This window comes from Paenibacillus sp. MER 99-2 (assembly GCF_023714095.1).
GTDB lineage: Bacteria > Bacillota > Bacilli > Paenibacillales > Paenibacillaceae > Paenibacillus.
This window is the reverse complement of sequence record NZ_JAMAUZ010000006.1, coordinates 1-115343: the sequence shown is the minus strand read 5'-3', so window position 1 is coordinate 115343 and position 115343 is coordinate 1. Positions and strand designations below refer to the sequence as shown.

Here is a 115343-nt window from a genome sequence, read left to right as displayed (position 1 = left end):
CTCTCCGGCTCCAGTGCATGCTCCCTCAGTAAGTCAAAAGCCAATCTTTCCGTTACGTTCTTCGTCCCATATGAGGTATCTCGTGCTTCAACCACACTATCTATCAACACGGTTAGATCCTCTATATGCTCCTCCTTGAACATGTGCGCGGGACTATTCGACAGTTCTGATATAGCTGCAAATCGAACCGGATCTTGGTCGTTTTTGATTCGGGTCAAGAAATGAAGTGTATCGTCCATACCGCGCCGAGATAGAATTGTGCTCTGAATCAACCGCCTATAAGCTAGAGCACGCTCATCCGCATTAGATACTTGAACTGATCCCTCTAGATCCGCTCTCGTATGTCCAATCAAACGCCTTGTTGTAATTTCAAACGTCTGATACTGATCATCGCGAATCTCCCGAAGCTCCAGCATACGCGAAGCTTCCTTATCCCGTAATTGATGTGGCAACACATCTAACAACGAGGTAGGAAATAAACGTGTTCTACGTTCAGCTTCTGGGTATGCGGCATCAAACATCGCTTGACGAGATGATGGGGCGAGTGCATCCAGCACCTTGGCAACATGCTGGGGTTGATCTGCAAGCAAGGTGACAAATGTTGTCCATTGGGCTGTTGTAAACCATCTTCTTTTCTTCAAAATACCTGCGGGCACCCCATAACTCAAAAGATCCCCTCGTGACTCTTCTCTTGTCAGCATTTCGAACACACCCTCCGGATTAGCCTGGATAAGAATGCCTAATTGCCGCCAAAGGACAGGATGAATCTCTTCCTTCGGTCCATATTTCAGAGCGCAATCTATTACGATAGCCGGTCTTGTAATACTAAGCTTCTCAACAGCGGAAGAGAGCTTCGACCATACATTTCCCTTCTCCCGATGTGTAGCCTTCTCCAGCTCATTCTCCAAATATTCTGCAACCAGATCCGGGAAACGTCTCGTTAACTTTCGCCAATTATGTACCGCATAACCTAAGTCAGAGAGCCGGCTACGAACCGTCTCCTCGCTACATACAGATAATAATACCGCAGCCTCGTGCGCTCCCCAGCGGGTAAGCACAACGGGCAACAATCGCTCTGCCCAATCCGGTCTACCGATGTTCACAATGCTCTGCAGCAAATGGCGACGGCAATGGTAGGACATCGTTGTGATCTCGGATTCAATGGCATACCCAGGATCGGTGATGAGCTCTGGCAACAATCTAGCCGCCCGCCCTCTGACCCCTGCCTTAGGATGCTGCATAGCGAACACTACAGCCTGTTCATCCTTAGCAACTTGAGCCCCAGTCAGTGCCAAATGTGCCTCGTACGCGGTGCCGCTCTCCAGCAAGCTTATTAGTAACGCCGAATAGCCTTTATCTTCTCGGTGCACACGCGCGAGCAGCGCCATTTGTTTCATCCTATTGGAATATCCTAGTGTGTCTAGCTCCTTCAGGAGCTGTTCTTGGTTTAGTGGTGTTGGATTAAGTGTCATTGGTTCTGCTCTCCCTTCATCTCATTTAACCGTCTGAGCATTCTTACAGAGATATCTCCTGTTTAACTCCACAGGATACAAAATCTCTCAAATCGTCATAATCATTAATACGCTTAACACTAGCTAAAGGTTTTGCAAAAAAATCCCACCATTCATTATCGTAGAGATTTTGGCGTCTTCTACTGTGATTATGGTGGGTGCATATCACACTAACTTCTATTTGTTTTGCCACTCTATTTCCAGCATCCATTCGATTTGCTACTCTACGCTTTTTAGCGACTCCGTCATATGAATATTGGCAATGTTCCTTCTTAATAGCAGGTTGGACAGCATGGTTAACAAGAACGCCAGCAGGACGGAGATCAGCAATCCCGTCACATTTATTTGATCTGGGATTTGTTGATGGGTACTAGATAATGCCTTAATCACCATCGCAAAAAAGTAAATGCCTAAAGGTACCGCAACAATAGCTGCCAAGCCGGTTAATATGATGTTTTCCTTAAAAATAAGACTGTTGATTTTACCTATGGGATAACCCAGAACCTTGAGCGTAGCAAGCTCTCTATTCCGTTCATGAATGTTAATGGAAGAGATCGTGTAGACGGCTCCCAAGGAGAGAATTACCGCACTAATGATAAACATCACGAACATAAATTGATTCTGGTTCAGAATATATTTGGCCGATTCCTGAATTTCCTGCTTATCCGTAAGGGAGTTCACACGTTGATCCTGTTCAAAAAAATGGCGTATGCTTGTTAACTCCGTATCATCATTAGCTTTAATTAACATCGAGGTTGGACGGTTATCGACCTTAAAGCTCTCCAAATAGGTTGGCGTGATATAAAAGGATGGGTGATTAAACTGGTTCGCAATCTGGGTAACCTCCATCGTCACGGATTGGTTCCGTAGCTCCGGCTGCGTGAAGCGCAGTTGAATGAAGTCGCCTTCTACGATGTTATAATGATCCGCATAGGATTTCGGTACAATCACGCCATCATCCCCCATAGCGATTGGTTGATCTGCCTGATCAAACAATTGAATGAGGCTGTTTTCTTTTTCCATCACGACCATCGTGGCATTCTCTCTGTTATTCCCCTCTACGAGCTCCACAGGTAGGGTAGAAATGAAGTGATGGCTTTGAATACCTGAGGGCAGGTCGATTGCCTCAAGCGCAGTACCTATTTTGTAATCTACTCTCAGATCATAGGTATACACATTCTCAATCTGGTTGGCTATTTTCAGCAATGACGCTTGGGTACCTACGGCAATGATCAGCAATACCATGCTCACCATCGTTCCAATGGAGCTTGCCACTGCCTTCTTTTTGTTCAGAAATAGGTTTCGTAAAATGATTTTGTGGCTGAAGGAAATCCGCTTCCACATTCCCGGAATTCGTTCGATCAGTAGGTTCTTCATGTTGCGGGGTGGCTTCGGACGCATGGCATGAGCTGCACGCTCGTTAAGTATCGTTCTACCACTCCAATAGACGGACAAGAGTCCAAAGCTACTAGAGAACAACAGCGGCGGCAGAACCGACCATGGGGAGAGCGAAAATGTAATGCCAGGCAACGAATATGACTTGGCGCTAGATGCTGTGACTAATGGGATAAACACGTATTTGGCTACAATGCAGCCTACGAGGGACCCGATTATACTAACCAGCAGAGCATATCCCATGTAATGAAACATAATCCAGCTATTCTTAATCCCCAGAGCCTTCATGATGCCGATCTGATTGCGCTGTGAATCAATTGTTCTGGACATGGTTAGAAATAAAATGATCGCTGAGATCAAAAAGAGAATGAGCGGAATGACTTTACTCATCATGCCGTTGTTATAGATGGTCTGCTGGATCTGGGCATATCCGAATGACCGCTCTTTGCTCGTTTGCCCTAGATATGAAAGGTCTGCGGATTGTGCTTCCATGGTCTTCGCAATTAAATCCACATCATGCCCTTCCTTGGTATCAATGAGCAATTCATTGTAATATAGACTGCCTGCAATCTTCGGAATCGAATCTTGGGCAACATAGGCTATGGCATAGGTTTTGTGGTCTTGCGTAGCATTTTTCTTCACATATTCTACATTCTCAATCAGTCCGCTGATCTCAAACGCCACTTCTCTTCCATTCGTGCTCAAACGAATCGAATCACCAACCTGATACGAATGTTCCTCGGCATAATGCGAGTCCACCATGATCTCAGCAGGTTGGGAAGGAAGACGACCCTCTATGATCATCGGTCTATTGATCTGATTGTTGGGCGGCAGTGAATGGATAGTGAATGCCGCTGTATAACCATCGAAGTATTGTAATGCATCCGTTGTATAACGCGCTTCAATACGTTCAACTCCGTCAACCTTAGCGAATTGTGCTACATCTTCTACAGCCACATGGTCATAATACACATTCAGATCACTTAAGTTATATGTTGCAAAATAATCCTTGGTGTACTCACGCTGCTTCTGGCTATAGCTACTTAATCCCGCATAGAAGAAGGCGCCTACAGCGATGACCAACACTAACGCCATACATTGGACAACCGATTGTTTCAAGTCCCTGAACAGCTTCACGACTAATTTCTTCATCACCATTCAATTCCTTCGATGCTTTGTTTGTTATCATTAATTGTGATCGATTCGATGCCACCACTTTTGACCTTAATGATCTTGTCGGCGATTGGAGCGATTGCGGCGTTATGGGTGACCAGCACGACACATGTGTTGTGATCCCGATTCACTTCTTGAAGAAGCTTCAACACAGCCTTGCCGGTGACGTAGTCCAAAGCGCCCGTTGGTTCATCACATAGAAGAAGCATCGGATTCTTGGCGAGCGCTCGTGCAATAGCAACCCTTTGCTGCTCCCCACCAGAGAGCTGAGATGGAAAGTTGTGCAGACGATGCGACAGTCCCACCTGGTTCAGTACAGCTTCCGCGTCGAGATGATCCCTGCATACTTCCGTGGCAAACTCTACATTTTCCAATGCATTCAGATTCGGGATCAGATTATAAAACTGAAATACAAAACCAACATTCTCCCCGCGATGAGCGGTTAATTTTTTTTCGTTCCATTTCGTAATATCCTGATTGCCGATGATAACCTGACCTGACGTAGCCGTATCCATGCCACCAAGGATGTTCAAAATTGTGCTTTTCCCCGCACCACTTGCTCCCAAAATAACGACCAGCTCGCCCTCGGCTATCGTAAAATTCACATCGTCCAGCGCCTTGATTCGCACTTCACCAATCTGATATTCCTTCGAAACCTGTTTGAATTCAATCAGTGTTCCCACAAACTACAACTCCTTCCGTGTTATATGCCGCATATAAAGAGTTAGGCCCTGAATATGAAGCCCATATCCCCTTTTATTCACTTCAATTCCATCATACCTCTTGGTAAAATAACGACCTCCTGCAAGCGATGGATCGTAACCTCCGCCTCAAGAAGGAATTCAGTGGCAGGATATAAGCTTGAACTTCGCATACCAAATAAAAAAAAGATGACTCGCGATCCACTGCTGGATTCTGCAAGCCATCTCTATAAACTTCATGTATCGCTATTCGGATCCGGAGATTGCGACTGCGACGAATGAAGTATTGCTATTTTTCCAAAACGTTATTAGCTGCCCCAATATTGCTTGGCAATCCGTTGACCTTGATCAATCTTCGCCCATTGCTCGGATTCGCTCAGCTCGTTACCACCGTCGCAGGATGCAAATCCGCATTGGTGGGACAATAGCAGACGATCTTTATCAATAATTTTGGATGCTTCGTCCAGCAGGCGGATTACGCGATCTTCATCATCAAGTGTGCTTGTTTTGGAAGACAACAGACCCAGTACAATTTCCGTTTCAGGTCTGTCCTTGAATACTTCCAGTGCTTCAATCGAACCTGCACGATCGTCATCCCACTCTAGGAAGAAGCGATCATACTTCAACTGCTTCAGGAACAGATTCGCGATTTTTGCGTATGATCCCCCACCCATGTTGCGGGAATCATAGTTACCGCGGCAGTTATGTGTCCACATTTTCAAGCCAAGACTATGACCGAAGTCGATTACGGTGTTGTTAATATCAATGAATTCCGTAGCAAGACCCTGTACTTCCTCTTGATTGATATGCTCCCCAGTAAACGGAGAGTTCGGGTTGTCGTCTGCAAACAGCTCCCACAAGCAATCATCGAATTGCAGGATTTTGCCGCCAGCCGCAGCGAATTCTGTTACGAATTCTTTATAGGCTTTTACAAGCCCTGCTTTGAGCTCCTGAATGTTCTGGTACACCGCGTCTGTGCCGCCAATGTTATCCGACCAGGACAGCTCACCGAAGATATGGGAAGGTGATGGTACGCAAAGCTTCGTTTGCTGATCTCCTGCCGTGTCTTGCAGCTGTTTGAACAGTTGAATGAAATGGTGATCCTTACCGCTCAGTTCGCCAGTAATGCGAAGCCCAATGTCTTTGCGTGTTTCATATTTCGAAGTGCCGTCCACGTCTCTGAAAAAGTATCCATGATCCGCGATATAACGCTCCACTCCACCGAAGCCCCACACAAAATCCAGATGCCACATGGACTTGGAGAATTCACCGTCTGTAATAATCGACAGGTTATGCTCAATTTCTTTCTTGACCACCTGCTCGATTGCTTTGGTTTCGCACTGTGCATATCCTTTAAAATGGTTATAGAACGGATACTGGATATCATCACGGTGTTCAATTTGCGTTTTATATTCTAGCAGCTCATCCGGCCGCAATAAACTTCCTACGATCTGGAACTTATCAGTCATGTAAATAACCCCCTCGTTGTATACGAGTATCATATCACGATAGAGGCAGTTAGAAGAGATACTTAAAAACCATAACTAGTTATAGCTAAAAGCTATAACGAACTACGCCGTAACTCATAAAAATACTGCACAGCGGAATGCTTAGACTTCACCTTCTCGGACATGTTCAATATTCGCTTCTTACCCACACGCCTGTCCACCAGAGCCAGAATATTCAACAGAATATCATCGCTCTCCAGGCTTACCTCTATCGAAGTCGTCAAAAACGTATTCGCCACCACATTAAAATTGGATTTACTTAGAGCAGTCTGTGCGGACAAGATCTCTTTCGCTACGGCTGTGCTTTTCTTACTTTTTGCCATAACGGGGAGACGATCCTCAGGCACGTTTCCTTTGGTCGCTTTTCTAACCTCTTCAATATCTTCATCACTGACCGGAATCTCAATCTGCGGATCATTCTTGATCTCCTGATCTGACTGGTACCAGCGGATCGGGGTCGTCTTATCCATCATATTAAGAATGTTCTTCTTATCTACAACAAGATAACTAAGTCCAGCCTTATCCGGTGAATACCGGTAACTGGTTGATCCATATTCAACTCTTCCAACTAACGCAGGACAGAGGAAACTCTCCAATTGTTGCTTCAATTTACTCCAGGACATAATTCCTCCTATGTTGATCCATTTGATAGATGCTGCACACCATGTTCACGAAATGCATTTTAAGACATCCATTCCACTCTTCATCTTACTTTACTATAACTCAAAAAACAGCACAAAATATCATGCACCCCTCATCTCCCTGCCGTAAACTTTGGAAAAAAGGAGGTTTCGAGATGTTAACACTTCCCGTTCACACATTAGAATTACAAGGTACAAACTACGAGATTGGCTATAGATTAGGTACACTCATTTCTGAAAATAGAGCACAACAACTCGCGTATACACGCACACTTGACGGCTTTGGAGAGAACGAATATCGCGAAGCGATCCATCTCTTCAATGAATGGTGCCCAGGCATAACGGAAGAAATTGCTGGATTTGCAGAGGCCTTACACGTACATGCCAAACAAATTGCTTATTATGCCTTATCGTACTTACTCCCGCGATGCAGCCAGATTGCCCTGCTACCCTCAATGACAGCACAGAACAAACCTTTACTTGCTCGCAACTATGAATTCAATCATCAGATGGAGGATTTTGCTCTTGTTAGAACCTCTGTTACAGGAAAATACACACACATGGGTACGAGTACGATGAGCTTTGGACGTGACGATGGTTTTAATGAGCATGGACTTGCGGTAACGATGAGTGCTTGCGGTTTTCCCGTTGGGGCTGTGCCCTTCATGCGAGCACCTAAGCTTAAAGGATTACATTTCTGGGCAGCCATTCGAGCGGTACTGGAACATTGCACCAATGTTCCAGAAGCGCTGCTCTATCTCAAAGACATGCCAATTGCCTGTAATGTCAATATCATGCTGCTTGATCAATCCGGTAACGCCGCTTTATTCGAAACGATGGATGGCAGCCAAGCTACGAAGCACATTGCCCCGGCCTCGCAAGAGCAGTTTCTCTGGGCGACCAATCATCCTGTTCTTCCGGAACTCATTCATTATGAGCCACAGGCTGCGATTCATTCTTTGCGACGAGCGGAATGGATTGTTTCCCAACTGGAGGGATCGACGGATGTAACACTAGAACAGCTCAAGGACATGTTACTGTCGAGCTACCCCAACGGGCTGTGTTGTCATTATTTTGAGGACTTTTTCGGCACAACCAAAAGCATGCTGTTCTCCCCCGCAGAAGGTATAATAGAGTTATGTTGGGGCGGTAGAGCCGCCAACGGCTGGTACACATACGATATCAGACAACCCCTGCCGGAAACATCGACTACGATTCAGATTAGCTTGGAGAGAGCGAACCCGGCGATGTTCGGATACCAATCCTTGCACCGTTGATCATGGAGGGATTCCTATTGGACTACCGACCAGCATTAGAGCAGGCAATCATCTATATCGAAGATAGACTTGGTGAAGCCATCAAAGTGGAGGAGGTTGCGCGGGCAGCAGGGTACTCCTACTACCATTTGAACCGCCAATTCAGCGCGATATTGGGAGAAAGCATTGGCAGTTATATTAAGAAACGGCGATTAGCAAGTGCAGCTAAAGCTTTACTTTATACGAACAAAAAGGTTATTGAGATTGCGCTGGAAAATGGGTTTGAATCGTCCGAGTCGTTTAGCCGTGCGTTTAAATTCAACTATAAGATCAGCCCACAGGAATACCGCATTAATCGCTTAGATATCTTTATTGCTTCCAAGTCGAAATTGCACACGAATGTTCTGGATCATCTGACGCTCAACGTCACCATACAGCCCACCATTGTTCTGTTCCCCGAGACGAAGATCGCCGGAATACGTGGACACACCACCCTTAAGGATAATAAGCTAGCCGCCTTGTGGCAGGAGTTCAACCACATCGCTACTCAGATCCCCCACCGTTCCATTCCTGGACGAGGATTTGGCATCTGCGAGGCGTGTCATGAGAACAGTTTGTACGAGATGAGTCATGAGGTTTTATTCACAGAGGTTGCTGGCGTGGAGGTTGAGTCTTTTGCTGGGCTGCCTGAACCATTCGTGCAAAAGATACTTCCAGCAGGACGTTACGCGGTATTCACTCACACAGGCTCACTGCGCGCGCTTCCGCAGACCTTCCAGTATATCTGGGGAACATGGCTGCTGAATACAAAAGAGGAAATGGACGATCGAGAGGATTTTGAATTATACGATCACCGTTATTTGGGATATGACCACCCTAATTCCAAGATCGATCTATACATTCCGCTTAAATAAGGTAAACAGGATGTACATATATAGAGGGGGACTATCACCATATTACAGAAACTAAAACAAGCTGCGAGATTGCTTAAGTCCAATTTGCTCATATTGTATCTATCCTACCGTGATCCTAGAGTAAATTGGTTTGCTAAGCTGTTTACATTGTGTGTTGTAGCTTATGCCTTCAGCCCCATCGATCTTATCCCAGACTTTATACCGATTCTCGGCTATGTGGATGACCTCATTATCGTTCCAATAGGCATCGTTCTCGCTCTGAAAATGATACCTCAGGTGGTCATTGAAGAGAACAAACCCAAAGCACAGGAGATGTTAAGCAAACCTAGAAACTGGTACACGGCTACGTTGTTCATTATCGTATGGGTTCTCCTTGCTGCTTGGCTTAGTGTGTACGTGTATAATCGTTTTTTCAGTTGATGAAAAAAAGCTAAACTGCTTCTCCGACATGAAGTCAGAAGAATTGCGGTTTAGCTTTACTTTTTTCCATATATGTTACGACTCTTCAACCCTATCCTGACTTTTGCTTACAAACTCATCGAGCAGCGTCCGCACGACGCTTGTTGATTTTGCATTCATTAAGTCATTGCGAAGCTCACTTGCGCCTCGGAATCCACGAACGTAGATTTTGAAGAAACGTGTAAGCGCACTGAATGAACGTGGCTCTTGTGCTGAATATTGATCATGGAGATCCAGGTGCAACCTTAGCAGATTAAGCAATTCCTCACTACTATGTTCCTTAGGCTGCTTCTCAAAGGCAAATGGATTCTGAAAAATCCCCCGCCCAATCATAATGCCATCCACACCATATTGTTCAGCGAGCTTCAAGCCAGTCTCACGATCAGGAATATCGCCATTAATCGTCAGAAGTGTATGTGGCGCGATCTCATCGCGAAGCTTCTTAATCTCAGGGATCAGCTCCCAGTGCGCCTCAACTTTGCTCATTTCCTCTCTAGTCCGCAGATGAATGGACAGGTTTACAATATCCTGCTGCAAAATATGAGTTAACCAGTCGCGCCATTCGTCTACTTCTGTGAACCCGAGCCTTGTTTTCACACTGACAGGCAATCCCCCGGCTTTCGCAGCTTGGATGATCTCCGCAGCGATTGCGGGACGGCAGATCAGGCCGCTCCCTTTCCCATTCTCTGCAACATTGGCTACAGGACAACCCATATTAATGTCGATGCCTTTGAAGCCTTCTTTTGCCATACCGATACTCATCTCACGAAAGAATTCCGGTTTATCTCCCCAGATATGAGCCACAATAGGCTGTTCGTCCGCTGTAAACGTCAAACGTCCACGCACACTTTTGTTCCCCTCTGGGTGACAGTAGCTCTCCGTGTTCGCAAATTCCGTAAAAAACACATCTGGTCTCCCCGCTTCACTCACGACATGACGAAACACAACATCCGTCACATCCTCCATCGGTGCCAGTATAAAAAATGGTCGTGGTAACTCACGCCAAAAATTGTCTTTCGTCATATCCAAAACCTCTCTATGCGTACTAGGGAAACTCTTTATCCCGAAATGATAAACCATCTGTAAACCGATTATATCACACCCCCGAGAGAAGCATACTTCTTCTCCATGAATGATAAGAAAAGCGGAACGAGAGCCAATTAGCCCTCGTTCCGCTTTCTAGTTCCCATGTAATTTACCTTATGCTATCTATCCAAAATTTTAACTATCTCTACCTAGATTAGATCTGACTTCTGCAGCAATCTCTGCATAATCGTCGCAATCTCGGCACGTGTGATTTTACCTTTTGGCGCTAGTAAAGACTGGCTGCGCCCCTGCACAAGACCTGACTTCACACTGTCCGCAGCACTGCTGCGGGCCCAAGAGGATACAGTAGCTTCATCTTGGAACAATTTGAGCGTTGCATCTAAAGGCTCTGCATTCAGGTTGTCTTTCAACCCAGTAATCGTCATCGCTTTCGCTAATATGACCATCGCCTGTTCTCTTGTAATGGTTTCGTTAGGATGGAAGGTACCATCCTCGAAGCCGTTAATCAGCCCATAAGCATGTGCTGTACGAATAGCACCGTTGTACCAATCCTCGGTCTTCACATCCATAAATGGTGTTTCTCCATTCTCTGGACGAAGTCCTAGACCACGAACAACGATTGTGGCGAATTCTGCACGGGTTATGGCTCGATCAGGATTGAAGGTACCGTTGCCGACGCCTTCCACAATCATGCGAGATCCCATGTCGTTCACAGCATCTTTACCCCAATGATTAATCACGTCTGCAAATTGTTGCGGATGCCATACCACAGCATATGTGCTATTGGTCAGGCTGTTAATTTGAGCTTCGTATCTTCCATTGTTCTGACGCACCTTGGTCGGAACATGGCGAATCGTTCCGTCCGGCTCCACGACAACGCCAGTTGTAATTTTGTTAGGATCTATGTCGTCTGGAATAGCTATCGTTCTCTCGACATAAGCATCAAAATTTTTGACTTCAACGGACTTATCGCCATAAACAGCATTAACTGTAAAGTTAAGCGGCTGAGCAACCAGTGTTAACTCATTCTGAGTCACTGCGCGCCCTACAATGTCCGATTGAATAGAGGTCGGAGCTGCAATTTCAATCTGTACCTTGATTCCCTGCAAGTCATTAGACCCTCCAAGTTGGCTTGCAATTTCCCCAATACGAATCTGCCCTGCAGGAACGGTATATGAAGCTTGCTCCGTTTGGAATTCCAGTACAGCTTGATAATCTTCCATCGTCCTGATCATTTCCCCATTAAGCTCACCAACGAAGATGTCAGACGTTTGACGGATTGGAATTGTGACAACAGCACGTTGCCCTTCCTCCGCCAGTCTATCATTCAGCTTCTGCTGATCCACCACAATGGTCAATGCCGTTTGTTGATTACGCCGGGATATTGTTGCTTGTCCAGCATTCTCCACTTTTCCATTAACCAGAATATCGACACCTGTCGTTGCCGTTGTTGGCACTGTTGGTGTTGTTGTGGGTGGGGTGACTGGCGTTACTGGTGTGGTCGATGGAGCTTCTGTTGCAGGCGGATTGGTCGGCGGAGTAGAAGCTGCTACTGGCACAACTGCATTGGACTTTACCGAGTCTCTACTTTTGCCTGCACCGTTAATGGCCTTCACCGTGAATGTATAGCTTGTTCCATTACTCAATCCTGGTACTGTTATTGGACTAGCGGTTCCTGTAATTATCGTGTTCCCTGGCGATACAGTCACCTCGTATCCCGTAATTGGATTTCCACCATCATGGGCCGGCGCTGTAAATCTCACCGTGGCTTGTCCGTTGCCCGGGGTCGCTGTGACATCTGTTGGCACCCCCGGAGCGCTTGATGGAATAACGCTGACCTGATTGGAGGCTTCGCTAAGCCCTCCCTTATTCTCTGCTTTTACAACAAAGTAATAGGTCTTGCCGTTAACCAACTCAGGAATTGTATAAGGTGACGATGCCTCGTCTGTGATTTCAACCCTATGATCCGGATCATCATCTGTTGCCATGTAAATTCGGTATTCTACATCAGGTTCCGTTTCCCATTTTAAAATTACATGACCATCCCCAGGTTCAGCTGTCAGATTCCGAGGGTTGGCTGGTGCATTAGGCAGATTTACCGCCTGTGTTACTTGGAAAGTGACTGGTAGCATCAGATCTGCCGTCAAAGTAACCGTAGCCGTATATGTCCCTGCTGGCAGTCCGTCTTTGGCACGTAAGGTGAAATTGGTCTGGTCTCCAGCCGCCAATTCATTATCCGGTTGCGTGATAACAAAGGCATCCGAATCATCTCCGCTAAGGGATACAGATAAATTAGCCAAGTTCCCCGTACCCGTATGCTGAATGGACACGGTGTTCGTTTCTTGGGTACCCGATTCGTAATCAAGCATGAGCGACTCTAATGTGCGATCTTCAATTGGAGCAATCGTATACGTTGGAGCTGCTGTCACCGTGAGAACCATGCTACCTTTTTTGCTCATATCTACTGTCGAGGTCGCGAAAATCGTATATTCCCCTGGCTCAGCGTCGGCTTCCACCGTAACATAACCTGTGTCGCTAACCTTTACCTTATTGGTTGTATCGCTACTTCTCCATGTCACCGTTACATCGGCTCCGCCCACAGTGTCTACCGTTGCAGTCAGTTGTCTGCTCTCGCCCTGCATTAGGCTATCCGTAGCCGGGTCAACAATGACGCTGTTCACGGCCGGTGCATACGTCACCTTAATGTTTGCCGTTGCAACCTTGGTTAGATCGTACACGGATGTCGCTGTAATCACGTAGTCCCCTGGCACAGCATCGGAAGCAACGCTAACATTCCCCATGCTGCTTACTGTTACCTTGTTGCTAGAATCATTGCTTGTCCACAAGACGGACGGATCTGCTCCACCTACCGCAGTTACCGTGGCGGTAAGTTGCTCACTTCTTCCCTGCGCGACATTAGCACTTTCCGGATTGACAGTGATATTGTGAATAGCTGGTGCATACATCACTGTCACGGTTGCCCTTCCGGTCTTACTACTGTCTTCAATTGATGTAGCTGTCATCGTATAGTTTCCCGGTACAGCATCTGCTGCAGCCGTTACAAGGCCGGTATCACTCACCTCAACTTTGCCAGTTAGATCACTGCTGCTCCACGTTACCTCCGTCGAAGCTCCCCCAACTGCATCAACGACAGCCTCTAACTGTACGCTATCTCCCTGCACAACGCTTGCTGGATCAGGGGTAACGATGACTCCGTTTACTGCTGGTGCATACGTCACCGTAAAGTTTGCTGTACCCACTTTACTGCTGTCTACCGTCGAAGTTGCGGTAATCATGTAGTTCCCTGGCACAGCATCTGCTGCGACCGTCACGAAGCCAGTATCGCTTACCTCAACCTTGTTATCCGTGTCACTGCTAGCCCATGTCACCGTTGTGGGCGCCCCACCTACAGCGTTTACCGTTGCTACCAGCTGTCTGCTCTCTCCTTGCATCAGGCTGTCGGTATCTGGGCTAACACTAACGCTATTAACAGCTGGTGCATATGTGACTGTAATGACCGCTGATTCTCTCTTGCCTGTATCATAAGTAGAAGATGCTGTAATGGTGTAATCACCCGGTGCAGCATCCGATGCCACACTAACCTTCCCCGTTGCATCTACCGTCACTTTATTACTAAGATCACTGCTATTCCATCTTACCGTGTCTGGCGCTCCACCTACGGCTACTACCGTTGCCGTTAACTGGGTGCTCTCACCCTGCATCAGGCTATCCGTACTTGGATTAACCGTTATACTCTGAACCGCTGGTGCATACGTCACCGTAACGGTTGATGTTGCTGTTTTGCTACTATCGAACGTGGAAGTCGCCGTGATGATGTAATTGCCTGGTGTTGCGTCCCGCGCAACCGTAACTAAGCCCGCAGCATTTACTGTAACCTTGTTCGCTATGTCACTACTGCTCCATGTCACCGTCGTTGGCGCCTCTCCTACTGCGTTAACAGCAGCTGATAGTTGTCTGCTTCCACCTTGCATGGTGCTCGTCGTAACTGGGCTTACCGTAACACTGGTGACGCTTGGTGGAGGCGGCGGTGTGAATTGGGCTGCTCTTATATTTACTACTGTCCTGTCATTTTCGTCCCACACCGCATACAGCGCTCCGTTCATGGCTGTTATAGCAGGGTTGCGGGCGGTTTTAGTTCCAAATGCATTCAGTCCACCATTTCTTCCGTTTTCAGCCAGAACCCATCCATTGCCATTATACTTCTTCACACGGATCTTAAAAACGGGAACTCCGTTTACCCACTCGTTTGAATTCTCGGTCCATATGGCATATAGCTCATTGTTTAAACCCGCTAACTGAACCTCGAAAGCGCGTAGCCCTATATTTACATTAATGCCGTATTCGCCATCACCATCAATATTAGTCCAAGTAGTGCCGTCAAATTTCTTAACACGAATCTGATCATCTGTACTATATTGACCTCCACGAGCTTCCACCCATGATACGTACATATGATTATCAATAACACTTAAGGCTGGGGTTATGGCATTGTTCCAACTGACCTTATTCAAGCCAGCTCCACCGTCAGCGACCGTCCAGTTGGTGCCATCATACTTCTTCGCCCGTACTATATTAAAACCATTCGCTACTCTTTCAGACCACAGTGCATATAAATCATTGCCAAATACAATCATAGCTGATCCACCTGCTCCACTGCCTGGGGTTATATTTAACCCATCAGTTCCGCCGCCATCAAGGCTTGTCCACGTAGTACCATTGTATTTCTTCGCTCGAATCTTAGCTGCTTCTCCCCACATTGCATACAACTCGCCTTTATATGCAGTCAATTTTGGACTTGATGCTGTGATGGAAGGATTTTCATTGATCCCGGCAGGGTTGCCCCCTTCAGCATTTGTCCAGCTCGTACCATCATATTTTTTGACCCGAACTTGTGCAGTATAAGAAGCATTTCTCTCCAACCAAGTCACATACAGCGCATTGTCATAAACAGCTAGTGCTGGAGACTCAACATCTCTGTTGACATCGTAATTTAAACCAAAGGTTTGGTGACCCCCGTCAACACTAACCCAATTTGAGCCATTAAACTTTTTAACCCTGATTTGACCAATCGTAGGCGTACTTGGAATTGTTTCTCGCCATGCCACATAAATTTCACCATTCCATTCCAATATGGCAGGCTTTTCACCTCTCATGGATGGATTTACATTAATTCCAGTTGCGCCATACCCATCAATGATCGACCAGCCGGATGCTGCCGACGTTACCCCGCCTCCAATCACCAAGGATGGTATAAAGAGAATGATGGCTAGCAACAGGTGTGCCATTCTTCGAAAATGTCTGTTGTATCTCTTACTTAATGTTCTCAATGAAATCATTACGCATCTATCCCTCCATCTTCAAGTTCTATTTATGCATCTATACATGTATGCTCAGCATAACGGAGGGCACCTTAAAAAAACCTTAAAAACTGACGTTATTCGACACGATTCGACCAACTCAATTGCACATATCATTTAGTTTTTGCTCGTAAGTCTTTAAAACCCACCCATTTTTATTTTGTTTAAACTAACGCTATGCCAATACAAAAAAGCTCCACCGCAAATGCGATGGAACCCATTGTTATAAACTATTTTTCCATTAAGGCTGTATATCCGGAATACGAAAGGCAACACTCGTTCCACGTCCTGGCTCACTCGCGAGCTCCAGTGAAGTCCCGTATTCAAATCTCAGTCGCTTGTTGATATTCCGCAAGCCTACGCCGTGCTCACCATTCGATTCGTTTTGTTCCAGTAGCAGATTTATTCGTTCAGGAGAAATGCCAACTCCATCATCCGTTACAGTGAATAACCAACCACCTTCGGCTCTTTCTGCTTTTAATTCTACCGTTCCGCCTTCAATTCGAGCTCCTATACCATGGCGAATGGCATTTTCAACCAACGGCTGCAAGAGCAGCGGCGGCATCTTCGAGCGATAAGCATCTTCGGGAATATCATATTTGAAGCAGATCCGATCCCCGAACCTTGCTTGCTCAATCTCCACATACGTTTGAATCAGCTGGAATTCCTCATCAAATTCGATACGTTCATCTGTATTGCTGAACCTGAAGCTTCCACGTAAATAATCTGCCAGCGCAACGATCATGTTCCTTGCACGCTCCACGTCTGTATAACTCGAAGAGACGATACTATTGAGAACATTATATAGAAAGTGTGGTTTAATCTGTGATTGAAGGAACGCTACCTCCATATGAACAGCCCGTCCCAGCGACTCTTTCATGGCAAGCAGACTTCCAATTCGGGCTTTTAGTTCTTCCAGATCAAACGGTTTAGGCAAATAATCATTGGCTCCCACCTGAAATGCCGCCACCTTATCCTGCGGTTGCAGCGCTGCTGTTACCATGAGCACAGGCAAGTCCAGCAGTGAATACCGCTTGCGAATTTCAAGACAGACTTCATATCCAGACATACCAGGCATCATGAGATCAAGAATGACCAGATCAATTCTACCCGGCTGATCGATCTGTTCGAGCGCTTCGTATCCATCTTTGACCGCGATAACACGATAATTGAGCGATTGCAACGCATCTAGCAACACCTTTAGATTCACATACTGATCATCAACAATTAGAACCGTTCGCTGGCCTTCGGCATTCATAATGTAAGGCGTTGAGAATGAATATTCCTTCTCCAAGGGATGAGCATAAGATGTAGATGAAGGAACCCAAGGATCGCTATGTTGTGATGCCACCGGCAGTGTAAACGTAAAGGTTGTACCCACCCCCAACGTAGACATCACGGCAAGCTCACCTCCTTGCAGATCGATCAGTTGCTTCGCAATTGGCAATCCAAGCCCGAAGCTATGTTTTCGAATTTCCTCCGTAGACTTGAACGGCTCGTAAATATGCGGCAGATCATCCGGATCAATGCCTGCTCCTGTATCCCTAACTTCGAAGTGGAGCAACCCTCCGTGTTCTTTCCCGGTGACAACGATCGTTCCATGCTCCGTGTGCTTGATCGCGTTATCGAGCAAATTACTGATGACTTGGCTTATCCGATTTTCGTCAGCTTGCGCGAGAGGCAAGTCAACCGGAACCTGATTGATGAGTTGAATGTCCTTCTCTGTACAGAGATAGGCGTAGAAACGGATCTGCATTTCCACCACAGAACGCACATCCACTGGTGCAAGAACAATCCTGAATTCTCCCTGTTTCAGTTTGGACAAGTCCAGAATGTCATAGACGAGCTGAGACAGTTTTCGGGTGACCTCAATCATTAATTGTAGCTTTTCACGCTGCCCAGCTGTAACCGGATTGGCAACATCATCAAGCATAGATCGCGATATGTTCATCACGCCGTGCAGAGGTGTTTTGAATTCATGCGAGGTACGCGCAAGGAAATCGTCCTTGTGTTTGTCTGCCTCCAGCAATTGCTCAGAAAGCTCCTCAATCCGCTGAAAAGCATTGGAAAAGCGAAGCGACATCAATAGCGCAAGCATAAGGAGCACAAGGAATGGTTCTACTGGCGCCAACGAATAGATAGGCACTCCGAAATATACGTTCAAGTTCTGATTTAAGATCAGAGCGTTTAACGCCATAGCCGCCACGGCAAGATACCAACTGCCAGCTACCTTATGCAGAACTGCATGGACAAATACATAGGTTGCATACAGCAAAGCTATCGTGACATAGAGTGACGTTACAAGACGTAGCAGTCCTGTTGTAATCTGCGTAGCGAAGCCTAGATGTAAGAGGAGTAAAAATGTCCCTGTAACTAAGCCGCCTTTAGTAAGCCACTTGTGGCTGTAGGGACGGAAAGCGGTATACACATACAGGAAAAATCCTACGCCTACCCCTACTGTTACTACCATTTGAATCCGGAAATAAAGCCAGAATGGGAATGACCCAATCACATCAAACAATACTCTCTCGCCGCTGACACTTGTAAACGCCGCAATAAACAAACAGACGAGTCCAAATACGACAAGCGAAAGATCGTTCCGCCGCTGAGAGAATAAGCCGATAAAATAAAGTCCCATGATCAGAAAAGAGGTCAATACCACCCAGTCATGTGCAGTCGCGAGATCCCGAATTCTGGAGATCTGATCAGCCTTACCCAATTGAATCGATTCACCAATACCACTTGCAACGCGAAATTCGTGATTGGCAACCTCCACAAGAATGTCGTTCCAACCCTGTTTTAGTGTGAAATAGCTAACATAAGGCTTATTGAGTGCCCGATAATCATCTTCCAAATCAGGATCTCCGCTGGAGCCTGCGACTTGACCATTGACGATAAGCCTATTAGAGATCAGAACGGCTGCCGTTTTGATCCCATATACAACACTGTCATCATCTATTAGAACTCTCAACCGGTATGTAGCTACACCCAACGTATCCATCTGCTTGGCCCAATAACCAGGTACTTGAGTGAATGAAGATGGCTGATCTCCCAAGTTCTCTGCATCAAGTGGGTGGCTGAAGAGCAGTCGATGGGGATAAAACTCCCATTGCCCATCCAACCGAACGACACCATTCTCTTCAAATGCCCAATTGGTCAAGTCCATCGTTCCATTGGTTGCAATGGGCATCGTTTTTTTATTTACTGTGAAATATGTCAGCAATAACCCATAAGTGGCGAACAGCATCGCTATTGTAATAAGCGCAGCAATGATTTTACGACTCATTCGGCTGCGCACTCTGTCTTTCCATCGTTTGTCGAACCAATAACATAGTTTCCTCCTCTAATTCTGTGCCAAGCTGAACGCGTACAGCCTGTTCCAACTGCAAGCCTACACGGTACGCCTCGTTTCGGTTACCTAGCTCCAGATGAAGTCTGATGAGCGCGCGACCGTCAATCTCTGAATCAGGATGTAGCATGAGTAGCCGCTGTAAACTATCCGCTGCAAGTGAGAGCTTTTCTTGGCTACGGTAATACCTATTCCATTTACGAAGAACACGAACATACAATGATTTGATCTCCAACTGTCTGGCAATCGCCCAGTCAAAATTGCAACCATCCATATATTCGCCGGTGTACATCTCGTTCATCTGATTGTAATGCTTCTCTTGCATATTCTCTTCGTCCAATATATGGTTCAGCAGCGTCTCGAACGGAGAGACATCTATTGTAATATCGTTCAGTTCAGCAGAGAAACCCTGATTTCCTTTGCGAATATGGATAGGGATACCCTGGTCCGTCAGGCTTCTCCGAAGATAAGAAAGACAAGTGTACAAATAAGATTTGGCTTTGTCGAGGTCATACCCCGGCCACAACGCCTCAATAATGACACCAGCATTCACGCGCTTGCCTTCATGATGAATCAGAAATGCGCAGAGTTCTCGCTCTTTTTTTGTTTTCCAAACCACTTCTGTACCCATCTCAAGTGGTGATATGATGTGAAACCCTCCGAGAGAGTGAACCGACGAAACAGGAGCCTGATTGGGCTGCACTGGGTCTGCTTCTTTGTAAAGGTTTTTGGTTATTCGTGCAACGGTATTCTGTAATCTGCCTGCCGTAAAAGGCTTCAGCAAATAATCCGTAGAATCGATCTCGAACGCTTCCAGCGCATACTCTGCATAGGCTGTCGTAAAAATAATGGGTAGCTCAGGAGAGATATTTCTGATGCGACGCGCAGCTTCAGTTCCTTTCATACCCGGCATCTGTATATCTAAAAACACTGCATCTACCATTGTTTGGTTTAGAGCATCAATTGCTTGGATGGGATTGAGATACCTTCCGGCAACTTCGACATTCCCAACTTGGCCAAGCAATATTTCAAGCAAATTCAGCGCATCTTCTTCATCGTCAATTAACATGACACGAATCATTGGCTGTTAACCTCCTTTTCAGTTCAAGCTAAAGGCTAGCGGCTGTGAGTCAATGCTTACATTCAATGTTGATTTATATATTTATCGGGCGGGTAGCTTCGTCTCGTTAGACTCTTTTCATTCTCAGCGATAAAGTGGTTCCAAACTACTACATTTCGTCGTTCATTTTTTGTGTCTTTACTCTTGTCGAACTGGAGAAGCTGCTCTACAATGAAGCTCGGCAGGCTCTTAACCTGCAAATTAAGATTTGGAGGAGGCCTGAACGATATATGGAAATTTCACTGGATATGATCAAAGACAAAGTCGAATGCTTGCAGGCTTATGACTTCAATGAACTAGAGCGAACGATTGAAGACCGAATCGGAATGAACAAAGCGCTGATGCTACGGGTGAAGCAAGTTCAGCATCAAGTGACCTACCACCCAATTCTCAACAAAATGTTATATAGTGCCGTTGTGCATTTTGCAATGGATTGATGGGACATAGCTAAGTCGATGGGAACAGCAAAACCCGGATTGATCTACTCAATCCGGGTTTCCTCTGTTTTGTGATAATACTCTTTTTCAATCTAATACTTATCAATTAGATTTGGCTAATGGTACCTTCTGCAACATGCAGAATATAATTTCCAACCAGATATAGCTCCCAATGCTTGATAGATATGCTATTGCTCCATTTACTGTTCGTTATAGAGATCTTCTGTCTTATACACGTAATAACCCTCGTAATGGTAACTCGCATCGATGCCTTTCATATAAATCTCACGGTCATTGATCTGATCCGTAAGTGCTGCTTGAAGTAGAACCTTGATCTCGACATCTTTAATAGGACTTCTCTCCATCGCAAGCAGATAGTCTTCTTTATCAACCTTACTCCAATTGATAACTTGCCTGATTTCCTTTTTCAAGATGCAATCAAGCCATATTCTTGCACTTCTCCCATTTCCCTCTCGAAAAGGATGAGCCACATTCATCTCAACATACTTTTCGATGATTTCCTCGAAGGTGGATTGCGGCATTTTGGAGACATTCTCAAGCGCAGCTTCAAGGTACATCACAGGTGCGAATCGAAGGCCACCCTTGGCTATGTTAACCTCACGTACTTTTTCGGCAAAATCATATATTTCTTCAAACAAACACATGTGAATATGGGATAATGCCTTAAATGTTCCGATTTCTAACGTATCCAGCAAACCCGTCTCGAATATTTCAATCGCTTTTTTCTTACTGAGTTTTTCTTCCACACGAGCAAGCTCCGCAGAATCGGTAATACCTAACTTGTTTTCCAAAGCCATAGTTTAACCTCCGATCAAACAAACATTTGTTGAAGTTAGCTTGTGCTGATGCAGAATGATAGCGCCATGTTGAGTGCACCATATTGAGTGGTATGTGCAATTTCTGCATATACCACTTTTTCATCGAGCTCCCAGTATCAAAAATGCTCTTCAAATGACGGGAAATCGATGTTCTGTCCACATCTAACACTTCCCATAATAACCTTTTGATCGGCCCATATCATCTCGTCTTCACAAGAATTCTACTTTCTCATCCCCATCATACATCAAAAATTTGATTTCTTTCATCAGGATCTTCTCCCCAATATCCATAACTTTAGCCATTGCTTCTTGAATCTTAAACATAAACTGTAAAACACAAAAATAGAGACATCTTGCATCCTTGTGTTAAAAAGGAGTTACCGTATTGAAGCAAGTTCAGCATCAAATGACATACCACCCAATTCTCAACAAAGTGTTATATAGTGCAGTTGTGCATGTTTCAATGGATTGATGGGACAGAGAGTCTTGCTAACAGACAAAAACCCGGATCAGGCTTCCATGCCAGTCCGGGTTTCTACATAAACGCATAAAACTAAACTTCAAGTGACTTGCACAGCCTAACATAGCCTAATAGACAGCAATCCCGTCCCCCAAAATCGTCTTGTTCTGAACTGGATTACCAGTGATGTAGACCTTTCTTAAAGAGGTAAGCGCGCTTAGCGGGCTGAGATTGGATATCGCATTATTTTCTACGTGTAGTATCTCCAGCTGTTTCCAGCGTTTTACGAAATCAAGCGTTTGGATGGAACTGTCCTGTAGAGTAAAGGAACGTATTCCTGTTAACCCTGTCAAGTAGGGTGTTATCCGTTCCAAATCGTCAACATGATTGTTATCGAGAGAGAAATACGAGTTATTTAAATTCAACTGCTCCAGTACGCCGTTATCAAAAGGGGTCTCCCCCTCCAGCTGGAATGTGCACTCCAAACATTCAAGTGCTGTAAGATTCGATAGTTGAAACAGTTCCCGCGTCTCCCCGTAAAAGGATGTCTCGCTGGCGTTCAATACTTGCAATTTCGGCAGCTGATTCAAAGCCTTTACCTGAGTAAAGCTACCTGATTCCAGCAATGAAAGCTCCGACAGCTGCTGGAACCGTATCACATCACCGCCACTGATTCCCCCGCTGTTCAGATTAACGGTTAATTGACGAACCGCGGGTGCATGAAGGAGCGGCACGAATGAGGAAGGCAGCACCAATTCCGTTACGCGGGGAAGATTAAGCTCTGGCGCCGTGCTGTAGTAACCAGAAACCGCAAGCGTAGACAACGAGCTCAGGCTGTTGATTACTTGCAGTGTCTCCTGTGCTCCTGCATCCGCAAGCCTCAGCCTGCTGAGTGACGCTTTATTCCGCAATGGTTCAAGACTAACAAGGCTGACCTGATTTACATCCAGAGTATGCAATTTAGGCATGCTGGCTACAAAATCGAGCGTTCTCAAATTCCGCACGTTGTCAAACGTTAACTCTCGCATCTGGCTGAGGGCATACAGACTGCTGAAGTCAGTCGCTTCACTTGTGCCAATGCTTAATGATTCCAGAGAAGGAAGCGTGGACAACCAGCCCAGATCATCTATTGTTGTAATCGCAAGTGAACGTAGTGGTAGCTGCTGCAGTAATTGAAAATCAGTAACCGATTCATCCACGTATGTAATGCTTAAATTCTGTAGATTAGAAAATGCAAGCAATTGTGCCATTTCGTCATTGCTGCGTATCTGAGTCGTTAATTGCTGAATGCGGCTCTTATCGCCGAAATAAGAGGCGAATACATGGAACGATTCGTTGAAGGCAGACGAATAACTTTTCAAATTCTTCATATGACTGAAGCTCATGTCTCTCGTCTGGGTTATTTCATACTCCCCATTTAAGTCCAACCCCGTCAGACCCGAAAACGCTTCGAAGTCCTTCTGCTCCATTCGCTGGGTATTCAGCACTTTATCTGTCACGACATATTCTTTCCATTCTGGCTGCTCGTTGGTGAACGGATCGTCGAAGCTGTACCTGAACCGCCATCGGTCATCCACTTTCTCCACGGATAAAGAACGGATGCTAGCAAGTTCCTCTGACGACGGCGCAGTCTCCGTCTTATCAAAGATGTCTCTCAAGAAGAGTTGCAGCACCTCGCTTTCAGGCTCTGTTCGTACAACATGAGATTGGCTTACCTCTCCTCCACTCCCCTGATTGGCGAAAATCCATATAAAATAGACGGAAAGGGCAAGAACCAGCAAACCCGCTAGCAAGCCGTTCCGTTTTGGTTTTGACCTGATAGGTCTGGTTGGAACAGCTGTCCCGTGATAATGGTGGACGGATTGATCTACATGGTATACGTTATTTTCCTGGAGCAGCAGTTCCGTCTCACAGAACGGACATTTGAACAGCTGTTTCCCTTTAGGCTCTATCTTACCATTGCAATTCGGACATTTCAGTTGAATAAATGCCACGGGACACCTCCTGCATTTGAAAAAATAAAGTTCTCCTCTTATACGCAGTAATCCAGAGTAGGTAACAAGCGCTTTAGAGCGAAATTGTCCGTTTGGACATCTTAGAACAGTCTAGGAGCCATTTCCACTAACGGAAATCAACTAAAGTATAACACAGCCAGACTTAATCTAGATTCGACTCATATTTGATGTTATGCCCCTTATCTTGTAATGCAAAAAAGAGCTGTCCAAGCCATGTGTATGGCTTTAGGACAGCTCTTTCTTCTGCTGTATGTTATTAAAAGTCTACATTATTCAATCTTATGCTTCAGTATATATATTTTAGTCCAGTTAGGTGAGAGCTGATTAACTTTAGCAACTCCCTCTTTATACATCACATAAAGATTACCGTCTTTGCCTTTCGTGATTTGTATATCATGAACTTCAGTTGAGGAGAAACCAGGTTTGTCTACGGCGACCCACTCGCCCTCGTATTTCATGATGGTTGCCCGTTGACCCTGTGCCGAATCTTCATAAGCAACATAAGGAACATCGTACTTGTCAATGAAGAGGTCTATATACGAAAGTCTTCTCATTGAAGGATTGAACTCGCCAACCTTTTCCCAGTCCGTGCCTTTGTATCTCATCAGAACCCAAGGGGAAGCAGCTGTGTAAGGAGCGGAATACAGCACATAAGGCATACCATCTGAGTCGAGTTCCAATTTGACTCGTCGAATAGATCCAGGTTCTATATACACCCGACCAAAGTCACCGATACGCTCCCAAGCTCCATTGTTGTATTTGAGAACAGCTACATCCATAGTAGTGCCGTTAGAAGTTTCCACCGCGTTCAACACATATGGGATATTGTTTTGGTCGAATTTGATGACTGCACTGCTCGTCTTCCCACCAAGTTCTTCTCCACCGGTTACAGCCACCCACTGATTCCCTTCGTATTTCACCACTTGCATCTGATTGTCTGAATTGTTATACACCAGGTAAGGAACATTATCTTGGTCAAACGCAATGTCTGATCCTTCTCCCCGAAGAGATCCATTACGGGCTATATCTTCCCAGGTACTTCCGTTATATCTCTGCAAATATACACCTTCACCGCTGGAAGAAGTCTGGTAAAGAGTGTCCTGATTGTCCAAGGCAAACCTCGTAAGCAAATTCTTCTCCGTGCCTTGGTAGATATTTTTCCACTCGCCTCCCTCGTATTTGTCCATGTATAGATGATCAGCATAACTATAACCACCAAGGCCACCCTGATAAGCATCAGGTAGATTATAGGAAGCGTAAATCGTGCCCTGGCTGTCGGTTAAAACTTGATACGTTCCTGTCGCTCGTGGCAAAGTAGCTACGTTTAACCACGGTGTTACCGTCCATTTTGCATACAGGGTAAGGCTGGTTGTCACTGCCGTTTGGAAATCGTAGGCTATCGTTCCTCCGAGATCGCTGTACCAGCCTGCGAACACATACCCTTCCCACATCGGATCAGGAGGTGTTGTTGCATGTCCACCAGGACTCACGACTTGATCCTCCACATCCGAACCACCGTTGCTATCGAAACTCACCGTGAGTTTGTTGGATGTCCACTTGGCATATAACGTCAGGTTATCCGTCACCGGGGTCGCGAAACTGTACGCTTCATTCAGACCTGCATCACTGTACCAACCGCTGAATATATATCCGTCCTTTGTCGGAACGGCAGGAGCTATAGCTTGTCCGTCATATTCTACGGTCTGAGCATCTACGCTCGAACCTTCGTTGCTCTCAAAGGTTACTGTATAGATTACTGTCCATTTGGCGTACAACGTGCGGCTCGCCGTCACCGATGTCGTGAAGTCATAAGCTTCGTTCAGACCGATGTCACTGTACCAACCGCCGAACACATACCCGTCACGTATTGGGGCAGCAGGTTCCGTAGCCATCTCGCCGTCACTCACGGACTGGCTGTTCACCAATGATCCACCGTTGCTGCTAAAGCTTACCGTATAACTGTTCTTCGTCCACTTCGCGTAGAGCGTTATATCTTCCATAACTCCTGCTGTAAAACCATAAGCCGTCGTCAAGTCTATATCGCTGTACCAACCACTGAAGGTGTAGCCTTCCCGGATAGGAACGCCAGGAGCGGAAGCCACAGCACCTTCGTTCACCGTTTTGGCATCTACGATCGACCCGCCATTACTTTCAAATGTCACCGTGTAGGTATTCGGCACATACACCGCCCACTTCGCGTACAACGTAATATCCGTCGTCACTACTGCTGTTGTGAAGTCGTACGGGGTGATCAGCTCTATGTCGCTGTACCAACCACTGAAAACATAACCTTCGCGCTCCGGAGCGACCGGAGCTTCAGCTTTAGATCCTTCATTCACCGTTTGGCTCGTGACTACTGAGCCTTCGTTACTCTCGAAGCTCACCGTATAGCGTAACAGCCACTTCGCGTACAACGTAAGATCACCCGTTACCGGTGCCGTAAAGTCGTAGAGAGTTGTCAGATCGCTGCTAGTATACCAACCGCCAAATACATAGCCTGCATTCGTCGGTTCAATCGGTGTGCTAACCAAGTTGCCGTACCCCACCGTCTGGCTCTCCACTTCTTCCGCTCCGCCATTACTGTTGAAGTTCACCGTGTAAGCGTTCGTGGTCCATTGCGCGGTGAACGTCATACTTTCCTCAGGCATGGTCGTCGGAGGAGTCGGTGACCAACCCGCGAAGACATGTCCCTGCCAGATTGGTGTACCCAGATATAGCTGCGTCGTAGCACCAAACGGAACTTCAATAACTTTGGTCGCCTGACCGGAACCGTTGTAATCGACCGTCAAGGTATGGGCATCGCGCTTGTAGTACAGTTTCAACACTGTTTTTCCATTGCCCGTTATTTGGCTTGTTAACACCGTTCCCGGAACATTTTCATCGAATGTAAACCCATCATAGGATCTGGGGGTTATATTCGTCAGATTAGCTTCTGTATCGGTAGCTCCGCGATACGTTTCCGTATCGGCCACCGTATAGGTGTCACTCGCCATATTTTGTTTCAAGTATACGACTTGGTAAGGCGTATCTTCTTTGGCAGCCCATATAGCAGTGTACTCGGTGTCCGAAGTCGGCATGGTGCTTGGCACCTCCGGTGACCAGCCGACAAAAGTATACCCCGTTCTTGTCGGCATCGGGATGCGACCCGCAATATTTCTGCCTGCCGGTTCGGTTATCGTGCTGCGCGGAGCGCCTGGATAGCCTAGATTGAATGCGATGGTATGACTCGCCGGATAATACTCGATTCTTACAACCGTCGATCCGTTACCTTTGATGATTCGTCCGACGGATTCTCCATTCGCATAACCTTGGCTCTTGAATCGGTCAGAATTGATGCGAATCTCCGTATCGGTCGTTCCGGTTAACCGTTCTGTATACGCAGGTGTAGTCGAGGTCGCCTTCCTTGTATCCGGGTCTATCAAATAATGCTCCACTGTATACGGCGTATTATGGTTTACCTTCCAATGCGCGTACAGCTCGTAATCATCCTTAGGCATACGGCTTGGAATCGTTACCTTTGTTCCCCCTGTAGCTGCCGTATACCATCCATCAAATGTATAGCCCGGATAGACCGGAGTAGGTACATTAACCGCTGCATTATAAACAAAAGGAAGTACCTGAGTCACCCCACCGTTGCTTGGGTGTAACTGGAAAATGTATTCACCCGCTGTGACGCGCCACGTCAACGGAATGGTGCGCTTAAGCGGATCAGACGTGAATGAGAGCGGAGCCCCCTTCCAAGTAATGACCAAACTGCCCTTACTTACTGGACGACTGGTGTCTACCACTTTGATCTTCCCGTCAGCCTCGTTAACCTTGAAATTCGGATTGTCCACCTGGATATCGAACCTCGAAAGATCATACACCTGAGTATCCGTGTCGCCTGTCGTCAAATCAAACGTACTCATCGTGTGCCACAACTCCGGCACAGCGATGGATGACGCAGAGCCCGCTAAGGTAAATTCAAGTGATTCATCCTGCGGATAGGCGAAGTCATAGACGTTATCCGGTTTCCCAATCGTATAGAGCGGCCACTCTTCATCGACCAGCTCTTTGCCAGCCGAGAGGGCTCCATCACCCAACTGGGCACCGACTGCTACCTCTAGATAAATGCCAATCTCAACGAACAGGGCACCTAGAGACTTCGTGGTCTTCACCCCACTCAAATTTTTCAACTGATAATAGAAGTAGCCCCACAAATTCACATACACGCCGGGCTCTACAGCAAGTCCGATGCTATTTAACTTGACGCTACCAATTCCCGCTTTGACTTCCATATGAATACCGGCTCGCAATCCGATCGTTCCCATGACATAGAAGGTAAACTGGTAATCGCCATCTCCCGGCAGACTGACCGTATTACTTGAGCCACTAAAACTCAGCACGCGCAAGGTCACCGAGTAACGCTTAGCCATCTTATAGTAGAAATCTGCTCCGACCGTCAGGTTCACCTGGGCGCTAACCACAAACTCCGCTTCAAATTTGACTTCCACAATTCCATAAGCCACGCGCACACTCTTTTCAAAGAGTTCCTTCTTGATTAACGAAACCCACTCCGTCTCTTGCTCTAACATCTCTTGATACTGTTCTTTCAGAGTCTCCGCGTCCACGGCAGTATCTTGTACCCCCGCCATAATCGCTTCAAGCTCTGTCGCAATGTTCCGCACCTGACTCAATTTGCCCGAGGTCTGCGCATCCAGCCAGTCTGTCAGCGCATCTTCCAGTTCATCGGGTTCGACGAGCCCGATCTCTGCCTTGATGTTCATTCCGGTATAACTATGAGCATCCAAATTCGCAGTGATCACATAATCATCGATGCTATACCAGTAAGGGATACCCCACTTTTTCAGCCAATGCCCTTGCATATCACCGTTAATGCCAAGATCCAGGCTCATCTCTTGAACGAATGTGCCGGTCATATGGATGACCAAACTGCTATCCTCACTGACCTCAACAACAATATCCGCGCCCACTTGCAGCGTAGCGCTCACACCGGAGGATCGGCCGTTAATGTTCTTCAGCTTCGTACCGAGTGAAGCAACAACGGTCAGATTCTCCACACTTACTCGACCTTCATCGCTGGAGGACGCAAGGAAGGACTGAGCCTTAATCTCCTGAATCTCCTTCGTCTCCATAGCGATATCAGACAGATAATCTGCGGCTTGATTGACAAATCCGCTGTCTCTCGCTTGCTGCTCGATTTGCTCTTCGAGTTCCTCGATTTGCTCTTCCGACAACAAATCGTCGCCATCAATCGCTTGTTTCTGATAGATGTTGAAGGCATTCTCGATGTCTTCGAGAGTAGCATCGGTATACGTAATGACGTCCTTCTCCGCCATAGGCGTAATCGACGTAATACGTCCATAATTGGTTACCTTAGAACCTTCTTGGTCGAATTCACCTTCATAGAAACCGATAAAGTCACCCACATCAACCGTGGTCAGCTCATCCAAACCGAAGGGCTCGTACAGGCTGTCACTGTAGTTCATCACCGTGTGCTCAACCGTGATGGAGTTGTTATTGGGATCTCCATCCGTGTCTGCTTCCACACTCACCGGCAGCACATCCGGCTTGAAGAACACCTGCTTGGCATCCGCGTGATCGTAGGTATAGGTACTTCCGTCTACCGACGTGATCTGAACATAGGCCACATCGCCATCGTCTTCACCAGTAGTTTCTAATGTGCGCAGATCGGGGCGAACGCCTTGATAGATGGCTACGGTATCGCCAACTTGTATCACGGTGCTGCCGGTGTACTGGAACGTTCCACTACTCGCATTCGCCTCGGCAAGGGCATCCTCGCTACCACCTACCGTTGTGCTCACTACCGGTATCGATGGTGAGCCCACAGCATCGCCATTCAAAATCATATCCGTGACATCCGTAAACGGAAGATAGATCATACCCGGATTAAGCGGAATGTCTAGCGCCTCTTGCTTGGCGATGCTAAACACATAGATACTTGTCGTTGCGTCCTGTCCTTGGAAAGACAGCCTGTCATCGGTTAACGTCAGTTGATACGTATTGCCTTCGACGAATTTGCCATCTTCAGCGGCAGATGCTACGGTAAAGTTCCCGTTCCCTCCAGTGACCGTAACCCCTTCGAAGTCGGGATTTGCCGTGTCTGTGAACGTCATACCCGCTTTGACCTCAGACACTGTCAGGCTGCTCGATGCATCCTGCACCGTGACGGTGAAGTTTGGCGCCACATCCAGCACAGCATAGCTAGGGGTACTTTGTACGGCATTATTCACACTATCCGTATACTTTGCATACAGCTTCGTATCCGCAGTCAAGGTACTGCCGCTCGCAAAGATGAGTGAGAAATTACTATCCGTAAACCACCCTTGGAAGACATACCCTTCTTTCGTCGGGGCAGGCGGGTTATTAAGCACTTGGCCTTTCCGTACCTTTTGCGCGCCGATCGCTGTACCTCCATTGCTCTCGAACGTAAGTGTGTACGTCTCACTACCTGTGTTACCGCTACCTCCGTTGTCTCCAGGTGTTCCTCCACCATTATTACCGCCGCCAGGTGTTGGCGTTGGCGTCACCGTTGGCGTTGTTCCTGGTGCTGGTGTTGGTGTCACCGTCGGCGTTGGTTCGGGTGCTGGCGTCGCCGGCGTTGGATTCTGCTGTTTCCACGCCTCTACAACCGCATTGTTGCGCATAAAAAGAACCGCAGCTTCCGCACGAGTTGCTTGTGCACGTGGATTAAAGTTACCCTTTTGGTCTCCGGTGAACACCCCGGCTTGCCACAGCTTGATGACCGAATCAGTCGCCCAAGGTGAAACAGATGCAAGATCGCCAGGTTTTGTCGTGACAAGATTCTCAGTCTGATAAGGAATCTGTTCGCTTTCGAAATACCGCAACGTCATCGTTGCCATCTGCTCCCGGGATACTGTGGTATTTGGCGAATATTTACCTCCGCCCGTACCGTCGGTAATCCCTTGCTTAACTGCCCACTCGACGTACGGCCCATACCAACTGCCCGCCTGTACATCGGCGAAGCTCGACGTAGAATACTGGCTGACGTCTACGCCCGCCATTCTTCCGAGAGCTGTCACATACATGGCACGCGTCATTGTCCCTTTAGGCGAGAAGGTGCTTGCATCTGTCCCACTAAATATTCCCTTCTCCTGCACATGGACGACCGCATCATAGAACCAGTCTGTCGGACTCACATCCTGGAATCCACTGGTTTTAGTTACTGTTGTCTGCTGCATCGGCAGTTCAGCCGCTGCTGCAGACTGCGCCGGAAATACGGGCACAGCAGACACTAGTAAGCTGATCACCAGCATCCACATCAGGATTTGTCGGCTCACCTTCCACCCCTGTCTTGTTACTTTGTTCACTTTCATTCATCCCTTCTATGTATAGATCAGACTAAAAAACAACCGGCTAAAATTCTAAAACGATGAGATACTCCCAGGCATCCTTTGTAATCAAAAGCGGGCTTTTGATTAACCTATTAATCTTTTTAATTAGACGAAGGCTTCATCAACAACAATATGAGCTCAAACGTCCGGACTGAAGAGCCTACGCCTACTTCAAGGTTCGGTATCTCTAATTTCGCTTGAAAACGCAAGAAATGCGGAAATTATTGGATATTTTGTTGAGTGAGTGCCTCTAATCAAGTCAGCATGGTTTCCAAGAAACTGCTAACTCTACAGCTTGAAATCGTTCACCCACCTTTCGTATCTGTCGAATCATGTCACCGATGCAGTCAAATCATGTCGTTTTTTCATCCGTATTTTATCATGCAAGATAGGAGCGCTAGTGAATTACAAAGAAAACTTTAAGTTCGATCAGGATGAGCGAAACGTTGGGGTAGTAGGACATTTGAACAATGATGACAAGGGGATTTCGTTCCTTCTAGTAAAGGATGATAGCAGACGAAAATTAGGGCAAAGTCTCCTCCTTTTCGGAGCTATAAGACACGTCCTAGATATAAAAAAATAGCGGCGTAGGGATGTGCCTCCCTTACGCCGCTATTTTTCAATGGAATCTACCTTTACTATCTTTCTTTACGAACCTTATCACTAATCTCATGCTTGTGGTGCACTTTTAGCAACCAGCATGTATCCGCTCCCTCGAACCGTAATGATCCGCTCAGGATCTGCAGGGTCAATCTCTATTTTTTTGCGTAAATTACTAATGTGTACAGCAACTGTTCTCGTATCCTCCAGACTTTCCATGCCCCAGATGATTTGAAACAATGTATCCACACTGATGACACGATTTACGTTTTGTGCCATGTAGGATAGCAGACTGAATTCTTTTTTGGACAAAAAGACCGCTTTTCCCCCTATGTTGACAGACTGTGTATAGAAATCCAGGGTCAAACCCGGTAATTCTAGCAGTTGTTCCCTTCTGCCCGACGACACTCTACGAAGATGCGCCTTGATCTTGGCCATGAGTACTCCTGGACTGAACGGCTTGGTCACATAATCGTCGCCACCATAAGTTAATGCGCTAATTTTAACTTCGTCTTCCTCCTGACTGCTCAGAAACACGATTGGCGCACTCGTAAAATTACGCGCATTTCTGCACCAATCAATACCGTTCTCATTAGCCAGCAAGATATCCAACACAATCAAATCCGGCTCGAACGATGTAAGCAGCTTCATCGCTTCCGTCCCGCTATGACTGAAGGTGGAGATAAACCCCTCCCTGTCGCAATATACCTGAACAATCTCGCATATATGGGGATCATCATCGACGATCATTATTTTGTAGGTGTCCATCCTATCATCCCCTTCCTTCACTCTCAATACAAGGAAGCGTTACATAGAATGTCGCTCCCATCTTACCGTCACTCTCCGCTCGAACTGTTCCACCTTGTCCGAGTATGATTTCTCTGCAAATGGCTAGCCCCAGTCCACTACCCTCTGTTCCCTTATCCAACCCCGGTTGATCATATCTATAATTACGTTCGAAAATTTGCTCAAGCTGATCTGGAGGGATACCTATTCCAGAATCCTGTATGCTAATGATCGCCTGCCCAGCCTGATTCACCTCGTTCACAGCTAGTGCAATTCGAACCAGCCCTCCTCTGGAGGTGAACTTCATGGCGTTCGATACGAGATTAAATAAGGCCTGTTCTACTCTTTTTGCATCTATTTCGACAATAGGTAAGTTAGGGGATCGATCTTCCGCATCTCCGATATCTATTATAAAATCCAATCCTGCATCACGCACTACCAGCTCGTATTGTTCATAGAAATGAAGCAAGAATGGAATGATCGGAACCAGCTCCATTCGGTACGAGACTTGTCCGGTCTCCAAATGTGATAAGAAGGATAACTCCTCAATCATACGGTTAATCCTTATCGTGTTCTCCCGGATATATTTCAGATATTGTTCATTACGCTCTGGCTTGACCCTATCCTGCACAGCTTCCACATACCCAAGCATGCTGGACAACGGCATACGCAGATCATGCGTGATATAGGCAAGTAGCTTCTTCCTTCCTTGCTCGGAGTGAAGTAACCGGTCATACGAAGTGCGGAGATCATCATGAGCTGTAGATAAAGCCTGCGTGCGTTCCTGCACGGTTCGTTCCAAATTCATATTCATTTCAACTAGCTTGTCGTTCGCGTTCTGCAATTCACGTGCGATTCTCTCCTCATTCGTTGCTGTCTTCGTAAATCTCGAAGAGAGTAAAATCATCTGTGCGAACGTGAAAATCAATAAGCCAAGCGGGGCTGTATTTCCGATCACCGACCATCCGCTGTAATATAAAAAATCATTTACAACCGTGACCAAAGTTACCATCGACACCAAGAGAAAGATCAATGCTCCCTCCATACGCCGCATAGCTGCTTGAACCAGCCCGACCATCAGATAGACCATATGTAAAACTACCATTACACCGATCGCCAGCAATAATTTTGTATATATCAGTGCAGGAGTTACCACAACAAGGATACAGAATGCGCCAGTTACGATTCGGGTGCTCAAACGAAACCATCGCGACACATATTGCGGAAAAATGCAATCAAAATACATGGTGATGATATAACCGCTAACGCAGAGAATCAGATACTCGATCTTGAACTGTAACTCCCATGGAAAATGAGGAAACCACTGTGTAATCATGATCTCTCCACCTAGCAAAGAGCGAATACCGAACAACACGGTGAATAGACCAAAATACAACGGAGCCTTGTCCTTGCGTCGCAGCATGAACAACAGCAGATTATATATGCCAATCACCAGCAGGCTTGCCGTGATAAACATGTCTGCGGCGATTTTCAGATTGGTTCTAACCGTTAACATGTTACTGCCACCTAATTCTATAACCTTGGTGATGCCGCCACGCTTATGATTAAAATTAGCCACTTGCATAACCAGTTCTACCGTATCGTTTTCCGGTTGAAAAAACAGTAGCTTCGTTTCCAGATGCGGGGTCATGCTACTCTTGTCCTGACCCACTTTACCAACTTCGGCCAACAGTTCGCCATTCAACCATAATTTGTAGGCATGAAAAATTGAAGGTAGCCGCAGAGCAAGGCGCTGATTCCGATCCTGCTCGCTCAGTTGGATGACCAGGCGAAAGGTTGCATAACCTGTACCGCTCAGCTGCTGACCCTCTAATGGATAGCCCAGCCAGGAACTCGGAATGTCGATCCAATGATTCTGGTTCCCCTCCCTTTCTGAACGAACTCGGATATCCTCAGGCGATAAAAGCTCTTTCCAGTAAAACGCCCACTCCCCTGTTAACTTTTGTGGATTCGTACTGACTTGAACCTGCGTTAAATCCAGAACACCTGCGTCACTTTGGAACTTAGGTGCATCCGGCACAGAGAGAACGAAATAACCTGCAATGGAGCCCACAACTATGGCCGCAACGATATAAAGCCAGATCGTACGAGAACCCATTCTAAGACTCTCTCTCATTATGTACTCAACCCCAATCTACAAGAGCGCAATAAGTAAGTTGATCATCCAAATAATATCATCATTACAGCAGAATGTACCCTGCAAATTTCTAGGAGGGGTTGAGAATAAACGTCGTGCATGTAATCCTTTTTTAACATCAGAGCCGTCCACCCCGGACGGCTCATCAAAGTGCAACAAAGCAGACTCAAGGATACAAATTACAGTGGTGGATTCAGACACCGTTTTCTTCCCCAAACATGTGTGGGTTGATTGATATGGAGTTAGATGAATCTTCTCGAAGAATTTCCTCTTTCTAAATTTCTATTTACTGTTACAGAATAATGATATATTCTGGATGAAATTCTGAGAATAACTAGGAGGCACCATCATGGCACTGAAAAAGATGACCGCAGCACTGCTAGTGTTTTTGCTTTTAACGACATCGCTTGGCGTGATTCATGCTCATGCAGCTTCACCAACGATTACGGGACTCAACTTGCCTGTGGTCAAAACGTATAAAGCCGGAGAGAAGCTTGACTTCACTGTGGTATTTACTGAAAATGTGAACGTAACGGGCGGAAGGCCATACTTGAAGCTCAATATTGACGGAACAGTTAGGGAAGCATTTTATGCTCCTGTGTCCTCCCCTTCGCAGTATTTACAATTTTCATACACAGTCCAACCAGGCGATAATGATACCGACGGTATTCAAGTCGTAGATTCTATTCAGTTAAATGGCGCTTCGATAACGAATAATACAGCAGAGCCTGTTGTTCTCGGCAACGGTTTTGGTCCAAGCGATACGTCCGTGCTTGATACTGGTATCAAGATAGATACGATCATTCCGAGTATTGTCTCCGTCAGTTACCCTCCTGATAAAACATATACTACAGGCGAACCACTCTTATTCACTGTAGTATTCTCTGAAAACATTTCCGTTAACACCCTAAAGGGTAAACCCTATCTCAGTCTCAAAATTGGTGAAACCGAAGTACGCGCGGAAGCAGATCAGTATACCTCGAATGGGTCGAATCAGATTGTATTTCAATATATCGTAGAAGATGGACTTCAAGATCTCGACGGGATTACGATCGACAGTGAACTGAAGCTGTATGGAGGCACAATTGAGGATGCTGCACATAATTCAATTAATCCGCTTCTTCCTTATGGAGCTGATGAAGTTCGTTCCGGCATACAAGTAATTACTAGCGAACCTTCGATCATAACGGTGATTCCTGCTGACGGCTACTATAGAGAAGGCGATATCTTGAAATTCGATTTCATATATGATCCGAACGTCACGGTAAACGTGACTGGAGAGCCTTATCTCCCCTTGTCCTTCGAAACGCTAGAATCACCGACAGCACGTCAAGCAACGTTTGCAGAGGTAGTGGGGAACAGAGTTACCTTTACATATACTGTTCAGAGCGGGGATCAAGCTAAGAATGGTATACGAGTCGGCAATACAATTGAATTAAACAGCGGAACTATAGACGACTCAAGTGGGCCGACGCCGTTGCCGATCACCGTTAAAAAGCTTGCGCTTGCTGACGTAGTAGTCGATGCCGTCCTTCCTAAAGTACAGCATTTCTTTGCCACTCCGACCAATCGTAATTACGTTACAGGAGAACAAATCGAGTATAGGCTTCGCTTCACAGAGCCAATTAGGGTTAGTGGTACTCCGAGCTTGTCGTTAATGTCTGGTTCCCGTTCTGTAGCTCAGGCTGTATATGTTTCTGATGTATCAGGCTTGGAACCAACCGATCTTGTTTTCCGTTATACCGTTCAGGATACGGATAGAGATGTCGTGATTGACGCAGTAGGGCTGCTTGACAGTACAAACGGAACGATCGTTGACAATGGAGGGAATATTAGCCAGTCGGACACTGCCTATCCCCAGTTTGTCAAAATGATTTTAAATGCTTCTGCTCCAACAATTACTTTAGTAGAAGTGCCTGCGGCAAAGACCTATAATGTGGGTGATGAATTGCTCTTTAAGGTGCATTTCTCGGAAGTAATACGGGCGCGTATCAGCCCTGCCATTTTGCCAATTACAATTGGCAGCAATACGGTCAATGCTATGTATGCCGGTGGTACAAGTACCAATATCCTGACATTCAAATATGTGGTGCAGGCTTCTGACCTAACCACCAATGGTATTACTCTAGGAAATTCCTTGCTTCCTAATGGAGGAGCTTTAATAAGTAGGGATAGCGAAATCCAAGCTGATCTGACCCTTAACAACGTCGGAAACACGTCGGGTATTATCATCGGACAGGCTCCACCGCAAGCACTCCATGTGAACATCACGGGAACGCCTCGGGTTGGCTCAACCTTAACTGGAAGCTACACTTATAGCGATGCGAACTCGGATGAGGAAGGTGTAAGCTTATTCAAGTGGTTCCGATCTGATAATGCGCTTGGCGCGAACAAAACGGCAATTTCGAGAGCAACATCAAGCTCCTACACCCTACAAGCGGCTGATCTTGGGAAGTACATTAGTTTCGAAGTGACGCCAGTTGCGCAGACAGGCACAACTGTGGGATCGGCAGTAGAGAGTGTATTGACCTCAGCTGTCACAGTAACGCCAGTGAACGTTCCGACACCACCGGTAAACGTCCCAGCGTCGCCAGCAAATATCCCGGAATCACCAACAAACACCCCGGCATTGCCAACCACGTCAACAAGCGTGGATGTGCTAGTTAACGGTAAGGTGGAACGCGCGGGAACGGCAACAACATCCAAAGTGAATGGACAAACTGTAATCACAGTAACTGTTGACCAGAAAAAGCTGGAGGACAAACTCACGGCGGAAGGTCTAGGCGCGACTGTCATCATTCCGGTGAACGCCGAATCCGATATCGTCATAGGCGAACTGAACGGGCAAATGATTCAAAACATGGAAAGTAAGCAAGCCATTCTGGAAATAAGAACAAATCAAGCAGCGTACACGATCCCCGCACAACAAATTAACATCGGTTCGATCTCCAACCAGATCGGTAACTCGATCGCCCTGAAAGATATAAAGGTGCGGATTGAAATTGCCAAACCGACCACGGATACGGCACAAATGGCGGAGGATGTAGCTGATAAGGGAAACTTCAAGATTGTCGTTCCACCGATTGAATTTACGGTCAAAGCGATATATGAAGATAAAACGATTGTCGTATCCAAGTTCAATGCCTATGTTGAACGCACGATTGCAATTCCGGACGGTGTTGATCCTCAAATGATTACAACAGGCGTTGTTGTCGAAGCGGACGAATCCGTTCGCCATGTACCTACCAAAATCGTCCTCATTGACGGCAAATATTATGCAAAAGTAAATAGTTTGACCAATAGCACATATTTGATCATATGGAATCCAATAGAGTTTAGCGATGTTGCGAATCATTGGGCGAAAGAAACGATTAACGATCTGGGCTCACGCATGGTCATCGATGGCAAAGGAGAGGGTTCTTTCGATCCAGATTCGGATATCACTCGTGCTGAATTCGTGGATATTCTCGTTCGCGGATTGGGACTTAGGCTGGAAAATGAAGCTGCTCCTTTCTTGGACTTAAAAGCTTCTGACTGGCATAACGGCTCAATTAATAGCGCCTATTCGTATCATTTAATTAACGGCTTGAAGGACGGTAGTTTCCACCCAAATGCTAAGATTACTCGCCAGGAAGCCATGGTTATCACCGCTAAAGCGATGAAGATTACTCAATTGGTAGCTAATTCTGGTCAATCAATCGATACGATACTAAGTCCATATGCAGATGCAGCAAAAGTATCAAGTTGGGCACAAAGTGGCATCGCCGATGTCATACAAACTGGCATTGTAACAGGAAAAAGCGGTACAACTCTTGCTCCGAACGATTATATGACCAGAGCTGAGGCTGCTACGATCATTAAACGCTTGCTGCAAAAATCAGATTTGATTTAGACGTGTGATTGTATCTCAATAAAAAAATCGCCGTGTCCCTTCAAAAGAAGGAGAAGCACGGCGATTTTTGCTTATATATCAGAGTTTCTTATTTGTGATACAGCCTATAAAGGAATACTGCCGCTTCTGCTTTGGTTGTGTTTCCGCGCGGATTGACTTTGTTATTGCTACCTTCGATCAATCCTTCGTTAACCAGGATGGCGATACTATCCACCGCATAGGGAGCAATATGGGATTTGTCGGAGAAATGGTCCAGAGTCGCGGCTGTCCCTTGGTTACTCAGTTTCTTCTCAAGCTTCAAGGCTCTTTCTGTCAACACCATCATGTCCTGCCTTGAGATCTTGTTATTGCCGCCAAATCTGTCGTTGTCTAAGCCATTCGCAATCCCAAGAGCTTTGGCGATTGCAATTTCATTATAGTAGTATGCATTCTCCTGTATATCACTGAAATTGCCATTCACTTGTGCAGTCAATCCAAGTGCCCTAACAAGGGAATACAGGAAATCTGCCCTTGTTATATCGGTTGACGGATGGAATACATTCCCTTCTGTCTTGAGAATATCCTTGGAAGCAAGGACTTCGACTGCATTCCTTGCCCATGTAGTTTTTCCGAGGTCTGTGAATGTCTTGGGTACGTAAGCTACCGCGTAACTACTGAAATGAGTTGTTATGAAGGTTACCCTATCCGTCTTCGGATCATAACGTCCGCTCGGTAATGTAACCACATCACCACTTCTGTCGATGTCCCATACAACAATCATTTCGTGATTTTTCTGTTCGTCCGCAGTCGGCTTGTAAGGTAAGGATATCGTTACAGGCGCACTTGGATTATTCCAGACTGTTTCTTTACCGTCAACCGTTAGCGTAAGCTGTATGAACGGCCTATCCCCGAGAGCCTCCTTCACTTCCGCCGGGAGCTTCGACTTGTCGCTTTTCGCAATTTTCAGAGTTACTTCCTTGTTGCTTTCAGCTATACCGGTCAACATGTTACCCGATATTACAACGTCACCTAATTCAGTAGAAAGCGTCAGCTTATCATCCTTTGTTCCACCTGTCAGTGCCACAGCAGGCAAACCCACCTCGTACGCATTCACGCCTTGCGCCACAGGTATTTCTATAGTCGGATTTTGCGCCAGCAGCTCCTTTGCCTTGGCCAGATCCAGTGTTAGAACAGCTGTCGTTCCATTCTTCACCGTTGTCTGCGGGATCACTGTCTCATTCTGAACAACTGGTGGTGCTGGTGCCGGCGTTGAAGGTATATTTGGATTTGATGGGTTTGATGGGTTTGATGGGTTTGACGGGTTTGACGGGTTTGATGGATTCGACGGGTTAGACGGAGTTTCCGTCTTGCCATTCGTCACTTTTATCGTATACGTATTTACCGTACCATTGGCAGCTGTTACCTCTACATTGATGCTCGTTACTGTGCCAGGTGTCAGCGATATGGCTTCGGAAGCTGTACCGCTCGCAACAACTGTACCGTTCACTTTAATGGTTGCCCTGTTGTCCGCTGCTGTCGCAGTTAAGTTAATGTTATTAGCATCCTGCAAGGAAACAGCGTATTGAGTCGTTGCTGCGTCAAAAGTCGGTTGCAGTGATCCACTACTCAATGTCAATCCGCTGAGATTGAGGTTCACATTCACATGATCGCGGGGTGTATAGACTCCGAGATCTCCAAGATCAATTTCATTGTTCTGGATTTTCTCGTATTCACCTTCATAGAATTCATCTAGATATGAATGTCCAAGAATGAATCTGTCTGGATTCGCGGCTCCATAGTAGCCTGCATTGGCATTGCTCTGACTGTCAAACAGTACATAGCTTCCCTGCCATCCTGAACCAGCTACACCCCAGCTGATAATATGATCGATGTATGGAGAAAACTTGTCGAACATTTTGTACAGCAGCGCGTACTCATAACCCAGGGCATCCGATTGTCTGACATTAAGCGTTGCAGGTGCAACGGCACCACCACCTGGGGTAGTCGTTGGCATCTTAAGGTCCAGTTCGGAATAAGCAATACCAGACAGAAGACCCTGGTCAATGAGAGAAGCATAGAGAGCTACGGCATATTGGTTATCGCTTGCTAAAGTTTTTCCAATCGAATCATGTCCTTGAATACCAACGTCTTCAATAAGAGGTCTTCCGTCATATAGTGGATCAGAGAGCCAAGCAGTGTTCAGCGCGCGAACCATGTTGTATACCGTTCTCGCCTTAGTACGATTAGAGATATCGTAATCGTTGTAAGTCAGCTTAGGAGGATCGTTGACAATATAGGCATCAATACTACCAGCATTGTCGTTGCCATCGAGCTTCATGTATTCGGGAAGGTCAACGTAATTGGCTTTGTAAGCCTCAGCCATCTGGGCATTGGGTGCCGCAATGTGCGCGTATTTGAACAGCAAGTAAATATAATGCTCGGTGATATCGCCGCCAATGACATCATCTGACATTGCAGCAAGCCAGTTGGTGTTTTTGAGTGTCTGTCTCCAACTGTTCGCATCTTCTGGAATCGTCTCGCTGTGACGGCTTTCGTGAACCTCTTCGTTGAGTACGTCCCATGAATTGAAGGGAATTACTCCTCGCGATTCGCTTGAGCCATACTTCGGATCTGTCGTCAGGAAGTGCCGCATTACATACATGGTGTGGTTAAACTGTACTCTTCTGGCCATTTCCTTATCTACCTTAACCGTAGTTGTAACACCGTTACCCAATCCGTAGTAATCGGTTGTGCCATTGTATCCTAACGTAATAGTCGCAGGAACCATTTGCCTCATCCATGCAGGAGCCTGGTTATACCATGCCAGAACGTGGCCGTGGGACTTGTACTGTCCGGGAGTTCCGGAATCTCTGATCGCTTGATAGGAATTGGTTGGAAAACTGTATTCTCCTATACCAGGAGCGTTGGTTGCGCCGCTCAGAGGCTCGCCAGTAACACTTTTCAACCAGCTAGGTCCGCGGGGATGCGTAGAATCGGCTTTGAGATTGTTGCCATCGACAAAGATTTCGTAGTGATTGGCTCTAGTTCCGGTTACTGCCCCGGTTCCAATCGTACCAACCATAAACTTGCCATTGTCTCTATTGTAAATATCCTTTAAAGGCGTTACGTTACTCTGGTTTTCCTTGTTGACTACACTTGGAAGTGGAACTCCGTTAGGGTCGGGTTCGGTTATTTTGATATTGCCGACAAGAAGCATACTGGTTTCTGCAGGACGGCCATTCTCGCCGTGGAGTTCAAGAATGAAGTTAGAGGACATGCCTGTTGTAGCGGTAATACTGTGGTGCTTCAACAACCAGGTTTCACCGTTGTAGCTACCAATCCAGTCGGGGTTAAGGTTGTTGTACTCATATTCCCTGAGGTAGGAATCGATGTCAGAGCCAGCATTTCTGATTCTCCATCTCATAAATTTACCTTGAGCGCTCTTCGGATAGTACACATCAAAATCAATCGTTGCGCCTTCAGGGACATTTACACTCGGTGACAAGGGAGACTGAATAGACATCCCGCCGAAGTTGCCTGTCCCGTTATGGACGTAATTGATCTGGAGCACATCAGCTTTACCTTGCGAATCTGCAAAAGGATATGGAATCATTTCAAATGTGCCACCAGCAAAATCGGCGGGAACACGGTTATCAAGTGGTGGATTTTTGGCGGTCCAATCATTGGTGGGCTCTGTAATTTTTACAGGCAATTTACCTGGACCTGGATCAAGACGAAAATAGGGATCTGAACCGTCCGATTTGATCCTTCCAGTAAAATTCACTATGGCTTCCTGAAGGCTAGCTATGGCTTCGTCCGTAGGAGTCAGCGCATCACGTGCATACTCAAGTGCAAGATCAAGATCTTGGAGTTCATCGACGTTTACCCAAGGAAACGCTTGGTTCACATCAGAGCCATCGCCAGACTGACTAACTTGGATCGGGAATTCATGGTTACCAGCCTTGAGAGCTTCGGCTTGAGCAATGAGATCGTTCAGCTCAACATTCATATCAATACCAACGGTCAGTTCGCCTTCAGACGCAGCAGCTGGGACAGGCGTAAATGTAAACACGGAGAGCAACATGATGACTACAAGCATGCGGGAAACGTTTTTCAAACATTTTTCACGATTCATCTTCGTTTTCTCCTTTTCTCAAGGCAAAATCTAAAATCTCATCTTAGACCTACCTAACAGAATAATATGAATGATGGATGGATTGGATATTAGATATCTTATCTTTCTGTATTTTCCCTTGATTAGCTCATCCCTGGCTTAACGAACAATACACACCTCCCTTTGATGTTGAACAAAAATTAATTTGAAAGCGTATTCACAAAAGTGAATGACGATACGCTCTCAACTGTCTACAACCTTACGATTGACGGCAGTTGAGTGAAGCTCAGCAGTTCCCCACCGACGTCAAAAACGATCTCTCTGCTACTCTGAGTTGATGATTGATAATATGATATACAGTCCTTATAATTAACTCCATGGATGAAGTCTAGATGCTTTGTATTTTTTTCGAATCTCTCGAGAGCGGTTACAATAGATCCCTCCTGTCACTCACCTCCCCTCTTCTTGGAGGCTCCAATTCTAGATCACTAATCACTACTATGCTGTAACGAAAAACGGAGATGATTATGGACTATAAAGAAATCAATCCGCAAATCGAATATTTCATTAATAGACGCTCGACTCCAAACTGGATAATTGAAGATGCGACAACGAACTTTATCGATTTATCCTTTTTCACAAGTGGGAAAGCCCTTTACAGAGTGAATAATGAATATGTTGAAGTTAAACAAGGCGATCTCATATGTATTCCACAAGACAGTCGGCGCAGTGCAACTACGGATGCGAACAATCCGATCGAAAGTTTTGCTATCAATTTTCAGTTATATGATATAAAGGGGAATGATGTTGAGCTTCCCTTTCCATTGGTAACCCATATTGGCTTCTCAGAGGAATTATTATCTTTGTACAATGAACTGACACTTGTGTGGTTGAAGAAAGAGCCGGGATTCGAGATAAAAGCTCGTGCATTGCTCTTGATGATCCTTCATCAATATTTCAAGCGCTTCTATTATAAAATTCACGTTCAGAATATAGACAGCAGAATCCAGAAATCTATCAGATATATCCTGAATAATCTCCACAATCCAATCAAAGTAGAGGAACTTGCTAGTATTGCCGGCGTAACAACCGCATATTTCGGAACACTTTTCAAAAAGCATACAGGCTCTTCTGTAAAGGAATATATAAATAAAATGAAGATCAACAACGCCGAGAATATCCTGCTTAGCGGAGAGTTTTCCGTAATGGACACGGCATATAAATGCGGTTTCGAAGATATCTTCTATTTCAGCAAGCTATTCAAAAAAATCAAAGGATATCCACCCTCCAAAATCCTGTTGGACAAAAAGATAACCGAATCGACGGTTCCTCAACAAAACAGTTCTTACAATCAGAAACAGGAGTAGATCGAGGTAAAACTCTTCTTTGGGGAATCGTGTCTGCCTAAAACCGAGGTCCATTAGCTGACATTAAATTTAGAAGTATCAATTACATTCTATTACTGCTCGTAACATTCAAAATGCCCCCACTAATTAAAGAGAGGGCTTAACACCGATGCATCTTTATCATTCATCTTACCTCACCAACAACGCCACCGATTCTACATGCTTGTATCCCTTAAATGTCACTGGATTGACTTCATTAACTCATAGAAATATGTAGGTTCATGAGTTTTATTAAGACGATACCAAGCATCCAACGTTTTGGGAGAAAATACATCTAGTGCTTTTAACACATGAACGGAAAATTCTAATGGAGCTACTCCGGATGCAGTGATCAATTTCCCATCGGTGACAGCAGATTCCATATTGTAATATTCTTCGCCTGTGTAAGAGGGGCAGATCATTTTAAGGTAGGTCAAATCATTGCTTGTGTGCCGACGTGAACCTAACAATCCTGCTTGAGCAAGTCCAATGGTAGCACCGCAAATGGCTCCAACGACGATCCCTTGCTCTAAACATATCTCGGCTTTTTTGAATATGGGCTCGTGAACAGCTTCTGTCCATGTATTTCCACCAGGTAAAATAAGTGCATCTATGTTTCTAATATTGCATTCATCCACTGTAACTTCAGGTATTATTTTCAATCCGCCCATCGTTGTTACTGGCGTCTTTGCTACTCCAACAGTGACTATTTTTACTGGAGACAGCCCCTGTCTGAAGTATCTTCCGGAGTTGAGTTCGGCGGATAAATAACCTACCTCCCAATCGGACATCGAATCAAACACATAAAGATATACGGTATTATTCATTTCTAAGTGCTCCTCATAAAGTTATTAGTAACAGCAGCCATTCATCTCTCATGAGTGGTTATCATTATAATAAAATAACTTCACTGACAACTGCTGTCAGTGAAGTTATTAAGCTTGATAATATTCCATTAAATCTGAGGCTACCGCCACAAGTCTATCCTTTAAATTCTGTGGCTCTATAACTTGAATGGATTTCCCATAAGGAAAAATGATATACGGAACATGTGTATATAGTAATTCTTCCTCAAGTAAAAAGGTTGCTTGCGTTGCTGTTCGTTCCTGCAAATGATGCTCCAAAAACCAATGTAAACATAAATCATCCAACGCCTCTGCCCTGCCAACAATAATTAAAGGAATTAATCCGGATTTATCTACTAAATCTGGCAGCAGATTTCCCATAAAAAAAGTACGCGCTGAAAAATTAGTGGGGCGATTAAATGAGAATGGCGTACGTGTAATGTTCAGAATTCGTTCTACCCGAAAGCTTCGGATCTCATTCCGAAGGTGGCAAAATGCAATGGTGTACCACTTATTGTTCCAATTCACCACGCCATAAGGGTCAATTATTCTATTTTGTGACTGCCCTTCATGTTTTTTACGATAACAAATTTCTACAGACTCTTCATTTGCTACAGCATACTCTAGTTCTTGCAATACCGGCTGAACAGCGGGGTAGCCCTTCCGGTTTATCACTTCAAACCCGGCTAATTGATGGCTAAGTAACCTTTCCTGCTCCTGATTTGAATACATTTTCAACTTGGATGTTGCATTCTCTAATGCATCACTCAACGGATATCCGGCTTCTTTTGCAAATAGGGCAGCATGAAGCAATGTCTTTTTTTCATCCATACTAAAAAGCAAGGGAGATTTAATAAAATTGTGCAGCAAGCTATACCCGCCATTGTGGCCTGAGTCAGATATGATCGGAACCCCACTGGCACATAATGCATCAATGTACCGATAAACGGTTCTTATACTTATCTCTAACTTTTCCGATATTTGCTTGGCAGTCCATTTCTCTCCCGAATTCAACATCCATAGTATGGTTAGCATATTATCATTTTTGGACATAACATAACCCACCTTTGGCTGCACGAAGCTATTGTTCTCAACGAGGACTAATAAGCCCAGCAACTTGCTTTTTGAACGCATAATATCCAATCTCAGGAGATTGTAGCACACTACATCATTATTGATCGCAGAATTAGAAAAAAATTAATTAATATAGAATCGTTAAAGGACCCAAGCATTAGATGCTTGAGTCCGAAATGAATAGGTAAATGTAATATTATGTAACTTCCTTATTGCTCAACAGTGGCAGATGCTCTCCCCATCATTAATTTACTTCCTCTTAGCAGGTCTCCATTTAAAGCCGCAGTTCATACAGCCGTTAACAATTTCACTTCTTCCAGCGAACCCGACTAGGATACTTACAGGTAAGGATGTAAACATGGATATCCCGCAAAGAACTCCGATGATCGCGAATATAGCTCCAAATGGTTCATCCCCGGTACTACTTCCACTACTAATTCCACCAATTTCTATTCTTGCATTCGATTGAACATACATAATTACAACCGTACCAATCACCACTAATAGGAAAGGAAATAACCCCATCCACCCCAGTGTTTTAAACATGTTTGCGAAACTATACCCTCTTTTGTTAGCTACGACTTGCTGTGACTTGCATTTGCGGCATACAACAGCTTTATTTGCTGTGTTCGATTGCCTCCCTGCTCCCCCTGTTTGGCTTTCGATAGCCCTGTTAGCTTGGGCGGACGTTGTCCTGTTGGGTTGATTGGCGGTTGATCTTGTAGTACTACTTTGCACTTCTTTTGACTCCCTCCTGATGCTTTGTTGTAGGTATATTGAACTATTCGGCAAAACTTTCCAATATCCTCTTTACAGCCTTCATATTTATATTCGTCCCATATTACATACATTGAGCGACCACTGATCGTAAGAAGTTGATGACCATGAAATAGCGAGCAAATAGTTACTTAAAATGCACAACCTTCCATTATTACAATGGACGGGCACTTAGACGCATTGGAGAAGATAAATAAGGCAGAGATTAAAAACCTTCTTTAAGCAAAAAAAAGACACGGAAGAACAACTCCGTGCCTTTAGAAAACAATTACCTCGCTTCACCGAACTTGACATTGACGATAAACAAGTCTTGAAGCAGGTACTTCAAAGACTTATTCATAAAATCGAAGTTAAAAGGGACGTAACGGAACTAATCCTGCCCCTTCCATTCTAACAAAGCCACCGACTCCACATGCACCGTATGCGGGAACATATCCACCGGCGTAACCTCTACCGTCCGATACCCGCCATCCTCCAGCACTCGCAGGTCGCGCGCCAAGGTACTCGGATTACAACTCACGTACACCACTCGCTCTGGCTTCATCTCCAGAATGGTATCGAGCAAACGTGGGTCACAGCCCTTACGCGGTGGATCGACAACGATGACATCAGCTTCGATACCTTGCTCTTTCCAACGTGGAATCACATCCTCAGATGCACCAACTTCGAACTTCACGTTCTTCATCTCGTTCAACATCGCATTGCTGCGCGCATCCTCAATAGCTTCAGGCACAATCTCAACGCCATAAACCTGATCCGCATGCTGTGCGAGGAAAAGAGAGATTGTACCGATGCCGCAATAGGCATCAATAACTGTTTCTTTGCCGCTGAGTCCAGCGTACTCTACCGTTTTCCCATACAACACTTCCGTCTGAACTGGGTTCACCTGATAGAATGAACGAGCTGAGATCGCAAATTGCACATCGCCAATAAAGTCATAGATTACATCACAACCCCATAGGACACGGGTTTCATCCCCAAAGATGACGTTTGTCTGTTTCTTGTTCACGTTCTGACAGATACTCGCCACTTGCGGAATCGCTTCACGGATACTGCCAATCCATTCGTCCTTGTACGGAATATCCCGACCATTGGTAACGAGCACGAGCATCATCTCGCCTGTACGGAACGCCTTTTTCACGACGACATGACGCAACAGTCCACGGCCAGTCTCTTCGTTATACGCACTAATTCCAAAATGACTGCCGATCTCCTTCACCTTCGCAACCACTTCGTCGTTGTGCTCATGCTGGATGAGGCATGTCTCCATGTCGATAATCCGGTGGCTTCCTTTGGCATAAAATCCACCTACTAGTCCACCTTCGGTTACACCAATCGGCACCTGTGCCTTATTGCGGTAACGCCAAGGCTCTGTCATGCCCAACGTAGGAAGTACGCGAATCCCTTGCGCTGTGTCTTCCTCGCTCATGACACCTTCAAGACGCAGACGGATGCGATTACTTTCGTTGCTGTTGGCATCGGACAAAGCCTGTCCAGTTGTCTGATTCGCATCCTGTTCCAACCGTCCCGCTAACTTCGCCGCATCCACTGAAGCATCATGCTGCGAGTTAGGTGCGAGTGTCTCCGCGTTCTCCACCATCACATTCAGCTTACCAATCCGCTGCAAATTATCCACCACGAGCTGGCGTTTCCACGCAAGCTGTCCGGCATAACTCATATGCTGGATCTGGCATCCACCACACTGATCATAAATTGGACAAGGCGCGGATACTCGATCCGGGCTCGCTTTCACGATCTCCAGTAGTTTGGCATAGCCATACTGCTTTTTGGTTTTCATCACGCGTACGCGTACAGTCTCACCCGGAAGTGCTCCTTGTACGAAAAGGGTATAACCATTGGCACGGCCTACACCTTCACCATCATGGTTCATACCAATAATGTCGATGACCGTCTCTTCATTTTTGCTAACAGGTAATCCTTCAATTGACACAGCTTCGCGCGAGCGCCCCTGCGGACGAGCGGTAGAAAGAGATGCGCCTTGTGGCCGCACCCCTTTCCCTTGCTGACGTGTAGATGGACGAGATGATTGACTCGACTGACGGGACGCTGATGCGTTCCCTTGCCACTGAGAGGAAGCCGAATTCCGGCGGTTTTTTCCACGACCGCTGCGGTTCGTATTAGACAACGTACATTCACTTCTTTCTTCTTAATATATAATCAACTCTAACGAACCTGAGACACCTTATTCACATCAAAAATAACGTTCCAAAATTCTAAAGAACTTCAGAGACGTTATTTCATTCTAGAATCGTGTTTCCATATCATTTTGGGTCATTTCAGCCTAAATAGCGACGCTGAGATTCGTTAGATTTCTAATTCTACTCATTTCGCCTTAATAAAGCTTCCTGGATTCGTTAGCACGAACCCCATGAGATTATACGTGATCTCGGCAAGCATCGCAACTGGAAAAGCTCAACGATGAAGCACTTAGTCTAACGTCTCATTCACGTAGCACGGCTTAAACGACGAACTATTTTCGAAACTATTTGCAGCTCCAAGAACACGATCCCCCACCTCATGACGAAGGTGGTCAGCAATTTTCTCCGGATCTGGATTGAACCCAGGTCGGGTATCCAGTGACTAGCGACTTATGCTCCACTTCCGCGTCTTGTAGTATTTTTGGTTGCAGCGATCCCAGTATCGTAGCACATCTGACTACATCTTCCGCTATTTGCGCCAATCTGTTTGTCGCTTGCCTACCTCATATACCTTTACAAGTTGCACTTCTGTGTCTAACATCAATTCTGGTTGGAGCCTCCAAGCATCGTAGCACGTTTAGTTACAACTTCGCCTTAGATGTCTCTTTCCACTCTTGTAGCACTTCTAGTTGTATCATTCGCCTCTGTTGCCAGCTTCCTCGAACTCATAGCACTTTCAATTACAACATCCGCTCCTCGTATATCTCCATGCAGCACTTCGAGTTGTAACCTCCGTGCCTTATGGCTTTCTAATTGCAGCTTCCGCTCGAATTAACGATACAGCATCAAGTGATGTCGTAGGTTCTTGAACGTTGCAGGGAGCGTACCGCCCAGCTCTCCATCTAGGTTCAGTTGCACATATCCTGGTGAAGTCACTTCCATATAATCCGTTTGGAAATGAACAACCTTCTTATCGTTCAGGTGTTCACCACGCAGTGCAAGCGTGACAAGGCGGATCATATCAGCCAGATTACATTTGCGCACACCGATGACATCGAACAGGCCATCATCAATCGTCGCGCCTGGGGCAAGCTTCTCGAAGCCCCCAACGGAGTTCGTATTAGCGATCAGGAATAACATGAATTCATCATGAATCTCCTCCTGACCTGCTGCGCGGATAATTAGTTCCTGCGGAGACAAACTCGCCATTTTCTCAATGCCCTTCATATAATAGGCCAGTTGCCCAATCATCGTTTTCAGACGACTCGGCACTTCGTAGGTCAGCTCAGTCAATGAACCTCCACCTGCGATGTTGATAAAATATTTATCGTTCACCTTCCCAAGGTCCAGAGGACGCAGCTGTTGGTTAATGACCAGATCCACGTAATCTTCCCATTGCCTTGGAATCCCCAGTGCACGTGCAAAATCATTCGTCGTTCCGAGTGGAAACACGCCTAATGGTGGACGATTCTCACGCTCAGCCATACCGTTGATGACTTCATATAGCGTCCCATCGCCGCCAGCAGCAATAATCATATCGTATCCACGTTCGATGGCGAGTTCTGCTTCCCGTGTCGCATCTCCCTCACCCGTTGTTGCATGTACCGAAGCTTCAATTCCGCCTTGATCCAAACGCTGCAGCACATCAGCCAGACGTTTTTTCATTTCTTCCCGGCCTGAGGTCGGATTGTATATTAAACGAGCTTTTTTCATCTCATACGCCACCTATTCCACATTATGCATGAGTCTGTACGATCTCATTTTCATTAGCTTTCATTGTAAGAGTCTCGCGCTATCCAAAATTTACCCAACTCATCCTATCCGTTAATCATGCCATAACAATGTTGTTATCCTATATCTATGCTCAAGGAATTCCGTCTCATTCCCTAAGCCTTTATATTACATCATATCACCAAATGTGAACTTGTCCTAGCCTGTAGAATGCAAGTTGCCTAGCCTTCATTAAAAATGGTTCATTTTACATAACAGACGATGTTCTACAAAACTGTTATCATAAACTATCATTCTGCCCGCCTACGCAAAATTTAACCTACTACAGTATCTACAAACCTTACTGCTCCACATGAAAAATCGGACATAGGCCTACTCATTATCTCTGATAAGTCCGCAAGATGAAGATCATTAACAATATCGAATACTCCATCCAAATTCTACTCATACCGCTCAACATATTAGAGCATGATCTAAATTCCTTTAAGAGGCACTTTCACATAAGGACACCTTTCACAGCCTTTTCCTCCCTTACTGCATCACTTTCTCTTGATATCCCCCGCTACTCCTGCGAAAAGTATTTTGCCTGGTACGTTAATTCAGCAAAATCTCCCTCTCTCAGGGTCATAAGACACGCCCTACATGCTACATAAAAAAACGACCTCGATCTACGAAGTCGCCTTTGCATTGCAATGTAATCATTCCGATAATTATTGGGAAATCTAATCCACAACTAATATAGGTAGAGAGTTGGAAGCTTGAGTGAGTTTTGTTCATTCTGACAAAAAACTAATCTCAAAATAAATCAATATAGCAAAACTGCCCCCACATTAAGGAGACAGTTTTAATATGCGCTATTCTTCAGAGCACCAGATCTTACTCGTATTTATGAAAGTAAAGACCGCTCAATATTTACTGCAAACTATGTTCTACAAGGATAACTGCAGATTATTATTAAAAGCAGTTATACAAAAGTATTTCTACACAGGTAATTTCACCAATACATCATATTTTACCCCAGCTTGAATATCTGTGATGACATCACCTTCAACCTGTTGACCATCCACATAAACTTCCATCGCCTTCACAGACGCATTCTTCTCCATGTTTACTTGTAGCTCAGCCCCGCGGAACAAACGTGTAACTGAAGCTTTGTTCCAATCCTCAGGCAGTTGTGGGCGAACTAAAAGTCCTTGCGGATGTCCCTGCAATCCGAACAGACCGTCAATCACACAACGATAAACCCAAGGTACCGTGCCTGTGTTAAACAGGTGACTGGAGCGCCCGGCTGTACGTGGGAATTGGCGATAGGCTCCGCGATAATAATTCGGAATAAATACAGGCAGTTGCCCACGCTGGATCATATCCTCGGAATTTGGGCCAGGGATCATTTTACGCAGCAGACGATAGGCTCTGTCCTTCTCTCCTACCAGATACAATGCATAAATGTAAAACGCTGCCGCGTGGTTATATACTGCTCCGTTCTCTGCGCTTCCCGGATGCTTTTGCGTAACCCGTCCGACATCCTCACGCATAGCTGTGAAGGACGGAGCGAGCTTCTCCACGCCGTATGGTGACTCCAGTTGCTCTTCTACCGAGCGAATTAACTTCTCCCGCTTCTCTTGATCCGCGGCACCACTCATGAGTGCCCAGCTCTGAGGATTGATATAGATGCGTCCTTCCACATCCGTGCTCACACCAAACACGACGTTATCATCCGTAATGCCACGCGCATACCAGTCACCATCCCACAGATACTCATTCGCTACGGCATTGGTCTGCGTGGCTTCCTGACGGAATTCTCCTGCAACCTCAGCATGCCCCGCCTCTTCAGCAATATCTGCCCACACATTAAATGCATATGCCGTCGCAATCGTCAGCCAGCCGGATACTCCGATGCCTTTGTATCCTACCATGTTCATCGGATCACACCAGTCACCCTGATTGATGTAGTTCAGTCCTCGACCATCCCGCTCATGGATCAACCAGCGCATCGCAAGATTCATATGTTCCACTACCGAAGCCTGCTGCTCACTATCTGCAAAAGCAACCTGTTCCTCCAAAATGCTATAATCATGCGTCTCATCCAAATACGTCTTGAGGCAGACCGGAAGCCAGATACAGTGGTCGGTATGAGGAATCTGGTTAATGTATTTCAGCTCTGCGTCTGGGTGCAAAATAATACCGTCTGGCATCGCGCCGCTAATCTGCTGCTGGGACATGGCAGTCAGGAAGGCAGCCCTCGCAATCTGTGGCTGAATATAGCTCATGCCCATATTGTCCTGCAAATAATTACGCGTCTGCGGATCGGTGGATAGACGATTAGTCTTACCATGATAGTACATCTGGCGAGGTAGCCAATGATTCACGATGTTATCCAGCCAATGATCCGGCGTCTCGATCTGGATATTGCCTTGCCCTGCGGCAACATAATCCGCATATTCCTGCTCGGCTGCGGTGAAGCCGTCCTGCCCATTCTGATTTTTGCTCAAAAAGTAATGCTGACGGATGCTCTCAATCTCTGCTTCATCATAAGCCGGGCCAAAGATAAAGCGATAGTCCTGCTCCGCGCCTGCATCCAGCTCCAATCTATATTGCAGCACAGCCACAGGCGTCTCATACCGTGCATCTCCACCACGTAGTGTATCCGATTGAAGAGCGGAAGGAGCATGAAGTCCACCTTCACCTTCGAAGCTCTCTTGATTCACTTCCCATGAGACTGGCTTATGCTCCGCAAGCAGATAGGTCTTGTCCTTATAGTTCTTGATTTTGCTATAGTCTTGATATTTCTGGTACGGCGTAATGGCCGAGCAGACGATGCTCTGTAAATTCTCCACATATGAACCGGATTGGTTCATCCAGGACATATAGCCGACCGTAAAATACGGATATATACTAAGCTTGCGTTTTCTCGAAGACAGGTTCGTCACTCGCACACGCCATAGCTCCATCACATCTTCCTTCGGTAAACGCAGGGACATTTCGATGCAAATGTCGTCTTGGGCAACTCTCCAATGAATATCGTTTTTGCCTACAGCGAAAGTATATTCGTCGGCCTGTTTACGAACGGGTTCATACGGGGCTGAGAAAAGTTCGCCACTTTCTTCATCCTTGATATATACGAATCGTCCTGGATGATGGGCATAGTATGGCTGTTCTGGTTGCATAAACGTCTTGGCTTCCAGATTGGGTGCATATGAATATTTGGCAGGTTCCGGTTGCATGAATTGAGCCACAGCATACCCCCGGCAATTCACATGAATCATCATCTTCTCATTCCACAGAAATCCCGATGCCTTCGGCATACTTGTCGGGCTTGTCAATTCAACATATTGATTATCTTCCGTTACTTTAATCATCACTGAACCTCACTTTCAGAGTATGAAATCATAAAACAGAAAACGTTTTAGGTAACTTGTATACAACTTCGTACATTATAACACGGGAACGCTTACAATAAATCGTAATTTCAAGAACAAGTTGTCATTCTAGCGTTTCTCTTAGGATTATTCGAACTTTATTCGGACATTGCAAAAACTCCCATCATAGTTTCCGTAGACGTGTTGATTATCTACACTTAACTATGATGGGAGCTTATCAGAAATCTTAGTGTTTAATTTTTCTTATAATGCACGGACACAAGGAAGTTCTAGCATTTCTTTAGCATTGCTTTCTTCAAAAGAAAGCTTTACACCTCAGTCGCATGACATCGGTCTAACAAAATACGAATCTGCCGCTCTAGCCACTGACCTAAGAGCGAATGTGGCAGCAATGTCTCACCACTGTATGCATAATTCAGATCCTTCAGGCGCTCCGGAATAACGTTCATGGTGAAATAACCGGCACTCAAAAACAGCGGCGCCACGATTACTCGGCTCCCCCGCTCTTCACTCCAATACTTCGCCTTATCATACACGCTCTCCGGATTAAGCAAAGCATAATCGGTGTGTGCAACACCACTAACCTCACGAACCCGTTCCGCAAGTGAAGCAATACCCGCTTCCCAGCGCTGACGGAACCCATCACGGATACTTCCATGACCCACCAGCAGAATCGTTTCTTGCTCAGGCTTCTGTGACAGTGACTTCACTTTATCCCAAACCATGACCGCAATATCAGGGTCGTTATCGACGGGATAGCCGAAGTGCACCTTGGCTGTGACATGGAACGGTTCCAGATCAGTTTCGCGTTCTGGCGCGTCTTTGGCGCCAATCGCATACTCTATCTCATCCACATGCGTGCTGCCGGAAGATACAAATAGAGGTACAACTAAGAGATCGGTAACACCTTGTGCCTCCAGTCGGTCGATACCGTCCTGGATCAGGCGTCCTTCTACAAGTTCAAGAAAACCGGCTTCAACAGGCATAGCTTCAGGAAGGTTCAATTGAGCGATCGCGTCATCGACGGAGTCAACCCAGATCTGCTCCTGAGAGCCGTGACTAATGATAAGTACACCCGGTTTTTTCATCATTAGCGTCCCAGACGTTCCAAGGTCATTTTATAACCATCGTTACCATAGTTCAGGCAGCGTTTAACACGGGAAATCGTCGCAGTACTTGCGCCTGTCTCCGCTTCAATCTGATTATACGTGTTGCCTTTACCGAGCATACGCGCAACTTCCAAACGTTGAGACATCGATTGAATCTCATTTACTGTGCATAGATCATCAAAGAACACATAACATTCTTCAATATCTTTTAACGTTAAGATCGCTTCGAATAATTGCTCAATACTTTTATCATTTAGCTTTTTCAGCTGCATTTTATCATCATCCCCTAGCGGTTACTGTGTACCCCCATTGTACGCATCCTGAGTTGGTATTTCAAGCGTTAACGATTTCACGCAGTGCAGAATAAAAATACATGTTACCGTTTTCAAAAGAACTATTGTCCTCTCACCGTGTACAACAGGTCATAATCCCGCGGTATATCCAGTTTTTCGCCTGTATATTCCCGATTAAATATGTAGGATTTTAATCATCCTAAATGTTACAATTTTGTGTCCGAACTATCCAATACATCATAGATTCTCCTCTGATGCCCTGCGCCCAAATCCGCAAATATCCCGTTTTCCGGGATACCCGCCTACGCCGTCTCTCCGCGAATGACATACAGTATATCAAAAGGGAGTTCCATCTCGGCCCTGTTATGTATATTTGGCACCAAGCTGAGGGAACGCAATTCCGAAATCCAACATAGAAGGAACGTGATTGTTTATGCCACAGCATTATTATCACCGCCCGCCTACGCCACGGCAACGCCCGTCTTCCCATCCTCATCGGCAACGGCAAGCATATACTTCTGCCTATGCACCGCCAGGCGTTATCCAGCGTTCATTAAATGAGGCTCCGGTTCAGTCCATGTATCCTGGTGTGGAACCCTATTATCCAAACTTCGCAGAAGTGGAGGCATCTGGACTGGTTCCTTATGGGCAAGGCGCACCTGCCCCCAATTTTTATGCCGGAGGTGCCCCAGTCAGTGCGCCAATTCCGGTTCAAGAACCTGCATCATCTGGTAGCTCTGGATTCTCACTTGCCAACATCGGTGAATTAAAAGGAATGATTGACCGCTTCGGTGGTATTGATGGCATCATGAGCGGCATCGGCAAAATGCAAAAGGTTGTCGGTGGTATTCAGCAGATGGCACCGATGATGAAGCTGGTGATGGGAATTCTGCCATTTGGCAAAGGGAAAAGCAATAACAGCGAGGCAGATGCGGATTATGAAGAGTATTCATCTCCTCGGCCACGTAAACGTCGTAAAAAAACGACAACAACGCCTCGTCGCCGTAGCAACACGGTAAAACGTAAAACGAGTTCCACCAAACGTCGTCCCAAAAGTAGCAAACGTTAATGCTCGCTCTGGCACCTCCTTGAAGAAGGAAGGTGCCTTCATTTTTTATCTTTATTAAGAACTTATGTTCTTATTCGCTCGAATTAAGGTATACTATATATGTTAACTTAACCATTGCACACATCAGTGGGTCGGGCATATTGAACATAACCTACAACGAATTTTAGACACTACATAAGAAACAAGGAGGCAGACTGATGGAACTTTTCAAAGATAAGTACACACCTGCATTAATAGAACGAACGGGTAAACTACTGCAACAATTCCATCCCACACTGGACACCCATCATTTTCAAGAGCTTGTATTTGCCGAAGGCTGGGACACTTTGGAATTCAAGGCAAGAATTCGCCGGATTACCCTCTCTCTAACCGAAGTGCTTCCAGATCGTTATGAGGATGCGTTACAAGTTATTGAGCAGGCTGCACCGGACATGCGCGGCGTCGAGTATCTGTTCGTACCCGATTACATCGAAGTCAATGGACTTGAGCCAGAACACTACGAATTATCCATGAAGTACTTAACTGTCTTCACACCATATTCCAGTTCGGAGTTTGCGGTATGCCCGTTTATTGAGCGTTATCCAACTGAAACGATGAAACACCTGATGGAATGGACAGGCAGTCCGAACGAGCATATCCGCAGATTAGCAAGCGAAGGCAGCCGTCCCCGTTTACCTTGGGGCTCGAAGCTCCGAAGCTTGATCAGCGATCCGTCGCCAGCACTCCCTATTCTCCATGCATTGAAGCAGGACGAGTCACTCTATGTGCGGAAAAGTGTGGCGAACCATCTCAATGACATCTCGAAGGATCATCCTGATCTGGTTCTGGATCTCGCTTCTACCTGGTATGGGCAGCATGAACATACCGACTGGATTGTACGTCACGCGTGTCGTTCCCTACTCAAGCAAGGACATGTTCAAGCACTTCGTTTATTCGGTTACCATGAACAGGACGCCATTCATATTGAACATCTAACGCTTGCGCAGGAGACCGTGGCCATTGGCGAAGAACTTCATTTTTCGTTCGATGTGGTGAATGAGAGCGGAGAAGCACAGATGCTGCGGATTGAATACGAGATGGGCTATATGAAGGCCAATGGCAAACAGGCACCCAAACGGTTCAAGTGCTCCGACAAAGTCTACCCGCCAGGAAGAACTCGAGTAACTACGAAGCAATCGTTCAAGGTGATTACAACGAGAAAATATTATGCCGGTCTGCACACGCTAACCATTATTGTGAACGGGGCAGAGACAGCCGCTGCTTCTTTTGTAGTGGAAGTGTAGAGCCTCCAACCACAGCTACAGTGACAAACTCAAAAGTTATGCACATCTTATTGGCTGCCGAAAACTTATTCACATGTGGATACATTTGATTTCCCTTATATATATAGAAGATCATAAAGGCCACTTGGCAACCGATCTCTTGAGCATTAACACTACCTGAGATTTTGCTTTGTGGCCTATACTGATGTAATATTCGGAGTTCTATATTCTCACTTGAACCATCCACGCTTCACAAACCATGCCACCATGCTGCCGCCTAGCACAAACATCAATAAAAGTACCGCACCATACCCGAATTTCCACTGTAACTCAGGCATATAAGCAAAATTCATCCCATAAATACCCGCGATCAGCGTAAGTGGCATAAATACCGTTGTAATCACCGTGAGTGTTTTCATAATCTGATTCATTCGATTGGAGTTGAGCGAGATGTAGCTATCACGCAGATCTGCCGTCATTTCTCGATCAGCCTCGATCATATCCGTCAGCTTGAGCAGATGATCATAGATATCCGTAAAATACGCTGTATGCTCTCCTGTCCGCTGCACATGCTGGGAATTAATCACTCGGTAGAGCAGATCCCTCATAGGGACAACCGTCCGTCTGAGCTTGAGCAGTCTACTTCGCAAGTCGAACACCTGGTTCATCAGATCCTCTACTGACTCCTTGCCACCCCGGTTCTCCAGTTCTGCCAACTCATCTTCAATGGCAAACAAGGACGGAAAATAATGATCGACGAGTTTGTCCATCACGGTATAGGCTGCAGCTACAGGACCGCGAGCCCAGATCGTTCGTTCATGTGCGTGATGCAATAACCGCTCCCAAGCCTCATCGACCTCTTCAAGTGCTCCATGATGGAATGAAACTAAGAAGTTAGTTCCTAGAAACAAGTCTACCTCTTCCGCTTCCAACGTGACTGGATTCAAGGCATGTAACACGAGAAACTGTAAATTATCATAATAGTCGAGCTTTGGACGCTGCAATACATGCAGACAATCCTCTATCGCTAAGGGGTGAAAATGAAAATATGTATCCAACATACGGCTCTCTTCGTCCGTAGGCTGGTTAAAATCTGCCCATACCCAGGCATAGTCATTCAAATCTAGCTCTGCAAGTGGCACATTTACGGAGACTTGATGATCTCGTGTAATCGCGAGTGTACGTATCATAAATTAGACCACGTCCTTGTCCTAATATCCTTTACGCTATTGTACAATTTAATCATCATATCGTCTCCTGCAACCACCCGCTAGTCCTTGCTACGTATAGAAGCTCCTGTGAACACGACAACAAAAAAAGCCAACCCTGTTGGCTTCTCTCATTCCCTATCCACAGTTCCCTGTATCCACAGGATAAATATCTTTTGGTTTATCATTCCACGGATGGCTATCCACATATCCAGCCTGTCCACACGTTCATGCACAGGCGTCTCTTCTTTTTGGTTGTATAATTATCCACATATCCCGATATTCACAATGTTATGAACAATTGTGATTAGCTTGTTCGTAATGATTAGGAACATTTTTCTTATTAGTACGTGTTCAAAAAGGTCTCAAAAGCGGACTTTTTGAACAACCTCTATTAGAAAATGATCCAGTACAGCAAACCTGCTAATGCAGCAGTAATTGGAATCGTAATGAACCATGTAATAATGATCCGTCCAGCTAGTCCCCATTTTACGGCAGAGAAACGTTTAGCAGAACCAACACCCAGAATCGCGGATGTGATTGCATGCGTTGTACTTACCGGAAGATGTAGTAACGTCGCAGTGAAAATAACGGAAGCTGCTGACAAGTCTGCAGCGAAGCCATTAATCGGTTCGATTTTAAAGATTTTGGTTCCCATCGTTTTGATGATTTTCCAACCACCAATGGAAGTACCAAGTGCCATGGCTGTTGCTGCAGAGATTTTAACCCACAGTGGAACCTCCAAATGGTCTTGTACTTTGGCTGCAACGAGAGCAAAGGTGATAATCCCCATCGCTTTTTGTGCATCATTCGTACCATGCGTGAACGCTTGTAGTGCCGCTGTGAAGATCTGTACAGTACGGAATCCTTTGTTCACGTTATGCGGACTGCGTTTGGCGAAAATGTATTTAAGAATAATCATGACCACATAACCTATGGCAAATGCAATCAGAGGTGATAATAACAAACCTCCTACGATATCAATAAATCCACTCCACTTCACTTTGTCCGATCCTGCACCCACGAACACAGCTCCTGCCAACGCTCCAATCAGTGCATGAGAGGATGAAGAAGGAATTCCGAACCACCAGGTTACAAGATTCCAGATAATCGCCGAGATCAAGGTGACGATGACGACCTCAATCCCGTTATCTAGCTTGGTGGGGTCAGTCACACTCCCCCCAATCGTCTTCGCAACACCCGTAAACATCATTGCACCGACAAAGTTCATGACGGCTGCGAGCAGAATCGCACGTCTCGGCGTCAGTGCCCGTGTTGATACCGATGTGGCAATGGCATTAGCCGTGTCATGAAAACCGTTGATGAAGTCAAACGCCAGTGCAAGGAAGACGACTATACCTAATACCCAAATCGTTGTTTCCATTATTCTCTGGCTCCTTAAGAATTACGCATGATGATAGACTCAAGCACGTTCGCTACATGTTCGCAAGCATCCGTCGTCGTCTCAAGACGCTCATAAATTTCTTTGCGCTTGATCAGTTCAATTGGATCTGACACGGTAGCGAAGAGATTTTTGATACACATGCGCAGTACTTCGTCGCCCTGGTTTTCCAGATCATTCAAACGAATGGTGTACTCACGGATAGCGAGCAATTTTTTCTGTGACAGCAAATGAATCGCCTTCTGAATTTCGTAAGCCGATTGGCGCAGAATATCAGCAAATTGAACGATATACTCGTCTGGATCCGTCAGTTGGTACATATAGAAACGGGAAGCCGTTGCTTCGATTCCGTCCAATACGTCATCAAGTGTTGTTGTCAGCTCCATAATATCATCGCGTTCGATCGGCGTGATAAATGTTTTGTTGAGTTCTGTAATGATCGTATGCACGTAATCATCACATTTCGACTCGTACTTCTTCATTTCATTGGCAAAAAGAGTCACATCCTGAAGGTTGGAAACATGCTGGGAGAAATAATCTGCCGCTTGAACAACCGTATCTGCCATGTTCTCCAGTGTTTCAAAAAATATATCCTTCTTCTTCTTAAGCTTCATAGCTCTATCCCCTTTACGAGAAATTGCCGATAACCGATGAAACATGAAATGACAACCTTTGATATCTTATCATATTTGTTTCATGGTTTGTACAAAAGGTGTGATCCTTTTTTATATTCTTATCACATTAATCTGAAATGAATCTTAATTATTTGGTATGACTGGCAAATTCAAGGCTAGATTTTACACTGCGTTTACAAAAGGGTACAATAATCAGCTTGGACGGCAATCTCATTTTCATAAAAGAGATCCATTCATTGTCATCTATTAAGATTATACAATTCGCACTGCACTCACTTATTGCTCGCTCAGCTTCACGTGGCCCGAAAAACTCGGCTGATTCGGCACAATGCTAATGAACGTCTTACCCGGCACAAGCGCTACCTCACTGCCATCCTGCACAAAACGAATAATATCGCCTTGCTTCTTCTCCCACTGTCCACGGATCATTTTGCCCTTCTGGAATAACATCGCTTCCCCGCCTTGCTCCAGGTTGACGGACAATCGACCTACATCGTCGAGTACTTTGTGATCTGCACCCGCTACAATAATGTTGGCTGCTCCAAGCTGTTCACCATTATCCATATCCTGATCGGCTTTGCCGTTAACCAATCTCATATATCGTCCGCTAACTTCATCATAATCATACGTCACAAGGTAACTATTCAATAAATAATGAATTTCGAATTGCTTCGCCGTCTCTCCGCTAGAAGTAGAACCTTCTTCATTATAGGTATAGACAGGCGATACACTATCGTGACTGTAACCCTTGATATCGGCGCCTTCTCTCAGCTTGTCCACAGAGGTGTATAGATTATGCGGAGCTTTACGATCCGAAGAACGCCAAAAATACGGCCCACCGTTTGATATTTCATCCATATGTTGTTTTTGTTGTCGTTGCAAAATGGAATACGCCTCCGGGCTACCGCCTGCATGAACAAGCACTCCGTCATAGCTCTCGCCCAGCTGGATCAGATATGGTCTGATGCTACGCACAGGTCCCACCGTCTCAGCGCCGCCTTCACTCTGGAATATTGCGATGAACCGGGTGATACCACCCTCTGCAAGCACCTCCAAAATAATATCTGCTGAACTTAAGCCTGATTGAGGTCTCGCGGCAGGAGCATTATTAATCATTACAGCCAAGGGTCTGTTCGTAATTGCTTCATTAGAAGGCAAACCTGTAAGTGGCGCAGTAAATAGAGCTTTTGCTGGTTCTTCGACGACTTGCTCCTCCTGTACGGGTGCTGGAACATTATTAGGCTGCTCTGGCATCTGGGCTAACTCTTTGTTCTGACACGCGGCAAGACTGAGGGCAAGGATAAGTAGGGACGTAGCGGATGCAGTTCGTTTCCATGGGAAAAGCTTCAATTCAATGTACCTCCTGAAGCGATATGGCTGGATCTAAGATGCGGATGAATAGCTCATGTAGAAGACCATTTCACGTTTTCTTTCCATTTAATCATATGAACAGTGGTTTGTCTTTGATTTGGGAGCAATTGCTTACCCCAAAACCTTCATTTGAAACAATGCACAAGAAACCAAATGTGTCCTAACTGTGAACTTCTCAAAGCTTACTTAAAATTTGAACTAGATTGTGATTTTTATCACAAACAAAACAACCCTCGGACTATACAATAAAGACATCAAAGGTGATCACTTAGAAAAACAAAAACAACACACACTAGATTCCATGAAGGAGTGGTTTATATGTTCAGCTTCAACCAATGGCTTAGAGAAAACAAAGTGGCAATGTGGATTTTGACAGTACTTCGGGTGTACATCGGTTACGATTGGATGACTCACGGATGGAGCAAATTGACTGGCGGATTCCAAGCTGGCGGGTTCCTTGCAGGCGCAGTTGGCAAAGCTACTGGTGAGAATCCTACCGTTCAAGCTTGGTGGGGAACGTTCTTAGAGAAATTCGCTGTACCAAACGCTGGATTGTTCGACTTCATCATCCCACTTGGTGAATTCCTTGTAGGTCTGGGTCTCATCCTTGGATGCTTCACAACACTCGCTGCACTGATGGCATTGGTCATGAACTTCGCGTTCCTCTTCTCGGGTACAGTGAGCACGAATGCTCAACTGGTACTGATGCAGATCTTCCTTGTAGTCGCTGGTGCAAATGCTGGTAAAATCGGTCTGGATCACTGGGTACTGCCTTACCTTCGCGGATTGTTCAGCCGTAACAAAGGTAACAACCCCAAAGACACACCAACCGTTAGTGCCAAAACAGCTTAACGAATAATCAATACCGCTGCAGCCCCGCTCCCCGTCCCCCCTGGGAGCGGGGCTTTTTTTATGTCCCATTATTCCATGATCCACACAAACCTTTCCCATAACATCTCATTTATTACTTCAGTCTTGTTCTTAACAAGACTGCTCCATCTCGTTCCGAGTAGTGAATAAGATACAAAAATAACAAAAAGCCGTTTTACGATATGACATCGTAAAACGGCAAGAGAGGTCTATTTCCGAAGCGGGTTCATTTATGTCGGAGTGCATTCATCAATACCTGTGCTGCTTCCGCACGGGTTGTCAGTGCTGAAGAATCAAATGCTCCATTGACTCGACCTTTCATCAGACCCGATTGCTGCATGTGAGCTGCTGCCTGGCTTGCCCAAGCAGGTATGCTGGCTGCATCAGTAAAGGAAGATTCGGCTGCAACATCAGTCAGTGTCAGCGCACGGCTGACCATAACGGCCATCTCCGCACGTGTAATTGAAACGTTCGGACGGAAGTTTCCGTCCGCATGGCCTTGAATCCAACCTAGCGCGCTCGCCTGTGCAATAGCATCATGTGCCCATGCTCCGATCTGAGCCTCATCTGTGAAAGAAGGCATGGTTGAGATAGTATTTTCTTGCTCAGACACCGGCTTCAGCATCCGTACAAGCATTGCTGTAAATTCTGCTCGTGTAACATGTGTCCCTGGACGGAAGCTTCCATCCGAGTAACCATTTACGATACCGAGTGCAGCCGCTTCACGGATGCTGGCGGATGCCCAGTGACCTTCAATATCACTAAAATTAGCTTCTGTAGGAACAGCTATCGTTGCCGGAACTGCCATCACAGCAAAACGTGTAAAGTGATTCACATCTACGCTGATATTGTTCCCATCCACTTTGCCGTCTTCAACCATTGTCCATGGCGTATTCGGCTGTTGCTGGTAAAAGACCGCAAGCTTCTCATTGCTAAGAACTGAAGTCGGGTCAAAAGTTAGTGTTAATTTCACTGGAATTTTGAAATTGCCCTGCGTGTTTTTGGTGAATTCCACCACCTGACTTACAACGCGCTCATTGCTGGCTAAACCAGTCACCGGTGTGTCTACCACGGTGGCTTTAATTTCTAACGGCTGATCCGAAGCACCAGCTGGAACTTCAAGGAGCACTCCTGTGCCTAGCCGAAGCTCGCCAGCCTGCCCTGCAGGAATGGACACGGTTGCCTGTGTAGAACTTGAATTATTAGAAGGATTACCGCTTGAGATCGGGCTGGAATTGGAGTTGGAGCCTCCCCCACTTTCGTTGCTTCCACTATCTCCACTACCGCCACTGTTCCCTGTATTTCCATTGTTTCCGGAGTTACCACCGCCTGGTGGTGGTATAAGCGTCCACCCCGCATATAACGTCATATCTGCATTTATGGTCGCTGTCGCAAAATCAAACGGCTGACTACGTGCGATATCCGAGTACCATCCCGTAAACGTATATCCCGTTCGCACCGGATCGCTTGGACGAGATAACATCTCTCCGTTATTTATTTCAATAGCCTGTATCGTCGTTCCACCATCCGTCTGGAAGGTGACGGTTCGCACGGCTATGTTCCATTTTGCATACAACGTCATATCTGCCACTACAGTAGTTGTTGCAAAATCAAATGGCTGTCCCGAATCGGTAAACCAGCCAGCAAACGTATAACCTGTGCGCTCTGGATCGGTTGGACGAGACAGAAGGTCGCCATAAGCAACGGTCTGTGGAGCAATTGTAGTGCCTTCATCCGTATCAAATGTAATCTGCTGTACTTGAACTGCCCATTTAGCATACAAAGTTACATCCGACTGGATCGGCTGACTAAAATCAAACTTAACCGTGAGCTGCGAATCTGCAAACCAACCGGCAAAGACTTGACCTTCCGTATCCGAAGTTGGCTCATTTATTAAGGTTAACTGATCGCCATGTCCGACACGCATATCCGTTATATCAGAGCCTCCGGTCGTATCAAAGCTAACGGTATAGAGAATGCGTTCCCAGCCTGCATATAGCTGAACATGATCCTGAATAGACGATGTGGCAAAATCGAAACGCTGCTCTAAGCCCGCATCAATATACCAGCCGGTAAAGGTATACCCGAGTCGGCTCGGCTGTTGTGGCTCCTGCACCGGATCACCATAGTCGAGCAATTGCTCGCTCACTAGAGTACCACCATTACTTTCGAAGCTGGCTACATATTGATTCGTGCTCCAACCTGCATACAAGGTAACCGAGTCAGTAATGATCGTCTGGAAGTCGAATGGCAGCGTATGTGCCGCATCTGCGTACCAATTGGTAAACGTATAGCCCGTACGTACCGGATCTGTAGGACGCGTAATCAGTGCACCGTACGTTATCGTCTGATCAGGCACATTAGCATGATCTCCCTGATATACGTCGAACGTGACCGTATATGATTGGAGCGTCCAGCTTGCATACAGCTGTGTATCCACCGTTATTGGCATACTAGCAAATTCAAAGCGCTGTGTATGCGCCGCATCTGTATACCAACCGCCAAATGTATAACCCGTTAGCGTTGGAGCAGTCGGCTCACTCAAGAGCGTGCCGTAGTCGATCTGACGATCCGCTACCGCTGTACCTCCGTTACTATCAAAGCTGACGCTGTACTGATTGATATTCCAGCCCGCATACAGTTGTGTATTTGTCGTGATCGGTGTATTCGCAAAGTTAAACAGCTGCGTTTGTTCCGCATCACTATACCAGCTAGTAAAGGTGTAACCTGTTCGTGTTGGCGCCGTTGGTGCACTGATCGTGGAGCCATACGTGACCGGAACATCTGATACAGCTGTACCTCCGACGCTATTAAAGCTAACGGTATATTGATTGATACTCCAGCCAGCGTACAGCTGTGTATTTCCCGTTATCTCCGTACTAGAAAAATTGAACAGTTGTGTGCGGCTAGGATCGCTGAACCAACCTGTAAACGTATATCCCGTCCGCGTTGGCGCAGTTGGTGCACTAAGCGTAGAGCCATGATTCACTGGTACATCCGCTACTGCCGTACCACCACTGCTGTTAAAGCTAACCGTGTAATGGTTCAAAAACCACTCCGCATACAGCTGTGTATTCTGTGTTATTGCTGTATTCTCAAATCTAAAGAGATGTATGCGACCCACATCCGTGAACCAGCCGTTAAACGTATAGCCTGTTCGTGTTGGCGCTGTCGGTTCACTAATGGTCAAACCATGATTCACCGGGATATTCGCTATAGCTGTTCCGCCACTACTATCAAAGCTAACCGTATACTGATTAAGCCTCCAGCCTGCATACAGCTGTGTATCCGTCGTAATCGCCGTATTTTCAAAATTAAAAGATTGCGTTCGCGCTACATCGCTATACCAACCGATAAATGTATAGCCGGTCCGTGTTGGAGCGGTTGGCTCAACACCATGATCGCCATAATACAGAGGTTGCGTGGCTACGCTTGCTCCACCGTCACTGTCAAAAGTCAGTTGACGTGGTGCATAGTAACTGAATACGATCGTTGAACTATTGTTTGCCGCGTCAGTGACGATCAGTGTATAACTACCTTCCTGACTGACCTGACCTCCGTTCGCAAATGCCGTACCATTTAGTGTAGCAGTTCCATCGCTAAACGTAATCGTCGGCGGCACTGTATAACGTCCACCGTTCGTGACTCCACTTACCGTCGGTGGTGTAAGATCAATCGTAAATTGAACCTGTGTCATTCCATATCTGTTCGCTGCCAGTAGCGTATAGTTTCCTTCCGCAGTTACCGGCGAGCCGCTTGCAAATGGACTGCCATTCAAAATTGCCGTACCAGAGGTAAATACGGGATTGACCGTACGATTGTATATTCCCCCATCGCTAACACCGGTTACTACAGGTGGTACAGGTTGCTCTATCTTGATTTGAACCGTTGAATAGCCCGTAGCAAATCCATTATCGTTGTATGTTCTCACTGTAAAGCTATCATTACCGAAATAGCCGTTTGGAGCCTGATAAATAAAACCGTTACTGTCTTGCGTAACCGTTCCATACTGCGGCTGAGTGCGCAGCGAAACTCCCTTAGCATTCGCACTATCAGGCACATTGCCCATCATATCCGAGCTGTTAACTCGCACCGTCTTTCCAGTAGCTACGGTATAAATTGTATTTGTTCCTGCGACTGCAGAGGGGCCACCTCCTCGATCACCACGAGTAGGATATATCCCTGTATCCACAGTATAATATTGAAAATTATAAGAGTTATTTCTCAAATCCGGGATAGCAAATGTACTCCGTCCATCGCCACCAAACTTCCATCCCACGAGTGCAAAAAGAGCTTGATAATTCTGTAAGCGTAACGTTCTCCCATCGCTAGCACTCCAATTGGTCTGCATCGGAACAAGAAATGGTATGGTCTGACCTACTAATACATTACTATTTAGACTGCCAATATCTGTTCCATTCTGGTTACCAAAAGAAACAGTCGAAACAGCAAAATATAGTGGTGTGTTCGGCAGCAGTGCACTGAAACTTGGCAAAGTGAAACTTTGACCATCCTGAGAGCCATACTGAGAACCAATTACAGAGTATAGCTGTGGGTAATTCTGAGTATTATAAGTTCTGCCATCCAGCTTCAGCCAGCCATCAGGTACATAACTGTATGGGAAAATGCGCACTTCGCCAGCATATCCAGGCGCACTCCCCCTGGGATATACTCCATCCGTAGCTATGTAGTACCCCATACCATCAGGTATAGGAAGTGATGTGAGGTCCGGCAATGCAAAGTCGGATTGACCATTGCCCCCATAAGTCGTACCAAGCACAGTATACAAAGCTTGATTGTCCTGAATGCTCATCTTTTGTCCCGCAGCAAACTCCCAACCTTTGGGCACAAACCCGTAAGGAAATAGCTGTATCTCTCCCAGATACTTTTCATACCACTCTTCCGCGTGCGCGGATCGTGTTGTTCCGAGCCCTGCCGATAATGCAGTAAACACTAACACAAAGACCAGTGCGATCTTCCATAAGGCACGACAGGTACAATGAATCACTCCAATTTCTCCCCCTTGTTCATTCATAATTCCTCATGCCCAATGCAACTCCGCCAAGCAGTAAAATGATGTTTGTACTCTGATGTCTAGCGAGCTGAAACCAAAATTTCTCGCTCCTCTGTTGCATTGTCCTAATGAACTTGCACTTTGAGAACAGCCTACCATCCCCGTCAGCATGCGATTTTTCCGTAGCATATAACATGATTACGCTTAGTTTACTTTATAGATCAGGAAAAGAATATAGCATTTCGTTAGCTATACAGACTTTATTTTTTTGCACATTTTTACATTTGCAATGATATATATCACAAATATAACTCTAATTTTCCAAAGCGTTACAACGCAAGCTGCTCATATCCAGTTGCATACACTTGCTCACCTATAGAATCCCATATTATGATGGTATAAAGTCCAACAGAACAAAGGAGTATCTCTATGCCTACGCAGCGCCGTCTCGTAACTGACGCCGATTTCCAGGAAGCCATGACCTCAAAACATAAAATCCGGGTATTCAAAGATAACCACCAGATTGACTCTGGAGGTATTATCATCCGATTTGATGAGAAAACCGTTGTTGTTCAGTCCAGTGTTAGTGAACTGGCCTATCACTCACGTACCGAATGTGAGTTGTTCGAAATTCGCAAATAGTCCTATAAGCGAGGCTACAGGTGGTACTTTAATATATTTCAACGCTATGACGCCCTGAACACCAAAAAAAGGTTCCACGCAGTCAACCAACTGACCGCAGGAACCTTTTTGTTTATTTATAGACATAGATCTAGTCTGTTCTTATCTGCTCCAAGTTATATGCCGTCTCCAAACTGCCAGCAATTCAAACTTAACGTGCCGCTGGCATACGATTGAAACAATCGCTTCGCTGTGCGAGACATATCTGCTGTGCCCATCGCGTAGAACAATGGTGCCAGATGTTCCATGCCATAGGACGGAACTGCCGTCCGCGCATGAGGAGCTTTTTTTTCATACAAAAACAATTCTCTGGTATTCCATTGCTGCAGACGCTCCCCAAGCCAGTCATCGAACTCTACGGCCCAGTCTTGTGGCTCATCATCCTGTGCCAGCATTCTTAGATTGTGAACCGTTCCACCACTACCGATGATCAGCACGTTATCATGTCTAAGTTGCTCCAGCATGCGTCCGATATCATACTGCTCTTGCGGGGAACGCAGCGAGTCTACCGATACGGCAATAACCGGAATGTTGGCTTCGGGGTACATATGCAACAGCGGCACCCATACGCCATGATCCAGTCCGCGTCCTCGAACAGGTCGATGTGGCAAGTTGCTACGTGAGAATAACGCACAAATCTCGCTCGCAACATCGGTCTGCCCAGCTGCAGGGTACTGTATGTTATACATCGCTGAAGCGTATCCGTAAAAATCATGCAGGGTCTGATGGGACTCATCCATCGTCACCGAAGGCTCGGGACAATCCCAGTGTGCGGTAAATACAACGACGGCCTTTGGAGCCGGCAGCCTGTCTCCAAGCTCGTTCAAAAATTGAGTGTAGTCACTGCTCTCCAACGCCAGAGTGGGAGAACCATGCGCAATGAATAGTGCGGGTAATGTCATTGCTGCCAACCTCCAGACACGGATAGGATGCTTACCTCTCTATTTTACCCCGAAGGAGGCGCTTTTCCAAGTTACTCCCCGTGACTTTTGACTTAGATCATCCAGTGTTGCCAATCCTGTTCAATCTTCTGGCGCTCGCCTAGCCACTCTCTAGTCCGAGTAATCAACTGTTCCCGCTCCTTGCCCGAAGAGAAGGTGTGATCTCCCTGGAAGATAATCTCCTTATCGCAGCGACCTTCCTGACGCATCCAGAATACCTTTTGATACAGGAATGCGTAATCGACTGGGATAATCTCATCTGACGTTCCATGAACAACCAGCACATCCCCATTGAATTTGACTGCCTCCTGAAACGGTTGATGCTCTGCCAATGAATCGAAGAACTTCGGTGTGAATTTATATCCCAGATAGTCAGCTGCACCGTGCTTCACACCTTCATCGTATACTTCCCGTCCAGTGATTTTCACAATATCATTGAATGGATAACCTACCGATGACCACATGACGAGATTCTTAACACGTTTATCACGAACAGATGTCAGCAGCGCCACTGCGCCACCTAAGCTATGACCAATCAACGTCACTCGGGTCGGGTCGACATCACTGCAATTTACAGCATAGTCCAGTACAGAGCGAGTTTGAGCAATCATTGACTCCAGTCCCTCCGCCCCGTACTCACCACTGCTCTCCCCGCAGCCAACATAATCGAAGCGCAGCACCAGATATCCGTCCTCAGCCAGTTCACGAGCAGTTTTGACAAAAAGACGATCCACCCCAATCCGACTGCCCACGAACCCATGGCAGATGACAGCCAAAGGAACCCGCTGTTGGTGATTGGCCTCCTTAATGTCCTTAACCACTGGATAATGTATTGTGGCTGTTAATTCTTCCTCTCCATGGCGAATGCTGATCTGACGCTCCATGCCGATTTCCCCTTTCCGTTCCCTGACTATATATGTCATATAATAATTACTTACATTAGTCCCTCCAAGGACAGAACAACCTTCCGATCGCTGTTATCCCCAGATTTTTTGATTCCTTTTCTAAAAGGATAAATCCGGGGATAAAGGCGAACGCTTCGCTTCTTCCGGTTATTTCTGTCCTTTCCGTTCTCATGTAAGTTATTAATTTGAACCTATATCTTTTTTAATTATATAAATCCGATAAGTTTAGTGTGTATTAAAGTTGTAATAGTATATTATCATCTCAGAACCTCCACGTCAACATGAGTCCAATCCTCTTTGCATTGGAAAGTATAGCGCCTACAACGGCCACTCTTTATTGTTATTTTATCGACATGCACGCCGCAAAAATGAATGTACATTTGTTCATCCGATGCAAAATTCCTGTTGAATGTGTCTTTCGTTCCATAAATGTACACATACAAAAGAGGCTCCACCCAAACAACTCATTTGCCTGAGATGGAAACCTCTGTACTTACACGGATATGATTGAAGCTCATTCATCTATGCTACGTTTACTCGTAACTTTGCCGGAACATGGCATGAGTCTCCGTCTGTCCCTGCCACTCGTGCTCATGTGCAAAATCAGAACTCTCCCAGAAGCTGCCCTCGTGCTCCGTTTCCTCTGTGAGTTCATCTGAGACCTCTGTATCCTCCGTTTGTTGCTCGAGTGGAACAACCTCCTCCATCACACCGCGGGAATTACTGTTCATCAGTAGTTTTCGCGTTAGATCATTGTTGGACTGATTCATCGTAGTCACACTCCCATCCTTAGATTTTCGTTTGGAAATGCTACTATTGTGGTGGAATCAGGCTTCCTTTATTCACAATTCACACAATCGCAATATTATGAGACGAGAGTTCAGACACGCATACGCATAGCAATAAGGAACCATGGGAAAAATAACGAAATGGCTACAGTTCACACTCCCCTCGTGCCTTCTGGCGAAAGGATTGAATGTTATGGAACAGTGTATAGAATGGATCCGAGCTCACGGTAAGCTGGTATTGTTATGCACCTGTGTTATTCTCGCCTGCATCTGGATATGGAAGAACCATGAGCAGCTATTTTATAAGGAATGACTTTGCGAAAAGACAGCCCTTCCCGTATACTAAATTACCGTTAGGGTTTCTACTTCAGTGGGGACGGAAATGGGTTTAGACAGGGGGAGCAAGCAGTGGGAATTTCCTATAAGAAGCTAAGAGAAATACAGAATCGACAAATGACTGAATTGAGTCAGATGACACCGGATAACGTGAAATTATTTAACCAGATTAGTTCCATTGTTAGAAACACATCTGCGGATGAGAGAACACAAGAAGAGTGGATTTTATCTGTGGGAAAAGAGATCGTTCAGGCGCAAAAGGATGGGCGTTCTGCTCAGGAGTTATATGGAAGCGACCTAGAGGCGGCTGTACGCTCTGGACTTGGTCTCGATGAGGAAGAAGATAGCGAAGCCTCCAAGCATTCAGAGGCTCCTAAAACGAATGACATACAGCCACAGAAACAACCACGCTCACCAAAATGGTATGCGATGATTGCCTGGGCATCCGTGTCCTTCATCCTGCTTATTCAGGGCGGAGCTGGTTTAATTATCGGTTGGACAGATGGCGATATAGAGCCGTTTAGTCATATTAGTCTTTTCTCAATCATCGTGGCAGCCGTAGGAGGTATTGCTCTTGTCGAGATGCTGCGCCGCCTAGCTGAGCGACCGGATGATCAAGGTGCGGACAGAAATGCTGTACCGAAAATTAATATACGCGGGATCGTCATCTACCTCGCTGTCGTTGTGCTTGTCTTGTTCGTGGGATACCCATTGCGCGATAGCTTGCCCGTGTTTAACCTTGCACCGTGGGTTAGTCTAGTGATTGGTATCGTTGGCTTGGCGTTGTTACGCCCTCTCTTTGGTCAAAAGAAGGGTTAAACTCGCCACCAAGGTAGAACGTACCCCAGATTGGTATTCGTAATTTAGATTAGAAAGGAGCCGTTATGGCTCCTTTTTGGTTTATCTATTTTAGATCGTCACCGGCTATGAGGTAAAAGAATGAATGATGCCTTTTTAACCTTAACTAGCTGAATTGTTTACAAGGTTTAACAACGCCTTTTAGTAGTGGTGACTGTCTTGATTAGCCTTCAACTGATTACGCTGTTTGATCTCCTTGCCAGGGGTCTCCCCGAATTCACGTTTGAACATGCGTATAAAATAATTCACTTCCATGCCGATCATCTCCGCCGCCTCTTTAACACTAGATTGAGGGTGATCTTGTAGCCATTTGGATGCTTTTTGCAATCTGAGACGCTGCATGTACTGATGTCCGGTTACCCCATGCTTCTGATGAAATAAACGATTCAGATGCTGTACGGAATAACCTACCGCTTCCGCAACATGCTTCAACAAGAGATCCTCCTGATAGTGTACATGCATCAACTCAATTGCCCGAGCAAATGCCTCACTCCCTGGATCATTCTCCCGCTCTGCAGCAATTACGGAGGTTTGCCCCCCTTCTAACGAGCCAACTTCTTCATGAGATACCCTGCAACGTGCGACATCCAGAACAAGCTGATATATCAGGGCTGAGTTGTTCCATCCATCTGTGCGTCCTTGATCAAGCGCTGTCCAGATATCAGTCATTCGTGACCAAAACTGCTCCATATCCTCCAGATTCCGAGGTTCCGAATGTAACAGCCCCACGGCATGAAGCACTGATCTAGCGGACTCTCCTCCAATGCCGATATACCCAAGTTCCCAACCCGATTTGGAATGAGGCATATGCTCATAAGCTACCCCAGGTTCGATCACAAACATTTGCCCAGCATTCACTGACCAATCTCCCTTACCGGCAATCTTCAATTTCCCCATGCCAGTGCGTGACAAAAACAGTTGATACACCGGAAACCCATCAGGTCTGAGCTGCGGCTTCTCTTCATGTGTCCCAACGCAATACAAGTACAGCGGCAACCGGGAATCCGGCAAGCCAGTCAAGCGAAATGCGAGCATTCCATCATTCCTTTCGTACATGTCCTTCTCCTGCTTATTCCTCCTATTATCCCTTTGTTTGTCTGACTCGACAACCAGCCTAAGGAACCTATTTGGCGACATAAATTTTAAATTTAAGAGTTAATGCATTTGATTACGTTCCCTTAAAATTAATAGAATTGTATTTGTATACTGTAAAATTGGAAGTACTTAAATAAAAAAATAACGCCCCCTTTCGGATTGAAAGGAAGCGTTACTTATGGCTTATGGTTATATTATTTCATACTGTTTACTCCGAGCTTATAGTGTGGGACCCGGATTAGTTTCTGTTCCCGATGTATCTCCAGCTGGTGAAGTAGTTGGTGCAGGTGTTTCTTGTGTTGGTTGAGCTAATTTCAACTCAACTGAATTAGATGCCCCAGAAAGAGCACTTTTATATTTCGTTGTATCGTTAGTAAGGGACAAAATATACACTTTGTATGACTTTCCAACCTCAATGGGATTCCCAGCGGAATCCTTTGCAGATAAAGTTACTTTAATTTTCCCATCATTAACTTCATTCGTTTGAACTGAGTTGAAGTTAAGGTTTGTGACTGCTGAACTTGGATCTAAAGTACCCGCTCCCTCAACAACAAATAGTCCATATCCAGAGATCCCAGTTTGATCTGTTGGAGCACTAAAAGTTACTTCATAACTTGCATCGGATACTGTACTGGTATTTATAAAACCACTTATCGTAGCTTTATTGACATCTACAATTTGAGGAGCTTGAGCTAAAATCTCAAAGCTACTGGAAGCAGCAGACAGATTAGAAGCACGTTTATTACTATCTTCTGATACGGACAAAACGAACACTGAATATTTCTGACCAGGGGTAAGTGACTTATTATTAATATCCTTATGCCCCGTATTCAACCCGATTGCGTTACCCGCAGCATTTTTTTGGATTGTAACATAACTCCCAATTCCCTGCGCAGAACTGATATCAAATGATCCCACTTGATTTTGTGGCACGATGAATGCTCTGTATCCAGCAATTCCATCATCATTTGACTTGTTAAAGCTTATAGAAACATCTGAAGCATCCCCTGCTTGACCTTGCGTTTTTACCTCTACCTTAACACCAGTCACTGCCGCAACCGCAGTAGTGGCTGTCAATCTAATAGTTCCTGATGGAGAAGACAACACATTAGCAACGGAGTTATTACTACTCACTGCCAGTACATAGACTCTATAATCCACACCATTAACTATTGGGTCACCATCGACTGTCTTAGAATCCCTTAAGAAGTTAACCGTTAGGTTAGATCCTGTTTTGCTAACAGCTCTATAATAAGAACTACCCAGTGCATTGGCATTTCCCAGATTGAAATTACTATTCGCTCTTACTACAAAAACGCGATATTGGCTTACATTCGTCTCATCCGTCGATCTATTAAACGTGACTTGCAAATCTCTGCCGTCGCCATTATCCCCAATATCCTTAGGCTGAATATTGGTTGGCGCAGTCAGCGCAGTATTTTTGGTAAGTGTAATCGGCAGAGAATAACCGGACAATGAGTTCTGGCTAGCGTTCCCACTGCTGCTTACCGATAGAACAAACACACGGTAGCTTACACCTTCTCTAATGGTTGTACCCGTGGTATCCCGTAGACCAGAAGAAAGTGTGAAGGACTGATTACCTCCTGTTTTGTTCACTTGTTGATAGTAAGATGAAGCATTCGCTGCATTCAGCGTAAAGCTGCCTACATTACCAGAAGGAACAACGAACACGCGGTACGATGACACTCTAGATTCGTCTGTAGCTTTGGTAAATGAAACACGTAGATCCTGGCTATTCCCGTAATCACTTACATCGGCAACCGTCAGGTTACTTACCGCGCCTGCGTTTCCGTTGTTCGTCAATCTCAGCACGGCTGAGGAAGAAGACAATATATTGGCAGCACCATTGTTACCTACAGCCAGTACATAGATCCGATAATCCTGCAGGTTCGTCACATTATAGCCGCTTGTATCCTTCATCGAAGAAGGCAACGTTGTCGTGATGTTATTGCCTGTTTTGTTCACCGTATAATAGAAGTTAGATGATAAGTTATTTGCTGTAGTCAAGTTGAAGCTACTCGATACAGCGTTACGCACTACAAAGATACGGTAGCTCGACACTTTGGATTCATCCGATGAGCGGTTGAAGCTCACTTGAATATCGCGTCCATCTCCATAGTCCGAGTTATCTTTAACCTGTGTAATGACAGGGGCTGTTGTAGCGTTAACCCCCAGTGTTAATGATGCAGACGCAGCGGACAGTTTGTTGTCTGTTGTTGCCGCATTAGTGCTCACGGACAGAATGTAGACAACATAGGCTGTGCCATTTTTGATGATTTCTCCGGATGTATCACGCGTGGATGAGCTGAACTGGCTCTTCATCGTCTGCGTATTTGCTTTATAGATAATCGTTGAATTGGAGTTACTCACTTTGTTGGCTGCAGCTAGGTTGAATGAAGAAGCATCCTTCGCTTTCACTACGAACGCACGATAATACGTAATGTTAGACGTATTGCTCGGTTGCGTGAAGTTAATCTCCAGATCGCGTCCATCGCCGTAATCACTAATGTCAGCTGCACGCAAGCTAGTCACGGATTGAACGGCTGTCTTCACTGCGGATAATTTCAACGTTTGAGAAGACCAGCTGAGTGTATTTTTATAGTTATTGTTGTTATTGCCCACTGTAAGTACATACAAGCGATAGGTTTCATTGGAGTTCAACAGATCTCCATTCACATCTCGCGTCTGTGCGTTGAGTGTCAACTTAGGGTTATTGCCATTCGGTGTAATGGATGTATAGTTTGCAGACGGTACGGCTGTTGCCGAAGTCTCGTTGAAGCCATTCACATCACGGGTTTTGACCAGCATGACACGATAAGCCGACACTGCTCTTTCCGAAGTTGGACGTGTGAAGCTTACCGTCAGATCGCGCCCATCTCCATTACTTCCGGATACTGAGCCGTAAATATTCCATGCTGAATATTGCGTATCATCCACAGGGGGTGCTTCCGTTTTCTTAATATCTACCCGCTGCATACGGGAGTTCCAGAATACTTTTTCCCCAAAAGCTTCGCTCACAAATCGAATCGGAACCATCGTATTTCCTTTAATCGTGTTAGCAGGTACATCCAGTGCTACAGCTTCTCCGTTGATGTAAGCAACTTTGGATCCCAGCGTCAATGAGACCTCCTGATCTCCCCGTGTTGCCTTAATTGTTTTGGTTTTGTTCGTATATTGTACTTTGGCATCCAATCCTTCGAAGATCGATCTTAATGGAACCAGTACACGTCCACCCTTCATTACAGGTGCCTGAGCTGAAGATATCTCTGCATCATTGATATAAATGCTAATTCTCGCAGCAGCATCCATAACCGACGTTGGTAGTGCTGACATCAACATCGCTGATACCGCCAACGCTGACATCACCTTTTTAACTTGATTTCCTCCCGCTTTCCTCATCTCCCAATATCCCCATTCTTTTCATATAGTGAACTGCAAAATGTATTCATTTCATCACAATTAATTCCTGTAATTTCCTGTGTACATCTATGACGTTTGGACTTGTGAAAAAGTTTCCATCCATCCAAAATATATTTTTACAGAAATACCCTTCCACCTTCTACCTATCAAAGGTTAAAAATAACAGAACTTTTTGTCATTATTCCGAAACAACATCTCGATTCAAATCGTTTATGTTAGAACAAATGGAATTATTGGATTTCGACCTACTTACACTTTTCTAATCTACGGGAGGTTTATACAGATGACACCTTCGTACCCATCAGCCAAACGTAACGGACTCCGCATCATCATGACAGCAACGGCACTTGCACTGCTGCTTCAATCCGGAGTGGCAGGCACGGCAGGAGTCGCTGCCGCCGCTTCAACACAGACCGATGCCAAAGTAACGACTAATAGTTCTAAGGCAATCTATACAACGTTTCAGTCCAAGCTCAAACAAAAGAACGGCTTAATCGCTGCGGACGCCTATCTAACGAACCGAATCACACAAGTCACATCTCATCATCTAACCTTGATGGTATTGCAATTAGAGAATGCTCGGTTAAAATCATTAACTGCCATGACTGACCGCATGCTGGTTCCGAATGTGCAGGACAAGATGATGAAGATTTATCATTGGAATGATACTTTCACGGGATTAATGAAGCGTACTCAGGATAGCAGTCTACAGAGCCTGTTAAAAGAAGCGCGCGATAGTGGCTACAAACTCGTCATGATTGAGGGTTCTCTTTATCCCATCATGAACTACTCTGCCTTCCAGAAATATAATGCCAATGTAACCCCAGACATTTCACACTACTTGAATATAATGGCTGCAGAGACTAAAAAGATCCCAGCAGAAGACGGTGGACTACTCATCGGGTATCAGGAAGTACTGCTTCGCGCTCGTAATCAAGAGCAATTTCTAGAGCTATATCCAACATCGAATCGGGTGAAGCAAGTGCAGAATCTGCTTGATAGCTACACCATGTACACCTTCTACGGACTGAATAATACGCCGTTATTTGATTACGAGACGAATAAAATGGTACCTAACGCACAAAAAGGTTACACAGCTGTCATTCAGCGACTGGCGAGCACTGATAGTCCTTTTCTCGATAAGCTTGCCGCCTTCATGGATGTTGTACGTGAAGCCAAATACGAGAAAACGACTGCCGTAGAAGCTTGGCTGGACATGAATGTTCCGCTAACAGACGACTCTATTCGCTAAATGCTGCTCTTTCTGAGACAGCCTTAAAATAAAAATAAACACAAAGAAACCGCGGAAGGCTGTGACCTATCGCGGTTTTAATTTGTGTTTAATTGTGGTTTAATCCAATCTAATTGAATTATAACTAGATTAAATTTCTGTTTCAGTGTCATTCGCTCTTCAATTCATCTGACTACTACACCGGCTTAACCATATGACTGTACTCATGACCTGCAATAACAAGCACATCATCCTTGACGTAGCCCTGTCGTTCATACAACATCAAGGCACGACCGTTATCTCGCTCAACAATCAGGGATACTTGTTTGTGCCCGAGAGTGCGCCCCTTCTCTTCAAAAGCAGCCATCAGCGCTCGCCCAATCCCCTGCCCCTGATAGGCTTCACTTACGGACAATGTATCCAGATAGTACTCACCCGGACGTGTCTCTTTGACTAGAGCATACTTCTCATCCTGGCTGCGCCCAGGTCGATTGCGAATCGGCTCATCCAGCAGATCTGCTTCGCTTCCGTCATAGGCCACTAGAATCCCTGCCACAACTTCATTTTGCTCCATGACCGTCACATTACGATAGCTGATCCGATTATCCTCCTGCACGAAGAACTGTCGCAAAATACGCATCGCCTCGTCATGCTCACCTTCACCCGCCAAGGCATAAGCAATGTCACCAATGGCCTGGTACAGTAACGGAATAACCTGATCTACATCCTCTTTACGTGCTGGTCGAATCAGGGAACGCGTCTCTTCAGAACCAGCATTGATCGACATGTTGGAATCATTCATCAGATCAACATATTGAACAGATTAAGATTTTTGTTTAGTTCCGTATAGGCAATGCCCTTACGGTTCATGCGTTCGATCAATGGCTGGTAATCTTCCTTGTGTAACAGTTCGATTCCTACCAATGCTGGTCCATTCTCTTTGTCATGCTTCTTCGTATATTCAAACCGCGTGATATCATCATCCGGACCAAGAACTTCTTCCAAGAATTCACGCAGAGCTCCTGCACGTTGCGGGAAATTAACCATGAAATAATACTTCAGCCCTTCGTAGATCAGGGAACGCTCTTTGATCTCCTGCATCCGGTCAATATCGTTATTGCCGCCGCTAATAACACAAACTACAGTCTTCCCTGCGATCTGCTCACGGTATTGATCCAGTGCAGCCACTGCAAGTGATCCGGCAGGCTCAACAACAATCGCATTTTCATTGTATAGCTCCAGAATGGTTGTACAAGCCTTACCTTCCGGGACTTTCACAATATCGTCCAGCGTTCCACTACAGATATTGTAGGTGAGATCACCGACCCGTTTAACGGCTGCACCATCCACAAATTTATCAATGTCATCCAGTGTAACCACTTGTTTGCGGAACATCGCTTCACTCATCGAAGCTGCACCAAGCGGTTCAACGCCGATAATGCGCGTTTCTGGACTTACTGTCTTCATATACGTTCCAACGCCAGCAGCCAGACCGCCTCCACCAATCGTTACGAATACATAATCGGCTTTTTCGTCAAGGCTCTCCATAATTTCCATCGCTACTGTTCCGTTGCCTGCGATAATCTTCGGTTGGTCAAACGGATGAATGAACGTCATTCCTTGTTCATCACATGCACGCATCGCTTCTGCATATGCATCGTCATACGTGTCTCCAATCAGCACCACTTCAACATTGCTGCCTCCGAAGCGACGTACCTGCTTTACCTTTTGGTTCGGCGTCGTGCTCGGCATGAAGATTTTGCCGTGGATTCCAAGTGCGTTACATGAGAAAGCCACACCTTGCGCATGGTTCCCCGCACTTGCACAGACAATGCCTTTCTCCATCTCTGCCGGAGTAAGGCTGCGAATCATGTTATAAGCGCCCCGAATTTTGAAAGAACGCACCACTTGAAGGTCTTCTCTTTTTAAATACACATTACAATTATATTTGGCCGACAATACAGCATCACGCTGTAGAGGTGTCCGTACAATGACTTCACGCAGCACATGATGTGCGCGTACGATATCTTCCATGCCAACACCGACATGTCCGGGACTCATGGTACCCGTTGGTTCAACTGGTTTCATCTGATCTCCACACTCCACTTATATTGGCTGCAATGCTCTTGCACTGCTCTCTTTTTTTATTATTGTATCACTTTTGCTCTATTGTTGCGCCTGAGCTCGCATTATTTATCATTCGTACAACTTCATCAATAATAACCTGAGGGTCTGTATACATAACCAGATGACCGGACTGATCTGCGCCAATCCATCTTGCATTGGACAGTTTGCTCACAGTCTGACGATGCGCCGCAATGAGAGCAGGTCTAATCTTCCCCTCTCCCTTGCCCGGTTTAGTTCCTGAGATCACGCTAACTTCAAGACCACCCAGAACTGGAGGCCGCTCCAGCAATGCTGTCATATCATCCAGAAACGGTTTGCCTTCAGCAAGCATCGTTTTTGCTGCTTGCACCGTGAAATCTTCTTGGAGATGATCTGCTACAACATCATCAGGCTGAACCTTTCCAGCCTTACTTCCGAGCAAACGATATAAACCCGTATGTGCCATGATCGGAATAAGGAAGCTATTCAAGGCAAAGCCTTTTTTAGCCAGACTGGAGAAATATAACTCGCAATGCTCATCTGATGGGTCAACCAGTACAATTCCTCGTAGTTGGGATGGATTGGCAGCCGCAGCAGTGCGAACAATGGGACCTCCCCAGCTATGTCCAACAAGAATGAACGGTCCTGACCCCAGCGCAGACAGCACTTCTCCCAAATCTCCTGCCATTCGGTTCAGACTGCGCGGAGCAGAATCTACTTCACTTCGTCCCGCCCCTGCTCTGTCATATACGATTGCACGTGCATGCCCAGCAATAGCTGGTGCAACAAGCCCCCAGGTAGACCTTGAGAGCCCCATACCAGATTCAAATACAACTGTCAGTTCACCTGTTCCCTTAGACATATAATGCAGCTTCCGTCCATCACGGGTCTGAATATATGCACTTGAGCCAAACGTATGTAAGCCAGGACGATGATCCATATTTCTCCTCCTGTTTATTTGTATAGTCATCCTAAACCGAATCTAATTGAAAATGATTATCAGTTAATTATAAAATATTCTTCACTTTACGACAAGCATAGTAAACCGACTTCATTCTCTTCTCGCTCTTCTCCTATCTAGATGTTCTTTGCTCACTACACTAAAAGGAAAGAAAACCCGATCCATCATTGGATCGGGTTCAACCTTATATACATCCACTCATCCGTGGATATCATGCTTCCACAATAACCATTATGCTCGAATGCCATGATCCTTGTTGTTCAGTTTTTCCAACAGTTCGTTCATGTCCTCTTCGCTCATAGCTCCGCCACTAAAGGCAACGAGAGCACGTAGTGGCATATATTTCATCATGGCATCCATCATATCTGCATGGTCTCCAGCATCATCACCGCCAAAGCCGCTTGCTTCCTGGAATTGCTTCAATGCCTGCTCCAACAGCTGCTTATTGGCAGGGTCACGCTGAATATCCCCAAGTGTACTATTACGTGTATACGTTGGGATAAAGGTCGCCGTCGATTCTACGGTTACTCGTGTCTGTAAATGAATGTCCCGCGAAGAACTTCCCACCTGAATCTCGAATTCTCCCGTCTCTACATGCCAATCCTTCATATCCACATTATAATAAGCAAACGAACGCTTATCCAAGGTGAAGCCAATGACCTCCGATTGACCCGGCTCCAGCTGAATTTTGGCGAATGCCTTCAACTCCTTAGCTGGACGAATAACCGTGCTCTCTACATCACGGATGTAGAGCTGTATGATTTCTTTACCGGCTCTGTCCCCCGTGTTGGTTACACGAACACTTACCTGCACCTCATCCTGATCCGTCAGTTCCGTGCGATTCACCGTGAGATCAGCATATTCAAATGTCGTATAACTCAGACCGTATCCAAAAGGGAACAAGGGATCGATCTGTTTGGTGTCATAATATCGATATCCTACAAAAATTCCTTCGCGGTAATCGACCCGATCACCCTCACCCGGGAAATTAAGATAAGACGGATTATGACTGAGCTGCGCAGGGAATGTCTCTGCCAGTTTACCCGACGGATTTACCTCACCATACAATAGATCAGCGATTGCACCACCAACGGCTTGACCACCTAGATATGCTTCAAGCACAGCTTGTACCTTAGGCAACCATGGCATTTCCACAGGCGATCCGTTGCTTAGGACGACGATGACACGGGATTGTACCTTAGCCACCTCTTCAATGAGGCGAATATGGTTGTCTGGTAGGCGCAGATGCGAACGATCATACCCTTCTGATTCATAGCGATCTGGCAATCCTACGAACACAATCGCCGTGTCCGCCGTCTGAGCCGTCTGAATGGCATCAGCCATCAAGGACTCGTCCACATCATCTGCTTCAATTCGGTACCCTGGTGCATAGGTGAGCTTCACCTCGTCACCCGCCACACGCGTCATTTCATCCACAATATCATCCACCTGGGTTGGATTAATATGAGAACTGCCACCGCCCTGAAAGCGAGGTTTACGTGCAAAGGCACCGATAAGTGCTACAGAACCTTCACGTTGTAGCGGTAAGATGTTCTCCTCATTTTTCAGCAAAACCATGCTCTCCGAAGCTACCTTGCGCGCAAGCTGATGGTGTGCCTCTTTGTCATATGTTGCATTTTCCTTCTTATGATCCACCGCTTTGAAGATCAATGTAAGCAATCGCTCTACTGCCCGATTCAGCTTCTCCAGAGACAGTTCGCCTTTCTCTACAGCATCAATGACCTTACGTTCACCAATTCCGCCGCTTGCCGGCATCTCCAGCTCCATTCCTGCCGCAAGCGCATCCGCACGTTCGTTCACAGCACCCCAGTCTGACACAACAATGCCTTCATGACCCCATTCGTCTTTGAGGATATCCGTAAGCAACCATTCATTCTCACCCGCATAAGTCCCATTGACCTTGTTATAGGAGTTCATCACTGTCCATGGCTGAGCCTCCTTCACTGCACCCTCGAAGCTCGCAAGATAAATCTCACGTAGCGTTCGTTCATCTACAACAGCATCAATCGACATACGTCGCTCTTCCTGATTGTTCACAGCAAAATGTTTCAACGACGTACCTACACCCTGACTCTGTACTCCCTTAATATGACCCGCTGCCATACGTGTGGACAACAAGGGATCCTCGGAAAAATATTCAAAGTTACGCCCACCTAGTGGTGAACGTTTAATATTAACCCCTGGCCCAAGCAGCACGGCTACGTCCTCCGCCTGACATTCTTCACCAAGCGCAACCCCGACCTGACGCGCTAATTCGGTGTCCCATGAACTTGCCAGCCCTGCGGCAGAAGGAAAACACGTTGCAGGCACACTTGCCATCAATCCCAGATGATCAGCACTGGAATCCTGCTTACGTAATCCATGAGGCCCGTCCGTTACCATGATGGATGGGATATCGAGACGCTCCACCCCTTTCAGATGCCAGAAATCGAGACCTGAGCACATGCCCGCTTTTTCTTCCAAAGTCATCCGCTGTACCAATTCTTTGATGTTTCGTTCCATAATAACCCCTCCAGTTCATGATCTTTTATATAAATTAAGCATACATGGTTAAGTAATGCACTTTCAAATGTTTACCCCATTCGCAACGTTTACATAACGGTTGTCCCTATTCTTTTGTAGCAAAAAAGAAAAACAGCCTGATCTCTAAAGATCAAGCTGTCTAACGACTGCTCACATAGAACGGTTATCCATGATTGGATATCCGTCACTCCGTAAAGACTCACGCCTGAGACGCAAACCATGCTGCTGCGCCTTCTGCCTCGGTACGTGTAAGCTGATGTCCCTGACGCTCCCAGTGCATGTGCACGGTAGCTCCAGCTTCGCTGAGCAGGCTCGCCAGCTCTTCGGTTTCCCGTTTAGGCACGATAGGGTCATTCTCTCCTGCTCCAATGTATACAGGCAATCCTTTCAGATCAGGCAGCTCAAGTCCACGTAGGGGTACCATAGGATGATGGAGAATGGCTCCTTTGAACACATCTGCCTGATGGAAGATAAGGCTTGCAGCAATATTGGCTCCATTGGAGTAACCAAGGGCAATGACATTCGAGCGGTCAAAGCCATATTCTACAGCTGCTGCATCAATGAACGCGCCAAGTTCTGCTGTCCGTGCGATCAGATCTGGTTCATCAAATACACCTTCGGCTAAACGACGGAAGAAGCGAGGCATACCGTTTTCAGATACATTTCCACGTACCCCCAGGATACCAGCTCCAGGTGCAATCATCTCAGCCAGTCCAATGAGATCATTTTCCGTGCCTCCTGTGCCGTGAAGCAAGAGCAATGTCGGTGCATCAGGCTGTGAACCTGCTTTATAGATATGTTTCATTGTATGTGTCATTATTTTGCGTCTCCTTTCCATTCGCGTACTTGAATTGGTGGCAACATCTGTTCAATCTGTTCACGTTGTGGTTCGTACCATTCAGGCAACATTAATTTCTCGCCCATGCTCTCCTGTGGTTCGTCCCGTGCAAATCCTGGTGGATCGGTAGCCAGCTCGAACAATATACCTCCCGGCTCTCTGAAATACACGGCGTTAAAGTACTGACGGTCAATGATCGGTGTTGGATAATAACCTGCTTGTTCCAGATCTTTCTGTACTTGTTCATGCTCGGTGTAGTCTTTCGCACGCCAAGCAATATGGTGTACCGTCCCAGCTCCACCGATGCCCCGCTGGATGCCTGTCGATTGAATGTCAATGAGTTGACCGAGGTCACCTGTGGCACGTAGACGGATGATTCCATCCTCTTCTCCTACTTGCTCCAGACCAAGCATCGTTTCTAGCACGTGAATCGTTTTTTCTGGTACATGGCTGAACAATACAGCGCCCCCAAAGCCTTTGATCGCGTGCTCTGGTGTTACACCATTAAATGTCCACTGGCTAGGCTGACCTTCTTCACGTTCAACCAGTTCAAGCAGCAGACCACCTTTATCGAAGAAACGAATGTACTGCTCGCCAAACCGTGTTTTATTTTCAAAAGGAATATCAAATGAAGCAAGGCGTTCTTTCCAGAAAGGCAAGCTGCCTACCGGAATTGCGTAGACCGTTACCCCCGTTTGACCTGAACCGATCACGCCTCTTCTTGCATCTTGCTGTGGGAAGAACGTGATAATTGTTCCAGGCGCTCCGCCTTCATTCCCGTAATACAGATGATACACATCTGGTGCATCGAAGTTAATTGTTTTTTTCACCAATCTCAAAGCCAGTACACCGGCGTAAAAATCAACATTTTTCTGTGCATCGTCTACAAAAGCGGTAACATGGTGAATTCCTGAAGTTCTGAACATAACATCCACTCCCTTAATTTTAGTTGGTTGAGCATTTAATTTTGAAGTTGTTATTTATTCTCGTTGTTTTTTATCTTTAATTTAAGATTCTTTAAATTTATATTAATTCATCCCCATTCAAATTGCAAGCATTTATTTTAAATTTAAGATTTATTGCTTTATATATCTATCCTTCGGGCTAGTTGTCCATCTTCTTCAATATAATTTATCCAAAATAAAAAGACAGATTCCCGATTCAATCGGAAATCTGCCTTAGCTTACCCTATTTCTTCATTACGGGATAACCCGTTCTAAAAAGTTAAATCTTGAATTTCGGTTATACCAATTTCAGTCTTTTCGGTGGATTCACGAGATCCTTGTGTTCATATTCGTCTTTGATATCGCCAACGATTTCTTCCAGAATGTCCTCCATCGTGACCATACCGACCGTTTCGCCTTGCTCATTATGCACGGCAGCAATATGAACGCGACTCTGTTGCATCTGAATAAGAACATCCTTAATCGGGGATTTCTCTGAGAATTTAGGCATGTCATGAACAAAGGTGTTCATGTTGAACTCTCGCCCTGCTGCCACACTTGTCAGCATCTCTTTCGTATTAATGAATCCGATAAAATGAGATTGATCTCCACCTGCGACAACAGGATAACGTGTATATTCATGCTGGTTCAGAACTTCAATCATGCGATCAATAGGCATTTCCTTTTCCAGCGTAACGATTTTTTCTCTACGAATCATAATCTCTTGTAGGAGACGTTCATCAAAAGCAAAGATATTTTTCAGATAGTCGAGCTCAGTCTGATTAATCTCTCCGCTCTCATAACTCTGAGCCACGATGAGCTTCAACTCCTCCTCGGAGTGAACAGTATCGTGCCCTGCTGGTTTAACTCCAAAAATACCAAGCAGAAGACGAGCAGCACCATTAAGTGCGTAGATGAACGGGTTCATGATCTTACCGAACCAGTACAAAGGTGGTGCTAACAACAGAGTCATGCGCTCAGCAAATTGAATCGCAAGCGTCTTAGGTGCCAACTCACCAATAACTACGTGCAAGAACGTAATGATGGCAAGCGCAATACCATAAGATAACACAGTAGATAAAGCCGCTGGTACTTCTAAGCGGTCAAACAACGGATGCAACATTTTCTCTACGGTAGGTTCACCTAATGCCCCTAACACGAGAGCTGTAATCGTAATCCCCAACTGACAGGCAGAGAGGTAGTAGTCCAGATCGTGTGCAACCTTCTTAGCAAGTACTGCTTTCTTATTTCCCTCAGAGATCAATTGATCTATTCGAGACATTCGGACTTTAAGAATTGCAAATTCGGCTCCTACGAAGAATGCAGTCAGTCCGATAAATACCGCGACCAAAAATAAATTCAAGGCTATTATTCCGTCCAATGATTTCCCTCAGATGAGGGATTCACCTCCAAGTAAATTATATTTCATGTGTTGAACTCCATCATTCAAGCATTCACTTCACTTTAAAATGGCCTTAATCAGATACACTGCTGGTCGGAACCTCAACTTCTGCCCCGTTGGTACGCTCCAGTAGTACCTGCTTGATCTGATAATTATCGGTTTCAACGACCGTCCAGACATAGTCACCGTGCTCAACGGTATCTCCGTTGTCAACGCGAACTCCCTTTTGGAACTGAATCCAGCCTGCAACGGTATCCATCTCTTCATTACCTTCAAAATTCAACCCAAACTGTCTCTCCAGTTCGTCTAATAGGACACGACCGTTAATGAGGTACTGGTTCTCACCCGTCTCTTGGATATCTGCGACTTCGTCGGCATCGAATTCGTCACGAATTTCACCAACGAGCTCCTCTAGAATATCCTCCATCGTCAGGATTCCCGATGTCCCCCCATATTCATCCACGACTACAGCCATATGCACTCGTTCTTGCTGCATTTTGATCATCGCATCCTGGATACGGGTAATTTCCGAAACGAAAGGAATTTCACGAACAAAATGCGAGAGTTGATATTCTCTGCGAGTAACCATGTCAGGCAAAATCTTCTTCACGTTGACCATACCAACAATACGGTCTTTATCGCCCTCTTCGACGACAGGATAACGCGAGTAGTTGTGTTCATCTAGAATCGGAATGATCTCATCGTAGACCATCTCCTGATCCAGTGTAACCAATTCTGTTCTCGGTACCATAATATCTTTAGCTACGCGCTCATCGAATACAAAGACATTTTCCATATAAGAAAGCTTAGTTCGATTCGTCTCGTCGCCCTCATAGCTCTGACTCATAATTATCTTGATCTCATCTTCCGAATAAGCCTGTTCGTGACCCGCTGGCTTCACGCCGAATCCGCGAAGGATCACACGGGATGTACCGTTTAGCGCCCAGATGAAAGGATACATAATCTTACCGAACCAATACAGCGGTGGTGAGAGCAGCAACGTCAATCTTTCCGAAAATTGAATTGCGAGTGTTTTGGGTGCCATTTCACCAACCACGACGTGAAGGAATGTGACTAAAATAAAGGCGATTGCATATGAGGCAACCGACGATACGGCAGGCGATACGCTCAGATATTCGAATACCGGATATAATAGTCTCTCCACAGTCGGTTTACCCAAGGCACCAAGTCCCAGAGCCGTAACGGTAATACCAAGCTGACAGGCCGATAGATAATAATCCAAATCGGATACGACTTTTTTCGCAAGAACAGCCTTCTTATTTCCTTCCAAGATCAGTTGATCTACTCGTGACGTACGAATCTTAACAACTGCGAACTCGGATGCAACGAAGAATGCGGTTAATACAATCAAGATAACTAGTAATGCTAAATTAATAATGGTAATTATGTCCAATGATTTCCCCGATTCTCAGGGATTCACCTCCAGAAATAGTTACAGCGTTATCCATTAATCTTGTTAATTCCATAACGGCTGATCGTTGTGAACATTGTTTACTTCCAACTCAACTTGAAGCGTAAAACGTATATAAAATCGATAAATGATGAACTTACATAGGTCAACCTTGGCTTTGTAAGTTGTTAAAACAGGAACTAAGGATGCAGCAATCATGCTAGAAACCTTCTCAATCCAAACAGGGTTACCCCTCATGCTGTTAACTGTTTCCCCGATTTACTCCACCTTAATTCTCCATTTGGACAGTTTACAATATCGCCTTCCCAATAGATATCCACCTCCCTTCTTGTTCATTCCTGTTTCAGAAAAGTATACCACGTTCCGCTCCCAACCATCCAGTTGCACGTTATGGTTTGGAGTACTTAGCCATATGTATTGTTCACAGAATAGTCTATATGTATGAAGATCCATCCATCTAATTGTTTATTTATACAATTACTACCCTACGTATTTATTCCCTAAACACCATCTATTTGTACTAATTAAGTCGCGTGAATGAATATTCATTCGTGCACTTCTGGGATATAACTAAAACTTCTCTGCGAATTCATATAATCAGTATACGCAACAAAAGGCTCGCAGGATGCATACACTTTGCTATCAGCGTATTTCCCACGAGCCTTTAATATTCCTTGTTCTATTAGGTTCTATTAGACTAATGCTTTGGCTGCTATATCCGACCGTTGATGTTTACCCTCAAAACGAATAAGCTCCGCTTGCGCGTATGCTTGTTCTCTCGCTTCGCTAATGTCTTCACCCAGACCAACAACACCCAAGATTCGTCCACCATTCGTTACCCATTCACCTGATTCATTACGTGCTGTGCCCGCATGGAACACAATAGCATCCTTGGCTTCGTCCAGTCCTTCAATGCGTACACCTTTGGCATATGGACCTGGATAACCACCTGAAGCGAGAACGACACATACAGCGGCTTCATCGCTCCAATCAATCTCGATTTCAGCAAGCTTGCCATGAACCGTTGCCCAGAAAATGTCGAACAAATCTGATTTCAGACGAGGCAACACAACCTGTGTCTCTGGATCACCAAAACGAGCATTGAACTCAATCGTTTTAGGTTTACCGTCAGGAGAGATCATCAGCCCAGCAAACAGAACACCTTGGAATGGACGTCCTTCAGATACCATCGCTTTCGCGGTTGGTTTGATAATGGTCTCGACCGCTTCTTCAATAATAGAAGGATCAATGTGTGGCAATGGTGAGTATGTACCCATGCCCCCCGTATTTGGACCCTGATCGTTATCGAATACAGGCTTATGATCCTGAGCAGCAGCCATTGGACGAACCGTCTCCCCATCAACAAAGGCGAGGATGGACATTTCCTGGCCGGCAAGGAATTCTTCAATAATGACCTTGGCACCAGCTTCTCCAAATACCTTGTCCACCATAATGCTGCGCAGAGCCTGATCTGCTTCTTCCCGTGAATAAGCTACAGTTACCCCTTTACCTGCCGCAAGTCCATCCGCTTTGATCACCACAGGAATGGATTGTGCATTCAGATAAGCTTGTGCTTGTTCATAATTATCGAACTTCTCGTAGGCTGCAGTTGGAATGTTGTATTTATGAAGCAGATCCTTCATAAATGTTTTGCTACCCTCAATCTCGGCAGCATTCCGACGTGGGCCAAACACTGGAATACGTGTGTCATCAAATGCATCAACAATACCATCTGCCAGTGGGTCATCTGGTCCAATGACAACCAGACCAACCTTTAGCTCGACAGCCAGCGCGGTTAGTTTATCGAATTCATGCACCCCGATTGGGTGACATTCGGCTAGCTGTGCAATACCTGCATTTCCCGGAGCACAGTGAATTTTATCTACCTTTGGGCTCTTCGCCAATGCCCAGATGATCGCATGCTCACGGCCGCCGCCGCCAACTACCAGAATATCCATCACTTCGTTTCCCCCTCATGAATGATGTTCGTTAATATAAATAATTCAATTCTTCTCCCAAAACGAGGATGAACAAGCGGATTCGCTTGTTCATCGTTGTTGGTATTACCGTTTAATCTTAGTGTTTGAAGTGACGAACGCCTGTGAATACCATAGCAATGCCATACTCGTTTGCTACTTTGATCGACTCTTCGTCCTTAATCGAACCGCCAGGTTGAATCACGGCCGTAATGCCTGCTTTGGCAGCCAATTCAAGCGTATCTCCCATTGGGAAGAAAGCATCGGATGCCAAGATTGCTCCCTTAGCTTGCTCTCCAGCCTGCTCAATCGCAATTTTGGCTGCACCAACACGATTCATCTGTCCAGCGCCAACACCTACAGTCATGTCATTTGCTGCGAGTACAATCGCGTTGGACTTCACATGTTTAACCACTTTCCAGCCAAACAGCAGTTGTTTCAGCTCTTCTTCGGAAGGTGCACGATCTGTCACCACGTTCAATTCACTAGCTTCAATGGAGTGTACATCCGATTGTTGTACAATCATACCGCCATCGATGGATGTCACCACGAATTGGCTCTCACGATTGCGAGCTGCACTCAATTCACCCGTTTTGAGCAAACGAATGTTTTTCTTCTTCGTCAAGATCTCAAGCGCCTCTTGTGTGAAATCAGGAGCCAGGACGATCTCAAGGAAAATCTCACTCAATTTAGCCGCGGTATCACTATCGATAATGCGGTTAGCTGCAACAATTCCGCCAAAAATCGAGGTTGGATCTGCTGCATATGCTTTGCTATAAGCTTCATAGATGCTCTCGCCGACACCTACACCGCAAGGATTCATATGTTTTACTGCCACTACAGCAGGCTCTTCGAATTCTTTTACGATCTGCAATGCTGCGTTGGCATCATTGATGTTGTTGTAGGACAATTCTTTACCATGCAATTGCTCCGCTGTCGTTAATGTATCCTGAGCAGCGAGCGGTTTGCGGTAGAATGCCGCCTGTTGATGTGGATTTTCGCCATAACGCAAATCCTGGAGCTTTTCGTAAGTAACAGTCAAACGCTCTGGCAGTGGATCACCATTCACATTAGACAAGTAATCAGAGATAAGTGCATCATAAGCCGCCGTATGACGGAAAACTTTTGCCGCAAGCCGTTTGCGTGTTTCCAGCGTAGTATCACCACTGTTACGTACTTCCTCCAGCACTTGGCTGTAGTCAGCAGCATCTACAACAACACTGACAAAAGCATGGTTTTTAGCTGCCGAGCGGAGCATGGTTGGACCACCAATGTCGATGTTCTCGATGGCATCTTCATACGCCACATCCGGTTTTGCAATCGTCTCCTGGAATGGATACAGATTAACAACAACCAAATCGATGTAGCCTAAGCCGAGTTCTTCCATCTGACGTGTATGCTCTTCGTTGTCACGAACAGCAAGCAATCCACTATGAACTGCAGGATGCAATGTTTTGACACGTCCGTCCATAATTTCCGGGAATCCAGTTACATCCGAGATTCCGATAACAGGTACGCCTTCCTTCGACAATAGGCTGCTTGTGCCCCCTGTCGAAATAATCTCTACACCCATTTGCGACAGCTCGCGGCAAAAGTCCACGATGCCTGTTTTATCTGATACGCTGACCAGCGCTCTTTTGATACTCACAATATGCTCCTCCTTTAATGTCCCATAGCTTCGCGTTTCATGACGAAACACAGCCGATTTATTTCCCGAGAAATATCACAAAATGCGTACCAATATTCGACTCCTGTTATATATGTTGAACCATGGTGTTTACACGGAACACTCCGATGACAGAACAACCTTGAGAGTAGCGGTTATCCCCAGATTTTTTTGATTCCCTTTTCTCAAGGAAAAAATCCGGTGATAAGCGTAAGCTTCCGATGTAGCTTTATTGCAGAAAGCTTTTAGGCGAGCGCTTCGCTTTTCCAGGTTTTTTTCTGTCCTCTCCGTTAACGTGTAAAAAGAAGCAACTTATATCAAACCGGTTTGTTAACGGTGACGTGGCGTCCGTTTAATTGGATCAGACCTTGAGCGAACCAGGATACCACTTCAGGGTATAACTGCTGTTCAGCAGCATGAATGGATTTGCTGATGGTTTCCGCTGTATCCCCGAGCAAAACTGGTACTGGATGTTGGGCAATAATAGGCCCTGTATCCATACCTCCATCCACAAAATGAACAGTCACACCTGTAATCTTCACACCATACTCTAATGCCTGTCCGACAGCATCTTTGCCAGGGAACGCTGGAAGAAGTGAGGGATGGATATTAATTAATCGTCCTGCATACCGATCCACCACGACTGAAGTGAGCAAACGCATATATCCAGCAAGAACGACCAGATCTATACTTTTCGCTTCTAACGCCTCAACGATCTCTTTCTCGTAGGCTTCTCGTGACTCATAATTCTTCGGAGTGAAGAGATGGCAATCCACGCCAGCATCCTGTGCCCGCTGCACGACACGTGCAGCAGGTTTGTCACATACCAACAACTCAACGGATGCATTCAGCCCCCCGTTCCGCACTGCATCAACCAATGACTGAAAGTTACTCCCTTCACCCGAGGCAAATACAGCAATCCGGTAATTCGTCATTAAACATCAGCTCCTGTGAAGGTTACTCGCGCATCTCCTTCGGTAACACGGCCAATGATGTACGCTTCTTCACCAGATGATTTCAGTTGTTGCAGAGCTTCTGCGGCATCAGCTTCATTAACAACCAGCACAAGACCGATCCCCATGTTAAATGTTGTGAACATATCACGGTTAGAGACATTGCCTTTCTCTTGTAAAAGGTTGAAGATCGGCAGGATTGGCCATGAGCCGTGGTCAATATCCACATTTACGTTGCTAGGCAACATCCGAGGAATATTCTCAATGAATCCACCACCAGTGATATGAGCCATACCTTTTACCTTTACGTTCTCCAGCAAGGACAACAATGGCTTCACATAAATCTTCGTAGGCTCTAACAGCGCATCGCCCAGTTTACCACCGAGTTCCTGCACTTCGTCCTGCAGACTCAGTCCGGCTTGCTCCAACAGCAGCTTACGTACCAAGGAGAAGCCGTTGCTGTGTACACCACTGGATGCAAGTCCAATTACCGTATCGCCAGGAGCGATGGTTGTACCGTTAATGATTTTGGCTTTATCTACAATACCAACGGTAAATCCGGCAATATCGTACTCACCTTCACTATACATACCTGGCATTTCAGCTGTTTCGCCACCAATCAGCGCACAACCGGACTGATGACAACCTTCTGCGATTCCCGCAACAATGGCTTCAATCTTCTCCGGAATGACTTTGTCACATGCCAGATAGTCGAGGAAAAACAATGGCTCTGCGCCCTGTACGACAATATCATTCACACACATGGCTACCGCGTCAATTCCAATCGTATCGTGGCGATCCATAGCAAACGCGATTTTCAGCTTCGTTCCTACACCGTCTGTACCGGAAACAAGTACCGGCTCATCGTATTTATCCTTGTTCAAGCCGAACAGGGCACCGAATCCACCCAGGTCTGTCATGACTTCCGGACGGAAGGTACGTTTTACATGCTTTTTCATCCGTTCTACCGCTTCGTTGCCTGCCGCGATATCGACGCCGGCGTTTTTGTATGCTTCTGACACTACCATCGCACCCTTCATCTGGTTCTATATTTCATTCCAAGTATCGTATTTATATAAGTTCAACTAATGAATATTTACACTTGCCACTCCGATGACAGAATAACCTCCGATCGCTGTTATCTCCAGATTTTTTTGATTTCCTTCTTCAAAGGGAAAAACCGGAGATAGCTTATGCTTCCGATGTAGCTTTCTGTAAGAAAGCTTTTAGCCGAACGCTTCGCTTCTTCAGGTTATTTCTGTCCTCTCCGTTCTCGTGTAAAAAATTTAGTTGAACTAATATATTACTGTTTCATCTCTAATAAATGGTTCTGTACCAACTCAAACCCTGCCACGCCGAGCGTAATATACTGACTGTATTCTGTGGGCGAGAGATTGCGGATATACTCATCTCCAGCGTACAAATGCCCCGCACATTGAAATACTTGCAGTTCTTTCTTCGCTGGCGTTAATGGGATGTTACCGATGATTCTCCATGTTCCATCTTTGAGATGTGCCGGTGATGTGAAGACCACGCTGTTCTTTCGCTGCATGTAAGGATAGACAAGGAATTCGCGATCCTCGAAGCTTACGGTTTCGTCATGCTGAATGCTCATCACGCCGAATGAAAATGCCTTTTTGAAGCGTCCTCTCAATGCATTTACGACCTGACATACAGCCAAACGCCCATCATGCATCGGAATCAGAAAAATATCGCCCTCATTATAGCTTTTTCTTCCCATAAGCCTAATCTCCTAACAACTACATCCGAATTTTTCTTCGCCATTAAAGTCGAGACGAGTTGGATAATCATTATCGAAGCATGCAAGGCATAGCCCGCCCTTGTAGTCATCCTGATTATCTCCTTGAATGGATGTAATCAACCCATCCGGGCTAAGGAACGCCAGAGAGTCCGCATTGATCTCACGGCATATCTCTTCCACAGACAATGATGAAGCGATCAGTTCGCGGCTATCCGGTGTATCGATCCCATAGAAGCAAGGATTTTTGAACGGCGGCGATGTAATCCGCACATGTACTTCCGTAGCTCCCGCGTCACGCAGCATATTCACGATCCGGCGGGATGTCGTACCACGCACGATAGAGTCGTCGATCATAACTACACGTTTGCCTTCAACTACACGGCGCACGGCGCTCAGTTTCATCTTCACACCTTGCTCCCGTAGTTCTTGGCTCGGTTGGATAAATGTGCGACCTGTATATTTATTTTTGATCATACCCATCTCATACGGAATCCCCGTCTGTTCAGCGTATCCAATCGCTGCCGAGATACTGGAATCTGGTACCCCCGTAACCAAGTCCGCATCTACAAATGCCTCAATCGCCATACGGCTTCCCATCCGTTTACGGGCAGCATGTTGGTTCGCACCATTCATGTCACTGTCCGGACGAGCAAAATAAATATATTCCATCGCACACAGCGCTTTGCGGTGTTTATGATGATCAAATCGATCTTCATGCAGCCCGTCGGCATCCAGTACAAGCAGTTCACCTGGCTCAATGTCGCGGATCAGTTCAGCACCGATTGTTTCGAGCGCACATGTCTCAGAAGCAAATAGATATGCGTCCCCGAGCTTACCCATTGTCAATGGACGCAGACCATGAGGATCAGAAGCAACGAGCAACTTGTCGTTCGTCATAATCAAGAACGCATAGCCACCCACGATCCGCTGAAATGCATCCTTCGCCGCTTCCACCAGACCTTTGGAAGAACGGGCAATCAGATGGGCAATGACTTCTGTATCACTTGTCGTCTGGAAGATTGAACCGCTCTGTTCCAATTCACGGCGGATCGTCGGTGCATTAACGATATTACCATTGGTCGCAACAGCCAGATCACCGTCACGGTATTTGAATACCAATGGCTGTGCATTAGTCAGCTTGCTGTCGCCGCTCGTTGAATACCGAACGTGCCCGATAGAAATATCACCAGTTAGTGTCTGCATCAGATCCTTCGTGAATACTTCCTTCACGAGTCCCATCCCGCGATGGTAGTTAAACTGATTACCATCACTTACACACATTCCCGCACTTTCTTCGCCCCGATGCTGCAAAGCATGCAGACCATAATAGGATAACGAAGCGGCTTCAGGGTGTCTGAACACCCCGAAAACGCCGCATTCTTCCTTTAATTTGTCGAGTCCTTCCTTACCGGACCCTTCATTATAGTAATCACCTGTCCACAACGGCCCTGTCATCAGTTCATGAGACATGGAATCGCATCCTCCCAGACCTGAGTCAAACCTCCTACGGGTTCGTTCACAGCTGATCTTCCGTTCAATTCAATCGTAAGATTACTTCCTTCTACACGTCCAATCACAGCTACAGGCACACCGCGTTCACGAACAAACGCTTCAAGCTTACCTGCTTGCTCCGGCGAAGCCGATAGCAAAATACGGGATTGGCTTTCACTGAAGAGTGCATGATCACCGCGGAGTGTAGTCTCCACGTTCACTTGTGCACCTACGTTACCGCTGATGCAAGACTCAGCCAAAGCAACCGCTAGACCACCCTCAGACAAGTCATGTGCTGAACGAACAAGTCCAGATTGAATCGCTTCGAGCACGGTGCTAAGCAACGCTTTTTCCGTCTGCAAGTTCAACTCTGGCGGACGGCCTTCTGTCTGACCATGAACGGCGTATTGCAGCTCGCTGCCGCCCAGTTCAGCTTTCGTGTCACCGAGAAGGATGATGACATCTCCTTCGGATTTGAAGGCTTGTGTCGTAATATGATCCGTATCATGAACGAGACCTACCATACCGACAACTGGCGTTGGATAGATGGAGCCTTTGGCGTTTTCATTGTACAAACTTACGTTACCGCCGATGACTGGTGTATCCAATACGCGACAAGCTTCCGCCATACCGTCGACTGCTTTTTCCATCTGCCAGAAAATATCTGGTTTCTCCGGGTTACCGAAGTTCAGGTTGTCCGTAATTGCAAGTGGCTCTGCACCAGAACATACAATGTTACGCGCAGCTTCACTCACCGCAATTCTTCCGCCCACTTCTGGATCAAGATATACATAACGTCCGTTACAATCCGTTGTCATCGCCAGACCTTTGCGCGTTCCGCGAATTGTCACCACCGCTGCATCCGAACCTGGACGAACGGCTGTGCTTGTACGCACCATGTAATCGTATTGATCGTATACCCACTTCTTACTAGCCACCGTTGGTGAAGCCAGTACTTGTTTCAATGCGCCACCGAGATCCGACACTTCGTCGTAACGAAGCGTGTCGATGGAAGCACTCGCTTCATAGTACGCAGGTACAGAAGATGGCTTGTCATATACAGGACATTCGTCAACCAGTGCCGTTACTGGCATATCGCCAACCACTTCGCCATGGTGGATCAGTTTCAGACGACCATCATCCGTAACTTTACCAACCTTGGCACAGATTACGCCCCAACGTTCGAAGATTTCCAGCGCCTGTGCTTCATCCTTCGGCTCTACCACGAACAACATACGCTCCTGAGACTCAGATAGCATCATTTCGTAAGGGGTCATGCCTTCTTCACGCTGTGGCACCTGATCGAGATACAATTCCAGACCATTGCCTGCTTTACTTGCCATCTCCGCACTCGAACACGTTAAGCCCGCAGCACCCATATCCTGAATACCCAGCACGATGCCTGTGTCGATCAATTCCAGACAGGATTCCATAACCAGCTTCTCCATGAATGGATCACCGACTTGAACGGCTGTACGTTGAGATTCAGACTCTTCTGTCAATTCAACCGAAGCAAAGGTTGCACCGTGAATACCATCACGGCCTGTTGGCGGCCCAACATAATACACCGGGTTACCTACACCTTTAGCTACACCGCGCTGAATTTTATCATGATCAATCAGACCCACACACATGGCGTTAACCAGTGGGTTACCTTCGTAGCTCTCGTCAAACATCACTTCACCCGCAACGGTAGGAATACCGATACAGTTACCATATCCAGCAATACCTGCTACAACATGCTCGAACAGATATTTAACGCGATCGCTCTCCAGCTTGCCGAAACGTAGAGAGTTCAGCAATGCAACAGGTCTAGCACCCATGGAGAAAATATCACGGATAATGCCGCCTACACCTGTCGCCGCGCCTTGGTAAGGCTCAACTGCGGAAGGGTGGTTATGGCTTTCAATTTTGAAAACAACGGCTTGGTTATCACCGATATCGACGATACCCGCACCTTCACCCGGTCCCATCAGGACACGCGGGCCACTTGTTGGGAAGCGACGCAAGAGTGGTTTGGAATTTTTGTATGCACAGTGTTCCGACCACATTACACTGAAGACACCAATCTCTGTGTAGTTTGGCTTACGTCCCATGAATTCACAGATCAGCTCATATTCACTGTCCGACACACCCATTTGGGCGTAAAGTTTATGTTCTGCGACCTGTTCTGCTGTCGGTTCCTTAGCGGATAGCTGCTGCGTCATGCTTATCCCTCCATGCTTTCAAAATAGATGTAAACATACGTTTGCCGTCTTCTGAGCCGAGCAATGAATCTACTGCGCGCTCTGGATGCGGCATCATGCCGACCACATTTCCACCGATATTGCTGATTCCCGCGATATCGCCAAGGGAACCATTCGGATTGCTACCATACGTAAATACGATTTGGTTGTTCGCTTGCAAGCTTGCAAGTGTTGCATCATCGCAATAATAGTTTCCTTCACCGTGTGCAATCGGAATAATAATCTCTTCATCTTGCGTATAGTCACGTGTAAATGGTGTATCTGCATTGACTACTTTCAATACGGTATCATGACAACGGAATTTCAGGGATGTGTTACGGATCAACGCACCTGGAAGCAAACCAGCTTCAGTCAGGATCTGGAATCCGTTACAAATGCCAAGAACATATTTACCTTGTTCAGCAGCTTTGGCTACCTCGTTCATTACAGGTGCGAAACGGGAAATGGCGCCGCAACGCAGGTAGTCACCATACGAGAAACCACCTGGAACCAGAATGCAATCATAAGCCGATAGATCTGTAGCCGTGTGCCATACATAATCAACCTCTTGTCCAATCGCGTCTTCTACTGCCTTGTAACAGTCGATGTCGCAGTTGGAGCCAGGGAACACAAGAACTGCAAATTTCATGAGATTAACCCTCCAATTCGTAGCGGTAATCTTCAACAACGGTGTTCGCGAGCAGCTTCTCACACATCACTTTCAATCGTTTCTCCGCTTCTACACGATCTGTCGTATCCAGGTTCAGTTCCATGACTTTACCGATCCGTACACTTTCAACTTCATTGAATCCCATCGAATGTAGGGCTCCTTGAACTGCTACGCCTTGCGGGTCGAGTACGCTTTGCTTAATAGTGACATATACGGTTGCTTTAATCATGATCCTTATGTTCCTCCTCAGTAATGAACGGGATAAATGCTTTATGCTGTTAAAAAAATAGTTAGTCTTGGGTGGTGGCTCCGGGGCGGATTGTTCTGCAGGTCGCTGTTGTCCCCAGGTTTTCTGATTTGTTTAGCCCGCTCTGCGGACAAAACCCGGGGACAAAGGCGAACGCTTCGCTCCTTTACGAACAATTCCGCCCCTCCGCCTGATCCTACGGCGCTTTTTTAAAGGCCTAAACCTTTTACGTTGCACGGTTAGAAGTGGTTGAGATCTTAACCACTACATTTACACATAAGTGGTTCTCTAATGCTACAGATAACATGTGTAACATAAATTGAATGTCTTCACCTTTATAGGCTTCCCTGCCTGACGGAAGCCTTATTTAATACTACCTCTCCCCAGTTTGGGACTGGCGGAGGGAAAGATTTGAGCTGGAGAAGCGAAAGCGTTCGCCTTTGCAACCGGAATGTTTCCTTTTGAAAAAAGGATTACAATCCAAGCATTCCGGGGGCAACAGCGATCGAAAGCCAAACTTTCCCGTAGCTCGCACCAAACGTCACCTTACCCAAACTTTCCTGGAGCTTGCCTCAAACACTACTTGTTAAACGATTATAGATATCGACGTATCTTGCAGTTGTTGCCTCCACAACCTGCTCAGGTAATGGATCTGGCTGGCTGTTTTTGTCCCAATCCGTACCAGCAAGATACGTACGAACCGGTTCTTTGTCCATGCTGTCGATTTCAATATCAAGCGCATAGTTTTCTTTAGCCCAGAAGCGGGAAGCGTCTGGCGTAAAAATTTCGTCAATCAGAATGACTTTGCCATCCACCATACCGAATTCAAACTTGCAATCTGCTAAGATGATACCTCGCTGATCACAGTAATCACGAGCGAATTCGTACAAGCGCAGGCTTTTTTCCTGAAGCTCGATGGCGAGCGCGTCTCCAACCAGTTCCTTCATGCGATCCATTGGAATGTCTTCGTCATGTCCAACGTCGTTTTTGGCTGCTGGTGTGAAGATCGGACAATCTAGCTTGGCGTTTTTGCGAAGTCCTTCTGGCAATGTAATACCGTTGACCTCACCGCTATTCTCATATTGTCTCCAGCCGCCCCCGGTGATATATCCACGTACGACGCATTCGATATCAATACGCTCCGCTTTGCGGGTAACCATGATGCGGTCTTTGAGCAGTTCAGGGTCAGTTACAATGTCTCCCAACCGGTTCACATCCGTATGAACAACGTGATTTTCCATCATATCGCCCGTCAGCTCAAACCAGTAACTACTAAGCTTATTGAGCACATTGCCCTTTTCAGGAACCGCAGGTTCTAACACATAGTCAAAGGCAGAAATTCGGTCTGTAACTACGATCAAAAAATGTTCACCCAGATCGTACAATTCACGTACTTTTCCTTTATATAACAAAGGAGCTTTAACGAGATCCGCCGCAGTGGACAACGCCATGTTGGCTCACCTTCTTTCAGGAGATGTAAGGCTAGGGACAGAATCCTGATGGTGCGGACTCCACTCCGCTGACAGAACAATCTTTCGATCGCTGTTATTCCCAGATTTTTTTGATCACTTTTCCAAAGTGAAAATCCGGGAATAAAGGCGAACGCTTCGCTTCTTCAGCTTATTTCTGTCCTCTGCGTTCCCTGCAAACCCATCATTCTGCTCTATAGCCTTATTGAAATATTAGTCGTTTAAACCAAGCTTTTTGAAGATGGTATCTACATGCTTCAGGTGCCATGATGGGTTGAATGCATCTGCGATTTCTTCCTCGCTCAGCACTTCTGTAATTTCAGGTGTAGACTTCACGATGTCCTGGAACTGTCTTTGCTCTTCCCATGCTTGCATCGCACGTGGTTGCACCGTATCGTACGCTTGCTCACGGCTGAAGCCTTTGTCGATCAGCTTCGTCATCACGCGACCCGAGAACGGTACGCCAAAGGTGCGCTCCATGTTGCGTTTCATGTTCTCTGGGAATACCGTCAAGTTTTTCACGATGTTACCGAAGCGGTTCAGCATGTAGTTCAGCAACATCGTTGCATCAGGCAGGATCACGCGCTCTACGGAAGAATGCGAGATATCACGCTCATGCCAGAGCGTTACGTTCTCATAAGCTGATACCATATGTCCGCGAATGACGCGGGACAGACCTGAGATGTTTTCACTACCAATTGGATTGCGTTTATGCGGCATTGCAGAAGATCCTTTTTGACCTTTAGCGAATGCCTCTTCCACTTCACGGAACTCACTCTTTTGCAGTGCACGAACTTCTGTAGCGAACTTGTCCAGGGAAGTTGCGACCAATGCCAGTGTTGCCATGTATTCCGCATGACGGTCACGTTGCAATGTTTGTGTAGAGATTGGCGCAGGCTTCGTGCCGAGCTTCTCGCAGACAAACTCTTCAACGAATGGATCGATGTTTGCATACGTTCCAACTGCACCGGAGATTTTACCGAACTGTACGCCGTCTGCCGCATGGCGGAAACGCTCCAGGTTACGCTTCATCTCTTCATGCCACAATGCCATTTTCAAACCAAACGTTGTTGGCTCCGCATGCACCCCGTGTGTACGTCCCATCATTGGTGTGTGCTGATATGCCAGTGCTTTCTCACGCAGGATTTCTATGAAATTCACGATATCGCGTTCCAGAATCTCATTGGCTTGACGAAGGACATATCCCAGCGCCGTATCTACTACATCTGTAGAAGTCAGTCCGTAGTGTACCCATTTCCGCTCCGCGCCAAGACTTTCCGATACAGTACGTGTAAATGCGATAACATCATGACGTGTTTCTTGTTCAATCTCATAGATGCGATCGATGTCAAAAGATGCGTTCTGACGAAGCAATGCTGCTTCTTCTTTTGGGATAACACCCAGTTCGGCCCACGCCTCACATGCACAAATTTCAACTTCCAGCCATGACTTGAATTTGTTCTCTTCTGTCCAGATGGCTCTCATTTCGGGTCTGCTATAACGTTCGATCATGAATTTGTATTCCTCCAGAGATTAGTTTGTTCAATCCATTGCAATCCTTCTTCGACATCCTGACAGAGCAGATTGACATGCCCCATCTTTCTTCCTGTTTTCGCTTCAGTTTTACCATATATATGAAGCTTGGGAATAACCCCGAGTTCCATCGCTTCTGCGTCTGATTGACCCATCCGATCGATGACCCCTTCCAGGTGCTCGCCAAGCACATTGACCATAACCACAGGACTTAAGAGTGTTGTATCTCCAAGCGGCAATCCACAAATAGCACGAATATGCTGTTCAAACTGTGAAGTTGCACAAGCTTCCATCGTATAATGCCCCGAATTATGTGGTCTTGGAGCTAGCTCATTCACATAAAGTCTTCCATCCGCTGCTACAAACAGCTCAACTGCGAGCAAGCCGACCGCTTGCATCGATTCTGCAACGGCTGCCGCCAGTCTCTGTGCCTCTAACTGGATCTCCGTTGGTACCCTTGCAGGTACAATGGACGTATGCAGAATGTTGTTCACATGAATGTTCTCGGCTACCGGGAACGTTTTGATCTCCCCCTGTGTACTGCGCGCAACCACAACTGAGATCTCGCAATCAAACTTAATGAACTGCTCCAGCACCAATTCCGCACCTGTGGAGGCAAGTTCTTCATAAGCTTCAACCGCTTGGCTAGCTTCGCGAATAACTCGCTGGCCTTTGCCATCATACCCACCGGTTACCGTCTTCAGTACACACGGGACACCTAGTTCTCGAACAGCCGCTTGCATTGTATCCAAATTGGTAATCTCACGATAAGGTGCAACGCGCACACCTGCCGCCTCAATAGCCCGCTTCTCACGTAAACGATGCTGCGTGGTATACAGTAGTGTACTTCCCTGTGGTACGTACGATTCACGCTCCAGAAGAGCGGCAACACCAGCATCCACATTTTCAAACTCGTACGTAATTACGTCGCATTGCTCCGCCAATTTCCTAGCAGCAGCTTCGTCGTCATAACCCGCTTCAATCTGACGGGCAACTTGTCCACAAGGTGCATCTGCAACAGGATCAAGCGTTACAAATCGATACCCCATCGCCGTTCCAGACAACGTTAGCATACGTCCGAGCTGACCGCCCCCCAGAATACCTATCGTGGTCCGTCCAGGAAGCAGTACACGTTTGGCTTCGCTAGTCGCTTCTGACTGCTTATTAGGCATCATCATAGCTCATCACTGCTTTCTAACACTTCACGTTTAATTCGTTCTCTACGAGCTTCCGCACGGTTCCGAACTTCCTCATCAAAAGCACCGATGAACTGAGCAGCGAGTAAACCTGCATTCGTCGCTCCTGCTTTACCAATGGCCACGGTAGCAACAGGTATTCCGCCAGGCATCTGAACAATGGACAAGAGGGAATCGAGGCCGTTTAATGCTTTGGACTGCACAGGCACGCCGATCACGGGCAACATCGTTTTGGCTGCAACCATGCCAGGTAAATGTGCCGCCCCGCCTGCACCCGCAATGATGACCTTGAATCCTCGATCAATGGCTTGCTCAGCATACTCAAACATCAAATCTGGTGTGCGATGAGCGGATACTACTTTTTTCTCATAACCGATTTCTAACTCATCAAGCACCTCACACGCATGCTTCATCGTTTCCCAATCTGACTTACTGCCCATAATTACAGCAACTTGCACTGACATGAATACATTCAACTCCCGTCTGAGCTTTTTGGATAATGTCACGTTCCAGCATTCCTTTTTGTGTCCACCCTCATGCTCATGGAACAAAAAAATCCGCTACCCGCGAAAACATACATTTTCTCCGGACACCGGACTCCAAGAAATACGTATCCCGCATTTGGGCATGCCAAAAGGGGCTTGCTGTCCGCATGTTGATTCCATGCGACTCTCAGCCGTATCTCCTCGTAGTCCGGAAATTTACGGTTCCCGGGTAGATACTTCCGGGCCCTATTCCCGGCGTTATACGAGCAAATCTCTATATTGCAAAATTCTAGGTTCAGTCTCTTGCAAACTTCGTTTATAATCTAATAAAATCTTCAACAGCATTCGTTCCTACTCGACCTTATTCTTACTTGATCGACACATCTAACATTTTAACAATCCCCTACAGCGAATGTCAACTTAAAGACGAACATTTAACATATTGACAAATATAATGTTCGGGAATTACTCATTTCACGGCATTCCACTAACCATTTCATTCCATAAAAGAAAGCCGGCTCCTCTTCAATCTCTCGAAGACTACCGGCTTTTTCCATTGAAGTGTTAGACACTTCTACACTATTTAACGATAAGTACTGGAATCTGAGCATGTTGTACTACATTATGGCTGACACTGCCCAGAACAAACTCCCGAATTCCACCCAGCCCGCGGCTGCCAATAATAATGATGTCCGAGCCGTTTTCTTTTGCAAAATCAAGCAACACTTCCGCAGCAGCTCCTTGAATCAGATCCACATTAGCCGTTACTCCAGCAGCCTGGATTCGCTCTTTCGCTTCATCCGTCGTTTGTACTGCAAGATTGTAATAGTCATTGTTGAGAGAAGGCGGCAGTGGAGCCAATCCCTCGCCGATGAATACACGCGGGAAATCAAAGGCATGAATAACATCCAGTACTGCATCTGGTGATACTTTGGCGAGTTCAATCGCGCGATCAAGTGCTTTATTTGAAGCTTTAGAACCATCGTAAGCTACTAAAATTTTGGAAAATAACATGTGAATCCCGTCCCTTCCTTATATATGTAGAACATCCGAAGCAAGCTTCGGGGCAGCATCCTAACGCACTTTAAAACCTTGTACTCCATGTCATTCTTTAAACGTTCCAGAGCCAAGATGAACCATTCATAAGAATGAATTTACATATCAACTTATGTGAGATGGATCGAACATGTACACTACGTTCTAAAAAGAATGATCCAGAAACGTTTGATCCCGTTCAGCTCACCTTACTCCATTACTGGAGAAAGTAGCCATACATTACTGCATTCAGAAACACAAGCAGAGGAATACCGATCTTGAAGCTCGGATGCTTCGTTTTGTGCCTTTTGCGATACATGGCGATCCAGACTCCAAGCGCTCCACCAATGAAAGCGAGCAAAAACAATGTGCGTTCAGGTGTACGATCTCGACGTTGCTGGGCACGCCTCTTGTCATCGGACATCACCAGATATCCTACTACATTAATAAATATAAACCACAAAATAAGTCCGGTTTGCATGTATTAAGCAGTCCCCCTATCCCGGGACATCTCCCTGCCTCCATTATAATCCCAAGACTGGTACATGTTCAACGCGGAAAGGGGAACTGCATTACACTACTTATTCTAAGACTCCTGTTTGGGTATCCCGTTTAGACTTGGCGCTCGTTTGGCTTCTTTCTCCGGACGCACAGCGATACTCTCTTCGCGGATACTGTCTTTATTTTGCTGATTATGGCGTTTCTCTGGTTTGTTGTGCGGCATATGGGTATCACCTCCTTGGCTTACGTTGCCTGAAAACGGAGGATCTTATACGAAGATGTGCCTACGCCTGGGAGGCGGTATGCATTCGTTTATCCTGACTGTCCAAAAAATGATAAAGTGCCCCATACAGATTAGCATCGTTCCTGAACGTACAAGCCGTAATCTTAGGACTCGCCTTATGAAATGGATTCAATCGTTTCAGCTCATCAATCGCCCACTCCAGACGCTCCAAGAGAACAGGCTGTGCACTGATTCCTCCCCCAATTGCAAACAGCTCTGGATCTAAAATATATTGCAAATTCATAATCTGCACCGCCACATTCAGGCAATAATTATTGAATATTTCCGTAGCTTCAGGGTCCTGCTGGTTGATAAACTCAAATACCGCTGCTCCATCGGTAGGATCTTGCAATCCCTTCTTCTCACCGATCTGCTGAACCATTCCTACTGCGGAACAATCCAGCCCAAAATACGTAGCTTCTTTTGTCACAGGATCAATCTTACTCATGATGTAACTAACTTCCCCAGCAGACAAATTCGCCCCTCGTTGAAGCTTGCCTTCTACAATAATACCTGCACCGATTCCACTACCAAGCACAAGCACAATGGAGTCTTTCGCGTGTTTTACACTTCCAAGCCATAATTCTGCAAGTGCAGCACACTTACCATCATTTTCAATCGACACATCTATGTCATAACGATCTGCAAGAAGTTTCGCCAGATTAATCTCATGTAAAAATGGGAAAAAGCCGCCGTGATAAACCATCCCCGTTTCCACATCGATCGTTCCTGGGCAGCTAATAGCGATTCCTTGAAGGGAAGATCGTTCTTGAGCATCAATGATGGAATAGAGGACTTCCTCTAATTCTTGAAGATTGGTTCTTCTAGTCGGTCGCTTATCTTTGAATACGATATCCCCACCAGAGCTCATCAGAGCGTATTTCACAAATGTCCCACCAAGATCCATCACTAAATACATCGTACCTACCCCTTGTCAAAATAGTTAATTTGAAAACAAAGCATTGATTGAGATCCATTTACACTTATGTGTTCATTGATAGAAAGCGCTCTATTTTACTAATTGAAATATAAAATAATTCTCTATATATTTATGGTATTAATTTGTGATAAATGGTATTAAGCGTACAACTAATGAGGGAGGATTCATCCATGTTACCTAACAAACAGCTTCAATGGATCTTACATTTAATCTATGACTCTACCCGCATTCCCGTTTTTTATATTGCGGATGGCTCTGAACGGCTACATTCCTTCACCAGTGTTCAACCCTCTATGTCCAATCAAACAAATTCCTCTAGGGAACTAGTGGGTCACCTTCTCTCTATCCCGCTCCACCAAAAAATCCAACTTGTCTATATGAATAAGCAAGCAGATACATTGATCCTCATGCCGATCTCCTCGAAAGAGGGGCAAGGTCGTCTCATTTTATGGCCTAATTCACAAAGATTTATGGACAATAATATGATTGATCAACAACTTGATACAGCAGACTCACATCAGGTAGATCACAGGCAGTTAATCAGTGCAGCCATTCTGGCTCACTATCTAATGCATAATGAGGCATTAAATCTGGAGCAAGTCATTGAAGATAATCAGAGTGTGGTGAATAACAAAACGGAGAATGTCCTTGATCTTTCATTACTAGAACAGAGAGAGAATAACTTGTATCACAAGTCATATTTAGCGGAGCGGAAGTTTTTTGAACAAGTTCGTTTAGGAAACAAGAAGAAGATGCTGCTCTACCTGAAACAATTCACGGAGATGAACGGAGTTTACGGGAGATTATCCAAGAATGACAGCCTCCGAAGCAAAAAGAATCTCATCATTTCGGCTATTGCTATAGGAACTCGAGCCGCCATCGACGGTGGGTTATACTCGGAGGTTGCTCTTACACTAAGCGATACATATATTCAGCAGATCGAAGGTGTAACTCAGATTGATTCCATCCATCCTCTGCTCGAAGACATCCTTGTTGATTTTACCGAAAGGGTGGAGAAGGTTCATCGCGCTCACTTTTCCAAGGATATCTTGCTATGTCAAGAATACATTTTCAATCACCTGTATGATGACCTTGACTTAGATGTACTTGCCAATCATCTTCAAATAAGCCCCTCCTACCTCTCCCGTAAATTTAAGGAAGAGACTGGAGAGGCTCTGAAGATTTTTATCCAGAAGCAGCGCATTGAAGAAGCGAAGAATCTCATTGTTTTCTCGGACTATCAACTCAGTGAGATTTACCCATTATTGAATTTTTACGATCAGAGCTATTTCATTAAAGTATTCCGAAAACATACGGGTCTCACACCCAAACAGTATCGCAACCGTTTTGTAGTCAAACCCTCGCAATAGAATTCAATGTTGTAATAGGTATTCTCAAATAAAAGAATGCGTCTATACTTTTAGTTCCCTTTCTTCTCCATAGCCGCTTTCAGCAAATCTCCGAGATTGGAACCGATCGATTCCTGTTTGGCATATTGCTTCACCAGCTTTTGCTGTTCACGTTTGTTCACATGCTTTTTGTCCTTATCCAATGTCTCCGTAATTCCACAAGGCAAGCACTGCACGTATAATCCTGCTTTGCCCTCTTTGATCTCCATCTTTTTGTGACACTGTGCGCAGCGGCGGTTCGACAATCTCTTCTCTGCCAAGCGGCGATAACCACAGTCCTCTGTAGGACAAACTAAGAATTTGCCGCGCTTTCCTTTTTTCTCTAACAATCGTGCGTTACAGTCTGGACAGTGGCTATTGGATACATTATGAGGCTTGTATTCGGCTTTGCTTCCTTTGACCGTTGACACCAGTTCTTTCGCCATTGAACGAATACTGTCCAGGAAAGGGCCTGGTTTACCTTGTCCACGAGCAATTCGTTCCAGTTCAGCCTCCCAGCGAGCCGTTAGTTCCGGAGTGCGAAGCTGCGGAGCAGCAAGCTCAAATAACTGCTTTCCTTTGCCTGTTGGATGCATGCTATTGCCTTGGCGATCAATCGTATCGGAGCTAACCAGTTTCTCAATGATATCTGCTCGCGTAGCTGGCGTACCAAGTCCATGTTTCTCCATCTGAGAGAGCAATGCAGCTTCGGTGTACCGTTTAGGCGGCATCGTCCGTCCACTCTTCACATGACAACGCTGAACGGTTACAGACTGTCCTTGCTGCACATCTGGCAGAAGCACACGTTCTTGGTTAGCATCATCATCCGTACGGTCATCGTCATCATCGCTATAATCTCCGCCATATACTTCACGCCATCCACTGTCTTTCACGGTTGTGCCTTTGGCATGGAATGAATCGTTGCCCACCTGAACGGTAATCGCTACAGAATCGTACTTAGCTGCCGGATAGAACAAGCTGATGAAACGACGCACAATGAGGTCATACAGTTTACGTTCCTCTGGGCTAAGCTGATTCAGTAGCACGGTCTGCTCCGTCGGAATGATGGCATGGTGGTCTGTTACTTTACTATCGTCCACGATGCGTTTAGTGATATTTAGGTTTTTGCGCAGCAAAGGACGTGCGATAGAGGCATAAGGACCAATAGCTACACTCTCCAGCCGCTCTTTAAGCGTTCCCACCATATCAGAAGTCAAATAACGGCTGTCTGTACGCGGATACGTAACCAGTTTGTGCTGTTCGTATAGCCGTTGTAGAACATTCGATGTTTGTTTGGCAGAGAAGCCGTATTTTCGGTTGGCATCTCGTTGTAGCTCTGTCAGGTCATACGCTAGTGGATGTGGCTCTACCTTTTCACTTTTTTTCACTTGAGCGATCGTGCCTTTACGGCCTTCAATCCGTTGCTTCAATTGTTGCATTTCTTGTGGGTCAAAGATCCGAGAATCCCCGCCACTCGCACGCCAAACGGCCTGAAAACCACCCAGATCTGCCGTCAATGTCTCATACTCTTGTGAGCGAAACCCGTTAATTTCATTTTCTCGATCCATAATCATGCCCAAGGTTGGGGTCTGAACACGACCAGCCGACAACTGTGCATTGAAACGAACGGTTAGAGCACGCGTTACATTAAGTCCAATCATCCAGTCTGCTTCCGCACGACAGCGTGCAGATTCATAGAGACGATCGAATTGACTGCCTGGCTTCAGTGATGCAAATCCATCCTTAATCGCCTTATCTGTCTGAGAAGAAATCCACAAGCGTTTAAACGGCTTCTTCCATTGCGCCATCTGCATAATCCACCGAGCGAGCAGTTCTCCCTCACGGGCTGCATCCGTAGCAATGACCAGTTCTCCGACATCTTGACGTTTCATTAATTGCTGTACCGCTTTGTATTGATGATTCGTTTCCCGAAGCACTTTAAGCTTCGTACGCTCCGGCAGAATCGGTAGATCCTCCAGGTTCCATGTTGCATACTTTTTGTCGTAATCCTCTGGTTCTGCAAGACCTACTAGATGCCCAAGTGCCCAGGTCACGATGTATTTTGGTCCTTCAATATAGCTTTTATGTTTATCACGCGCACCCATGACCCTGGCTATTTCGCGTGCGACAGACGGTTTTTCTGCGAGTACCAATGTCTTCACTTCATATCTCTTCCTTTCTGATAAAACGTTAAGGGGTTGTTTCAAACTGACCTTTTGAACATGAACTTAACGTTCGGTTGCTTCTATTTTTTATTATATCATTTCAAGGTGGAGGTATGCTGTCCCTTCCAACTCGGCTCAATACTTCTTCTATTATATGCTTCATATAACATCGTTCGCGACTACTTACCTTATATTAATGTTATATTTATGTTATATATAAGTTATATTTTGCAACAAATTATAGATTTATATGTTTTAATAGCACAAGAAAATAAGAGAAATAAAGAGTAATACTCAATAAAGTTTATTATGTATACGTTTTTTTGGATAAATATTAACATTGTAAGATTACCTGACATGCATATAGAATGTGCAAAAGCATATTCACACAGATAACTTACACACATCATCTGAGACACAGGAAGGGAGCGTGGATGCATGACTTATCATGGATCTGTATTTAGAAAAAGTGGGGCATTGTTAATGGCGAGTGTTGTCGTCGCTGCAACTTGGGGAGGAGCCACAGTACCTTCAGCATTTGCCGCAACAGCAACGCCAGCGAGTAAAACTTCTACTGCCACGATATCCCCAGCCAAAGCACCGGCTAGTGCTGCAACATTCGTAGGAGCCATGGAGGAAGCGGCTACGCTTGCAGGCGTGCCTTTTACGATGGACAAGCTCTCCGGCACAACCATTAAGCGCAAAGATGCTGCCTTAGCCTTACAACAATGGCTTAAACTTGACTCTGCCACAATCTCCTTCAAGGATGTACCCGAGCAAGCTGATTATGCTGATGCTGTAGCATCTTTGAACGCTGCTGGACTGATGAAGGGCTATACTGATTCTCTTTTCCTACCCAACGCTATCCTTACTGAGAATGATGTCGCCGTATTAAAAGACCGCGTATTTAACTACATAAAACCGTTCGTTTTGGAGGAAGCCACAATTATGGATCTCCAAACGGCGATGACGCAAGGAAAACTGACATCCAAAGAGCTCGTACAACAATACCTGGATCGTATCGAAAAGTACGATGATCAGGGCGTCAGCATTAATGCTGTCCTGACAATAAACCCGGATGCACTGAAAATTGCAGAGCAATTGGACGCAGAACGGGCAGCGCAGGGTGCTCGCGGTCCTCTGCATGGCATTCCAGTCCTTGTGAAGGACAACTTCGATACCAATGATATGCCGACCACTGCCGGCTGTATCTGTCTGAAAGACTCTATCCCAGCTCACGATGCTGAACAAGTGAAGAAACTCAAGGCAGCAGGTGCTATTATTTTGGGCAAAACCAACCTGCACGAGTTCGCATTTGGCATTACGACATCCAGCTCGCTGGGAGGACAAACACTTAACCCATACGCACTGGATCACTATCCAGGTGGTTCTAGCGGCGGAACTGGAGCATCCATTGCCGCAAACTTCGCTGCTGCAGGCTTGGGTACAGATACAGGTGGCTCGATCCGTATTCCGTCCAGCTTCAATAGTCTTGTAGGCATTCGCCCAACCATCGGACTGTCCAGTCGTGAAGGTATCATTCCTCTGGCGTTGACACAGGATGTTGGTGGCCCTATGGCTCGTACAGTGAGTGATGCCGCGATTATGTTGGATGCTACTGTAGGCTATGACAAAAAGGATGTAGCTACTGCTTACGCTGTAGGCAAAATCCCTTCCAGTTACACAGACTTCCTGGATGTTGACGGGCTTAAAGGTGCACGTATTGGTGTCGCTGCAGAACTGATTCCAAGCACCAAAGCAGAAGAAAAGGCTGTCGCTGACGTCATCCATAATGCAGTAGAAGAACTTAAATCACTCGGTGCTACGGCAGTTCCGATCTCCATCCCGAATCTGACAGAGATCAATAAATACCCAAGTCTCAGTGGGTACGAATTCAAATTCCAGTTGAATGACTACCTTGATTCTTTAGGCGAAGAGGCTCCTTACCATAGTCTGTCTGAGATCATCGCTTCCGGAGAATTCGATAAAGCGCAGGAGCAATCCATGAAGGCACGGGATGCCCGTGAAACGTTAGAAACAACAGAATATAAGGACATCGTTCTGAAACGTACCAAAGTTACACGTGAATCCCTGCTGAAAGTCATGGCAGACAATAATTTGGATGCCATTATCTATCCTACATCCACGCAGGCTGCTGGCATTATTGGTGAAGGACAAACTTCCGGTGGTAACAACCGACTCAGTCCGTTCTCTGGTTTCCCAGCAATCACTGTTCCAGCAGGTTTCACAACCGACGGCTTGCCAGTAGGCATCGAGTTTCTGGGGCGTGCGTTCGACGAAGGTACTCTGATCAAACTAGCATATAGCTACGAGCAAGGTACTCACCACCGTCAAGCGCCTAAACTGACACCGTAATTATTTTGCCGAGTTGGCACACACACGTATACTGCTATCATTATATTTAGTCATATGTGACTGACCGGCTTTATCATGTTAAAAATTCACATCTAGAATTATGGCTCATGGTAAAGAAGAGATAATAATAAAAGCACGCGATTAACCCACTATGTATCTCTATGCCTGATCAACAGCACATTATTTTCAAGTTAGGTTAAAGGATATTATGAAAAAAGTATTACGGAAAATAGAAAGCTGGGGTACCGCTCTACATTGAGTGATACTCCAGCTTCTTCGTTATAATGTAATGGTTACTGCTTGAGACTAGGCTTTATCTGGCACGCCCCATTTAAGGACGAGACCCGAGTACGTCAAGCCACCTCCGAAGCCAAACAACGCTACTCGTTGGCCATGTTTCAACTTTCCTTCATCCACTGCAAGCTGCAACGCAAGCGGGATGGATGCAGCAGACGTATTCCCTCGGTATTCCATACTGGTTAATGTTCGTTCCAGTGGAATCGGGCCACGCTCACAGACTGCCTCGATCATTCTCATATTGGCACTGTGTGGGACAAACCAGTCAATCTGTTCAGGCTCTAATTCTGCTTTTGCGATGAGATGGCTTAATTGTTCAGGAATCATGCGTACAGCCCATTTGTAGATTTCTCTACCATTTTGAACAAGGCTCCCCTCTACCTTCAAAGGTGAACCATTCATCTCTGATGATAAACCACTCTTATATAAATGAACCCCACCTTCTCCGTGCGTTCCTGAGATTGCTGCCATAAAGTCGCCTTCCTCAGCAGATCGTTCCACCAGAAAAGCACCGGCTCCATCCCCAAATAGCACACAGGTTGTGCGGTCCGTATAATCCGTAATTTTGGATAAAGTCTCTGCCCCAATCACCAATACCTTGCGATACATTCCACTCGTTACCAAGCTATCTGCCATTTGCATACCATATGTGAAGCCTGCACAAGCAGCATTTAGATCAAGTACACCTGTATGTGGAATGCCAAGATTAGCCTGGACTCTGGAAGCCGAACTTGGGAAAGCATACTCAGGTGTGCTCGTTGCAAAAAGAATCATATCAACATCGTTTACGTTAACCTCGTAACGACCAATCATATCTTCTACAGCTTTGGTAGCCAAATCCGATACATATTGATTTTCATCTGCGATCCGGCGTTCTCTCATGCCAGTACGCTGTACAATCCATTCATCACTTGTATCAACCATTTTCTCCAGATCAGCATTACTTAGGATTCGCTCTGGCACATACGTCCCGAATGCGGTGATTATCGCTTTTGATTGATTCATACTAGCACCTCCGTTAGTGTTTTTATTATTATAGCACCTACTATTAGTATCTGGTACTAAAAAATAATAAATTTCAGCAACCATTCCAAAATGGAATATAACAAGAGCTATTCATCTTAAATGAGAACGATCATAGTGAACTGTGATTCAATCATTTTGTTAATATCTCTCAAAAAGCTCTTAAGCATTCATAACCCGTTTGGGGGGAATTTGAATTTAATCTTGTGTGTCGGGTACAAACACAGTCTTCTGAATCGACATGGTTAACTATATAAACACAAAAAAACAGCCCAATCCAAGATCAGGCTGTTTCTAAACATAAATAAAAACCACCACCGAATAACATCGGCAGTGGTTCTTTGCTTGGCGGCGTCCTACTCTCCCAGGACCCTGCGGTCCAAGTACCATCGGCGCTAGAGGGCTTAACGGTCGTGTTCGGGATGGGTACGTGTGGAACCCCTCCGCCATCGCCACCAAACGCGTAG

Annotated in this window: 73 protein-coding genes, 1 rRNA gene and 1 riboswitch (1 of these 75 running past the window's edge); of the genes, 14 read left to right on the top strand and 60 right to left on the bottom strand. The window is 45.9% G+C overall.

Annotated elements, in window-relative coordinates; genetic code table 11:
• The 5 genes from M3636_RS22000 to M3636_RS21980 form a co-directional block, all read right to left on the bottom strand.
• Window positions 1–1472: the start of a HEAT repeat domain-containing protein gene (locus M3636_RS22000; RefSeq protein ID WP_251384023.1), read on the bottom strand. The gene continues 1900 nt to the left of window position 1, outside the view; 1472 of the gene's 3372 nt are visible here — the first part of the coding sequence; its start codon is at window positions 1470–1472; its stop codon lies beyond the left edge, outside the window.
• A 258-nt stretch (window positions 1473–1730) separates the two neighbouring features.
• Entirely contained in the window at window positions 1731–4058 is a 2328-nt protein-coding gene (locus M3636_RS21995) for an ABC transporter permease (protein ID WP_251384022.1), read from the bottom strand.
• Window positions 4058–4762 carry an ABC transporter ATP-binding protein gene (locus tag M3636_RS21990; RefSeq protein WP_251384021.1) on the bottom strand — a complete coding sequence of 235 codons (705 nt, stop codon included), beginning with the start codon at window positions 4760–4762 and terminating at the stop codon, window positions 4058–4060. Before M3636_RS21990 ends, M3636_RS21995 begins: the two co-directional genes overlap by 1 nt.
• 326 nt (window positions 4763–5088) lie before the next feature.
• A complete protein-coding gene (locus M3636_RS21985; protein WP_251384020.1) occupies window positions 5089–6249 on the bottom strand; it encodes a uroporphyrinogen decarboxylase/cobalamine-independent methonine synthase family protein in 1161 nt (386 codons plus the stop codon).
• A gap of 92 nt (window positions 6250–6341) precedes the next feature.
• Window positions 6342–6911, bottom strand: a complete 570-nt coding sequence (locus tag M3636_RS21980; protein ID WP_145410203.1) for an SF0329 family protein — start codon at window positions 6909–6911, stop codon at window positions 6342–6344.
• 173 nt (window positions 6912–7084) lie between these two features.
• Here M3636_RS21980 and M3636_RS21975 point away from each other — a divergent pair, with 173 nt between their 5' ends.
• The 3 genes from M3636_RS21975 (at window position 7085) to M3636_RS21965 (ending at window position 9519) form a co-directional block, all read left to right on the top strand.
• Window positions 7085–8206, top strand: a complete 1122-nt coding sequence (locus tag M3636_RS21975) for a C45 family autoproteolytic acyltransferase/hydrolase (protein ID WP_251384019.1) — start codon at window positions 7085–7087, stop codon at window positions 8204–8206.
• Between the two features lie 17 nt (window positions 8207–8223).
• On the top strand, window positions 8224–9099 hold the full coding sequence (locus M3636_RS21970; RefSeq protein WP_251384018.1) for an AraC family transcriptional regulator: 876 nt from the start codon (window positions 8224–8226) through the stop codon (window positions 9097–9099).
• 69 nt (window positions 9100–9168) lie between these two features.
• Window positions 9169–9519, top strand: coding sequence for a YkvA family protein (locus tag M3636_RS21965; RefSeq protein WP_251384017.1), 351 nt, complete (start codon window positions 9169–9171; stop codon window positions 9517–9519).
• A gap of 75 nt (window positions 9520–9594) precedes the next feature.
• Here the strand turns inward: M3636_RS21965 and M3636_RS21960 are convergent, their stop codons facing one another.
• The 4 genes from M3636_RS21960 to M3636_RS21945 all read right to left on the bottom strand — a co-directional run bounded on the left by M3636_RS21960 (window position 9595) and on the right by M3636_RS21945 (window position 20413).
• Complete coding sequence (locus M3636_RS21960) at window positions 9595–10581, bottom strand: tRNA dihydrouridine synthase (RefSeq protein ID WP_251384016.1); 987 nt, start codon at window positions 10579–10581, stop codon at window positions 9595–9597.
• Window positions 10582–10793: 212 nt separating this feature from the next.
• Window positions 10794–15962, bottom strand: a complete 5169-nt coding sequence (locus M3636_RS21955) for an Ig-like domain-containing protein (protein ID WP_251384015.1) — start codon at window positions 15960–15962, stop codon at window positions 10794–10796.
• Window positions 15963–16224: 262 nt separating this feature from the next.
• Window positions 16225–19269: a sensor histidine kinase gene (locus tag M3636_RS21950; RefSeq protein WP_251384014.1), complete on the bottom strand. Its 3045-nt coding sequence runs from the start codon at window positions 19267–19269 to the stop codon at window positions 16225–16227.
• Window positions 19259–20413 carry a response regulator gene (locus M3636_RS21945; protein ID WP_251384013.1) on the bottom strand — a complete coding sequence of 385 codons (1155 nt, stop codon included), beginning with the start codon at window positions 20411–20413 and terminating at the stop codon, window positions 19259–19261. The genes M3636_RS21950 and M3636_RS21945 overlap by 11 nt, the downstream gene beginning before the upstream one ends.
• A gap of 269 nt (window positions 20414–20682) precedes the next feature.
• Between M3636_RS21945 and M3636_RS21940 the strand changes: the two genes are divergently transcribed.
• Window positions 20683–20889 carry a DUF2536 family protein gene (locus tag M3636_RS21940; protein ID WP_251384012.1) on the top strand — a complete coding sequence of 69 codons (207 nt, stop codon included), beginning with the start codon at window positions 20683–20685 and terminating at the stop codon, window positions 20887–20889.
• 200 nt (window positions 20890–21089) lie between these two features.
• Here M3636_RS21940 and fic read toward each other — a convergent pair whose 3' ends face one another.
• The 5 genes from fic to M3636_RS21905 all read right to left on the bottom strand — a co-directional run bounded on the left by fic (window position 21090) and on the right by M3636_RS21905 (window position 35102).
• Window positions 21090–21707, bottom strand: a complete 618-nt coding sequence (gene fic, locus M3636_RS21935) for a protein adenylyltransferase Fic (protein WP_251384011.1) — start codon at window positions 21705–21707, stop codon at window positions 21090–21092.
• A 609-nt stretch (window positions 21708–22316) separates the two neighbouring features.
• Entirely contained in the window at window positions 22317–24182 is a 1866-nt protein-coding gene (locus M3636_RS21930) for a leucine-rich repeat domain-containing protein (RefSeq protein ID WP_251384010.1), read from the bottom strand.
• Between the two features lie 290 nt (window positions 24183–24472).
• Window positions 24473–31555 carry an InlB B-repeat-containing protein gene (locus tag M3636_RS29980; protein WP_483311537.1) on the bottom strand — a complete coding sequence of 2361 codons (7083 nt, stop codon included), beginning with the start codon at window positions 31553–31555 and terminating at the stop codon, window positions 24473–24475.
• 693 nt (window positions 31556–32248) lie between these two features.
• Window positions 32249–32947, bottom strand: coding sequence for a response regulator transcription factor (locus tag M3636_RS21910; RefSeq protein WP_251384009.1), 699 nt, complete (start codon window positions 32945–32947; stop codon window positions 32249–32251).
• Window positions 32948–32951: 4 nt separating this feature from the next.
• Entirely contained in the window at window positions 32952–35102 is a 2151-nt protein-coding gene (locus M3636_RS21905; protein ID WP_251384008.1) for a sensor histidine kinase, read from the bottom strand.
• Between the two features lie 370 nt (window positions 35103–35472).
• Here M3636_RS21905 and M3636_RS21900 point away from each other — a divergent pair, with 370 nt between their 5' ends.
• The gene (locus M3636_RS21900) at window positions 35473–39015 is read left to right on the top strand and encodes an S-layer homology domain-containing protein (protein WP_251384007.1); all 3543 of its coding nucleotides are present in this window, start codon (window positions 35473–35475) and stop codon (window positions 39013–39015) included.
• A gap of 88 nt (window positions 39016–39103) precedes the next feature.
• Here the strand turns inward: M3636_RS21900 and M3636_RS21895 are convergent, their stop codons facing one another.
• The gene (locus M3636_RS21895) at window positions 39104–43129 is read right to left on the bottom strand and encodes an S-layer homology domain-containing protein (RefSeq protein ID WP_251384006.1); all 4026 of its coding nucleotides are present in this window, start codon (window positions 43127–43129) and stop codon (window positions 39104–39106) included.
• 506 nt (window positions 43130–43635) lie between these two features.
• On the opposite strand from M3636_RS21895, the gene M3636_RS21890 reads away from it, so the two are divergent.
• Window positions 43636–44475, top strand: coding sequence for a helix-turn-helix domain-containing protein (locus M3636_RS21890; protein WP_251384005.1), 840 nt, complete (start codon window positions 43636–43638; stop codon window positions 44473–44475).
• A gap of 218 nt (window positions 44476–44693) precedes the next feature.
• Here the strand turns inward: M3636_RS21890 and M3636_RS21885 are convergent, their stop codons facing one another.
• The 7 genes from M3636_RS21885 to M3636_RS21855 all read right to left on the bottom strand — a co-directional run bounded on the left by M3636_RS21885 (window position 44694) and on the right by M3636_RS21855 (window position 55840).
• Window positions 44694–45320 carry a type 1 glutamine amidotransferase family protein gene (locus tag M3636_RS21885; RefSeq protein WP_251384004.1) on the bottom strand — a complete coding sequence of 209 codons (627 nt, stop codon included), beginning with the start codon at window positions 45318–45320 and terminating at the stop codon, window positions 44694–44696.
• 108 nt (window positions 45321–45428) lie between these two features.
• Window positions 45429–46391, bottom strand: coding sequence for a helix-turn-helix transcriptional regulator (locus tag M3636_RS21880; RefSeq protein WP_251384003.1), 963 nt, complete (start codon window positions 46389–46391; stop codon window positions 45429–45431).
• Between the two features lie 1168 nt (window positions 46392–47559).
• The gene (rlmD, locus tag M3636_RS21875) at window positions 47560–49335 is read right to left on the bottom strand and encodes a 23S rRNA (uracil(1939)-C(5))-methyltransferase RlmD (RefSeq protein ID WP_251384002.1); all 1776 of its coding nucleotides are present in this window, start codon (window positions 49333–49335) and stop codon (window positions 47560–47562) included.
• An 844-nt stretch (window positions 49336–50179) separates the two neighbouring features.
• Window positions 50180–51061, bottom strand: coding sequence for a diacylglycerol kinase (locus M3636_RS21870; RefSeq protein ID WP_251384001.1), 882 nt, complete (start codon window positions 51059–51061; stop codon window positions 50180–50182).
• 998 nt (window positions 51062–52059) lie between these two features.
• Window positions 52060–54438: a GH36-type glycosyl hydrolase domain-containing protein gene (locus tag M3636_RS21865; protein ID WP_251384000.1), complete on the bottom strand. Its 2379-nt coding sequence runs from the start codon at window positions 54436–54438 to the stop codon at window positions 52060–52062.
• 329 nt (window positions 54439–54767) lie between these two features.
• Window positions 54768–55547: a sirohydrochlorin chelatase gene (locus M3636_RS21860; RefSeq protein WP_251384113.1), complete on the bottom strand. Its 780-nt coding sequence runs from the start codon at window positions 55545–55547 to the stop codon at window positions 54768–54770.
• 2 nt (window positions 55548–55549) lie between these two features.
• Window positions 55550–55840: a YerC/YecD family TrpR-related protein gene (locus M3636_RS21855; protein ID WP_017690665.1), complete on the bottom strand. Its 291-nt coding sequence runs from the start codon at window positions 55838–55840 to the stop codon at window positions 55550–55552.
• 454 nt (window positions 55841–56294) lie between these two features.
• Between M3636_RS21855 and M3636_RS21850 the strand changes: the two genes are divergently transcribed.
• The gene (locus M3636_RS21850; RefSeq protein ID WP_251384112.1) at window positions 56295–56930 is read left to right on the top strand and encodes a tyrosine protein kinase; all 636 of its coding nucleotides are present in this window, start codon (window positions 56295–56297) and stop codon (window positions 56928–56930) included.
• A 197-nt stretch (window positions 56931–57127) separates the two neighbouring features.
• The gene (locus M3636_RS21845) at window positions 57128–58213 is read left to right on the top strand and encodes a DNA alkylation repair protein (RefSeq protein ID WP_251383999.1); all 1086 of its coding nucleotides are present in this window, start codon (window positions 57128–57130) and stop codon (window positions 58211–58213) included.
• 209 nt (window positions 58214–58422) lie between these two features.
• On the opposite strand, the gene corA is transcribed toward M3636_RS21845, so the two are convergent.
• From corA to M3636_RS21825, 4 genes are all read right to left on the bottom strand, one after another.
• Window positions 58423–59382, bottom strand: a complete 960-nt coding sequence (corA, locus tag M3636_RS21840; RefSeq protein WP_251383998.1) for a magnesium/cobalt transporter CorA — start codon at window positions 59380–59382, stop codon at window positions 58423–58425.
• Window positions 59383–59794: 412 nt separating this feature from the next.
• The gene (locus tag M3636_RS21835) at window positions 59795–60784 is read right to left on the bottom strand and encodes an inorganic phosphate transporter (protein WP_056692924.1); all 990 of its coding nucleotides are present in this window, start codon (window positions 60782–60784) and stop codon (window positions 59795–59797) included.
• 14 nt (window positions 60785–60798) lie between these two features.
• The gene (locus M3636_RS21830; protein ID WP_056692927.1) at window positions 60799–61416 is read right to left on the bottom strand and encodes a DUF47 domain-containing protein; all 618 of its coding nucleotides are present in this window, start codon (window positions 61414–61416) and stop codon (window positions 60799–60801) included.
• Window positions 61417–61713: 297 nt separating this feature from the next.
• Window positions 61714–62787, bottom strand: a complete 1074-nt coding sequence (locus M3636_RS21825) for a DUF3048 domain-containing protein (protein WP_251383997.1) — start codon at window positions 62785–62787, stop codon at window positions 61714–61716.
• Window positions 62788–63126: 339 nt separating this feature from the next.
• On the opposite strand from M3636_RS21825, the gene M3636_RS21820 reads away from it, so the two are divergent.
• Window positions 63127–63660: a DoxX family protein gene (locus M3636_RS21820; RefSeq protein WP_128100291.1), complete on the top strand. Its 534-nt coding sequence runs from the start codon at window positions 63127–63129 to the stop codon at window positions 63658–63660.
• A 244-nt stretch (window positions 63661–63904) separates the two neighbouring features.
• Here the strand turns inward: M3636_RS21820 and M3636_RS21815 are convergent, their stop codons facing one another.
• Window positions 63905–68713, bottom strand: coding sequence for an InlB B-repeat-containing protein (locus tag M3636_RS21815; RefSeq protein WP_251383996.1), 4809 nt, complete (start codon window positions 68711–68713; stop codon window positions 63905–63907).
• Window positions 68714–69121: 408 nt separating this feature from the next.
• Between M3636_RS21815 and M3636_RS21810 the strand changes: the two genes are divergently transcribed.
• Window positions 69122–69334, top strand: coding sequence for a hypothetical protein (locus M3636_RS21810; protein WP_251383995.1), 213 nt, complete (start codon window positions 69122–69124; stop codon window positions 69332–69334).
• 155 nt (window positions 69335–69489) lie between these two features.
• On the opposite strand, the gene M3636_RS21805 is transcribed toward M3636_RS21810, so the two are convergent.
• From M3636_RS21805 to M3636_RS21795, 3 genes are all read right to left on the bottom strand, one after another.
• Window positions 69490–70275 carry a DODA-type extradiol aromatic ring-opening family dioxygenase gene (locus M3636_RS21805; protein WP_251383994.1) on the bottom strand — a complete coding sequence of 262 codons (786 nt, stop codon included), beginning with the start codon at window positions 70273–70275 and terminating at the stop codon, window positions 69490–69492.
• A 92-nt stretch (window positions 70276–70367) separates the two neighbouring features.
• Window positions 70368–71198 carry an alpha/beta hydrolase gene (locus tag M3636_RS21800; RefSeq protein WP_145410765.1) on the bottom strand — a complete coding sequence of 277 codons (831 nt, stop codon included), beginning with the start codon at window positions 71196–71198 and terminating at the stop codon, window positions 70368–70370.
• A 554-nt stretch (window positions 71199–71752) separates the two neighbouring features.
• Window positions 71753–71989, bottom strand: a complete 237-nt coding sequence (locus M3636_RS21795; protein ID WP_251383993.1) for a hypothetical protein — start codon at window positions 71987–71989, stop codon at window positions 71753–71755.
• A 426-nt stretch (window positions 71990–72415) separates the two neighbouring features.
• On the opposite strand from M3636_RS21795, the gene M3636_RS21790 reads away from it, so the two are divergent.
• Window positions 72416–73162 carry a DUF1129 family protein gene (locus M3636_RS21790; RefSeq protein ID WP_251383992.1) on the top strand — a complete coding sequence of 249 codons (747 nt, stop codon included), beginning with the start codon at window positions 72416–72418 and terminating at the stop codon, window positions 73160–73162.
• A 180-nt stretch (window positions 73163–73342) separates the two neighbouring features.
• On the opposite strand, the gene M3636_RS21785 is transcribed toward M3636_RS21790, so the two are convergent.
• Together M3636_RS21785 and M3636_RS21780 are read right to left on the bottom strand one after the other, a co-directional pair.
• On the bottom strand, window positions 73343–74257 hold the full coding sequence (locus M3636_RS21785; RefSeq protein WP_251383991.1) for an AraC family transcriptional regulator: 915 nt from the start codon (window positions 74255–74257) through the stop codon (window positions 73343–73345).
• Window positions 74258–74515: 258 nt separating this feature from the next.
• Window positions 74516–77716 carry a copper amine oxidase N-terminal domain-containing protein gene (locus M3636_RS21780; protein ID WP_251383990.1) on the bottom strand — a complete coding sequence of 1067 codons (3201 nt, stop codon included), beginning with the start codon at window positions 77714–77716 and terminating at the stop codon, window positions 74516–74518.
• 304 nt (window positions 77717–78020) lie between these two features.
• On the opposite strand from M3636_RS21780, the gene M3636_RS21775 reads away from it, so the two are divergent.
• Window positions 78021–78989, top strand: coding sequence for a hypothetical protein (locus M3636_RS21775; protein WP_251383989.1), 969 nt, complete (start codon window positions 78021–78023; stop codon window positions 78987–78989).
• 175 nt (window positions 78990–79164) lie between these two features.
• Here the strand turns inward: M3636_RS21775 and M3636_RS21770 are convergent, their stop codons facing one another.
• The 25 genes from M3636_RS21770 to M3636_RS21650 all read right to left on the bottom strand — a co-directional run bounded on the left by M3636_RS21770 (window position 79165) and on the right by M3636_RS21650 (window position 107606).
• Window positions 79165–79755 (bottom strand): GNAT family N-acetyltransferase, encoded by a 591-nt coding sequence (locus M3636_RS21770; RefSeq protein WP_251383988.1) that lies wholly within the window; start codon window positions 79753–79755, stop codon window positions 79165–79167.
• 14 nt (window positions 79756–79769) lie between these two features.
• On the bottom strand, window positions 79770–81056 hold the full coding sequence (gene ilvA / locus M3636_RS21765) for a threonine ammonia-lyase IlvA (RefSeq protein ID WP_186323632.1): 1287 nt from the start codon (window positions 81054–81056) through the stop codon (window positions 79770–79772).
• Between the two features lie 67 nt (window positions 81057–81123).
• A complete protein-coding gene (locus M3636_RS21760) occupies window positions 81124–82014 on the bottom strand; it encodes an alpha/beta fold hydrolase (protein WP_251383987.1) in 891 nt (296 codons plus the stop codon).
• A gap of 252 nt (window positions 82015–82266) precedes the next feature.
• Window positions 82267–84558: a beta-glucosidase family protein gene (locus tag M3636_RS21755; RefSeq protein WP_251383986.1), complete on the bottom strand. Its 2292-nt coding sequence runs from the start codon at window positions 84556–84558 to the stop codon at window positions 82267–82269.
• Between the two features lie 220 nt (window positions 84559–84778).
• On the bottom strand, window positions 84779–85384 hold the full coding sequence (locus M3636_RS21750) for an alpha/beta hydrolase (RefSeq protein ID WP_251384111.1): 606 nt from the start codon (window positions 85382–85384) through the stop codon (window positions 84779–84781).
• Between the two features lie 11 nt (window positions 85385–85395).
• Window positions 85396–86343, bottom strand: coding sequence for a ring-cleaving dioxygenase (locus tag M3636_RS21745; protein ID WP_251383985.1), 948 nt, complete (start codon window positions 86341–86343; stop codon window positions 85396–85398).
• 316 nt (window positions 86344–86659) lie between these two features.
• Complete coding sequence (locus M3636_RS21740) at window positions 86660–87742, bottom strand: hemolysin family protein (protein ID WP_128100277.1); 1083 nt, start codon at window positions 87740–87742, stop codon at window positions 86660–86662.
• A gap of 94 nt (window positions 87743–87836) precedes the next feature.
• On the bottom strand, window positions 87837–89177 hold the full coding sequence (locus M3636_RS21735) for a hemolysin family protein (protein ID WP_251383984.1): 1341 nt from the start codon (window positions 89175–89177) through the stop codon (window positions 87837–87839).
• A 710-nt stretch (window positions 89178–89887) separates the two neighbouring features.
• Entirely contained in the window at window positions 89888–91153 is a 1266-nt protein-coding gene (purD, locus tag M3636_RS21730; protein ID WP_251383983.1) for a phosphoribosylamine--glycine ligase, read from the bottom strand.
• 118 nt (window positions 91154–91271) lie between these two features.
• On the bottom strand, window positions 91272–92819 hold the full coding sequence (gene purH, locus M3636_RS21725; RefSeq protein WP_128100276.1) for a bifunctional phosphoribosylaminoimidazolecarboxamide formyltransferase/IMP cyclohydrolase: 1548 nt from the start codon (window positions 92817–92819) through the stop codon (window positions 91272–91274).
• A 335-nt stretch (window positions 92820–93154) separates the two neighbouring features.
• A complete protein-coding gene (gene purN / locus M3636_RS21720) occupies window positions 93155–93772 on the bottom strand; it encodes a phosphoribosylglycinamide formyltransferase (protein ID WP_251383982.1) in 618 nt (205 codons plus the stop codon).
• Window positions 93772–94812 (bottom strand): phosphoribosylformylglycinamidine cyclo-ligase, encoded by a 1041-nt coding sequence (gene purM / locus M3636_RS21715; RefSeq protein ID WP_128100274.1) that lies wholly within the window; start codon window positions 94810–94812, stop codon window positions 93772–93774. The genes purN and purM overlap by 1 nt, the downstream gene beginning before the upstream one ends.
• A gap of 281 nt (window positions 94813–95093) precedes the next feature.
• The gene (locus M3636_RS21710; protein ID WP_251383981.1) at window positions 95094–95531 is read right to left on the bottom strand and encodes an immunity 26/phosphotriesterase HocA family protein; all 438 of its coding nucleotides are present in this window, start codon (window positions 95529–95531) and stop codon (window positions 95094–95096) included.
• Between the two features lie 12 nt (window positions 95532–95543).
• Window positions 95544–97022, bottom strand: coding sequence for an amidophosphoribosyltransferase (gene purF / locus M3636_RS21705; RefSeq protein WP_145053246.1), 1479 nt, complete (start codon window positions 97020–97022; stop codon window positions 95544–95546).
• Window positions 97007–99250, bottom strand: coding sequence for a phosphoribosylformylglycinamidine synthase subunit PurL (purL, locus tag M3636_RS21700; protein ID WP_251383980.1), 2244 nt, complete (start codon window positions 99248–99250; stop codon window positions 97007–97009). The genes purF and purL overlap by 16 nt, the downstream gene beginning before the upstream one ends.
• On the bottom strand, window positions 99228–99917 hold the full coding sequence (gene purQ / locus M3636_RS21695; RefSeq protein ID WP_128100272.1) for a phosphoribosylformylglycinamidine synthase subunit PurQ: 690 nt from the start codon (window positions 99915–99917) through the stop codon (window positions 99228–99230). Before purQ ends, purL begins: the two co-directional genes overlap by 23 nt.
• A 4-nt stretch (window positions 99918–99921) precedes the next feature.
• On the bottom strand, window positions 99922–100167 hold the full coding sequence (gene purS, locus M3636_RS21690; RefSeq protein ID WP_090923368.1) for a phosphoribosylformylglycinamidine synthase subunit PurS: 246 nt from the start codon (window positions 100165–100167) through the stop codon (window positions 99922–99924).
• A 590-nt stretch (window positions 100168–100757) separates the two neighbouring features.
• Window positions 100758–101636 carry a phosphoribosylaminoimidazolesuccinocarboxamide synthase gene (locus M3636_RS21685; protein WP_128100271.1) on the bottom strand — a complete coding sequence of 293 codons (879 nt, stop codon included), beginning with the start codon at window positions 101634–101636 and terminating at the stop codon, window positions 100758–100760.
• Window positions 101637–101867: 231 nt separating this feature from the next.
• Complete coding sequence (gene purB / locus M3636_RS21680; RefSeq protein ID WP_128100270.1) at window positions 101868–103166, bottom strand: adenylosuccinate lyase; 1299 nt, start codon at window positions 103164–103166, stop codon at window positions 101868–101870.
• On the bottom strand, window positions 103163–104362 hold the full coding sequence (purK, locus tag M3636_RS21675) for a 5-(carboxyamino)imidazole ribonucleotide synthase (protein WP_483311538.1): 1200 nt from the start codon (window positions 104360–104362) through the stop codon (window positions 103163–103165). The genes purB and purK overlap by 4 nt, the downstream gene beginning before the upstream one ends.
• Window positions 104362–104847, bottom strand: coding sequence for a 5-(carboxyamino)imidazole ribonucleotide mutase (gene purE, locus M3636_RS21670; RefSeq protein WP_056693037.1), 486 nt, complete (start codon window positions 104845–104847; stop codon window positions 104362–104364). Before purE ends, purK begins: the two co-directional genes overlap by 1 nt.
• Window positions 104848–105052: 205 nt before the next feature.
• Window positions 105053–105154: riboswitch (purine riboswitch) on the bottom strand.
• Window positions 105155–105447: 293 nt separating this feature from the next.
• Window positions 105448–105882 carry a universal stress protein gene (locus M3636_RS21665; RefSeq protein WP_128100269.1) on the bottom strand — a complete coding sequence of 145 codons (435 nt, stop codon included), beginning with the start codon at window positions 105880–105882 and terminating at the stop codon, window positions 105448–105450.
• Between the two features lie 238 nt (window positions 105883–106120).
• Window positions 106121–106384: a DUF1294 domain-containing protein gene (locus M3636_RS21660; protein ID WP_251383979.1), complete on the bottom strand. Its 264-nt coding sequence runs from the start codon at window positions 106382–106384 to the stop codon at window positions 106121–106123.
• A 105-nt stretch (window positions 106385–106489) separates the two neighbouring features.
• Entirely contained in the window at window positions 106490–106627 is a 138-nt protein-coding gene (locus tag M3636_RS21655; RefSeq protein WP_164848604.1) for a hypothetical protein, read from the bottom strand.
• A 61-nt stretch (window positions 106628–106688) separates the two neighbouring features.
• Complete coding sequence (locus tag M3636_RS21650) at window positions 106689–107606, bottom strand: ROK family protein (RefSeq protein ID WP_251383978.1); 918 nt, start codon at window positions 107604–107606, stop codon at window positions 106689–106691.
• 191 nt (window positions 107607–107797) lie between these two features.
• Between M3636_RS21650 and M3636_RS21645 the strand changes: the two genes are divergently transcribed.
• Complete coding sequence (locus tag M3636_RS21645; protein WP_251383977.1) at window positions 107798–108997, top strand: helix-turn-helix domain-containing protein; 1200 nt, start codon at window positions 107798–107800, stop codon at window positions 108995–108997.
• Window positions 108998–109047: 50 nt separating this feature from the next.
• Here M3636_RS21645 and M3636_RS21640 read toward each other — a convergent pair whose 3' ends face one another.
• A complete protein-coding gene (locus M3636_RS21640) occupies window positions 109048–111177 on the bottom strand; it encodes a DNA topoisomerase III (protein ID WP_251383976.1) in 2130 nt (709 codons plus the stop codon).
• A 441-nt stretch (window positions 111178–111618) separates the two neighbouring features.
• Between M3636_RS21640 and M3636_RS21635 the strand changes: the two genes are divergently transcribed.
• Window positions 111619–113556: an amidase family protein gene (locus M3636_RS21635; protein ID WP_251383975.1), complete on the top strand. Its 1938-nt coding sequence runs from the start codon at window positions 111619–111621 to the stop codon at window positions 113554–113556.
• A gap of 306 nt (window positions 113557–113862) precedes the next feature.
• Here M3636_RS21635 and M3636_RS21630 read toward each other — a convergent pair whose 3' ends face one another.
• Both M3636_RS21630 and rrf read right to left on the bottom strand, forming a co-directional pair.
• Window positions 113863–114858, bottom strand: a complete 996-nt coding sequence (locus M3636_RS21630) for a ketoacyl-ACP synthase III (RefSeq protein ID WP_128100265.1) — start codon at window positions 114856–114858, stop codon at window positions 113863–113865.
• A 361-nt stretch (window positions 114859–115219) separates the two neighbouring features.
• Window positions 115220–115336 (bottom strand): 5S ribosomal RNA (gene rrf / locus M3636_RS21625).
• Window positions 115337–115343 lie beyond the last annotated feature (7 nt).

Bases quoted from the DNA above. Each gene is read 5' to 3' on its own strand.
- purB (WP_128100270.1), bottom strand. From the start codon at position 103,166: ATGATCGAACGTTATAGCAGACCCGAAATGAGAGCCATCTGGACAGAA.
- M3636_RS21895 (WP_251384006.1), bottom strand. From the start codon at position 43,129: ATGAATCGTGAAAAATGTTTGAAAAACGTTTCCCGCATGCTTGTAGTC.
- purQ (WP_128100272.1), bottom strand. From the start codon at position 99,917: ATGAAATTTGCAGTTCTTGTGTTCCCTGGCTCCAACTGCGACATCGAC.
- purD (WP_251383983.1), bottom strand. From the start codon at position 91,153: ATGGATATTCTGGTAGTTGGCGGCGGCGGCCGTGAGCATGCGATCATC.
- M3636_RS21755 (WP_251383986.1), bottom strand. From the start codon at position 84,558: ATGGAACGAAACATCAAAGAATTGGTACAGCGGATGACTTTGGAAGAA.
- M3636_RS21750 (WP_251384111.1), bottom strand. From the start codon at position 85,384: ATGAAACATATCTATAAAGCAGGTTCACAGCCTGATGCACCGACATTG.
- corA (WP_251383998.1), bottom strand. From the start codon at position 59,382: ATGATACGTACACTCGCGATTACACGAGATCATCAAGTCTCCGTAAAT.
- M3636_RS21795 (WP_251383993.1), bottom strand. From the start codon at position 71,989: ATGAATCAGTCCAACAATGATCTAACGCGAAAACTACTGATGAACAGT.
- purE (WP_056693037.1), bottom strand. From the start codon at position 104,847: ATGTCAGTGCAAGTTGCTGTAATTATGGGCAGTAAGTCAGATTGGGAA.
- M3636_RS21975 (WP_251384019.1), top strand. From the start codon at position 7,085: ATGTTAACACTTCCCGTTCACACATTAGAATTACAAGGTACAAACTAC.
- M3636_RS21815 (WP_251383996.1), bottom strand. From the start codon at position 68,713: ATGAATGAACAAGGGGGAGAAATTGGAGTGATTCATTGTACCTGTCGT.
- M3636_RS21685 (WP_128100271.1), bottom strand. From the start codon at position 101,636: ATGGCGTTGTCCACTGCGGCGGATCTCGTTAAAGCTCCTTTGTTATAT.
- M3636_RS21835 (WP_056692924.1), bottom strand. From the start codon at position 60,784: ATGGAAACAACGATTTGGGTATTAGGTATAGTCGTCTTCCTTGCACTG.
- M3636_RS21855 (WP_017690665.1), bottom strand. From the start codon at position 55,840: ATGCAGCTGAAAAAGCTAAATGATAAAAGTATTGAGCAATTATTCGAA.
- M3636_RS21865 (WP_251384000.1), bottom strand. From the start codon at position 54,438: ATGATTAAAGTAACGGAAGATAATCAATATGTTGAATTGACAAGCCCG.
- M3636_RS21960 (WP_251384016.1), bottom strand. From the start codon at position 10,581: ATGACGAAAGACAATTTTTGGCGTGAGTTACCACGACCATTTTTTATA.
- M3636_RS21985 (WP_251384020.1), bottom strand. From the start codon at position 6,249: ATGACTGATAAGTTCCAGATCGTAGGAAGTTTATTGCGGCCGGATGAG.
- M3636_RS21770 (WP_251383988.1), bottom strand. From the start codon at position 79,755: ATGTCGATCAATGCTGGTTCTGAAGAGACGCGTTCCCTGATTCGACCA.
- M3636_RS21880 (WP_251384003.1), bottom strand. From the start codon at position 46,391: ATGTCCAAAAATGATAATATGCTAACCATACTATGGATGTTGAATTCG.
- M3636_RS21980 (WP_145410203.1), bottom strand. From the start codon at position 6,911: ATGTCCTGGAGTAAATTGAAGCAACAATTGGAGAGTTTCCTCTGTCCT.
- M3636_RS21710 (WP_251383981.1), bottom strand. From the start codon at position 95,531: ATGGGAAGAAAAAGCTATAATGAGGGCGATATTTTTCTGATTCCGATG.
- M3636_RS21800 (WP_145410765.1), bottom strand. From the start codon at position 71,198: ATGGAGCGTCAGATCAGCATTCGCCATGGAGAGGAAGAATTAACAGCC.
- M3636_RS21760 (WP_251383987.1), bottom strand. From the start codon at position 82,014: ATGGATCATCGTCCTGGCTTACATACGTTTGGCTCAAGTGCATATATT.
- M3636_RS21805 (WP_251383994.1), bottom strand. From the start codon at position 70,275: ATGACATTACCCGCACTATTCATTGCGCATGGTTCTCCCACTCTGGCG.
- purN (WP_251383982.1), bottom strand. From the start codon at position 93,772: ATGACGAATTACCGGATTGCTGTATTTGCCTCGGGTGAAGGGAGTAAC.
- M3636_RS21950 (WP_251384014.1), bottom strand. From the start codon at position 19,269: ATGAGTCGTAAAATCATTGCTGCGCTTATTACAATAGCGATGCTGTTC.
- M3636_RS21860 (WP_251384113.1), bottom strand. From the start codon at position 55,547: ATGAAAAAACCGGGTGTACTTATCATTAGTCACGGCTCTCAGGAGCAG.
- M3636_RS21890 (WP_251384005.1), top strand. From the start codon at position 43,636: ATGGACTATAAAGAAATCAATCCGCAAATCGAATATTTCATTAATAGA.
- M3636_RS21630 (WP_128100265.1), bottom strand. From the start codon at position 114,858: ATGAATCAATCAAAAGCGATAATCACCGCATTCGGGACGTATGTGCCA.
- M3636_RS21635 (WP_251383975.1), top strand. From the start codon at position 111,619: ATGACTTATCATGGATCTGTATTTAGAAAAAGTGGGGCATTGTTAATG.
- M3636_RS21850 (WP_251384112.1), top strand. From the start codon at position 56,295: ATGCCACAGCATTATTATCACCGCCCGCCTACGCCACGGCAACGCCCG.
- M3636_RS21945 (WP_251384013.1), bottom strand. From the start codon at position 20,413: ATGATTCGTGTCATGTTAATTGACGATGAAGAAGATGCGCTGAATTTG.
- purL (WP_251383980.1), bottom strand. From the start codon at position 99,250: ATGACGCAGCAGCTATCCGCTAAGGAACCGACAGCAGAACAGGTCGCA.
- M3636_RS21780 (WP_251383990.1), bottom strand. From the start codon at position 77,716: ATGAGGAAAGCGGGAGGAAATCAAGTTAAAAAGGTGATGTCAGCGTTG.
- M3636_RS21900 (WP_251384007.1), top strand. From the start codon at position 35,473: ATGGCACTGAAAAAGATGACCGCAGCACTGCTAGTGTTTTTGCTTTTA.
- M3636_RS21665 (WP_128100269.1), bottom strand. From the start codon at position 105,882: ATGTTATTTTCCAAAATTTTAGTAGCTTACGATGGTTCTAAAGCTTCA.
- purF (WP_145053246.1), bottom strand. From the start codon at position 97,022: ATGTCTCATGAACTGATGACAGGGCCGTTGTGGACAGGTGATTACTAT.
- M3636_RS21995 (WP_251384022.1), bottom strand. From the start codon at position 4,058: ATGAAGAAATTAGTCGTGAAGCTGTTCAGGGACTTGAAACAATCGGTT.
- M3636_RS21775 (WP_251383989.1), top strand. From the start codon at position 78,021: ATGACACCTTCGTACCCATCAGCCAAACGTAACGGACTCCGCATCATC.
- purK (WP_483311538.1), bottom strand. From the start codon at position 104,362: ATGATGCCTAATAAGCAGTCAGAAGCGACTAGCGAAGCCAAACGTGTA.
- M3636_RS21650 (WP_251383978.1), bottom strand. From the start codon at position 107,606: ATGTATTTAGTGATGGATCTTGGTGGGACATTTGTGAAATACGCTCTG.
- M3636_RS21885 (WP_251384004.1), bottom strand. From the start codon at position 45,320: ATGAATAATACCGTATATCTTTATGTGTTTGATTCGATGTCCGATTGG.
- M3636_RS21830 (WP_056692927.1), bottom strand. From the start codon at position 61,416: ATGAAGCTTAAGAAGAAGAAGGATATATTTTTTGAAACACTGGAGAAC.
- M3636_RS21655 (WP_164848604.1), bottom strand. From the start codon at position 106,627: ATGCCGCACAACAAACCAGAGAAACGCCATAATCAGCAAAATAAAGAC.
- M3636_RS21660 (WP_251383979.1), bottom strand. From the start codon at position 106,384: ATGCAAACCGGACTTATTTTGTGGTTTATATTTATTAATGTAGTAGGA.
- M3636_RS21910 (WP_251384009.1), bottom strand. From the start codon at position 32,947: ATGGACACCTACAAAATAATGATCGTCGATGATGATCCCCATATATGC.
- fic (WP_251384011.1), bottom strand. From the start codon at position 21,707: ATGGCTTTGGAAAACAAGTTAGGTATTACCGATTCTGCGGAGCTTGCT.
- M3636_RS21810 (WP_251383995.1), top strand. From the start codon at position 69,122: ATGCCTACGCAGCGCCGTCTCGTAACTGACGCCGATTTCCAGGAAGCC.
- M3636_RS21845 (WP_251383999.1), top strand. From the start codon at position 57,128: ATGGAACTTTTCAAAGATAAGTACACACCTGCATTAATAGAACGAACG.
- M3636_RS21870 (WP_251384001.1), bottom strand. From the start codon at position 51,061: ATGAAAAAAGCTCGTTTAATATACAATCCGACCTCAGGCCGGGAAGAA.
- M3636_RS21820 (WP_128100291.1), top strand. From the start codon at position 63,127: ATGTTCAGCTTCAACCAATGGCTTAGAGAAAACAAAGTGGCAATGTGG.
- M3636_RS21940 (WP_251384012.1), top strand. From the start codon at position 20,683: ATGGAAATTTCACTGGATATGATCAAAGACAAAGTCGAATGCTTGCAG.
- M3636_RS21785 (WP_251383991.1), bottom strand. From the start codon at position 74,257: ATGTACGAAAGGAATGATGGAATGCTCGCATTTCGCTTGACTGGCTTG.
- M3636_RS21955 (WP_251384015.1), bottom strand. From the start codon at position 15,962: ATGATTTCATTGAGAACATTAAGTAAGAGATACAACAGACATTTTCGA.
- ilvA (WP_186323632.1), bottom strand. From the start codon at position 81,056: ATGAAACCAGTTGAACCAACGGGTACCATGAGTCCCGGACATGTCGGT.
- purS (WP_090923368.1), bottom strand. From the start codon at position 100,167: ATGATTAAAGCAACCGTATATGTCACTATTAAGCAAAGCGTACTCGAC.
- M3636_RS21745 (WP_251383985.1), bottom strand. From the start codon at position 86,343: ATGTTCAGAACTTCAGGAATTCACCATGTTACCGCTTTTGTAGACGAT.
- M3636_RS21905 (WP_251384008.1), bottom strand. From the start codon at position 35,102: ATGAGAGAGAGTCTTAGAATGGGTTCTCGTACGATCTGGCTTTATATC.
- M3636_RS21645 (WP_251383977.1), top strand. From the start codon at position 107,798: ATGTTACCTAACAAACAGCTTCAATGGATCTTACATTTAATCTATGAC.